The following is a 111,460-nucleotide window of genomic DNA, read 5'->3' on the forward strand; positions in this document are numbered from 1 at the left end:
TGCTCACAATAATCTGTTAATGCAGGCAACGCCCCCACCGCACCTTTGAATAAAGCGCCAAACTCAGTGGTGATTTTTAACCAGTTTTCAGCTGGTATATTCAATCGATTGAGAATATCCTGACTACTCGCGCTGATGGCGCCACGTTTATCATCACGAATAATCCGCCCAGTATCTTCAACCAGCACAATGTAATCTTTGACGCTAAACATTAAACCATTGGGCATATCTAAACGCTCATTGCCCACAAAGGGAAGCAACGCTTTTGGTTGCTCACCGTTTATAGCTGAATTAATGCGACGCTGAATACTGGTGTGATCGGAGGTTTCAGGTGTTGCAGCCATTTGCGCGCGAATTGGATTCAAATCAACATACGCCATACAGGCGAGTACGGCGGCATCATCTAACAAGGCTTGAGATTTAAACCGCCCTTCCCAAAAACGGCCTGTACACTTATCTTCTTTATTGGCCATTCTAGCAATCGGTTCACTCAAGGAACGCATAAACCAACTAATATCGGTTAAACGTTCTCGATATAGCGCAATACAATCATTAACCGTCTTGAATTCAAACTCATTAAGCACTTCACCTTTAATAAATTTGTGGGTTAACAAGTTGCCTTTAAAGCATTTATGCCATTGGGTAAGTACATCAATATCAGACCATTCTTTGGCTTTATCCACATCGACTTTAAGCACGACATGTAAATGATTACTCATCACGGCATAAGCACAAATATCAATCGCAAAAATCGTCGCCAATTCAATAATACGCGAATCAACCCACTCTCGGCGATGTTCATAGTTATCACCAGTCGACTTATCAAATCCACACAAAAATGCTTTGCGCACCACCCGCGTACAGCAGTGATAGTAAGGGGTGTCTTCTAAGCTCACGAGTGTTTTTCTAGATCTGGCCATCTTCAATCACCAAGTAATGAGCAATAACTAAAGCCTAGTAGGGTGTTTAACATTTAGCCAACTAGAATGGGTGGCCATGTTAATTACAAACAGAGAAAATAGGAATAGCTAATGTGCATCATAATAAACATCATTATCGTGACTATTATTTTCTCCTCTACGGTTACTACATCATTCGCGGATGAAAATAACGAACTAATTCAAACATCAAAAACGTCACCAGGAACAGTAATCCAATCAACAACACTAGGTAAAACACCAGTGACTATGCCAACTTTAAGCTCAGCTATTAGCTCTGGAACTCGTTCCGCCAGCAAACAAAGCAATAAAGCACTCGATCACGATTATCACGATTATCACGATTATCACGATTATCACGATTATCACGATTATCACGATTATCACGATTATCAGAAAAATATGCCTAAAGTGATGTTGTGCCAATTCCAACGGAATTCCCAGCTTAATGAAGAGTATTCAACTAAAAAGCAATCGACTGACAATACCCAAGATACTGAATTAATAAAAGATCATAATCAAATAAATAGTATAGGTATTGGTTTTCCTGGTTACCGAGAACAAGGAGGCACAGCTTTTCCACAAAAGCAACAATATGCAAAACCACCACAAATTATGACAAAAATGATTGATGCAATACCGTCGCAAAATAATCAATTACAAATGAGCTCATCGCTAATTGAGGCTCCACAATATATTGTAAACTCACGTAAAATGATAAATGAACAACGTAAAAAAATACTTCATGCCGCAGCTTTTGGCGATGTAAAAACCGTAAATATACTGCTAAAAAATGGAGCAAGCGCCGATGCTAGAGCCAAGGATAGAATAGGACGAACAGCATTAATGTTAGCCGCTTTAAGTGGTCATATTGAAATGGTTAATTCTCTGCTAGAACACGGTGCAAGCGTAAATTTAAAAGACAAAACAGGACATACAGCACTTAATTGGGCAGCCAATCGATCACACCTACAAATTGTGAAAATTTTGCTTAGTAATGGAGCCGATATTAACACCCAGGATAATAGCGGCACATCCCCACTCTTATATGCCATTGCAACCCGTAATATCAAAATGGTTAGTTTACTGTTGTCACATGGGGCGAAACCGAAATAGAAAGCAGCGTAAGTAAGATGACACCTATGCTACTTGCCATTGAATATAACGATCAAGAATCGATTGACCTTTTACTCGATAACGGAGCTGATGTTAATGGCACAAATAGTGATGACTTTTCGCCAGTAATGGCCGCAGCAGAAAAAAATCAGCTTAACACGGTGCAAAAAATTATCTCCCATGGTGCACAGGTAAACCTATTTGATAAAAAGCATTTTACAGCGCTGTTATATGCAGCTGAACATCAACACATGGCTGTCATGCAGTTATTATTATCTCAAGGAGCAAATATTAATGCTGTAGATAATAAAGGTAGAAACGCAGTTATGCGCGCCAAGCAAAAAGGCAATAATGACGTTGTAAAATTATTATGTGAACAGGATACTAACTTAAATGCTGATGATTGCTCAGAACCTAGCCAATATTAATTGACCACAACATCCTTATCGTAACCTTGAATTGAGCGTTCGCTTTATCAAAGTTAAATTACGTTTTAATCAGCTCTTGATTAGAGAGAAGATAATGATATTTAGCTCACACTGTTACTTCTTTGATTCTGATAAAGCCTAATGTTTCCATTTTCGATGTAATATTCCGAACTTCATTTTGGCTGGTCGCGGATATATGTCATCATCTTGAATAGCTAACTTAATATTTCCATGCTTTAGGACGTTATTTACTTCCAGTCCTGTCCATAAGATTTGATAATCAGCAGGAGTTAGCTTAGGTATTTCAAAAGAAAAAATGGTATTGCCACCCTCAGGCACTTGAGTATCTAATACAAGCAGGAAACCATCATTATCCTTAATAGTTATTGAATCTAAAGTTACACTCTTATCAAAGGTGATTTTCATCCTGCACGGTGTAGCCTCAATAAACTCAGCCGTTACACCACTACGACCTTGAGTTATCTCATTGGCAGAAACTGCATTTACAGCCAGTAAAATAAGCATCAATAAATATTTGTCCATCTTCATTTAAATACCTCATTCTTGGCTAAGCAGAAAATTAAGCTATTGATAATTAGATAATATTATTTAACACAACGTACCTGAATTTACTATTGGTGTAATCCAGTATCGACAAGGGTTATGCTGACAAACTGTAGACAAAGCGCTCAACAATTTTTCTTGATTATCATCTGAATGCATAATTTCAAATTTATAAAACTCACGATAACCTTCAACCTGCTCTTTAATATTAAAATGGCTGTGCTCACGGCTAAAACCACAAATATTACTGAGACTAAAACCTGATAAAAAATCTAGTTCGATAAGAGTATCCACAATATCGTCCTTGATATCGTTTTGGGCAATAAGCACTAATAATTGCTGTGTAATCATTGGCGTTTCTCCAGCCAGTAATAAAGGATGGGCAATAAATAAAGTGTGGTGATTGTTGATGTCAATAATCCTCCAATGACAACAATGGCTAAGGGTTTTTGAATCTCTGCACCTGGACCTGATGCAAATACTAATGGCATTAAGCCAAACATGGCTGTAGTTGCAGTCATTAATATAGGTCGCAACCGTCTAGCTGCGCCTTGTTCTACTCGGACTAATAAATCACTGAACAAATGTTTGCTCTGTTCGTAATAACTCACCATAACAACACCATTAAGCACAGCCACACCTAATAGCGCAATAAAGCCAACCGAGGCAGGAACTGACAGGTATTCACCTGAGAAATATAAACTCACAATGCCGCCCATCATGGCAAATGGAACGTTAGCGAGTATTAGACCAGATTTAGCCAATGAACCAAAAGTTGTGAATAAAATCAGAGTGATTAACGCTATTGCAATTGGAATTACGAGTAATAAATTATTGGTAGCACGTTGTTGGTTTTCAAACTCTCCGCCAAAACTGACACTGTATCCACTAGGAAGCTTTATTTCATTCGAGATCTTAACGTTGAGTTCTTCAACAAAACTAACAATGTCGCGCCCCTCTACGTTAGTAGTAATAACTGAGAAGCGATCACCTTGCTCTCTTTCGATTAAAATAGGTCCTTCTTTATAGCTTAACTTGGCGACATCGGTAAGACGTTTAAGTGAATGATCAGGCATAACCAACAATTGATTTTGTAACTCATGAACACTACTAATTCCGTCTCTATTATTCGCTATCAATATTGGCGTGCGCTTCTTACCTTGCAGCACTTCAGAAACTACAACCCCTTCCAGTTGGCTTTTTAGATATCGAGCAAACTCTATTGTACTCATGCCAAAACCGCGGGCTTGTTCATTATCTAAGGTTAAATTAATAAAAGGACTTCCTTCAATCATAGACATTTTGACATCAATACTCCCTTTCGTCATTTTCACTAATGCATCTATTTGAGATGTTAGTTTTCCAAGTGTATCGATGTCAGTCCCAAATACCTTAATCGCAACATCACCGATACTTCCGGTAAGCATTTCTGAAACCCGCATTTGGATAGGTTGAGTGAAATTAAAGTTCACCCCAGGAAAGTTAACCAGTTCAGTACGAATAGAATCTATTAATTGATCCTTATGCGCAAAACGCCATTCACTCCGTGGCGCAAGCTCCAAAAATACATCGGTTTCATTCAGACCCATTGGGTCTAAACCAATTTCATCAGATCCTGTACGTGCAACCATCTGTTTAATTTCAGGAACCTGAGTTAGTAAGGTCTGTTGGATTTGCTTATCAATTGCGATAGATGCTTCAAGTGAGATGGAAGGAGATTTCTCTAACTGCAAAATAATGTCACCTTCATCTAAAGTCGGCATAAAGGTTTTTCCAACCAAGCTAAACAATCCTAGGCTAACAACCAGTAGCGTAAAGACGACAACGATAAAAGACTTTTTGTGAACAAATATGATTTTAAGACTGGTGAGGTATGTCGCTTTTAGTTTCTCGATTGCCTTCGGTTCCTGCGCACTTTTTTCATTGACCAAGTAAGAGGCTACAACTGGGATGACTGTCAGCGATAATATTAAAGCAGACAGCATTGCAAACACTATTGTAACTGCTACAGGAGTAAATAGTTTCCCTTCTAAACCAGTTAATGTCAGTAGTGGCGAGAATACAATCATCACAATTATAGTGCCAGAGACCACTGGAATAGCGACATCTTTTGTAGCACGATAGATAAGATGTAAACGAGGTAAACGCTGTTTGGTTGCGATGAGATTTACCATGTTTTCAACCACTACCACAGAGGAATCGACTAGCATACCAATAGCAATAACTAATCCACCCAAGCTCATGAGGTTAGCTGAGAGGTTGAATAGATCCATCATGAGAAATGTCATCAATGCAGCAAGGGGCAAAGACAATGACACCACTAAGGCTGCCCTCACATTCCCTAAGAATAAAGCTAAAAGCACAATGACTAAAACTACAGCTTCAAACAATGCACTTGATATGGTATCAATCGCTGTATTTATAAGATTCGCCCGATCATAAAAAGTATTGATAACACTGCCTTCTGGTAATGTTGTACTTATCTGTTCAAGCTTTTCTTTTATACTTTCGACCACTTGGGCAGTATTAGCATCTTTAAGCGCAATAATTAACGCTTCAGCAGCTTCTTCTCCGTCCTTGGTCACCGCTCCGTAACGAGCTAAGTGACCTACTTCAATATCAGCTAAATCTCGAAGACGATACACCTTGGCATTATCGGCTTTTATCACCAATTGTCTCAGTTCATCTATATCATCAATTCGACCTTCAGCACGTACGATAATTGTATCAGTGCCGATTGTCAGCTTACCGGCACCTTCATTGTGGTTATTCTCGGTAATAGCTTGTTGCAGTAACGAAAAACTTACCCCTGCAGCAGCCATAGCTGAAGGATTGGGGCTAATACTAAAACTCTTAGCGTACCCGCCTAAAATATTCACATCAGCGACACCTGCTACGGTACGTAACAATGGGCGAACTTCCCACTCTAATAACTGCCTACGTTCTATCAAAGATAAATTAGGATTTTCGAGTGTGAACATAAATATTTCGCTCAGCGGCGTACTCATCGGTGCGACCCCTCCAGAAACCTCCTGAGGAAAGCTATCCCACACAGCAGCAAGTCGTTCACTCACCTGTTGCCTTGCCCAATAGATATCAGTACCTTCAGTAAAATCAAGGGTGATATCGCTGATAGCATATTTGGTCGTGGAACGTAAAATTGCCTGATGAGGTATTCCTAATAACTCTGTTTCAATAGGTACAGTGATCTGTGCTTCTATTTCTTCGGGAGTCATCCCTGGCGCTTTTAAAATAATCTTAACTTGGGTGGGTGAAATATCAGGAAAAGCGTCAAGAGGAATTGAAAACCAAGCTCTAGCGCCTGCCAATATTAATATTAGCGCAACAATTAAAACGAATAGGCGCTGAGTGAGAGAGAATCTAATCACGGAAGCGAGCATATTATTCGCCTCCCAAGCCAAGTAGTATCCCTTTTACTGCTGCAACAGATTGAGTTAATACATAAATATTGCTTAAGTCTTGATCGCTAGCAACTATATATTCATTAGAAGTAGAACCTAGAACCTCGATAGTGAGTGCAGATAATATCGATGCTGTTTTGGCAAAAATTTGGGTCTCTTGTTGCCAACTAAATACGCTAGTTTTAGGTAATAAATACACTGCTTTTTGATATTCAGGAATAACGGTAATTTGTTGTCCTAGTAATAAGTTACAACCTAGAGGAACTGGCATTGACCAAGCAGTTAAAAAAACACCATCTGCAATGGCTGAAACTTCGTCTATTGAAACATGACATTGGTTAATATTTACTGCCGACAGTGAGGTAGATTGATTCATAGGCACATTAATTTTAATACGAATACTATCTGCTGGAATCAAAGAAAATAACGCTGCACCTGCATTATATGAGCTACTAAGGTTAGTAAGATTAACTATACCTGCTATTGGAGCTCTAATGACTAATGACTCTGTAGAAGTATCAATACTTTCAACCAGTTCCATAAAGTGCTGCATGTGTTGGTATTTAAGTTGAGTGCTGAGATAGTCTTGACTGATCTCACGCCATTTATCAATACTAATACTATTCGTTTTTAATAAGGATTTATTGCGTTCATAACGTTGCTTAGATAGATCAAACAGACTTTTGGTAGCCTCAATTTGAGCAAGAAAATGAAATATTTCTGGCCCTGTTAACCTTACAATAGCTTGCCCTTTAGTCACAGCTTGGCCCTGGGCGACTAAGTAAGTTACCTGTTGAATATTTTCAGGTGTTCTGACCCAATAATCATTACCAGGTAATCGTTCTATTTGGGCTGGAAGTGAACTCCCTTCATAACTTACACCTTTCTGTGGCTGCGTGTACTTAAGTTCTAAACTACCCAACTCTGCAAGTGATATAGTCTTCGCACACACGAAGCTAGCAGATAAACACAAAGGTATACACACAAGGCTAACGCCAAATTTGGCCATCATAATGAAATTCCTAAAGCTTGCAGTTGTTGAGAGTGGAGTTGCTGCTGAGTGATTTGGTTTAGTAATAAACGTGATTCAGTATCAAGTGCATCCATATAACGACGCAGCCAAATTTCATAACTAATTTGACTCTGGTCTTTAACTTTGGCTAAATCTTCTGTAATTGTCCGACTCAGCGAGACACCACGCTGTAACAATAACTGTTGCTTCCTGAGGTTTTGCTGTTTCATAGCTAGCTTTTCTGTTTGGGTCTTTAATTCAAGATAGGTACGCTCACTATTTAAACTCTGTTCTTGATGGTCTTTTTGCCAAATAGAAAGTTCACTTTGTGATAATGCTGATCCCAAGCTAATCGGTATACTAATTCTCAAACCTAATTGTTGGTCATTAAATTGATCGTCAGCGGTTTCTTTAGCAGTTAAGGATAATGTCCATGAATCCTGCTCTCCTGCTTGCTGGCTTTTAATGATCAACAGTTGTTGTTGCTGCCGTAATGATTGAATTTGCCATAAGGGATGTTGGATTAATGCATCATTAATCCCATGATGGATACTTAAATTAGCTTCAGTAATTTCACGATATTGTTCATTAATTTTCTGCGGTATAACGCTCAAACCAGTAACTGAATTAAAAAGAGAAAGAGCTTCACTCTGTTGTTGCTTAAGAACAATTTGATCTAAATCAATATCTACATGTTCTCGTTCCAGTAGCAATATATTCACTTTAGGCAATTCTCCCGCATCAGAAAGTTGCTTGTGCTGAACATATAGCTTGTCTAATAATTTTGCTTTACGGTTTAGCTGTTTTATTTTCACTGATGCTATGCGGTAATCCCATATGCTTTGTCTGAGTAATCCAGATAAGTACAATTTCTGTAACGCAACTTGCTGACCTTCAAGTTCCAGCGTCAACTTTTTTAGTCGTTTATCACTATTATGTAAACCGAATGACTTGATTGGTAAGTTAAGTGATACTTCTTGCTCGTAAATGTTACTATTATCAAGACTACCAAGGTAACTTAAGCTGATGCTTGGTAACCCTGTTAACCAAGTCGAACTAGTCAATTCAAACGCTCTACCATCATTTAATGGTGTTCCGTTAAGTTGCGTCACGTTTAATCTGTTTCGACTGATTTCCAGCAGCTTAGACAATTCATTACTAGGAGTTGCAAAACTATAGGTGCCACTAGTTAAAACGATGAGGATACATAACTTGATACTAAACTTAATAGCAAACATAAGTGATTTCTATAACCCAAAATGTATACTCATATTAATCACTTAAATGTTAAAGCACATGGGGAAAATGTATCATAAAAGCCTTTATAGTACATATGTACCATAGCCCAAGCTAATGATTTTATTATATTAAAATAAATACTATTTTTTGGGCTTCATTTATTACCAGTTACGAGTTGTAGGATTTATCTCATGAAAAAAGATGTATTCATTATTGTATTATTGCTACTGATAACAATGTTTAAACTATTTGACATCTTTGCTGATTTACAGCTTGATATTCCTGCTTGGCACATTGCACAAGAAAGTGTTCTTGTACTACTTACAATAATCGGTAGCATTTATTTAGGCTTTGATCTAATTCGAAGCTCTCGCCAAGTAAAAGCCCTAAGATCTAAATTAGCGAGTGCAGATAAGCAGATTAATAATATGTCGGGCCAAATGCGTGCTGCTAGACAAGAATACAGCCAAACCATCGCAGCTCAATTTGACTCTTGGAGTTTTACTAAAAGTGAACAACAGGTAGCTCTTTTACTGCTAAAGGGGCTGAGTTTTAAAGAGATTGCCGAAGTTCGACTCACAAAAGAAAAAACGGTCCGCCAACAAGCTTCCAATATTTACAGCAAAGCTCAAGTAGATGGTCGCCACACTCTCTGTGCATGGTTTATGGAAGACTTTATTCAAGAATAGTTATATAGGTAGCTTAAGCTATTGAGGACCTGCGCTCGAGCGTGTAAATCATTTCATCAACATAACGAATAAAGTCATTAATACAGGTTTGATGGTCTATGGTATTGATGATTTTTTCAGCGTGCCTGCGACATTTATATTGCGTCTATTTATTACTAATGTGACTCTAGCTCTGGCGTGAGTAAACAAAGACACTTTAATATCATAAGGAAAGCCTTTATCGCGTAACTATTTGTCTAAACAGATACGTGTGAAGTACACACTATTGGGGGGACTCTACTGATAAAAAAAGCAGGGACATTGACTGAGTCAATCCTGAAACGGCAGATAAGTGCTTAAAAAATAGCTATTTCAAACTCTGCCAACAAAGCTATTTTGTTTTTATTGTGTATATATTCAATAATATTAGTAAGTTAAACGAAAAAAGGCTCATCATTACTGATGAGCCTTTCGTCTTGAATATGGCGGAGAGATAGGGATTTGAACCCTAGATGGGCTACAAACCCATGCCGGTTTTCAAGACCGGTGCATTCGACCACTCTGCCATCTCTCCGAACGAGCGAGATAATAGCTATCTCACTCGCTGCTGTAAAGCATAAATTTAAGATTCTTTACTGTTTGCTTAAGTTAGCATCAATCTGCGCTGTTTTTATTAGCGTGAAGTGCGATGCTAGCAGGATCTGGCTTTATGAAGTTATTTGTTACTGAAGCCCAACTATCATGCTTTGACAATAAATAGCCTAAGTAAGCAACAACAGCACTCAATACGATACCTAAACCGATAGTCACTTCATTATATTGTACGAACATCGCGACAATACTTGATGCTCCGAACGCCATACCAATCTGAAGGAAGTTTTGTAAACCTGCAGCTTTGGTGGCATTTTTACTGAACTGCTGTAAGGCATTGTTGACGACCAAAGGATAAGTCGCACCGTTAGCTGCAGCAAGTAATGAGAAGGTTACCAATAGCGGATAAATTGATTCCATTGGGATTACCAAAGTCGCTATTGCAATGGTTGCAACACAGAAGAAAAACAGTCCCAATAAATAATTAAGCGCCTGTGTGGTACCGAATTTTTTAACAAGTACTTTGCTCATGTAACCACCCACGATAAACATGATGGTTTGTGGAATAAAGCTCAAGCCAATGGCTTTAGCTTCATAACCAAATTTAATCATTACACTTGGCCATACCGTTAAATAACTAAAGAATGCTGCAGACAATGCACCAAATATAACCACGTTACCTAAAAACCGGGTGTTTTTTAAGATGGTTTTATAGCTGATGTTTTCTTGTGGTTCTGCTTGTTTGTTCTCTGGTGCAACTAACAGCTTGGTCATAACGATAAGCAAAACCGCAAGTATTGCTAAAGTAATGAAAACTGCTCTCCAGCCAAATGTATCAACAATTGATGCACCAATGAGAGGTGCAACAGCAGGTGATAGCGCAACTAAAGGCATGATGTTTGAAAACACTTTTTGCGCTTTTTCAGCATCATATTTTTCAACGACAATAGCTTGCCAAATTACACCAGCACTACAGGCACCTAACGCTTGGAAAAAACGTGCGATATTAAGCATAATAATCGAGTTACTGGCGACAATTAAGGCGCTGGCTGCTGCAAAGATAACTAAACCAATTATTAAGGCTTTTTGTTTGCCTACTTTTTCAACTAATGGACCATAAAGTAATTGGCCGATAGCTAAACCCGCTAAGAAAGTCGTTAATGAAAAAGCGACGTTGTTTAAGCTGGTATCAAATGAGTCAGCTATGTTTTGAAATGCAGGTAAATACATGTCGGTGGCAATAAAGCCCAGCATACTTAACAGTGCTAAGTAGCCTAATAAAATAAAGTACTGCACATTGGCAGAGGTAGATGATGCTTTTTTCATAAAAAAAGTGTCCGAAATTGGCTTAATTAAAAATCAGCGTGCAGTCTAATCACTTGCAAAAGCAATGTGAAACGTTTAGTTTTGATGACTGCATTCATAAATTTTCACAGCAAAGGATAGCAAGCTATGCTTTCAGAACAAGCATTGGAAATGATCGACATTGTCGCTCGCTTAGGTAGTTTCACGGCAGCAGCCAATCAATTACACAAAGTTCCTTCAGCAGTCAGTTATGCCGTAAAACAAATCGAAGATGAACTTGGTGTCATTTTGTTTGAAAGGCATCATCGCAGTGTCAGCTTAACGGAACCCGGTAAACATTTTGTCGCCCACGCAAGAGAGCTATTGGGTGACATGAATGACTTAAAGCGTAGCACTCAACGTGTCGCTAATGGCTGGCAACCGACTCTATCTATCGCTTTAGATAATATTGTCCGCGCTGATCGTATTAGTGTACTAATTGCAGACTTTTATCGTCACTTTGACGATGTTGAACTCATCATCCGTATTGAGGTGTTTAATGGGGTCTGGGAAGCATTAGCAACAGGTCGCAGTGACATCGCCATAGGTGCAACTACAGCTATCCCTGTGGGCGGCGTATATCAGTATAAAGATATGCGCGAGATTCAATGGTCGTTTTTAGTCAGTCGTAACCACCCTCTAGCTGAAATTGATCGCCCATTAACAGACGATGAATTACGCATCTATCCCTCTATTTGCTTAGAAGATACTTCAAGGGAAATACCCAAACGCACAACTTGGTTGCTGGCCAATCAGCGCCGATTAGTGGTGCCTGACTGGATAAGAGCATTCAATTGTTTCCGTGATGGCTCAGGTATCGGCTATATGCCTAGAAACCTGGCAAAACCCTTTATCGACTCTGGGGTGTTAATTGAAAAAACCTTAGAACATCCAAGAAATGCAAGCCCTTGCTGTTTAGCTTGGAATCAAGAAAAGATGTCCCCAGCCCTTGAGTGGGTTTTAGAATACTTAGGTGATACCGATAAGTTACATCAAGAGTGGCTCGCATAACCACAAAGCCAGCATCTTGATGACATTATTAACAAGTTGTAATGATAATTTAATGTTCAGTTCAGCTTTCTTAGTAAAAATGTTGTTTAGGACAATTTTTTATATGAACATGTGTCATTAAATAATAGTTAACATGACAGTGACACTTATATACCTTTAAGCTGTGTTCAAGCTAAGGTATTATAAATCTAAATAATTTAATAAATATCTTTTGTAGTGACTCTATTACGTCATTACAGTTTTTTTCGAGTCTATGGAGACTGTTATGAATCAACAAACTTTATCGGGCCATCAAGCTACAACGATGGAAACCAATAAACTGATCAAAAATACCTACATGCTATTGTCGATGACTCTTGCCTTTGCCGCAGTCATGGCTGGTGTAGCAATGATGATGAACATTGGCCCTTTCATGTCAATCGGACTATCACTTGGTAGTATCGTGGTAATGATGGTGACCCTGAAAAAAGCAGACAATGCTTCAGGGCTTGCATGGATTTTTGCCTTTACGGGTATGCAAGGTGCATCATTAGGATACATTTTAAACCACTACGCAGGTTTAGCTAACGGCCCTGAGCTTATTATGCAAGCGTTTGGCTTAACCTCAGTTATCTTCATTTCTTTATCAGCTTATGCAATTAGCACTAAGAAAGATTTCAACTTCATGGGCGGCTTCCTTTTTGCTGGTCTGATTGTGGTTATCGGCGCATCACTGATCAACATGTTTGTTGGTAACAGTGTTGCATTTATGGCTATTCAAGCTGCAGTAGCGATGCTGATGGTAGGCTTAATCCTTTATGATACAAGCCGTATCGTCAATGGTGGCGAAACTAACTATATCCGTGCAACGATTTCGTTGTTCTTAAACTTCATCAACTTATTTATGGCGCTATTACACTTAATGGGCATGGGTAACGATGACTAGGCGTTAAGTTACTTGGTTATTCATTTGGTTCTAACCTTGTGATTAATCGGTTTACTACGCTAAAATGGCTCCCTTATTAGGAGCCATTTTTTATTGTTATGAATAAATTTATTATCCAAGTTAATGGCACAGTTTATGGCTCAACTGCGAGCTTTAGAGCGCTGCGCTTTACGACAAGTGTATTGTCATTAGGCCATCAAGTTACGCGTATTTTCTTTTATCAAGACGGCGTGACTAATAGTAGCCAATTAATCTGTCCTGCCTCTGATGAACATGACTTGCACCAAGCATGGAAAAAATTGGCAATTGAACACAATATTCAGTTGATAAATTGTGTGTCAGCAGCGCTGCGACGCGGTGTGTTGTCACAGCAAGATGCCACCGAAAACACTAAAGCACAGTTCAATTCTAGCGCGCCATTTGAAATGGGTGGTTTAGGTGAGCTGGTCACAGGTATTGAAACATCAGATCGATTAGTGTGCTTTTAATGCTGATTTTAAATCACTGTGCAGGATAACCACATGAAGCAAATTTGCGTTATTTTCAGACAAAGCCCATTGGGCAATAGTTCCAGCCGTGAAGGCTTAGACTTTGCGTTACTCAGTGCCAGTTTTGAGCAACAAGTTAGCGTGGTTTTTACTGATGAAGCTGTGCTGCACCTGCTAGCAGATCAGCAGCCAGAATTAGTCGGCAGTAAAGATTACCTATCGACGTTTAAAGCTCTTAATATTTATGATATTGAAACCGTTTTAGTGTGTGAGCAGTCAGCAAAACAATTTGGCATCACTGAAGACAAGTTTAATTTTGAGGCGCAATTAGCTGATAGCAATGCCATTAAGCAATTATTAGCGCAAAGTGATGAAGTGGTGGTTTACTAATGATTTTACATCACATTCAAACCTCAGCCACCACTGACAACGCGCTAAATTGCTGCTTACGTTATATCGCTAGTGAAGACAGTATCATCCTTGCTGACGATGCGATTAATTGCTTATTACAAAGCCATTGGCAGCAAAAATTGCTAGATATACAGATTTATATATTATCTGAAGATATACAAGCTCGAGGCTTAACAGCACTTTTACCTAGCAGCGCTAATATCTCAATTATTGATTATGACCAGTTTGTACTGGCTACATTGAAACACACGAAGGTGATTACTTGGTAAATTCAATTGAATTTAATGGGCAACAAATAGAAGTTGATGCTCAAGGTTATTTAAAAAACGTTGCTGATTGGCAACCTGATATGGCAATTATTTTGGCTGCAGGTGAAGATATCGTATTAACCGAGCAACATTGGGAAGTGGTTAATTTTGTGCGTAACTTTTATCTTGAATACAAGACAAGCCCTGCTATCCGCGTGCTAGTGAAAGCCATAGGTCATACGTTAGGGCCTGATAAAGGTAATTCAAAATACCTTTATACCCTCTTTCCTGTGGGCCCAGCTAAACAGGCGACTAAAATCGCAGGCTTACCAAAACCTGCTAAGTGCCTTTAACTATCATGTAACCAGACCTGCTAAATTTACGGCACAAAAAAACCAAACATGATGTTTGGTTTTTTTTAGGCTCAGATAACGCCTTAACGCTAGCGAAGACTTAGCCTATTTTTTCTAGGCCGCGCATATACGGACGTAATACGTCAGGCACGGTAATAGAGCCATCTGCATTTTGGTAGTTTTCAAGGATAGCAACTACTGTACGACCAACAGCAAGGCCTGAACCGTTTAAGGTATGAACCAAAGTTGGTTTCTTGTCATTAACACCACGGTAGCGTGCTTGCATACGACGTGCTTGGAAATCTTTCATGTTTGAACAAGAAGAGATTTCGCGGTAGGTGTTTTGCGCAGGTAACCACACTTCAATATCGTAAGTTTTCGAAGCGCCAAAACCCATGTCGCCAGTACATAAAATCACAGTACGATATGGAAGGCCTAGCCCTTCTAGTACTTTCTCAGCATGACCTGTTAGCTCTTCTAACGCATTCATTGAATCTTCAGGTTTAACAATTTGAACAAGTTCAACTTTATCAAACTGATGCTGACGAATTAGACCACGAGTATCACGGCCGTAAGAGCCCGCTTCACTTCGGAAACAAGACGTTAATGCCGTCATTTTAAGTGGTAAATCAGCTTCTTCAACGATAGTGTCACGTACTACATTGGTCAAAGGTACTTCAGCAGTTGGAATCAAGCTTAAGCCTTGGCCTTCTTCAGTGGCCGGTTTAGTGTGGAACAAATCTTCACCAAACTTAGGTAGCTGACCTGTGCCTAATAAGCTTTCTTCGTTAACCAGTAATGGCACATACATTTCTGAATAACCGTGATTTTCAGTATGTAGATCTAACATGTACTGACCCACAGCGCGGTTTAGGCGTGCGATTTGGCCTTTCATTACCACAAAGCGAGAACCGGTGATTTTAACGGCGTTTTTAAAATCTAACCCATCTAGATCTTCACCCAGTTTCACATGATCTTTTACTTCGAAATCAAATGTAGTTGGCTCGCCCCAAGTGCGGACTTCAACGTTATCATTTTCGTCAGCACCGGCTGGTACTGCGTCATCTGGTAAGTTAGGCATGCTCATAGCAATAGCATTTAACTCAGCTAACAATTCAGCTAGTTCAGATTTTTTCGCATCCAGTTGAGCACCTAAGTCCCCTACTTTAGCCATGATTTCACTGACATCTTCACCACGACCCTTTGCTTGACCAATGGACTTAGAAATTGCATTTCGGGATGCTTGCAATTCTTCTGTGGCCACTTGTAGCGACTTACGCTTTTCTTCTAAAGCGGTAAGGCGGCTAATATCAAGGATAAACCCACGCTTAGCTAACAGCTCAGCGGTGACTTCAAGTTCGTTACGCAAAAATTTTGGATCTAACATGTTTTATATTCTTAATAGTTAAATGCGAGAAAAAACTAGCTGCTGACCGACATATACCATGAAAATACACAGTACAACGTTCAACAACACGTTGAGAATAGCTTTTGCAAAAAGACCTTCTTGCATTAGCAATAATGTTTCATTGGAAAAAGTAGAAAAAGTCGTTAAGGCGCCTAACAATCCAACACCTATCATGGCTTTTAATTCAGGACTTAACTGGCTGGCTTGACCAATGGCATAAACCACACCCATCAAAAATGATCCCAATACATTTACCAACAGTGTACCAAAAGGGAAACTGCTTCCAAATAGCTGAAGCATGAAAATTGAGATTAGATAACGAAAAACAGCCCCAATTGAACCACCAAGGGCCACAAACATGATATTGCTCATGCTAATCATAGCGCTTTACCTCACTGGTTCGGTCTAGTTCTGCTAAATGGGCAAGTTTGTCTTTGATTCTTTTTTCAAAGCCGCGCTCAGTTGGATAATACAATTGGCTATCTTTTATTGACTCAGGGAAGTAATTTTCCCCATTTGCATAGGCACCAGCTTCATCATGAGCATAGCGATACCCTGCCCCTAAACCCATATTTTTCATCAATTGAGTCGGTGCGTTACGTAAGTGATCTGGCACTGATTCATGCCCTGTTTCGCTTGCAAGCATTCTTGCTGCTTTAAAGGCGGTGTAAACCGCATTACTTTTTGGCGCACTGGCCAAGTAAACAATCGCTTGGGCGATAGCACGCTCACCTTCAGCAGGACCAACGCGGTGATAACAATCCCAAGCATTAAGCGCAATATTCATTGCAGTAGGATCGGCGTTCCCCACATCTTCAGAGGCAATGGCTAATAGTCTACGTGCTACATAGAGAGGATCGCCGCCGCCTTCAAGTATTCGACAATACCAATACAAAGCAGCATCAGGAGCTGAGCCTCTCACGGACTTATGCACCGCAGAAATCAAATCATAAAATTGATCGCCATTTTTATCATAAGCGGCCATTTGATGCCCAGCGACTTGCGTCAGCATCTCTTGAGTAAATTCACCGTTATCAGCAACCAAGTCACTCATTAACTCGAGTAAATTTAATGCTTTGCGCGCATCACCATCACTAATTGAAGCTAACTGCTGCATTACTGTTTCAGGAATAGTAAAACCACGTTTACCAAAACCACGCTCAGTATCCATTAATGCTTGATTGATAATCGCGGCAATATCATCGCTATCTAAGCGATTGATTAAATAAACTCTGGCACGAGACAATAAGGCGTTATTGAGCTCAAAAGATGGGTTTTCAGTGGTCGCGCCAACAAAAATAACAGTACCGTCTTCGATAAAAGGTAAAAACGCATCTTGTTGGCTTTTATTAAATCTATGGACTTCGTCCACAAACAATAATGTACGCTGACCACGGCTTTGAGCTACCGCTTTAGCTTGCTCAATGGCGGCGCGAATTTCTTTAACCCCTGAGGTAACCGCCGAAATGCGCTCTACATGGGCATTGGCATAATGCGCCACCAATTCAGCTAAGGTGGTTTTACCTGTGCCAGGAGGGCCCCATAACAACATAGAGTGAGCTCGATTGGCCTCAAGTGCTTGGCGCAGTGGTTGCCCTTTACCGAGTAAATGCTGCTGCCCTACATACTCACTTATCTCCCTTGGGCGCATTCTTGCGGCTAAAGGACGAAAGTCTGGGGCAAAATCGAAACCTAAAGTAGACACTATAACCTACTGAGCTAGGCTTGAACGTTGATCGTCAATATCAACGTTTGCCGGTACGGTAAATTCAAATAAGCCGTTTTCGTCTGCCGCAACCTTGGTTTGATTTGTTAACGTGAACTGACTGTAATTGCCTTGCTCATCTAACAAATTAAAATCAGTAAGCTCTGCCTCATTGAAACACACAGTGACAGTCACCACACTTGAATCATCCGCTTTGGGCTTAATGGAATAACAGGCTTTAGCTGACTCTGGCTGAATTTGCTCAACACGATACTGAGACCAAGTTGTTTCATCGCGATGAACTAACAAAGCCATTGGAGATGCGTCAATAGCATCGGCAAAATCCATGACTGAAACTTCTTCAGCAAAAGGGTTATAAATCCATAAATCTTTACCGTCAGCCACAATGAGCGACTCATCAGGCTCAGTTAAATGCCAGTAAAATTTGTTTGGATAAGCAAGGGCAAATACCCCTTTACCTGACTGAATGACTTTATTGTTTATATCGGTAACTTGCTGGGTAAAATCAGCTTTTAATGAATCGGCTTTGGCTAAGCGATCACGCAATTGCGCTGATTCATCAGCTAACGCGTTGCCTGACAATAATAATGCTAAGGCTGTAACAACAGCAAAACGCTTGTTCATATAAATTCCTAATACTGTATTGCTAATTCTTAGCGATAAACTTTTAAGGCTAGTGGCTATGCTTTTTGTCACTAAGGCTTTTTCTTTATAAGGTTGATTATTAATGGCTTCATTATAACGGTTTATTTGGCCAAACTGGCTATAAGCGCAGTGATTGTTATGTTCGGTCCGAGGTTAGTTTCTCGGTGGCGGAGGAGCTAAAACCTCACGATTACCATTATGACCTTGTGTACTGACAATCCCCTGGGTTTCCATCATTTCGATAATCCGCGCCGCGCGGTTATAACCAATTTTAAACTTACGCTGCACACTTGAAATTGAACCTCTGCGGGTTTCAGTGACAAACGCAACCGCTTCATCATATAACTGATCAGTATCATCATCAGATTCTGCAGCTTCACCAGGCAGCAATACTTGCTCACCTTCACTGACGCCATTAAGGATTTCTTCAATATAACGTGGCTTACCACGAGCATGCCAGTCTGCAACGACTTTATGGACTTCATGATCGTCAATGAAAGCACCATGGACACGAATAGGTACGCTGGTACCTGGTGGCAAGTACAGCATATCACCCATACCGAGTAGTGTTTCTGCGCCTTGCTGATCTAAAATGGTTCTAGAGTCAATTCTTGATGACACTTGAAAAGCGATACGTGTTGGCACGTTTGCTTTAATCAAACCAGTAATGACATCCACTGAAGGTCTTTGGGTGGCTAAGATTAAGTGTATACCCGCTGCACGGGCCTTTTGAGCAATACGGGCAATCAGCTCTTCAACCTTTTTACCGACAATCATAATCATGTCAGCAAATTCATCGACCACTACCACAATAGAGGGTAATTTTTCTAACTCAGGGGCCTGTTCATCCATACTTTCAGATGACTTCCATAATGGGTCAACTATCGGTTCACCTGCTTCTATGGCTGATTTAATTTTAGCGTTATAACCTTTTAAATTACGTACGCCAAGCGCTGACATTAACTTGTAACGTCGCTCCATTTCACCAACACACCAACGTAGTGCATTAGCCGCTTCTTTCATATCGGTGACGACTTCACATAACAAATGTGGAATACCGCCATATACGGAAAGCTCCAACATTTTCGGATCAATCATGATAAAGCGCACATCATCAGGACCAGACTTATACAAGATACTGGTGATCATCACGTTGACGCCAACTGACTTACCCGAACCTGTAGTACCGGCAACTAATAAATGCGGCATTTTACCTAAATCAACCACCACGGGATCGCCAGCAATATCTTGTCCCAGCACCATGGATAAATCAGATTTACTTTCTTCAAAGGTTTTAGAGTCTAAAACATCGCGCATAAATACCGTTTCACGGAATTTATTAGGCAATTCAAGACCCACAAAGGCTTTACCTGGAATAACCTCAACAACGCGGACACTTTCTGCTAACAATGAACGGGCTAAATCTTTCGACAAATTAGTGATTTTTGAGGCTTTGACACCAGGGGCTAATTCAAGTTCAAATCGAGTCACCACAGGGCCTGGGAATACCCCAACAACATTAGCGACAATATTAAAGTCAGCCAGCTTAGTTTCAACCAACCTCGCGACAATATCTAGTTCTTCTTTGGTAATTGGGTTTTCTTTTCTATCAGGTACATCTAATAAGGTGATACTTGGCAATGGCGGCATTTCAACTTTAGTTTGGCCATAAACTATTTGGGGTTCTTGGCCTGGCAGCACCACAATTCCTTCAACAATACGCGCTTGCTCAACAGCTTTTGTAGCGGCAGGGTTTGGCTGCGAGGTCGCTGTTGCACCTGTGCTATTAGCTTGACTGAATGCTTCACCTAACGAGTCGCTATGACTAACATGAGCCTCAGACTGTTCACTTAAATGATGATTCGCTTGTGTGAAATCAGCTGCGGGGGCATCCCCTGATGCGATCCAAGCTGGGGTTAAATTATCATCGTCTTGGTGATCATTGCTGGCGTTTAATTTGGGTTCAAGTCTACCATTATGTGGCGTTAATTTAGCCTCATGGTCTATTTCAGCGCCAAAGCTTGGCTCTACATCTTGCTCTAAGTCACCTGCCAAATTAGTTTCTTCTTTGTCGCGACTGGGTTTCACTTTCGATTTAATACGGCTGAAAAGAGTGGGTTTTTCTTCTAATTCATCAGTTTCTATTGCTGCAGTAACTTCAGCCTCATTATGCGGCATACTAGTGAGATCAATTGCTGCAGCATCAAGCTCAGCTTTGTCATGCTTTACGTTGCCAGCATCGTCACCACGGTCCTGTTTAAATTTATCAACGACAGACATAAAGCCGCGGGTATCTTCGGTTTCGTTACTAGCTGATAAATAACTTGGGATACTAATGATCTTTTTAACACACCAAATAGTGGCTAGACCTGTACTTTCAATAACGGTTAGCCAGCTTATACCGGTAGTTAAAGTAAAGCCTGCGCCGATAAAACATAGCAGTAATAAAGTTGTTCCAAGGTTATTAAAGTAAGGCATCATTGCTTGGCTGATCACATCCCCTGCTACCCCACCTGCTGAAAACACATACATATCATCAGCATTCATACTGGCTAATGCGGCTAGTGCAAACACGACGAGTAAAAAACCAATAATCCTTAAACCAACAGAAAAGTAATCGATTTCGAATAATCTGTGGGTGCGATTAAAGATAAACCAGCCGGAGGCCGCGATGATGATAGGAATGAGGTAAGCAATAAAGCCGAAGAAATAAAATAAAACATCTGCAGTCCAGGCGCCAACTGCGCCAGTTAGATTACTAATTTCTCCTTGAAAATGCGACTGGCTCCAGCCGGGATCATTAGGATCAAAGCTGCTAAGCGCAATAAGAATATATGTTGCTGTCATACAACAAATGATCAACCCACCTTCCAAAAGACGTTGAAGGCCGCTAAGTGTTTGAAGACTATTTCCCTGAGACAAACGAAAACACCCAAATAAGAATTAAAAAGAATGATAACAATAACAGAATATCAATATGTATGCAGTGATTATGCAACGCGCGGATGCCAAGCTCAACTGAATGTTTTCAGATAGATGGCAGATGAAGTTAAATTTTTTTATTCAAGCTTTAGTTGGTTATTATTGCGACTAATTTAGCTACTTTTATTAAATTTTAGGCAAAAAAATAAAGGGCAATGCCCTTTATTTTTTGAAAGTTATAAAATTTAGTAAGTATCAGCTAATAAATTTAATGCCACTTTATTAGTTTGCTTAACTTCTTCCATAACCACATAAGTACGAGTATCAGAAACTGATGGTAGCTTAAGTAATGTTTCACCGAGTAAACGACGATATGCGGACATATCTGAAACTCGAGTTTTCAATAGATAGTCAAAATCACCAGAAACCAAATGACACTCTTGAATATCGTCAAGCAACTGAACAGCTTTATTAAAACGTTCAAATATATCAGGGGTATCTCTAGTTAAGGTGATTTCCACGAACACAAGTAACGATGCACCTAAGTAATGAGGATTCACTAATGCAGTGTAGCCATTAATGTATCCTTGTTTCTCAAGACGTTTAACTCGTTCTAAACATGGTGTTGGACTCAGGCCAACACGCTTAGATAACTCCACATTTGATATGCGACCATCAATCTGAAGTTCGTTGAGGATATTACGGTCAATCCGATCTAAATCTTTCACAGAATTTTTCTTATTATTTGCCATATTATTAACCTTGCTTTAGCACAAAAACAACATATTCATCTTTTAATGTGTAAAGTTTAGCAGCATAAACTGCGTCAGGGGCACTATACTAGACTTCCCTGAAATAAGCACGTTCAGGTCATCGAATATAATAACTACTGGCTCGTAAAAACGAGTAAAAATCAATTAGAGGCTCAAAATGATTATTGGTATCCCTACTGAAATCAAAAACCATGAATACCGTGTTGGTATGGTTCCTTCAAGCGTTCGTGAATTAACAATTAAAGGTCATGATGTATTTGTTCAATCAGATGCAGGTATTGGCATTGGATTTACTAACCAAGATTATATTGATGCCGGTGCAGAAATCTTAGCAACCGCAGCTGAAGTGTTTGCTCAATCAGATATGATAGTGAAGGTTAAAGAGCCACAAGCTATTGAGCGCGCCATGCTGCGTGAAGACCAAATTCTATTCACTTATTTACACCTTGCACCAGACTTACCACAGACTGAAGATTTGATAAAAAGTAAGGCTGTTTGTATCGCCTATGAAACCGTAACAGATGACCGTGGTGGCCTTCCTTTATTAGCGCCAATGTCAGAAGTTGCTGGGCGTATGTCGATTCAAGCAGGCGCGCGTGCACTTGAAAAATCACTAGGCGGCCGCGGTATGTTACTGGGCGGTGTTCCAGGTGTTGAACCAGCCAAAGTAGTTATTATTGGCGGCGGCATGGTCGGTACTAATGCTGCACAAATGGCTGTAGGCATGGGCGCTGACGTGGTTGTGCTTGATCGTAGCATCGATGCTCTACGTCGTTTAAATGTACAATTTGGTTCTGCAGTTAAAGCCATTTACTCTACTGCTGATGCCATTGAACGCCACGTATTAGAAGCAGACTTAGTCATTGGTGGTGTACTGGTTCCTGGCGCTGCTGCGCCAAAACTTGTGACCCGCGATATGATTAGCCGTATGAAGCCTGGCAGCGCAATTGTTGATGTCGCAATTGACCAAGGTGGTTGTGTTGAAACATCTCATGCAACCACTCACCAAGAACCAACTTATATCGTTGATGATGTAGTTCATTATTGTGTTGCAAACATGCCTGGCGCTGTGGCTCGCACCTCTACTTTTGCATTAAACAATGCCACGCTGCCTTACATTATTAAGCTTGCAAACTTAGGTTATAAGTCTGCATTGCTTCAAGATAAGCACCTACTAAATGGCTTAAATGTCATCCACGGAAAGCTTGTTTGTAAAGAAGTTGCTGAAGCATTAGCACTTGAGTTTACCGAGCCAACAAGCCTGCTAAACTAATCAATATCTGATGGTTTAAGTACTAAAAAGCTGCTCAATGAGCAGCTTTTTTTATGGATTAAACAATTATGCAACAATTTGTATCTTAAGCTGTTTACAAGCAATATCCATCCAGAATCGTTCACTTTATCAGCACCACTGAGCAAGCACTTTGCTAACTTAATAAAATGCGCAATTTTAGTTAGCGTTTATTAATTAAAACCAGTGAGCACCTCAAGCCAACACTCAGCAAGGGTTACAGTAATTACAATGGCTAATATGAGTCATTTTAGTCATACTTTATGCTTACAGTTCATTATCCTACTACAATGTTTAAAATTAGTGCTTTCTACTGTTGGTCAAATCGCTGAAATTCACTACAATTCATCATCAAAATAGCGATTAAAAGCAGACTTATATGTGGTACCAAAAACAAATATCATTAAAGCCAAAAGCTCGTGGCTTTCATTTAATTACTGAAGAGGTATTAACTCAATTACCCGAATTAGCAAGGTTTGATATTGGCTTAGTGCACATATTGCTGCAACACACCTCAGCTTCCATTACTGTAAACGAAAATGCAGATCCAACTGTTCGGCAAGACTTTGAAGCATACTTTAATAATGTGGCGCCAGAGAATGAACCATATTACATCCACACTTATGAAGGCAGTGACGATATGCCAGCCCATTTAAAATCAAGTTTACTGGGCTGTGAATTAACCCTACCCATCACCCATGGTCAATTAGCATTAGGAATGTGGCAAGGGCTGTATTTAGGTGAACATCGCAATCATGGCGGCAGCAGAAAACTACTTGTCACAATACAAGGAGAGTAGTTTTACTGTATTACTATTGCTGAATTTATTGTGCGAGTAATTCGATGATCGCCTGTTTAGGCAAAGGCTTATAGAAATAGTAGCCTTGAATAGCATCAACATTGTTTTGCTTAACAAAATCCAGCTGTGCTTGGGTTTCAACACCTTCTGCAGTGACTGATAAATCAAGTGCATGGCTCATGGTCGTAATTGCTTCCACTAGCGCCATATGTCTAGGACCCTGCTCAATTTTTTGAATAAAACTTTTATCGATTTTGATTTGATCTACCGGAAAGTTAGCTAAATAGGATAGAGAAGAATAGCCGGTACCAAAATCATCCACTGAAATTTTGATGCCCCAATTTCTTAATCGACTCAGCAGCTGTTCAACCTTCTCATGCTGCTCCATCATTACTGACTCAGTTATTTCTATGGTTAATAAATGAAATGGAAAGTTTGCTATGGATTTTTCCAGCAGATACTCTTCAAAAAAGCTAATGAATTGTTGTTGTAACTCTGCAGTGATAAATTCACTAGTAGAGACATTTACTGACAAACTAATCGCACGTCCTTGTTGCCAATAGTCATAAATTAAATCTAGCGCTTGTCGCCTAATCCATTTACCGATTGGGACAATCAGCCCTGATTGTTCAGCAATAGGTATAAATTCTTCTGGCGAAATGAACTCACCATTAAGCGGCCAACGAAGTAACACTTCAGCGCTATCAACATGCGTCGATTTAGCCGACAAAATGGGCTGAAAATACAGTTCAAAAGCATCATGACTTAAGGCTTTGTTTAATTCCATGTTTAAAAAAGCGGTTCTTTCTGCATTTTTCTGCATGCTTTGATCAAAAAATTGATAACCATTTCGGCCTTTAAGCTTAGCATTATGCATTGCTTGGCTGGCGCAATTAATTAAAGCATCAACCTCAGTAGAATCTTCAGGATAACGTGAGATACCAATACTCATAGAAGTTTGGATAGCTTTACGATCAAGCCAAAAAACAGCGCTTACAACTTGATTGATTTGTTTGGCAAGTTCAATGAGTTCGTCTGCAGACACTTTACCTTGTATGAACACGCCAAATTCATCACCTGCTATTCGGGCAAAAGTGCACATATCAGGAAACAGCGGGGCTAATCTTTTGGTTACCTCAATTAATAATCGATCACCACACTCATGACCTAAGCTGTCATTTATCAGTTTAAAATTATCAATATCCATCAATATGATTGAGCAACCTACCCCAGTTTGCTTGCTGCGCTCTTGCTGCCAAACATAATCATAGATTTTCTCAACAAAATAACGACGATTGGCCAAGCGGGTTAATGCATCATTATTAGCCTGAAAATGGATAAGCTTGCTGGCATCTTTGTGTTCACTGATATCAGCAATTAACCAAGAAAAACAATTTTGTTCACCATGGTAATCCCTAAATGAGGTTACCGTTACTTCAGCATCAAAGGTCTTGCCATTACGTTTGCGGCCTGTTAACTCACCTTGCCAAGTTTTACCGATAGCAAGGTTTTTCATTAAAGACGTGATATTTTCTTGCTGAGAATGTTCGAAAAAGCGCTTTGGTTCAAAGCTCTCTGAGTCAACAGTAATATCGCCACAGATACTTTTAAACTCAGGGTTAATAAACAAAATGGTATTGTTTTCGTTAACGATCAATAAGCCCATAGGCAGTTTACTGAATATTTTACTGGTGAGTGTTTGTAGGTGTAGTCCTTGGCTTCGTTCAATGGCAAGACTTGCCAATCGAGCGGCTTCTTGAATCAGTTCTAGATCCAATGCTGATGGTGACTTTTGGGTATCGTAATACATGGCAAAAGTGCCCAATACGTTGCCAGTAGAGTCGATAATGGGTTCTGACCAGCAAGCTTTTAGCCCTGCCTTTAACGGCAATTCTTTATAAGGTGCCCAATTCGGGTGAGTGGCGATATCTTCAACAATAACTCTTTCGCCGGTGGCTGCTGCAGCGCCGCATGAACCGACTATCGGCCCAATTTCAATGCCATTAATAGCTTGGTTATATTGTTCCGGTAAACTGGGGGCCGCTCCGGTTAACAACCTTTTCTTGTCATTGCTCATTAATAGCACTGACGCTCTGGTGCCAATCTTTTGCGCTTCGATTGATAAGACTAATGAATGGAGAATTTCTCGTAATGGGGAACCCGCTAAGAGCATGGTAAGAATTTGGCTATAACGGTCATTATTAGAAGCACATGTTGTTAACACATCATAGTTTGTTGATTGTGATGCAAAAGTTTGCCCGCTATCCATAAAATTCCTTTTGAGAATAAACCATCTGACTTTATTACTTACGGTTAATGCAGATTATTCACTCTTAAGGTTAATTGCAACACTAAGCGAGTAACTATCTGTTTATTATGAATCTCTTCGACTAGTCACTAACATTTATCACTAAAGCAATGCTACATTTATTGGCTATATATCGCAGGCATAAAAAAACAGTGAAGTTATCTAACTGCACTGTTTTTATTCGGTATGATTTTATTTTAAAACAATGAATTTACACTTCGCTTATGCGTTCCATTCTTGCTAAATAAAAACCATCAAAACCATGCTCAGCAACCAAGATTAATTCATCATCTAATAATGTAAAATGTGGGTTTGCAGCTAAAAAGGCATCAACTTGATTTCTGTTTTCATCAGGCATGATTGAACAGGTAGCGTAGACTAATATTCCGCCCACTTTTACCATTCGGCTATAGCTTTGCAAAATGTCTTTTTGTAGCTCAATTAATACCGGTAATCTTTCTGGCGTGTCACGCCATTTAGAATCTGGGTTACGTTTTAACACCCCTAAACCTGAACAAGGTACATCGAGTAGGACTCTGTCAGCAGTCAACTTCATCCGTTTAATGGTTTTGCTGCTAGCGATAATGCGGGTTTCAACATTATGCGCGCCTGCTCTTCTTGCTCTAATTTTGAGGTTATCAAGTTTCCATTGCTCAACATCCATAGCAAGTAAACGACCTTTACCTTGCATTTGTGCGGCAATGTGCAAAGTTTTACCACCAGCGCCGGCGCAAGCATCAACAACTCGCATACCTGGTTTTGCATCAACTGCAGCAGCAACGAGCTGCGAGCCGGCATCTTGTTGTTCAAAATAGCCTTGTTTAAAGGCTTCAGTTTTGAATAATGCAGAATCTGAACGTATCTCTAACGCACTTTCAACGCCTTCAACCTCTACAGTAGCGACCAACTCTTTAGTTAACCGTTGCTTTAATTCTTCACGGGTGCCTTTTAAGCTGTTAGCGCGAATATAGCGTTTTGGCGCTGTTGCTAAAGCCGCTCTTTCTGCTGGCCATTTTTCACCCAGTTGCGCAGCACCTAACTCGTCAAGCCACTCTGGGCAGCCATCCCACAAAGCCGGTTGTGCTTTTGCAACCTCTAGACGCTCGGCAAACTGTGCGCTATCAACTTGTAATGCATATTCCATCTTTGGTAAATCAAGATCGTGGAATAAATGCCAGCCGTTTAATAATTTAGAACCGGTACGTTCAATATCTTCTGCTTTGATATCAACCAAATAGCAGTAAAGGTTCAAACGACGCAAAATATCACCAGTAACGAGAGTAATTCTTGCTAGCTCCGCAGGTGGATATTGCATACCTGAAAAGTTATGTGAATAAGCGCGATCTAAAGGTTTACCTTCAGTTAGCACCATAGTTAACACATTAATGACCAGTTCAGATGAACTGCCTGAGAGCGGGTAAGTTAGCATTGGGGGATCTCAACGAGTTATAGAAATAAGATAAAACAGAAAAAGCGCATGGATCATAGGAGTTAACCGCCTTTTAAGCAAGTAATGATTCCTAAATTTTGACGGTGAAATAACAAAAAGGCAGCCAATTGGCTGCCTGATATTAAGCGTCAGCTTGAAGGTTACATTTTAGACCCTTTAGCACCGTAAAATATGATAAATGCATAACACACCACAGGAAGGATAAAGGCAGGTTGCACGCCCATATTATCTGCCATTACTCCTTGTAATAATGGGATGATTGCTCCACCAACAATCGCTAAACATAAAAAGCCACTGCCTTGCGAAGTATGTGGGCCTAAGTCTCTTAAAGCCAAACTAAAAATAGTTGGGAACATAATGGAGTTAAATAAGCCAACCGCTAAAATTGCCCACATGGCCACTTCACCACTGGTATTAATAGCAACTAATACTAAGGTCGCAGCCATTAAACCATTAAAGGCTAACATGGTGCCTGCAGGTATTTTTTGCATAAGCGCTGAACCAATAAAACGACCAATCATCGCCCCGCCCCAGTAATAGGTAATGTATTTTGCTGCATCAGCTTCTTGCAGCCCTACAATGTGCTCTTCACCTAAAAAGTTAACCAAAAAGCTGCCAATTGATACTTCAGCGCCAACATAAACAAAAATGCCCACCGCGCCCAATACTAAGTGAATGCTTTGCAACGCGCTGGTTTTACCTTTGTAAGTAACCTTACCATCTGTTTCAACTGCGGTATGAGATTGGATAATAGGCAACTTTAATTGTGAAAAAATCACAGCTAAAACTGCTAACGTGGCAGATAAAAATAGATATGGCATTTTTACCACGTCAGCTTCAGCTTGTGCATGGCTTAACTCACCGACGGCACCCGTTGCGACTGAAAGAATCAACACAGCGCCAAAATATGGGGCGACAGTGGTGCCTAATGCATTAAAGGCTTGGGTTAAGTTTAAACGACTTGAGGCTGTTTCTTCAGAGCCTAGTGCATTTACATAAGGATTAGCGGCTACTTGTAAAATGGTGATACCTGAAGCCAAAACAAACAATGCCCCTAAGAATAACGCGTAAGTTTCCAATGCTGCAGCAGGGTAAAATAAGGCACAACCGATACTAGCAATAACTAAACCGGACACAATGCCTTTTTGATAACCAATCTTTTTAACCAGACTGCCAGCAGGTAATGACACTAAGAAATAAGCGCCAAAAAAACAAAACTGAATCAGCATGGCTTCAGTGTAACTTAATGAAAATACCGCCTTTAGATGAGGGATTAGTATGTCATTAAGACAGGTAATGAATCCCCACATAAAAAATAGTGAGGTTAACGATACTAGTGCGAAACGGTAACTACCGTCGCCAGTACTGCTAACTGTTGTTGAACCCGTTGGAATAGCTGAAGCCATAATATGAACTCTCTTGTTATCGTTGTTATCACCAATTACTAGCATGTCTACTGGCAACTGAATCTTGTTATTAAAAACCTACAACACATATAAAAACAGCAACCGATTAAGCTGCTGTTTTATCGTTACATTATTTAATTAATGCGAAGAAACTTCCAAATGCGTTTAATGTTAGTTTAGCATCAGCTTGCAAAGATGCAGACTCAAGACCGTGATCATCTTTAACTGCAACAATGTCATATGCAGAGGCATCAAATGTATTGGCACTATTATCTAAGTTAAATACTACCAGCATTTTTTGAGTTTCAAAGGTACGTACAAATACCAAAAGGTTAGAATCCACATCAATAAAGCTAATATCACCCATCACCAATGCAGGATATTGCTTACGCCATTTTAAAAAGCGGCGATAAGCATGTAGATTGGATTGTGTATCTGCTTCTTGAACATCTGCAGCCATAGCTTTATGTGCAGCAGGAATAGGTAACCAAGGTTTACTGCTGTCAGAAAAACCCGCTTGTTGATGATCTTTCGACCACGGTATTGGGGTTCTGCAGCCATCACGGCCTTTAAACATTGGCCAGAAGGTAATCCCAAATGGATCTTGCAGCTCACTGAACTCAATAGGCGCTTCCGTTAAGCCTAATTCTTCACCTTGATAACTGCATACGCTGCCTCGCAGCGAAAACAACATCGCATTGAGCATTTTAACCATGGCGGGATTAGTTTCACCTTTGCCCCAGCGGGTCGCAACGCGTTGCACATCATGATTACCTATGGCCCAGCACGGCCAACCGTCACCAATACTGGCTTCCAGTTCTTCAACTGTTTGGCGAATATAAGCCGCGCTAAAATCATTGGTTAATAGCTCAAAACTATAGGCCATATGCAAACGATCATCGCCTTGGGTATATTCAGCCATGGTCGCTAAGGAGTCTTCTGCTGACACTTCGCCTAAAGTCACGGCGCCTGGGTATTGATTAATAAGTGCGCGCAGCTCTTCAATAAAGCCGACAGTTTGTGGACGGGTATTATTGTAATAATGATATTGGTAGGCATAAGGGTTATCTTCACTAAAGCCACGACCTTGGCGTTGATCTTTGGGTTTAGCTGGATTATCACGCAGATGCTCATCGTGATAGCAAAAAGTAATCGCATCTAAGCGGAAACCATCAACGCCTTTTTTAAGCCAAAAATCGACATTTTCAAGCACTGCAGCGCGAACTTCAGGGTTATGGAAATTTAAATCAGGCTGACTTTTTAGGAAGTTATGCAAGTAATATTGCTGACGACGCGGCTCCCACTCCCAAGCACAACCACCAAAAATAGCTAACCAGTTATTAGGCGCGGTGCCATCTTCTTTAGGGTCGGCCCAAACATACCAATCAGATTTGTCGTTATCACGACTTAATTTACTTTGTTTAAACCAGGCATGCTCGTCAGATGTATGACTTAATACCTGATCGATGACTATTTTGATATTGAACTTATGTGCCTTTTCAATCAGTTCGTCAAAGTCTTCCATTGTGCCGAACATAGGATCAACATCGAGATAATCACTGATGTCGTAACCAAAATCTTTCATTGGCGACTTAAAAAAGGGCGATATCCAGATTGCATCAACATTCAAACTAGCAATGTAATCAAGTTTGGTAATTATTCCTCGTAGATCACCGACTCCGTCGCCATTTGAATCCATTAAGCTTCGTGGATATACCTGATATATCACTCCGCCGCGCCACCATGATAACTGACTCATTACTCGCCCTCTGTAATAAAAGCATTAACCATATAGCTACCTCACCCATGGTTAACCCTATGTTGCGACCTAGTAACTGGTCGTCATTATTATTTAATTGCCTCGAGGATACGTGAATAGTGAAATCAGGTTCAATAGAGCTGCATACGTATGCAAAGAATTAATACGAATTTTAAAAATACAAACCAAGCACTTAAATGCTAATATTCAATAACTTAACCAATACATAAACTATCTTTTGAATGTTAAAAAAAAGTAATAAAGTGGCCATTTAAAGTCTACAAAAGCTTTGAATACGTATGCATAACGTTGTCGATGAAAGAATGCTAGGAGTAGTATCTTTACTGTTCCGCAACAAAGTGGAAATAAACCTCAGCGCTTATGCAGTCATTTAAGCAAGCTGAAGTAAAAATACTATAAAGACTGTAATTATAAATAATAGAAATCTAGCAGCTCGACCTTATAAAAAGGGCTGCTGGCCATTCAGAAGGGGAAAGATGGATGTCGCTATTTAAACCAAGCTTACTAACGTTAGCAATGGTAGCTGCCAGTACAAGTATGTACGGTTACGCTGCTGAAGCAGAAGATGTTGCAACTGCTGATGAATCAATTGAAGTATTAAAAGTCACTGGTATTCGTCGTAGTTTAAAAGAATCACAATCATTAAAAATGTCTTCATCTTCAATCGTTGAAGCTATTTCTGCAGAAGATATCGGTAAATTACCTGATGTCAGTATCGCAGAATCACTTGCACGTCTACCAGGTGTTTCGGCTCAGCGCCTTGATGGCCGCGCAAACGTCATCTCAATCCGTGGCATGGGGCCGGATTTCACTACCGCGACACTTAATGGCCGCGAACAAGCGTCTGTTAACGATAACCGTGGTGTTGAATTTGACCAATACCCTTCTGAATTATTAAATCGTGTTGTGGTATACAAAACACCTGATGCAACCGTTATGGCTCAAGCTATTGGTGGCACGGTTGATATGCAAACAATCAGCCCGCTAACCCATGGCGAACAAACATTCGCTATTGGTTTACGTGGTGAAATGAATGACCTTGGTGCGTTAAATAGCGGTTCTGATGATACCGGTTACCGTGGCAGTATTTCTTATATTGACCAATTTGCTGATGACACTATTGGTATTGCATTAGGTTATGCACGCATGATGTCGCCTAACCAAGAAGAGCGCTGGCAGGCATGGGGTTACCCAGAAAATGCTGCCGGCGACAGTGTATTAGGTGGTGCAAAACCTTTCGTTCGTTCATCAGAACTTGAGCGTGATGGTGTTTTAGCTGTATTTGAATATGCGCCAAATGATTTCTACCAAACAAAAGTTGACCTTTACTACACTAAGTTTACTGATGACCAACGTTTACGTGGTATTGAAATCCCAGCTGCTTGGGGTGCTAACGGTGGTATCGAAGCAACTAACATTGAAAATGGTCTTGTTACTGAAGGCGTCATTCGTGGCGCTGAAGTAGTAGTACGTAACGATGTCAACAAACGTGATGCTGAATCGCTATCAGTTGGCTGGAATAACAAATTTCAAATCAATGATAACTGGAATGTTGAAGCTGACATCGGTCTATCTAAAGCCGAACGTACTGATATTGGTATGGAAAGCTACAGTGGTACCGGTCGTGGCACAGGCGTTGGCGCAGTTGATGATTTAGGTTTTGCTTACAATGGTAATGGTAGCTATAACTTTACTCACGGTTTAGATTATTCAGATCCAAATGTCATCAAGCTAGGCGATCCACTTGGTTGGGGTAACCCATTAGGTGAAGGAACAAACACTCAAGATGGTTTTATCAACAAGCCAGAAATTGAAGATGAATTACAGTCTTTCCGTTTAGCCGCTGAATACATCTTTGATGACGGCGCGATTCGTAGCATCGAATTTGGTGTTAATTACACTGAGCGTGAAAAATCAAAATTAGATAAAGGCTACTTCCTAACCCTTAAAGGTTATGACGGCACCGATCCAAACTATGTTATGACGGTCCCTGATAAATACCTATTAAGATCAACTTCACTAGACTTTTTTGGTATGGGTGACGTATTAAGCTATGACTCTTTAGCCTTCTATAATGATGGCAACTACATTGAAACTGATGTTGCTGATGTTGATGCTAGCCGAGCAATAAACTCATGGGATGTTAACGAAGAAGTGACTACCGCTTTTGTTATGGCAACCATAGATACCGATGTTTACGATATTCCTTTTACGGGTAACTTTGGTATTCAAGCGGTTCAAACAGACCAGAGCTCTAACGGTACAGCATCTACTTTGGACGAAGAAGAAGGTAAACTTGTTACTAACGCCAACTACGACAGCGCATCTTATACTGAATGGTTACCTAGCTTTAATTTAGGTTTTGAAGTTGCAGAAGGCCAAATGTTGCGTGTATCTGCAGCTCGTACCTTAACCCGTGCTCGTATGGACCAAATGAATTCCAACATTGGCTATAGCTATGAAGAAAAACCAACAACGGGTGTGAATTGGACTGGTGAGGCGGGTAACACGCAGTTACGCCCATGGTTAGCCCGTCAGTACGATATCAGTTACGAAAACTACTTTAGTGACCAAGGCTACTTTGCCTTAGCAGTATTCTATAAAGACTTAGAAAACTACACTTACAAGCAAACATCGTTTATCGACTTTACTGACATCGTGCCACCACAAAACCCAGACACAGACAACCCAATTGGTTCTTTTGAGCAATGGCAAAATGGTCAAGGCGGTTATGTTCAAGGTATTGAAGCGTCATTCTCTATGGACTTTGGTATGTGGGCTGATGCGCTAGAAGGCTTTGGTACGGTATTAAGTGGTTCTTACAACGACAGTGAAGTGAAAGAAACGGCTGATAGCGAGCCAACAACTTTACCTGGTCTTTCAGAGAAAACCTTCAATGCGACGGTTTACTATGAAAACTCAGGCTTTGAAGCACGTGTTAGCTCACGCTACCGTAGTGACTTCTTAGGTGAAGTAACCGCAATCAGCTTAACCCGTCAAAATGTTAATGTTAAAGCTGAAACCGTAGTAGATGCGCAAATTGGTTATGACTTCTCTGAAAGTGGTATTGATGCCCTATATGGTCTATCAGTGCTATTCCAAGTGAATAACTTAACTAACGAGCCATTCACGTCATACACGGGTGAAGATGCTCGTCATGTACGTGATTACCAAAATTACGGCCGTAACTTCATGCTAGGTGCGAACTACAAGTTCTAATCTTAGTGTAGAAATAAAGCCTCTGTAACCTGTTACAGGGGCTTTTTTACTTTAAAAACAATAAAAATATAAGGCGATTACCATGAATAATAACAAGATCAAAAACATTGTAATTGTTGGTGGCGGCACTTCGGGCTGGATGACTGCTGCCATGCTGGCAAGGTTATTCAAACACCAGCTTAATATCACTTTGGTTGAATCAGAAGATATCGGCACCATTGGTGTCGGTGAAGCGACTATTCCGCCACTGCAAATATTTAATAATGTTTTAGGCATTAAAGAGTCAGACTTTATTAAGCAAACCCAAGCCACTTTTAAGCTGGGCATTGAGTTTGAAAATTGGGGCAACCAGCAACAAAGCTACATGCATGCTTTTGGCAATATCGGTAAAGATATTGGCTTTACTCAGTTTCATCATTATTGGAAAAAATCTAACCCAACCGATGTCAATCAATTCTGGGATTACTCATTAAATTACCAAGCAGCTAAAAATAATAAATTCTCCATAATGGACCAGGTACAAGGTTCGCCCTTAGCAGGTATTACCCACGCTTATCACTTTGATGCCAGCCTCTACGCTAAGCTATTACGTAACTACAGTGAAAAGCTGTCAGTTAAGCGTATCGAAGGCTTAATCACCTCCACAACCCTTGCCAATGACGGCAGCATTGAATCCGTGTCATTAAAAGATGGCCAGATAATTAGCGCTGAATTTTTTATCGATTGCTCAGGCTTTGCTGCATTATTAATTGAAAAGCAATTAGATGTGGGTTATGAAAACTGGCAGCATTGGCTGCCCTGTGACAGTGCTTATGCCGTACCTTGTGAACGAACTGAAGCATTAACCCCCTATACTCGCTCTATCGCCCATGATGCAGGTTGGCAGTGGCGTATTCCTTTGCAACACCGTACTGGTAATGGCTTAGTTTATTGCAGTCAATATTTATCTGATGAGCAAGCCAAAGCGTTATTGCTTGAAAACCTCGATGGAAAACCGCTGGCAGAGCCCAGAAAAATCAATTTTAAAACCGGACGCCGTGAAAAGCAGTGGCATAAAAACTGTGTTGCCATTGGTTTATCAAGCGGCTTTTTAGAGCCACTTGAGTCCACCAGCTTACATTTAGTTCAATCAGCCATCATACGTCTGTCTAAGCTGTTCCCCCACAATGGCGTTCAGCAAGCTAATGTTGATGAGTTTAACCGCCAATCAAAACTTGAGTTTGAACAAATTCGTGACTTCATTATTTTGCACTATCACCTGAATCAAAAAGACTCACACCATGATTTATGGCAGCAATGCCGTGATATGGCGATACCTGACAGCCTTAAACAAAAAATTGAACTATTTAAAGCCACTGGCACTGTCAGTCGCTACCAAGATGAATTGTTTACAGAAGCTGCTTGGATACAGGTAATGCTCGGCCAAGGCATTATGCCTAATGACTATAACCCGTTAGCTAATAGTGTAAGTGATGCTGACTTACATGATTATCTGGGCAATATTAAGCAAATCATCAATAGGGCTGTTGCTGCTATGCCGTCTCATCAACAATTTATTGATAAATTGTAATTTCATCAAAGGTAAACTTATGACTATTAGAAAACTTGCTCCGCTAGCCTTGATGGTTCATTTATTAATGACTAGCGCAATCGCTGCTGAAATCAATAATGTCACCGTTGAACCACAATCGTGGTGGGCAGGCATGCAAAACAGCCAATTGCAGTTATTAGTCTATGGCGAAGATATTAGCGCCTACGAGGTCAAACTTGTTAAATCTGCCAATGTGGCACTTAAAACGGTTCATCAGTCAGCAAGTAACAATCATCTTTTTATCGATTTAGACTTAACGGATGCTAAGCCGCAAACCCTTGAAATAGGTTTGTTTGATAATGATCTGCTAGTTCAAACCCTTGACTACCCTATTCAGGCCCGAGCGGCAGATTCACGCCAGCGTGAAGGGTTTTCTAATAAAGATGTTATTTACCTCATCACTCCTGATCGTTTTGTAAATGGTAATCCTGACAACGATAATCGCCCAGACATGTTAGAAACAGCCAATCGTGACGATAAAGATGGCCGACATGGTGGTGATATTCTCGGTATTCGTAAGTCACTACCCTACTTCAAAGATCTAGGTATCACACAGTTATGGATAAACCCGCTGCTTGAAAATAACCAAGCCCAGTATTCATACCATGGTTACTCCACCACTAATTTTTATAAAATTGACCCACGTTTTGGTAGCAACGAAGAATACAAATCCTTAGTAGAAGAAGCGAAGCAGTTTGGTATTGGTATTATTAAAGATGTGATTGTTAACCATATGGGTTCGGGGCATCGCTGGATGGCTGATTTTCCAACTTCAACTTGGATAAATGGCCAACAAAAATGGCAACAAAACCCTCAAGACATCATGTATACCAGCCATCGCAGAACCACAGTTCAAGATCCATACGCTATGCCATCTGATACTGCAGAATTCGAAAATGGCTGGTTTACCGACACCATGCCAGACATGAATCAAAATGATGAATTTATGGCAAATTACCTTATTCAAAACAGTATTTGGTGGGTAGAATATGCCGGGCTTAGCGGTATTCGCGAAGACACCTACTCTTATGCTGATAAAGGCTTTTTAACCACCTGGTCAAAAGCCATAATGGATGAATATCCCAACTTTAATATTGTTGGTGAGGAATGGAGCGATAACCCCATTACAGTAAGCTACTGGCAAGCGGGTAAACACAATGCTGATGGTTATGTCTCACATACCCCGAGCATGATGGACTTTCCACTTTATGAAGTGCTCATTAAAAGCTTAACTGACGAAGAAAGTTGGGGTAGCGGGCTTATTAATCTATATGAAATGCTCGCCAATGATGTGGTTTATGCTAAGCCCACTGATTTAGTATTATTTGAAGGCAACCATGACACTAACCGTTTATACAGTCTGATGAACAATGATCTAGCCCTGTATAAAATGGCTATGGCCTATGTGTTAACCAGTAACCGCATTCCGCAAATTTTCTACGGTACCGAAGTTTTGATGCAAAGTCCGACAAAAGATCGTAATGACGGTTTAGTTCGCAGTGACTTACCCGGCGGGTTTGCTGAAGATAAACTCAGTGTATTCAAGCCATCGTCTTTGTCCGCCCAACAACAAGATGCGCTTGCCTTTAATCGCGCGCTTTTAAACTATCGTAAAAACTCATTAGCGATACAACAAGGCAGCCTTAAACACTTTGCTCCTAAAGAGGGTGTTTACCTGCAAGCCCGTGAATATAATCAAGCAGGCAACAAAGAGAGTTTATTGATTATTTACAATAAAAATCAGCAAGAATACCAGCTTGATTTAAGCCGTTTCGCACCAGTGATTAAACAACATACTGTGGCTAAAGATATCATCACACAACAAACGTATTCATTAACTAAGCCGCTCACATTAAAAGAAAAAGGTGTCATTATTCTTAAGTTAATCAAATAACGGTTAAACTCTAGATCATAACTAAAGCTTGTTAATCTCCTTTAGTTAAATAATATAAATCTGCCACGAGAAGCATATGTATTTACAAAAATTCAGCGTAAGTTTACCGATAAAATTGGGCCTGGTATTAACGGGAGTCAGTATGGTTATTGCTGGTTGCGCCACAGATAAAGCCAGTATTAATGAGACGGTTAAACAGAGCGGTACTGAGCAGCTAAGTGCTGCTGCACAACCTTTAACCGGTAAGCCGGTGGTTTATCAGGTTTTTACCCGTCTTTATGGTAATACCAACACTACCAATAAGCCTTGGGGCACTATACAAGACAACGGTGTCGGCAAGTTTAGTGACTTTACCGATATAGCCCTGCAAGACATTAAGTCATTAGGGACAACCCATGTCTGGTATACCGGCGTACCCCATCACGCATTGATCAATAATTACACTGACATTGGGATCAGTAATGACGACCCAGATGTGGTAAAGGGCCGCGCTGGCTCACCTTATGCGGTAAAAGATTACTATAACGTTAACCCTGACTTAGCTAATGACCCGGCTAACAGATTAGCTGAATTTGAAGCGCTTATATCACGTACTCATCAAAACGGCATGCAGGTGATTATCGATATCGTGCCTAATCATGTGGCTCGCCAATATCAATCTGCCCCACAAAATGCGCAGCTTCCAACCAATCGCAACTTTGGTGAGCAAGACAATACCGCTGTTGAATATGATAAAAACAATAACTTTTATTATATTGTCGGTGAGAGCTTCTCCGTTCCCGATGCCAAAGATAACTATCAGCCCTTAGGCGGTGAGCGCCATCCTCTTGCTGACGGTCAGTTTGTTGAAAATCCCGCTAAATGGACCGGTAATGGCTCACGTTTAGCCAAGCCAGACGCAAATGATTGGTATGAAACCGTTAAGGTTAACTATGGCGTTAAGCCTGATGGCAGCCATGACTTCCCTGCTCTGCCAAGTGAATATGCCCAGATGTCATCTGCGCAGCATTACCAATTTTGGCAATCCCAACCAGTGAGCGACATCCCTGATTCTTGGGTTAAATTTAAAGAGATAACTGAGTATTGGTTAGCCAAAGGCGTTGATGGTTTCAGATACGATATGGCCGAAATGGTGCCAGTTGAATTTTGGAGTTATCTCAACAGTAATATCAAACACCTAAACCCCAATGCTTTTTTACTTGCTGAAGTGTATAACCCAAGTCTTTACCGTGATTATATTCATTTAGGACAGATGGATTATCTTTACGACAAAGTCGATTTATACGACACCCTAAAAGACATTATTCATGATAAAAAATCCACTGCTGAGATTGCTGTCGACCAAGCAAAAATCGCAGACATTGAGCAGCACATGCTTAACTTCCTAGAAAATCATGATGAACAGCGGATTAATACCAGCGACTTTGCTGGCAGCGCAGAAGCCGCTTTGCCTGCCATGGTGGTTTCGACCACCATTAGCCGCTCTCCGACCTTACTTTATTTCGGTCAAGATGTCGGTGAAAAAGCCGAGCAAAATGCAGGCTTTGGCCAAGCCAGCCGCACCAGTATTTTTGATTACGTTGGCGTGCCTGCCCATCAACGCTGGATGAATAATGGCAAGTTTGATGGCGGTCAATCGACTGAGTCAGAAAAGGCACTGCGCAAATATTATCAAACCTTGGTTAACTTAAGCCATACAGCACCTGCGCTACAAGGCGAGTACTTTGAGCTTGATACTATTAACCGTGCTGTTAGCCAAAAAACCAATCAACAAGGCTATAACGATAATACCTTTGCCTTTAGCCGTTATAACGACGAGCAGTTTATGCTGGTAGTCACTAATTTTAGCGACAGCCAAGCTGCGAGTATCAACTTACACCTCCCAGAGGCATTAATCACTGAAGCCCAAATCAAGGATGGTAGCTATCAAATAGAAAACTTGCTCACCATTGGTGCTAACGAAATACATCCTATGAATGTGGTAAAGCAACAAGCCAGCATAGCGATTAATCTGCAACCACTAGAATCTCAAGTGTTAGTTATTACCTGGTAATAAGTATTACTAATTCGTGCTGCTAATTCGTGCTAGCAAGATTTAAACCTGCCTAAGCGCCTTTAAACCTGCAATAATTAACCTTATTGCAGGTTTTTCATAACGCCTACGACTCTTGTTGTTGCTACCACAGTCAGTTCAGCTTACTTGTACAATGTGACGGGCTTTAGCTCAAGCTCCTTACTAAGTGTTAGCTCAGTTAACAATAGCTGGCATAACTGGGCTGAAACACCATAAAAGTGACTTGTACTATGCTCAATCACCAAGCTTAAAAAGCGGTCACTCCAGCTAAGCAAGTGTTGTTCTAATAGTTCTTTCACTCTTTGTTGACCGTCTTGCAAGTCAAGTTCTAAGCAATACACCAGTGCAACGAGCATCAAACCAAAATGATCCATTGGTTGATGTTGTGGTAAGTTAAAGTTCAAGTGGTTTTTTTTACAGAAACCCATAAATAACAGGGTTGACTGGTCAAACAAACGATTATTATTGCTTAAATAAACTGATCCCCATGGATAAGCAAGTTTACCTTTTGGCCTGATAAATAAGGCATTGTAATCCTGTTTAATGTCATCCAGCACCAAAGTTTGGCTCAATTGTTTTAAGGTATCTAATTTTCCCCTAAAGTGATTATCTATATTGTTTTCTTTTGTTATAAATAAGGGTAACTCTAGTATTGAAATAGTTTCCATTAATTCATCACATGGTTTTTGATAAAATACTTCAGCTAGAAAATTAAACATACCTGCCATATTTTTAACGTATTCATCGTTATTCATATTTAAATTCCATTTGTTTAAATTATTTAATTACCATTATTTTATTTCAGGTTATTATAAATGTCTGTGATAGGTTCCTATTTATCTAAACAATTATTATGACATTTTAATAAAAGTGACTTAGGTAAATATTCGGTCTATGAATATTGTGTAAGATAGATGTGTTACAGCTTATATAGGCAAAGTTATGTTACTGATGAATTTTAAAGAAAGATGGCGTGCTGCAGAGCTTAGTAGTGCTATAGAAGTAAGCCTTAAGCCACACTCAGTATGGGTCGGTTCTTCATACCCAAGGAGCTCACTAGAAACCATTTGCAGAAAGATTTCTCTAATGGTTATTAATGACTTTAGACGCGTAGACAATCTACCTAAGCGTTTGAGTGAACAGGAGTTAATGTCTACATTTTTCAATAGTTTCAGTATTTTGATCAACAATAGTCTTAATGGTGAAATATTAACGAAAGATGATTACATCATCATCGCGCTAGCCAGAGAGTTTTCAGCATTGGTAGATCAATCACATCAACAAGACCTCATTAATCATGCAGTATCAGTTATTCAATTATCCAATAACTGGGATAAACACATTATAAAATCAAATCAACGCGCCAATATTAGATTTACCGTTTAGCCACTGCTTTATTAAATATAACTTAAATTTACCTATTATTTCATTAATAGCACTTTTTATTATTGTTATTACACCGCCAAATACATTTATAAAATTTATTATTTAAATAAAAATGCCAACCCTAGGGTTGGCATTTAAAGTAAGCCTTAAGTATTAGACTCTTAATTTAATAAATACTGTTGTCGGACCTGTGCCTAAATCTTCATAGCCATCACCAGTTAAACTTGCCCCTGGCAAATTTAATGCTTCTGATTGATCCATCACATCTAACACTTGCACTGGGCAGCCGGTAACACAAAATGGTTTATCACCGACATCGAGTCTGTCTTTACACATGTCGCATTTCGATAAAATACCACGCTTAGCGTCAAGTTTTGGCGCATCATAAGGACACACCATACGACATGCTCCGCAACCGACACATAGCGTTTCGTCAATATGGACAATGCCATCATCGCGTTTAACCATTGCGCCAACAGGACACTTTTCAACACAAATAGGCTCTTCACAGTGATGACAAGATTGCGATAAAAATACCGCAACTTGCTTACCTAAATGATTGGTTTTTTCACCTTGAGAGATATCTCTTACGGTGACAAATTCATTCGCTTGTCGGCCAGCCTGACATGCCACGGTACAAGCTTCACAGCCAACACAGTTTTCTTGGCGAAATACAAAAACTTTTTGTTCAGTCATTAGAAAGTTCCTTAATGATTATAATTACGCCAGTGCAATATCGACACGGGTTGAGTGGAAGGTAGAACAGTTGTTCATATCAGTTAAATCACAGTTTGCCAGCTGGTTAACTGCGGTATTACTTCCGTTATCATTAAGTTTTTTCCAGGCATTTTTCCAAACAAACAATGTGCCCACAGGTGTCATTGGTTCAACCCTTGCTACATATTGAATTTGTACACTCGGGTTACCATAGCGACTTGCAGTTAACGTCACTTGATCGCCTTCATTAATCCCTTTGCTGCCAGCATCTAAAGGATGAATATAAACAGTATGTTGAGGTAATGTCCCAGCAATATATTTAACATTTGCCCATTGAGAATTACTTAATTTAGGGTGAGCTGGTGATATCAACCTGAACTCACGCGCTTTTTCAGCATCGGTCATCCCTTTATTATCAGCAGCATCGCTTTCAGGGGTTCCGGTATCAATGACAGGATCAAATTTTTCAGGGTCAAAGTACTTGCCGCTGGTGTCTTTAAATTCAATCTTGCCGCTTGGCGTTGGGAAGTCGTAATCTTTACGGAATGGATACGGTACAATTGGGCTATCCCACTTTTGCTCTAATAGCGCATCGTAACTAATATTACCTTTCCAAGTGTTACGTAAAATTTCATCAATCGACTCATTGAACTCTGCATCTTCAAAACCCATTGCTTTAGCAAGTTCATTAAAGATGACTGTGTCAGGTTTGGATTCATAAAGTGGCATAATGGCTTGCGCACTATGCTTAGAGTAATAACAATGATAACTATCAATGAGATTTGATTGCTCCATAAAACTAGACGTCGGTAGCAAGTAATCAACATAATCCATGGTATCGGTTTGGAATAAATCAATACCCACTAAGAACAAATCATCACGCATCAAGCCTTTTTCAATCAGATCAGTGTTAGGGGCAATTGCCATTGGGTTACTTGAATATACAATCATTGCTTTAATTGGATCGCACGGCTCACCAAAAGCAAGTGGACCAATTTGACCGTCTTCATGTTGATAATCTTCAGGTAGTAACGACCTGCCAATCTCATTCATATTGACCGTGTCTCTTACTGCATCTTCAGGTGTTAGATGCGGCGCATTACAATAAGCCCAATCAAACATCCCACCAGCTTGAGTATTAAGATACACAACACCTGCACCCACTTTGCCGATATTACCGGTTAACGCTGCAAGCGTTGGAATGGCTTTAACCATTCGGCCACCATTCAAGGTACGTTGTAAACCATAACCAATGCGGATCATGGCACATTCAGCTCCAGCATAAGCTCGTGCAAAGGCTTGATATTCGCTTCTCAAAACACCCGTTTCTTGCTCGATTTGTTCGTGGGTAAACTCTTCCAGACGGGCAACTAGCGCATCATAATCTTGGGTATGGGCTTCAATAAAGTTTGTATCATGCAAACCTTCTTCAATCAGCACTTTACTAATACCCACAACTAACGTGGCATCGGTACCTGGTGTCGGCTGCAACCAAATATCAGCTTGCGACGCTAAAGGTGTTCTAGCCGGGTTAACCACTAAAATTTTAGCGCCTTTATCACGGGCTTCATTGATAAATTTAAGATGGTGGATATTGGTGGCTTGCTCATTGGTACCCCAAGAAACAAAACATTTGGTATTCACATAATCTTCTGGGCTTGGGCCTGAAAATTCACCCAATATAGAGCTCATTCCTGAATAACCGGCACTGGCACAAATATTACGTTGCAAGTTACGACTGCCGATACGGTTAAAGAATCGGTTCGGACCCGAGCCTGCACTGATACCGCTATAGCCAGAATAAGAGTAAGGAATGATTGAATTACCACCATGGGTGTTAATAATCTCGTTTAAGCGGCCTGCAATGGCGCTATATGCCTCATCCCATGAAATAGGTTCAAAGCTTGCACCTGGACCACGTGGCCCTACGCGTTTCATTGGTTGTTGAATACGGTCTGGGCTATACACAGACTGTAAATAGGCATGACCTTTAACACATGGGGTTCCCGCTGTTACAGGGTGTGTTGTATCACCTGTGATTGATATTGCCACATCATCTTTTGTGGTTACCATCAAGCTACATCTATCACCGCAGTTACGTGGACACGTTGTGTGATAAACACCATCTGGAATGCCTTCTTCAGGTGGTACTTCAATTGGTGGTTCTACTACTGGAGGTTCTTCAATATTCTCATCATCACTAGAACACCCCATAATACTGGCAGAAAATGCAAATGCACTACTCCCCTTAAGAAAACTACGTCTATTCATTGCCATGGTATTTCCCTTATTATTATTTCAATAAAACCATAACAAACACAGCGCTAAGCAAGAACAAACATTGTTAAAAAAACACTTATTACTCAAACAATTAGTAAAATACTGACCTTCATCGCAATTGCAGATATCACAAATAACTATTGCGCATAACGACTAAATTTGTTGCATATCAAACCAAGCCGCCTATTTATAAAACATCTAGATAACAGGTGTATTTCACATTGATTTTTAGCGGGCGATATAGCATGTCTTTAGCGATACAAATATAAAAAACTCGATTAAATATCCGTTTTCTAGACATTGGCCAATATCGGATAAAAAACAAACGCATTCTAAAAAATGCAATCAACGCATTTAAAATGTTTGCCTTAAATAACGCCTCAATCTTGAATACGTATGCAACAAATTGCAGCATTTGGTTTAACCGCTCTAGTATGTGAAAGGGACATTCGAATAATAATATGGAGTCACCATGCTCGAAGCATCATCAAAATTAGTTGATTTACCGTCTATTACGGCATCAACAGCTGCTACCACACCTGTAACTAAAATTAAAACAAACACAAAATATCAGTCGATTTTTAATCTCAGCGCACTTTCCATATTCATTAGCTGTGTCCTGTCAGGAATAACGCCAGGAGTTCAGGCAAAAACGGTGACAATCAGCTCTCCCAGTAACAATATTACCGTCAGCTTATCTGATGATGCTGATAGACCTGAATACAAAGTCAGCTTTAATGGTGAAGATGCGGTACTGGCTTCGCGCATGGGATTGGTTTTTGAGTCATTGGGAGAATTTGGTCGCGGTTTTGAGATCAATAAATCAAGCACTGATACTCATCAATCTCGCTGGCAACAACCTTGGGGTGAGCGTGAGTGGATTGAAGATCATCACAATAAACTCACCACCACCTTTAGTAACGGTAATTACCACTTTATCGTAGAATTTAAGGTGTTTGATGATGGTTTAGGCTTTAGGTATCAAGTGCCAACACAAAAAGGCCTTGCCTCAGAATCTGCCTTAAACATTACCAATGAACTAACTGAGTTTTCAATTCCTGATGCCCATAATGCGACTGCTTGGTGGATACCGGGGCGCGGCTGGAATCGATACGAATACTTATATAACACCACCACGGTAAACAAAGTCGACCGTGCTCATACCCCCTTCACTTATAAACTCGCTTCAGACACTCATTTAAGTATTCACGAAGCGGCGCTAACAGATTATGCCGCTATGGTATTAGATCAACGCCGTGATGGCACCTTAAAAGCCGACTTAACCCCATGGTCTGATGGCATCTTAGTCAAAACTAAACCTGGATTTACTACCCCATGGCGAACCATTCAAATTGCCGAAAAAGCCACTGGTTTACTCAATTCAGATTTAATCCTTAACTTAAACGAACCTAACAAGCTCGGTGATGTGTCGTGGGTTGAACCAGGTAAGTATGTTGGGATTTGGTGGGGAATGCATCTTAATGAAAATACTTGGGGTTCAGGTGATAAACATGGCGCAACGACCAGCGAAACCAAACGTTACATGGACTTTGCTGCTAAGTACGGCTTTGACGGCGTATTAGTTGAAGGCTGGAATGTCGGCTGGGATGGCAGTTGGTTCCATAATGGCGATGTGTTTAATTTTACCAAGCCATATGATGATTTTGATATTTATGCTGTCAGTGAATATGGCGCTAAACAAAACGTGCGCTTAATTGGTCACCATGAAACCTCAGGTTCTGTAACGAATTACCGTAATCAAATGAGTGATGCTTATGATTTATATAAAAAGCATGGCGTAACTCAAATCAAAACGGGTTATGTGGCAGATGGGGGTGACATCAAGCGTGTTGATGAAAACGGTATTACCCGCCATGAATGGCATGATGGCCAGTTTATGGTGAATGAATACCTGCACAGTATTACCGAAGCCGCAAAGCGTGGCATTAGTATTAATACTCACGAACCCGTTAAAGATACTGGTCTGCGCCGCACCTATCCAAACTGGATTGCCCGAGAAGGCGCCCGCGGCCAAGAATTTAACGCTTGGGGAACTCCGCCCAATAACCCAGAACATACAGCGATTTTACCTTTTACTCGTATGCTGTCAGGGCCAATGGATTTCACTCCAGGGATATTTAATCTCGCACCAGAAGGCTTAGATGCGGTTAATCGAGTGCAAACAACATTAACTAAGCAACTCGCTTTGTATGTAGTGCTTTATAGTCCAATTCAAATGGCGGCGGATTTACCACGTAATTATGTTGAACGCCTTGACGCCTTTCAGTTTATTCAAGACGTTCCCACTGATTGGAGTGAGAGTATTGCGGTTGCTGGTGAAGTCGGTGATTTTGTTGCCTTTGCGCGTAAAGACCGTCACTCTGATGATTGGTATCTTGGCGCACTCACTGATGAACAAGCCCGCAGTTTTGATGTTGTATTATCATTTTTAGATAATAACCAACAATATGAAGCACAAATATATCGTGATGGCGATAAAGCGAACTGGGAAACCAACCCATATGATTACGTCATTGAAACGACAAAAGTGACTTCGAAAGACAATCTGTCACTGGTATTAGCAAAAAGTGGTGGTACTGCGATTCGTTTTAAAGCCTTAAATTAAAGCCTTTTAAAGCGCTTTAAAGACAAAACACAACAATTTTACCCCAATAAAACCTGATGTATTGCAATGTTCACTTTTTGTGTTCATTGCCATCAGGTTTTTGTTCATTTACATTGACCTACCAAATATCGGTTAATGCGCTATTTACCCCCTTCCTGTTACAAATATGATCAGCTTTCGTTGTGCATAAATGATGAATACGTATGTAATTGGTTGTGCCTAAATCCGACACAAGGCTAATATGAAACCTGCTAAATTTCTCCTCTGCTTGTGTGGATGAAATGGGCTAGGTCGTTACTGGCGCATCACCTTCATCGGATTGTGTCAGGTTTTAAGTGCCTTTTTTTACTTCAGCCTTTTTGAAGTGCAAACCAGGTCTTTGGCGAATACCCGTCTTAGGGAGATGTGTATTCGCCATTTTTTTACCTAGTACATTAGCAAACGTGATAATAAGAGTTCAGCCATGAAGTTGAACGACCTATAAAAAGGAAGATACATGTCTACCGATACGATTAGTCAAACATCGACAAATACTCAGCAGCGTCAGCAGCCAGAACTCAACTTTTGGCAAATCTTTAATATGTGCTTTGGTTTTTTGGGGATCCAATTCGGTTTTGCACTGCAAAATGCCAATGTCAGCCGTATTTTCCAAACGCTAGGTGCTGAAATTGACGAAATTCCTATTCTTTGGATAGCTGCTCCGCTGACTGGACTCATAGTCCAACCAATTATCGGTTATTTAAGTGACAACACCTGGAACGGGCTTGGCCGTCGTCGCCCGTATTTTTTAATTGGCGCAATTTGTACCACGCTGGCGTTATTTGTCATGCCGCACTCTCCTACTCTGTGGATTGCTGCCGGTATGTTGTGGATTATGGATGCATCAATCAACATCGCTATGGAGCCATTTCGTGCTTTTGTCGGCGATAACTTACCTAAGAGTCAACGCACTCAAGGCTATGCGATGCAAAGCTTCTTCATCGGCATTGGCGCGGTTGTTGCCTCTGCACTGCCTTATATTCTTACCAATTACTTTGATGTTGCAAACACAGCACCTGCTGGGGAGATTGCCGACTCAGTTCGTTATGCCTTCTACTTTGGTGGCGCAGTATTATTCTTAGCTGTCGGCTGGACGATTGTTAGCTCTAAAGAATATTCGCCAGAAGAAATCAGTGCCTTCCATGCACATGAACAAACCGCTAAGCAAGAAGACCGTATTGATGAAACTCGCAGCCGCACCGCTACGCAATATAAAACAGCAGCACTGGTTTGGATGACTATTGGTGCGATATTTACTGGGTTAGTTTATGGACTCGGTTGGGACAAACAGTTATTTATTCTTAGTATTGGCATCTTTGCTTTTGGCCCATTACAGCTTTATTGCGCTAAGGTACTTGCTGGGGTCAAGGGTAAAAAACGTGACTCTTTAGGTATGGTATTTAACGTCGTTGATGACTTATTTCATATGCCTAAAGCCATGCATCAACTGGCTATAGTACAATTTTTCTCATGGTTTGCACTCTTCGCCATGTGGATTTATACCACCTCAGCGGTGACCTCTTATCATTACGGCAGCTCTGATGTTGTTTCACAAGCTTATAACGACGGCGCTGACTGGGTCGGGATGTTATTCGCTTCATACAATGGCTTTGCCGCCCTTGCTGCTGTGATGATTCCTTTTTTAGCTAAAGCCGTAGGGATTAAATTTACTCACACCATCAACTTAACACTCGGTGGACTAGGGCTGATTAGCTTTTACTTTATTAAAGACCCACAAATGTTATGGATCCCAATGATTGGTGTCGGCATCGCTTGGGCCTCTATCTTATCCGTACCTTATGCCATGCTATCAGGCATATTACCGCCTAAAAAGATGGGTGTATTTATGGGTATTTTTAACTTCTTTATTGTTATTCCACAGTTACTTGCAGCAAGTGTTTTAGGTGTTATTTTAAATGGCTTATTCGATGGTGAACCCATTTTTGCGCTAATCACTGGTGGGGTATTTATGATTATTGCCGGTATTGCGGTGTTATTTGTCGATCAACCCAGCTCACAAGCTTAAACAGAAAATCAAAAACTCATTAAGTTATAAAAATTATTTAAAAATATTTGGGGAACGTTATTCATGAACGCAATGTTAAATATTAATAACTCACAAACAATTTGTTTTAAAAAGTCATTTGTCGCTAAGGCGATCAATACTGCTGTTGTAACGGGTTCATTACTGGCATTATCAGCCTGCTCTGACGCTGAAGTAGCACCAGAACAAACCATTGAAACAGCGGCTGAGATCACCACCATTAAGCAAGTCGCCCCCGGCGCTCCGGGTATCGATCCAACCTGGGCATTTTCTGGTAAGACTGGTATTGGCACCTCTTATGAGCCTTATGTAAACGGTCAATACCAAAGCACAGCAGACAACCCAGTCAGCAAAGTCTGGTTTTCCATAGCCCAAGGTGTGCTAACAGAAACCATGTATGGCTTGATCCACAATGCGCAGTTAAAAGAAATGCAGTTCATCATTACTGGTGATGGCTTTGTTGATACTGAAAAAGAAGACACCATCAGTAGCATCGAATATTTACATCAAGATGAACAAGGCCGCCCATTATCATTAGCCTATAAAGTGATCAATAAAGCTAAAAATGGTCAGTACCAAATTGAAAAGCATATCTTTACCGATCCAAACCGTGACAGCATGATGATGAAAGTTATCTTTACCGCTTTTGCTGATGGTATTACCCCACACTTATATGCCAATCCACATGTAGATAATAGTGGCGCCAATGATATCGCCAGTATTGAAAATGGCGCGTTAGTGGCATACACCAATAATGCTGACTCATCAGTAATGACCATCAAATCTGATGTAGAATTTACTCAAGCCAGTGCCGGTTTTGTCGGTAAATCTGATGGATTAGTTGATCTAAAAGACAACGGTCAGTTAAATAACCTCTATAACACCACCAGCAGTGATAACAGTGTTATTGGCAATGTTGCGCTTACAGCTCAATATCCAACCTTAAGCAAATCAGCAGATAACAATACCCTAGAAATGAATATTGCTATCGGCTTTGGTCATGATAAGCAAAGCAGTTTAGCCAATGTCGATGCCACATTGACTAGCGGCTATGACAAGGTATTAAGTGCTTATCTTGGCGATGACAAACATGTCGGCTGGAAAGACTATTTAACTTCGTTGCCAGTGCTTAACGACATGAGTGCTAACACCACTGATAACGGTCAATTACTTTATACCAGTGCACTAGTGTTAAAAGCCCAAGAAGATAAAACCCACGCAGGCGCACTAATCGCTTCACTGTCTAACCCTTGGGGTGACAGTGTTTCTGCAAAGGTGGGTAGCACCGGTTATAAAGCGGTATGGCCGCGTGATTTTTATCAATGCGCTATGGCCTTTTTAGCCATGGGTGACACACAAACCCCAAAAGTGGCTTTTGAGTATTTAAAGAAAGTACAAGTCAGCCAACAAACACCTGAATATGTCGGCACTCCAGGGTGGTTCTTACAAAAAACCCATGTTGATGGTGAAATTGAATGGGTTGGTGTTCAGCTTGATCAAACAGCAATGCCAATAATGCTCGGTTGGAAATTATGGCAAGCGGGCGTATTAACTGATGCAGAAATCAGTCAATGGTATACCGACATGCTTAAACCTGCGGCAGAGTTCTTAGTTACTGGCGGCAATGTAAAACTAGATTGGAATGACACCAGTATTACGCCTCCTAGCACCCAACAAGAACGCTGGGAAGAACAAGCGGGCTTCTCACCTTCTACCACTGCTGCGGTTATTGCTGGGCTGGTAGCCGCCAGTGATTTAGCTAAGCTGGCCAAAGATGAAGATGCTGATAAATACCTACAACTGGCGCGTAAGCTAGAAGCCAGTCTTGAATCAACAATGGTGACGACAACGGGTGAGCTTACTCAGGACAATAAACCTTATTATGTTCGAATCAGCCCAAATGGTAACCCAAACAATGCCGACAAGTTATTAGATAACAATGGCAAACCCGGTCTTGATCAAAGAGTCATTCTTGATGGCGGTTTCTTAGAGCTAGTACGTTACGGCGTGAAAGTCGCTAATGACAGTGTGATTCAAAACAGCGTTATGCTAATTGATAACACAAGCCTTGAGCACAACCTAAGAGTTAAGTACGAATTTAAAGCCAAAGATGGCAGTTTAATTCCTGGCTTTAGACGCTATGGTAACGATGGTTATGGCGAAGATATCACTAGCGGTTTAAGTTATGCTGAAAAAGGGAATACTGAAGACCAACGTGGCCGCGTATGGCCTTTCTTTACCGGTGAGCGTGGTCATTATGAACTGGCGTTAGCTAAAGCCAATGACACTCTGACAACTGAAAGCCATCAAGCGCTTATAAACACCTATGTTCAAGGCATGGAAACCTTTGCCAATGAAGGCATGATGTTACCAGAACAAGCTTGGGACGGTGTGGGTAACCCGACGCGTTATAACTACGCGATGGGCGATGGCACCAACTCAGCGACACCACTTGCATGGACACACGCAGAATACGTGAAACTGGTTCGCTCTATGACAGATAAAGCCGTATGGGACTATTACCCTATCGTGGCTGACAAACTGGCTAAATAACCGCAAAGGTTTACATACATTCAAAAGCCGCAAATAAAATTTGCGGCTTTTTTATGCACTTAGGCCAAAAAAACGTGCTTAATTGTTGGTATGTCTGACTAAAGTAGTTAATACTATTCTCGCAACAAATTGTTGCAAACCAAACAATAAACAAACAAGGTTAAGGAACAACCCATGGATTGGTATATTAAGGTTTTAAAACAATATTTTGATTTTTCAGGACGAGCAAGACGCAAAGAGTATTGGATGTTTGGTCTAATTAATTTAATTTTCTGCATCGTGTTGATGTTAGCGGATCAAGCTCTAGGCACGGTTTTTATATATTCACTATATTCTATCGCTGTTTTAATACCAGGAATTGCTGTTTCTGTAAGACGTCTTCATGATACAGATCGAACTGGTTGGTGGTTATTAATTGGTTTAATTCCACTAGTTGGTATTATCGCTCTTATTGTTTTCTTCTGCTTAGATAGTAAGGAAGACAATGATTATGGCGCCAATCCTAAAGCAGTTAACACTGACGCCTAATATCGAACAACGAGTATGATTACAAAGCTAAGTTAGTAAAAAAAGCATATTGAATTTCAATATGCTTTTTTATTTGCCATATAGAAACCAAGCTCCTGAAACTAACTCAATTGCTGTTTTAATTTTAAGCCTGCATTTATTAACAGCAAAGTGACACCACCAGCAATGAGTCCAAATAATGCGTTTAACAAGCTTGGCGTAATAGTTTGTAGTATCACGCCAACATAAGCTAACTCTCCCGCCAATACAGCGATATGGCTAATTTGTTCACTTACGATATGAATCCCATGGGTTAAAATGCCGCCACCCACCATAAACATCGCAATGGTGCCAATAATGGTTAAGCCCTTCATTAGATATGGCGCTGCTGCAAGTAGCCAAAAACCGATTTTGTGCCATATTTTTACTAATGTGCCCTCACCTTTTCTTTGGGTAAGGTAAAGGCCTAGATCATCAATTTTTACTATGCCAGCCACTAAGCCATACACCCCTACAGTCATAATTATTGCTATTACACTTAAGGTTAAAAACTGACTCATTAAACTACTTTGAGAAACAACACCAAGGCTTATCGCTATAATTTCAGCAGAAAGGACAAAGTCAGTTCTAATGGCACCTTGAACCTTCTTCTTTTCAAATGCGGCCAAATCTTGTTTTGATTTTTCAACAATTTGTTCATCTGCCACGGCCACTTTTTTATCTTTACGATGTACATAACTATGGTGCACCTTTTCAAAGCCTTCATAGCATAAAAAGATGCCGCCAAACATCAGTAAAGGGGTGATCGCCCAAGGAATAAAAGCGCTGATGAGTAAAGCGGCCGGGACTAGAATTAATTTGTTTCTAAAAGAGCCTTTGGCTACCGCCCATACCACCGGTAACTCACGCTCTGATGCAACACCAGAAACTTGTTGCGCATTAAGCGCTAAATCATCACCCAATACCCCTGCGGTGTTTCTTGCCGCGACTTTACTCATCGCGGCGACATCATCTAATATTGTTGCAATGTCATCGAGTAAAACTAATAAGCTTGCACCCGCCATAATGGCATCCTTGTCATTTCTACTAATCAGTTAAAAGGCAATTTGCCATAATAGACCAAAGGTATCGAAATCGTTACCTATACGGGTAATAACACCGGTACTGGCATACACTTTAATACTGTGTTGCTGATTTAAAGCCAATGAGTAAGTCAATCCAAAGCGCGAATTATCCTGACTATCATTCGCATCAATACCATTTTTATCCGTTTCACCACCAACAAAATAATTGCCGCTTAACGACAACCATTGGCCACGAGCAATACTGTAAATAATGTGACCTTGAAAAGTATATTGTGGGTCTTTTGAAAGTAAAACCTCATTATAAAATTCATCATTATCACTATAAAAACGAACAGAGCCCATGGCACTGTAATACCAATCGCCTACTTTATAAGAAATACCAATGCCCGGTCTAAATACCCATTGGTTGGCACCAGCATTAATCAGTTTGGTTTCATCATAAGAACCAACAGGAATGCTCAGCTGTAAGCTTGTCCCCATTACGAGTCCTTCACGATATTGCCCAAAGTCTTTTTTTTCAACGGCTGGAGCGCCGTAAAAGTTCCATGTTAGCCGTACATTAGGATCACTATAACCACAACGATCAGCTTCTACAAATTCGCCCAAGTAATTTGCACTGCCTTTCATACAAACTCGTGAAGCAGAAACGTCTAGTTTTGATGAACGGCCCGCAATAGCAAAGCTTGTGGCATAACCCACTACCGCGGCATCAAGTGTGAGCTGGGCATCTTTGAGAGGAACTGAAGGAGATGGCGATAATGCCCCTTCAGAGTGTAAATATCCAAGGGCAACAAAGTGCATGCCAATAGGAATATTGGTGTAACTTCTCGGTTCAAGGTCTTGGGCTTTAATTGATAGTGGAAATAGTAGCAGTACGATGAGTAAGAGGATGAGCAATAGCCAGCTTAATGGCCAGTAAAATAACTGGCGCCAGTAGTGTCGAGTCTCAATGACCAGCAAAAATACACCTTTAAATGTCACATTATTATCCATAATAATTTCAAACCAGCTATGAAATAATAGCTGGTCAAGTGTGAATCCGTCAGTATTTATCTGATTAGCTTTGATCTTGCTCTGCAGTACCACATGATTGACGCACCACTAAATTAGTCGGAATAAGTTGCGACGCCACTTCTTTCCCTCGAATGAGTTTTAGCAGACTTTCTACCAGGATCTCGCCGGCTAATTTAGTATTTTGCCTAACCGTCGTCAGCGCCGGATTAGCAAAACTCGCCACTGGTATATCATCATAGCCAACCACAACAATATCTTCAGGTACCCTTACACTCCGTTGCTTTAAAGCGCGTATCGCACCAATTGCAATTAAATCACTGGCGGCAAAAATAGCGTCAAATGGATGGCCACTATCCAATAAATTAATGGCCGCATCAAAACCTGAGCTTTCAGTGCTAATGGCATCAAACTGAATATTTTTATTGGCTTTAATGCCTACTTTTTTTAATGCATCAACATGGCCTAGATAACGGTCTCTAAATTCTGGGCTATGCTCAGATGCATCACCCAAAAAGGCAATGTTTTGTTTATTTAACGAGATAATATGCTCTGTGGCTATCACCCCACCTTGCTGGTTGTCACAGCCAATTGATAACACTTCTTTGTGGTTAGGCTCTGCGCCCCAAATGACAAAATGGGTATTTTGCTCCAGCAGCTTTTGTAGTTTGTGCCCATAATCCACATAATCGCCATAACCTAATAAAATAATGCCATCGGCTTTATTACTGTCTTCATAATCGGCATGCCAGTCGCTAGAAAGCTGCTGAAAAGATACCAGCAAATCATAACCTTGCTGCGCCGTAGCACGGGTTATAGAGCCTAGCATCGATAAGAAAAATGGATTGATTAACGATTCATCGTTAGTGGGATCTTCACAAATCAATAATGCCAGCGTGTAACTATTTTGAGTACGTAAATTACTGGCGTTTTTATCCACTTTATAGTTAAGTTCTTTCGCAATAGCTTGAATACGTTGCCTTGTTTCAAGATTGACTAAGGGACTATTTCTCAGCGCACGAGAAACAGTCGATTGAGATACACCTGCTTTGTAAGCAATATCAATTGAAGTAGCTTTAGATGTCATATTCGCATCACGCCTTTATTATAGTTTTTTAGGTACTCTGTTATTGTTTATACCTAAAATGACATTAACAATCACCGTTTAATTACTTTTATAAACCTAATTCACTTAACAGATCATCAGCTTCATTTGTAACAGCAACTGCAGCACTTGTTGCTGCCAAATAACCTGCCTGCTTGTTAACACGATTGCCATGGCTTTCAATTAAAGCATCAGGGTCTATATCTTCATCCATGGCAAACTCTTTAAGTTTAATAAACTCCGTTTTATCCATGGCAAATTCAAGATAAAAGATATGATTATCTGCCGTTCTAAAGGTAACTCTTCGAGATACGGCCTCATCTAAATTGGTATCGATTGATATAGTCAGCTCTTTATTGATAGTCAACATTTTAGGCTGGCTTTGACTGATAGAGGTTTGTAATTCCTTAGAAATGGTTTTAATGAAATTACCCAAAATTTGATTCATTAATTCGCCCATCACATTGGCAACATCATCAGATGTATGTGAAATGGCTAGTTCAGATTCAGGCATGCCCATGTTAAGCATGTAGCGACGGTAAATTTCTATAGCCGCTTCTTTGGTAAAATTGATCACCACTAAGCCAGAAAAACCACCATCAAATATAGAAAAACAGCCAAGATCAGGTTTTAAACAGGTGCGAGTGATGTTTTGCACCATACCGGCATGAGTCACTTGACTGTCGCTGGTGCTTGAGAGGACATGGGTTACTGAGTGACATAACTTGAGTAAAATATCATCAGTAGTAACGACTTGCAGAGAATTCATAACAATGTTTGCCTTGTTTTAAAATTGCTTCATTTTAGGCTTATCACTGAACAAATCAAAGCTAAAACATTTTATTAGCAAAAATAAATACCCGCACCAACAAATGCTCAATATAAGCAAATATTTTTAATGGTTTAGATCAATATAATTAAACCTTTCCCCACCTAAAAATGTATCATTTTGTACGAAACCGTTATTAGCTCACAAAAAACCACATAAATTGTTATTTATATAACAATTTATGACAATATTTTACTCATAAATGTTTTACTCATAAATATTTACCTAAATACATAAGGTCAAAAATGATTTCCTTTTTACGGCAATTAACAATTTTAAAACGCCTTTTTATAATGCTAGGCCTAGCAGCTGTTGGTACTGTCATTTTTGCCAGCTTCTCGATTAATGAGCAGTACAACAATTTATTAAAGCAAAAACATCTACAACTTGATGCACAAGTTTCCACGGCGGTATCGATGCTTGATGCACTGAGCGCTAACAAGCTAACAGTTGATAATGACACTAATGATCATCAAAGATTAGCCGAGCAAGCACTCTCAATTATCAATGATATCCGCTACCTGACAGATGATGCCTATATTGTATTCAACCAAGAAGGCAGCGTAATCAGTTTTCCAGCTAACGAGTCAAATTTGGGCCGCAGCGCAGAGTCATTTATTGCAGCTGATGGCAGCCTGCCCTTTGTTGAGTTAATCACTGAAGCTAAAACCAACACAACTGCCCATTTGGATTATCAAGGCAGTGAAGGATATTCGAGTAAAGTTACAACAATTTTGGCTGAAGCGCATTTTTATCCTCAATGGGGCTGGACCATTATCGCTCAAGCAAGCGCCGCCGATGTTAATGAGAGTATGGGCAGTGTGATTATTAATTATTTGATTATTATGTTGATAATCTCCATCCCAATTTTTGGCTTTTTTTTACTGCTTAATGTATCAATCACTTCACCTATTAATGCAGCCATTGCTGCTATGGAAGATATCGCAAAAGGTGAAGGTGATTTATCTAAGCGGTTAAACAATAGTGGTAATGACGAAGTGGCGAAAATGGCCGATGCCTTTAATGCATTTGTCGAAAAAATTTCAACTATGGTGGCCAACTTAAAACCACTAGGTACTGAACTTGATACCGATGCGCAGCAGCTATTGGTGGCCGTGGAAGAATCCAACCAAAGCGCGGAGCTAATACACCGCGAAACCCAAAGTGTTGCCACTGCTGTTAACCAAATGTTAGCCACCACCAATGATATGGCGCAAAACACCTATCAAGCTGCAGATGGTGCCAACAACGTTAAACAACAAGCGCAGCAGTCTCAGCAGTTTATGCAGCAAACAGTGCATGAAACCCAAATACTGGTGACTGAACTTAAAAATGCTGAAAGCGTTACTCATGATTTAGGTAAATCTTCAGTTGAAATCAGCAGCATTTTAGACACCATTGGCGCCATTGCAGATCAAACCAATTTATTAGCATTAAACGCTGCAATTGAAGCTGCGCGGGCCGGTGAAAATGGTCGCGGTTTTGCTGTAGTTGCCGATGAAGTTCGCGCCCTTGCCACCCGTACCCAAGCCTCTACCAATGAAATTAATAAAATTATTTCTCAGATCCACAATGGCGTTGAACATGTCATAAAAAGTAATACTGAAACCCAGTTGCAATCTGAGCAATTACAAACTAAAGCAATACAATCGCAACAAGCCATGACTGAAATCTTAACCGTGATTGCCAGTATCAGTGATATGAACACGCAACTTGCCAGTGCTACCGAAGAGCAGTCACATGTAACCGCCGAAATTAGCCGTAATATCACCACGATTTCAGATCTCACTGAGGTAGCGGTTAAATCCAATGAAACTAATAGCCAAGCCGCGCAGTCATTACAGCACATCAGCCAACATGTGACTCAGACCTTGAGTCAGTTTAAAACATAATTTTTTTTAATTTAAAGCCTAAAAAATACGTAAACCCGCTACTTACATTAGCGGGTTTGCGTTATTATCATTTGTATTATTAATGCTAAGAACGTAACTTCAATGTCCGATAGAATCTATTATGAAAAAACCGTTACCATTATCGCTCCCCATGGCATTCATACGCGACCTGCAGCTTTATTAGTAAAAGCGGCAAAAACCTTTGACTGTGATGTCATTGTCGAATGTAATGGTAAACAGGCCAGTGCCAAAAGTTTGTTTAAATTACAAACCTTAGGATTATATTTAGGTCAATCAGTTAAGGTCTTTGCCGTAGGTGATAAAGCAGAAGAAGCCGTTGAGACAGTGTCTGAATTACTCATCACCTTAAGTTAGTAGGATAAAATTTACAGGAAGTCATATGGCGGTATCAGGTATTGTAGTGTCACCAGGAATAGCATTTGGTAAAGCTATTCATATTAATCTGCACCACTCAAAGGTGGACTACAGATTATTGCCTGTCGCACAAATCCCACAAGAATGTGAAAAAGCCACCAAGGCGATTATCTTCCTAAGTCAATATTTAACTGATTGCCAGCAACACCTTGCCGTAGACAGCGAACACTTTAGCCTGATAGATGCTGACATCATGTTATTACAAGATGATGATTTGGCCTTAGAACTAAAAAAGTATATCACCCGCTTTCGTTTTTCAGCCGAAGTTTCCATTGAGCGGGTATTTGCTCAACATGCTGATGAACTGGCTCAGCTAGACGACCCTTATATGGCTAATCGCAGTAATGATGTTATTTGCTTAGGCAAAAGGTTGATGGCTGCCGTAAATGGTACCTTGCTGTGGGATGTTTCAAAGTTAACTGAAAATACCATTTTGCTGGCTGAAGACCTCACCCCTGCTGAATTTGCCACTATTCCACTCAATAAAATTAAAGGCATAGTGCTCAAAACAGGTGGGCTTACCAGCCATACTGCTATTTTAGCCAAGGCGGCCGGTATTCCAGCACTGCTAAGTTGTCAGTTTGACAATTTCAATATAAATGATGGTAGCCCACTTATTATAGATGGCATTAGTGGTGAATTACACATTAATCCCACTGAATCAATTACCCAGCAACTTCAGCTTAAATCAGCACAAGAAACTCAACGACGCCAAGCACTAAAACAGTATGTGGACCAAGACAGTATCACCCAAGATGGCCATCCTGTGTGCTTACTCGCTAATATCAGTAGTTTAAATGATGTTAGCCAAATACAAGATGCGGGCGCTGCGGGGATCGGTTTATTCCGCACAGAGTTTTTACTCATGCAAGTGGATAGTGTACCTGATGAAAAACAACAGTTTCATTTATACTGCGATGCGCTGCACAGCTTAAATGGAAAGGTGCTGACCATACGTACCTTCGATATTGGTGCAGATAAAGAAATACCCTGTCTAAGTCAAGATTATGAAGACAATCCGGCACTGGGCGTACGGGGGATCCGCTACAGTTTGCAACATAAATCGCTATTTAGTACTCAAATTAAAGCAGTGTTACGGGCCGCTAATCATGGCCGAGTTCGGCTATTATTTCCTATGGTCAATCAAATAGAAGAATTAGAGCAAGCATTTGAAATCATAGACTGGTGTAAGCAGCAATTAATTGAAGAGGAAAAAGGCTTTGGTGAGATTAATATCGGCATCATGGTTGAAACACCTGCTGCAATATTAAATTTACCCCACCTATTGCCTAAGTTAGACTTTATCAGTATTGGTAGTAATGATTTAACCCAATACACCCTTGCTGCAGATCGAGGTAACCCTGAGCTGGTTAAGGATTATCCCCCCGTATCACCTGCAATGATCAAATTTATCAAAATGGCGGTTGATGAGTGTAAAGCGCATCAAACCAAAGTCTGCTTATGCGGAGAATTGGCCAGCGAACCCAAACTCATTAGCCTACTGGTGGGTTTAGGCATTGATGAGTTAAGCGTTAACAGTGCCAGTTTATTGGATGTAAAAGCCACTATTTGTAACGGCAATTACGCCCAGTTTACTCAACAAGCTGAGCAAGCATTAACCTTAAGTCATATTAACCAGCTCAACGAATTGTTAAATTAATAACAGCGATAGCGATGTGTTATCGTTAACTATTTTAAACATCGAAATAATCATAATAAAAGAGGCTGCATGTAATGGGATTTTTAAGCCGTATACGCAGATTAATATCAGGGCAACCGACCTTAACTGGTGGGATCAAAGTCTACGCGCCAATTTCTGGCGAGCTAGTTGACATCGAGAAAGTACCGGATGTAGTTTTTGCCGAAAAAATTGTCGGCGATGGTCTTGCAATTAACCCAACAGGAAAATTCATCCTAGCGCCGATTGACGGCACCATAGGTAAAATTTTTGAAACAAACCACGCATTCAGTATAGAGTCACACCAAGGACTCGAGCTATTTGTGCATTTTGGGGTCGGCACGGTCGAATTGCGCGGTAATGGCTTTAAACGACTCGCAGAAGAAGGCCAACAAGTTAAAGTTGGCGAACCCATTTTAGAATTTGATTTAGACTATCTAACCGATCAAGTTGAAAGCCTGTTAACCCCTGTAGTGCTCGCTAACATGGAAGATGTGCAATATTTAGATAAAGCCCAAGGCGCAGTAATTGCTGGGAAAGACGTAATATTTACCGTTGAATTATAACGTTAGCAGCAACATAATGACTATCACACCACCATACAGGGAAATCAAACAAAAATGAGTAGTAGTGTTATTTTCGGAATAAAGAATTGCGATACCGTACGTAAAGCCCGTAAGTGGTTAGAAGCAGAAAACCAACCTTTTAGCTTTCACGATTTTAGAGAACAAGGTATCGATGCCAAAACCATTACTCAGTGGACTGAATTAACCGACTGGGAATTATTATTCAATAAACGCAGCACCAGTTTTCGCGCCTTAACTGATGCCCAAAAAGACGGCATAGATAAACAAAAGGCCATCAGCTTGATGGTTGAACACCCAACCTTGATTAAGCGTCCCGTCCTTATTCAAAATAATAAGATCCTTATTGGCTTTAAAGCAGCAGATTATCAAGCGTGGTTTAACTAATGACTCAAGACGTATTAGCATTAACCAAAGAGTTAATCTCACGCCCTTCTGTGACTCCATTAGATGAAGGTTGTCAAACCTTAATGGCTGAGCGCCTTGAAGCTGCTGGGTTTAACATTGAACCTATGGTATTTGAAGACACCACAAATATGTGGGCAAGACGGGGCACCGAAGCGCCTGTTTTTTGTTTTGCTGGTCACACTGATGTGGTGCCCGCGGGCGATTTAAATAAATGGCACACCCCGCCTTTTGAACCTACGGTTATAGATGACTATATTCATGGCCGCGGCGCCGCAGATATGAAAGGTTCACTGGCAGCGATGACTATTGCTACCGAACGTTTTGTGGCTAAGCATCCCGATCATAAAGGCTCTATTGCATTTTTAATCACCAGTGACGAAGAAGGCCCATTTATCAATGGCACCACTCGCGTTATTGATACCCTTGAAGCTCGCAATGAAAAAATCACCTGGTCATTGGTTGGCGAGCCTTCATCGACCCATAAGTTAGGTGATATTGTAAAAAATGGCCGTCGAGGCAGCTTAACCGGTAATCTTACCGTTCATGGCATTCAAGGCCATGTTGCCTACCCGCACCTTGCAGATAACCCAATCCATAAAGCCTCACCCGCATTAGCTGAGCTTGCGCAAATGCATTGGGATAATGGCAATGAGTTCTTTCCACCAACCAGCTTTCAAATAGCCAATATTAATGGTGGTACGGGTGCGTCCAATGTCATTCCAGGTGAACTAGAGGTGATGTTTAACTTCAGGTATTCAACAGAAGTCACTGCTGAGGAACTAATTAAACGCGTGCTCAACATCTTAGATGCCCATGGATTAAATTATGAAATTGACTGGGTGTTTAACGGCCTGCCTTTTCTAACCGGCGGCGGACCCTTGCTTGAAGCCACTAAAGCCGCGATTTTAGAAGTCACTGGTTATGAAACCGATCCTCAAACAACAGGTGGCACCTCTGATGGACGCTTTATTGCACCAACAGGCGCACAGGTTATCGAGTTAGGTCCGGTAAATGCGACCATTCATAAGGTCAATGAATGCGTGAAAGTCTCAGATTTAGAAGTCTTAGCCCTATGCTATGAGTCTATATTGGAAAAGCTTTTGTGCTAAATGTTGATATCAGCAATCCAGCCCTTTATGGGCTGGACGAATCACAACTTGTCACTGTACAAGGGCATTTACTGACTCAAAAAACCGCTGACGCATTTGGCCAAATGCAGCAACACGCAGTCCTTGATGGTATTGCCATTGAGCTTTGTTCGGCTCACCGCAATTTTGCTAAACAAGCAGCAATTTGGAACGCGAAAGCCCAAGGGAAACGGATTCTTTTAGACCTCAACAACCAAGTATTGGATTGTCAAAACCTCACTGACGATCAACTTGTTGATGCGATTTTAAATTGGTCTGCCCTACCCGGCGCATCACGCCATCACTGGGGGACTGACATTGATGTCTATGATGGCAATAACATAAATCGGCAACAACTAAAATTAATTAGTGACGAATACTTGATTGATGGCCCTTGCGGCGCCCTTTCAGTATGGTTGCAACATCATGCTCAACAATATGGGTTTTATTTACCTTATCAAGCCGGGCGCAGCGGCGTGAGCCCAGAACCTTGGCATTTAAGCTATTTTCCTGAATCTAGCCTTTATTTAGCCCAATACGATCGCAAAAGCCTCAAACAACTGTTGTCTAATTCTAATATCTCATTAAAATCAGCGCTGATAAATCGACTCGATGAATTAGTTGACCGCTATGTGTATTTTATTGCAGATGCGCCGAAGTGATTTTAAGCCGGTTAAATCAGTATCAAACACTAGATCTGATGAATTTATCATAGTATCCGCAGATTATTTTTATATTGTTAACCTTTATTGAGACCATTCATGCCTAATCAAAGCCAGACCTTTGCTATTAATGAACAACCGCTACATTTTATTGATCAAGGCCAAGGTCCTGTCATCTTGTTTATCCACGGCTTCCTCAGTGATTGTCAACAATGGCAGCCGCAAATAGAATTATTTAGCCTATCTCATCGCTGTATTGCGGTTGATTTATGGGCTCACGGTCAATCAGGTGCACTACCTAGTGGCACCACATCTTTGGTCACTGTCGCTCAGCATTGCTTATCCTTATTAGCCCATTTAAATATTGATCAGTGTATGGTTATTGGTAATGGTTGCGGCGGCGCTATTGCAGCAGAAATGGTCTTAGCCCAACCTAAAACGATTTCAAAATTGGTCCTAGCCAACAGTTTTATTGGCTTTGAACCACAAGTTAATAGTGCCAAATACCAATTATGGATTGATGAGCTTTGCGCAGCTAAACAGTGCAGTGAAGCACTCGCCGATACGATAAGCAGCCAGTTTTTTGCTGCAACCGATGATTCTCAAACATTAATGGCTAACTTTAACCAACAGCTAATGGGGTTATCAGCTCAACGCATTGAACAACTTGCCTTGTTTGCGCCGTTAGTATTTTATAAACGTGACAGCTTAGAATTAGCAGAGCAATTCACCCTGCCATGTTTAATCCTCGTTGGCTCACAAAATAAACTGCGAACGCCGCTAGAAGCCTATTTAATGCAAGACTGTATTAGCGCCAGTAAACAGCTGCAGATCAGTAACGCTGGTCACATGTGTAATCAAGAACAGGCAGACGAATTCAACCAGCTTTTACACGCTTTTTTATAAAGCCTAAAACAACTAGTGTTACTGCTAATAAGCTGTACGACTTGATTAAAAGTTATAATAATTACGCATTTTCATCACCTTATATAGATTAAACAGTACATTGCAATATACTGATATAATAATAAAAATTTATAGTGCAACCAGTACTCCTGTTTGTCCGAGTAAACTTAAAAACGGTTATAAAGCATAAATGAAATTATTAAAGCCTCTTTTTGACAATAATCGCCGCTGGGCTGAACGCATTAGTAAGGAAGATCCTGAATTTTTTGCCCAGCTTGCCCAACAGCAAAATCCTGAATATTTATGGATCGGTTGCTCTGATAGCCGCGTACCTTCAAATCAAATTATCGACTTGATGCCTGGCGAAGTATTTGTGCACCGTAATATTGCTAATATGGTGATCCATACCGACCTTAATTGCTTATCTGTCATTCAATACGCTGTGGAAGTGCTCAAAGTAAAACATATTATGGTTGTGGGGCATTATGGCTGTGGCGGTGTAAAAGCGGCTATGAGCAAAGAGCGTTTAGGCTTGATTGATAACTGGTTAGGTCATATTCGTGATATTTACCGCATACACAACAAAAACCTAGAACAACTTAGCCCACAACAACGTTTTGACCGCTTGTGCGAGCTAAACGTTATGGAACAAGTTGCCAATGTCACCAGCACAACGATTGTTCAAGATGCATGGGACAGAGGCCAAGAAATTGCCATTCACGGCTGGATATATGGCATTAATAACGGACTACTTACAGATTTAGATGTCACGGTAAATAGTGAGCATGCCAATAATGCGCTGTAAAAATGTTGATATGGCCAACGAACCATCTCTGCAGATCAGATAATCTTTACAGAGATTAAACTAAATAGGTAACAACCAAATGCTGACTAAGCTAATTGGTTGTATATAATAAAGCATAAGTTACATTCGGGCTCAGTAGCCCCTTTGTTTAGCGTTTCAGATAAGTAGGATATTGATGAAAGTTACTCTTTTAATCCCAGCAAGATATGGCTCAAGTCGTTTTCCAGGTAAACCACTGGCACACATTAACGGCAAACCAATGATACAGCATGTGTGTGAACGTGCGGCACTCGCTAAAGGGTTAGATAATATCTACGTTGCTACTGATGATGTTCGCATAAAAGACACGGTTGAGTCTTTTGGTGGTCAAGTAGTCATGACCAGCTCTGATGCGGCTTCTGGTACTGATCGCATCAATGAGGCCATTGATATACTTGGATTGGACGACAGTGATTTAGTGATTAATGTACAAGGGGATCAACCGTTAATTGACCCTATTTCAATTGAACAAATGATCAGCTTATTTGAACGCCACCCAGGCGAATTCGAAATGGCGACATTAGGTTATAAAATTGATAAAGACAAAGATATTGATGACCCTATGCAAGTAAAAGTGGTTTTTGATAACGAGTTTAATGCCCTGTACTTTTCACGTTCTCGTATTCCTTTTTGCCGTGATAATGACAGTGAGGATTACGCGGTATACAAGCATATCGGCATTTATGCTTACACCAGTAAATTTGTTAAAGCGTTTGCTAAATTGCCCCTCGGTCGCTTAGAGAACCTTGAAAAACTTGAACAGTTACGAGCCCTTGAATATGGCCATAAGATAAAAATCGCCATCAGCGCTTTCAACTCACCAGAAGTTGATACCCCTGAAGATATCCGTAAATGTGAACAACGCTTAGCTGTTGATTAATCAGCAACTTAATGGTCAAAACACCAGTTAAGGATTATCATGAACGATTTAGAAGTTTGGCTTATTATCATTTTAGTCGTCGGTATTATTGCCAGTAATTTAGCGGTATTAAAATATAGCGCTAAGTTTAAAATGCCGCAGTTTGGTGAGCCAAAAACTAAAACTGATAAAGCTGCAGAAGACGAATCAGTAAAAGATCTTAATACCGACCAAGCGCCAACGGATAAGGGTGATAACGACAAGTAACTCAAGTAATTCAAGTAACTACCGGCTTAAATACCTTATGATGCATCAGGTATGACTCATAGGCTTCAGCCCTGGTAAATTAGCCTGACTTGATCGAAAAAAATAAAAAAAGCGAATGACACTGTTTATTTGCAGTAGTCATTCGCTTTTTGTAGTTTTCTCTAAATTTATACAAACTATGCCAGTTGAATTAGAGCAGTAGCTTGGCTCAGTTTTAACAGGTTTTGAGTGTCTATTTAGGATTTTGAAACAGACGAAGTCTCTTTATCTAAAGCTAAACTGTTGTTTTGATTACTACTGTTAGGCCAAGCATTAATCACCGCTTTTACCAGTGACGCTAATGGAATTGCAAAGAATACCCCCCACACGCCCCATAAGCCGCCAAAAACCAACACCGCGGCAATAATCATCACTGGGTGTAAATCCACTGCATCAGAAAATAATATTGGCACCAACACATTACCATCAAGGGCTTGGATTATCCCGTAGCCAATCATCACATAACCAAATTCAGGGCTTACGCCCCACTGCACAAAGGCCACTAACGCTATGGGTAATGTCACCAGTGTCGCGCCAACATAGGGGATCAATACGGATAAACCCGTTAACACCCCTAACAATGCTGAGTAACGCAGTCCCATAATGGCAAAAAATACGTAGCTCACAGTACCAATGATGACAATCTCAATCACTTTTCCGCGAATGTAATTGAAAATTTGTTGGTCCATTTCAAACCAAACTTTACGAGCTAAATCACGATTATTAGGAAAAAAACGTTTACTGCTTTTCAGTAACTGATCTTTATCTTTTAAGAAGAAAAACACCAATAACGGCACTAGAATCACGTATACCATCAATACCAGTAGCGAGGCAGAGTAACCTAAAAGTTGTTTGCCTATATCAAATAAATGCTGGGTATCAACTAACTTTTTAAGCTCTATTACCATGGCATCAATTTGTTCAATGCTGACATATTGTGGGTAATCAACCGTTAATGCCTTAAGTGACTGCATCCCGGTATCGATCATTATCGGTAAGTCCGTAGCTAAGGCAACTCCTTGACGCCATAAGCTAGGGATAAGCCCAAATGCGACTAATACCATAAGGCCGACAAATAACACTAAGATCAGTGAGGCGCCGACTGTGCGATTAATACCAAATTTCGCTATTTGCGCCACAGGCCATTCAAGTAAAAAAGCTAAAATGAGTGCTACAAACAATGGCGCAAGTAAGCCACCAGCAAAATAAATTAATAGCCCGATCCCCAATAAAATAAATAATAATGTAATTGCATGTGGATCACTAAAGCGCGCTTTATACCAATCACCTAAAAATGAAAGCATTTTGTTCCTTAAACAGTGTCACAGAAGACTGAGTCATATTAAGAGTTAACTAATCTTAAGTCAGCCTAATTATTCAGTTAAATTGTTACCTTTCGTAACCATAAAAGACAGAGAGTTAGGGCTTTCATCAGTTATTTTGAGCTGATAACCCATTTTTTTTAAAAACTGCGGAACATCTCGACGTGAACCAGAGTCAGAGATACTGAAAGATAGCGATTCACCGAGCTTGAGCTTCTTCAATGCCAACTTGATTTGTACCAAAGGATACGGGCATTGATATGCAGTTAAATCAATTAATTTCATTATAAATTTGCTTAAAAAATTCTCTAGCCATTATCCTAGCAAGGATAGTAAAGTACAAGTAATTCGCTTTAGCTTAAATTGCTTTCCACCCTATTTAAATAATTATAATAAAGGTTACATTTGCGCAAATTATCGTTTACCCAATTCTCAAAAAGTGTTGTAACAACTGCAGTTGCCTTAATGCTAACCGCTGGTGTGGCAAAAAGCTTTGCCAGTAACAATCTTCCCGATCTTGGTACTGCCGCAGTCAATACCTTTAGTTTAGAAAAAGAAATGGTATATGGCGATGCCTATATGCGGGTCATTCGTTCATCAGCACCTATTGTTAGTGATCCTGTGCTGAATCAATATATGTCAGAACTTGGCAATAAACTGGTTGCCCACGCCACTGGAGTAAAAACACCCTTTTACTTTTTCTTATTAAAAAATGATGAAATTAACGCCTTTGCTTTTTTCGGGGGCCATGTAGGCGTACATACAGGCTTATTTCTTAATGCCGACACAGAAAGCGAATTAGCCTCTGTACTTGCCCATGAAATTACTCACGTAACGCAACGTCATTTAGCCCGTTCGTTAGAAGCACAAGAAAAAAGTTCTACTGCTACTATTGTGGGGATGTTAGGGGCGATTTTATTAACCATTGCTGCGCCACAAGCAGGTATGGCAGCGTTAGCTACAACCCAAGCGTTATCTACACAATCACGCATTAACTACACACGTTTACATGAAAGAGAAGCTGATAGAATTGGCATGCAAACGCTCGCAGCTGCGGGATTTGACCCCAATGGCGCCGCCGATTTTTTCTCTAAGCTTGCTATACGCTATCGCTTTACTACTACGCCACCGCAAATGCTACTGACTCACCCATTACCCGAGTCACGTATTACCGATGCCCGTAACCGCGCAACCCAGTTTCCTCATCGATATATCCCTGATCAGTTAAACTACCAACTTGCTAAAGCGCGTATTCAAGTGCGCTTTTCAAGTTACAGTGAACAAGCGGCATTATCTATGTTTGAGCAGCAACTAAAAAAAGAAAGCTATAGCTTTAAAAGTGCTGCACTTTATGGGAAAGCATTGGCTCTATTTAGAGCGAAACGCTTTACTGAAGCAGAAGATATTATCGATGACTTGTTAGCAAATAAGCCAAACAATCTGTTTTATATTGATACTAAAACTGATTTGTTAGTTCAAAAGAAAGATTTTGACGGCGCCATTGAGATGTTATTGCATCACAATAAGCTTAAACCTATGTCGCAAGTAATTTCAGCTAACCTTGCCAACGTGTATGTGGAAGCTGAACAACCCGAAAAAGCCATTCCGCTATTAGAAGATCTTATATTTCTAGATAAGCAAAATATATTGCCTTATCAAATTTTAACTCAGGCCTATCGCAAAATGGGTAATAAGGCACTTGAATATTATACTAATGCTGAAGTCATGGCCTTAGCGGCCAATTATGATGGCGCGATTGATCAACTTAACTATGCCTATCGCCACTCAGAAGGCCAATCGTTACAAGTTGCCAGAATTGAGGCGAGGATCCGCCAATTTAGACAAGCTAAACGTGAGCTTGACGCTCTCAAATAATTACCGCTAAGCAATGGTGAGTTAAGTTATCAGATAGCTAACCATTGCTTAGATTTTTTGTTAATATGCCCCAAAATATAAAAAAGAAGCAATCTAATGACAACTGTTACCCTTTATCATAACCCTCGCTGTTCAAAAAGCCGCCAAACCCTTGCGTTACTAGAAGCGCAAAATGTTCAAATAAACATTGTTGAATATTTAAAAAACGTTCCTTCTAGCGACGAAATTAGCGCTATTTTAGCCATGTTAGCAATCAGTCCAAGAGAGCTAATGCGCACTAAAGAAACCGAATACAAAGAACAAAACCTTACGGATGTTAATTTAACCGATGAGCAATTAATCAACGCCATGATTAACACCCCTAAATTAATTGAGCGCCCTATTGCTATTGCAAACGGCAAAGCTGCAGTAGGTCGACCACCTGAAAATGTGTTAGCCATTTTGTGAGAATAACCATGACAACACATACCTTATTTCAACTATGCCGTGTGGGCTATGTCTCATTATTAATGTTGCTTACTGGCTGGTTTATCCAGCAAGGCATGACAGGTGAATATTCATTAGCCTTTAATTTGTTATGGATAGCCCCTTTGTTACTGCCCATTAAAGGGATATTAACGGGTAAGCCATACACTTATGCCTGGGCAAGTTTCATTTTATGCTTATACCTTTTACATGGACTAACCCTGCTGTATGTCACAGAAGATGCATTATATTTTGCGCTTATTGAATCTGTACTTATTAGCGCACTGTTAGTCGCTTTTCCTTTTTATGCCCGCCTACGTGGTAGAGAACTAGGCTTAGGTTTAAAGAAAAAGTCCAAAGACCAATAATATAAGCTTGCTACTTATAAACTAAATTACTTAAGCGCCTTTGGGCGCTTTTTTATTTAAAAACAGCAAATCACTTCGCCATAACCAAGCACCTAGTAAGTGACAAGTAGATAAAAAGATAAGTAAGTAACAAGTAAAGAAAAGGTTACCAAATAGTTTCACCATTCTTTTTGCAAGCAAGACTCCATGCTATATTGATTTTTGATAACATTTTTAGATTAAAATGCAAAAGCAACGGAGATTGTGTATGAAAAATAACATGGCTATTACAGCTATACTCGCCTCAGTGACTTTTCTGTCAGCCTGTGGCGGTAGCTCTGACTCATCTTCGCCAGGAGCCCCTGAAACCACATTGCCCATCAATGTCTGCGAAACCAGCTCCGGTTTAACAACCGTTAATAATGGCACAGAATTGAATTTTAATGTTGAACAGCAATATTACGTCAATCAATCCGCCAGTATTACTGTTGGGGTCAGTAACCAAAACAGCAACGACTACCAGTTTAACTGGCAACAAACTGCAGGACCTGCATTAGATATCAGCTCAGAAAACAGCCCAGTGCTGGCATTTTATATTCCTGAAGCTGCAGACTATAGCTTCACTGTCGAGGCAACCAGTGGCCAAATTTCTTACAGCGACAAAATTTCCATCAGTGCTGCGCAAATGTCGCAACAGTTAAATGTCTATAGCGATCATCAAGTTGTTGCAGGTAATGATGTCAGCCTGCGCCTTGGTCAGATCAACAACCAAGTGCCATCTAACATACAATGGTGTTATTTTTCAGACCAACAAATTAGCCTTGATTTAACCAATGCAGAAAGGCCACTATTTACCGCACCAGATAATATTGCAGAAGATACCTTTGTTGGCCTTAAAGTGACCGCAGACTTTGCCGGTGAAACCTTAACCGATGAAGTCTTTGTATTAGTGACGAAACAAAACGCCATCACATCGCCCTACTTTGATAGCCCCATCGCTAAAACCTATGCCTATAACAGTGCATCACCTTATGCAATTAACGCGCAGCGGTGTGTTTACTCTAACCAGTTAAACCAAACGTGTGAGCTCAATGACTTGCCGTTAATTGGTCAGCAATTAGATTCAGAAACCATTGCTGATGTCATGGATAGAGTGGTTGTTTCCCATGACTGGATGGGCCGAAACTTTGAGCAATTTTTAACTGAAGCGGATCCTAACAGTGATTTTATCAAGTTATTACAATCAGTAAGCGCAGTTGTCATTAGCTATGATATTAGACCATCATTTTACTGGGTGGCTACGGGCGCTATTTACCTCGACCCTGAGTATTTATGGTTAAGCCCGACGGAAAGAGACACCATCAATGAAGCACCTGATTATCGTAGTGACTTTGGTAACGATTTAAAATTTATTATGCCGTGGCGTTATGTGAAAAATAATGACTATGTATCTATCAGTTATGATCGGGCAATCCGTCAATCGCGCACTATTGCAGATCTTACACCGCGCTTAGCCAGTTTGATGTATCACGAATTAGCTCACGCTAATGACTTTTTCACGCGTTCGACCCATAGCCAGTTACAAGGCCCGACTTTAATTGATGACTTCTATCGTAGAGCAAATAGCAATTCACTGGTATCTGATCAATTGCAGAATATTGAGCCATTAACCAGCGCTGAAATGTATGGTTTAGCCGCCGTCAGCTTTTTAGGTGAAACCGCTGACGCAACTCAAAAAGCCTATGTACCTAGTGATGTCACTAGCTTCTTTTTGACCGATTATGCTAATGATTTTTATAACTACTCGTCGACTCGTGAAGACGCCGCAATGTTGTTTGAAGAAGCCTTTATGAGTCATCGTTATCAAATTCAAAGGGATGTGGCAGTCACAGATACCGATAACTTAATCGTAGATTGGGGGCAGCGAGGCCGCATTGGCGCAGACGAACTCTCAACCCGAGCTGCATTTGTTATTAATCAAATGATGCCTGAAGTAGATGGTGAATCGTTATTAAATGGCTTACCTGCGCCAATAAACATGATTGCCGGCCAAGATTGGTTTGATAATGTCGATATATCACCCAGCCTGTCAAGAAACATGTCTAGAGCCAGCACAATGTCAAACATCAGTTCAGACGCTAACGCTGTGACATCAGATAATAGGCCTGCAATACAAGTGGGTCGTGAGCACAGAGATATGCCTATACCCTCGCGTTAACCAAATCAGAAATTAACCAATTTTTTGTGACTACCAATAAAAAACCACCTTAATCGGTGGTTTTTTATTTTAGATTGTAAGCTTTCATAAAAGCGTAAAACTCAATTATAAAAAATTGTCACTTACAATCGCAGCATTTCTTTAATGAAAGGAATCGTCAATTTACGTTGATGCACCATAGAAGCTTTATCTAGCTTATCAAGCACATCGAATAAGGTACGTAAGTCTCGAGCCATGCGAGTTAACAGAAAGCGCCCCACCTCATCAGAAAGCTGCAAACCACGCATCGCTGCACGCCGCTGTAATGCCACTAACTTTTCTTCGTCTGCCATGGGTTGTAATTGATATATCAAGCCCCACTGCATCCGTGAAATTAAATCAGGTAATGCAAAACCAGCTTCAGTTGGTGATGAGGTGCCACTTACAATCAAGCGACAATCTTGCTGCTCTTCAATACGATTGTATAAATGGAACAGCGCCTCTTCCCATATTGGGTGTCCTGCAATGGCATCAATATCATCGATACAAATTAGTTGTAACGACTCAATACCTTCAAATAGCTCAGGAGAAATACTGGCATGAATGCCAAGTGGGATATATAAAGTACGGCGCTCTAAATCGTTCGCGTGCGCACAAGCTGCGTGCATTAAGTGAGTACGGCCAGATTTTACCGGACCATATAAATACAAACTAGAAGCAAGGCTGCCTTCAGCGGCAGCCTGTAGCTTTTGGATTAACTCATCGTTACCTACTGCAGGGTAATAACTCTGAAATGTTTCATCATCAGGTAAATAAACTGGTAACGATAATTGTTTTGGTGAGTTTTGGGTCACTCAAAAATTCTCTAATAATTAATACAAGCGACAGTTAGTATAACACACTCAATCTAATGCCATTGATAGATTAATGACACTGTTGTTTCAGAATCTAGATTAGGATCAACATTATTGATACTGTTTTCTTGCCCAGCGTTTAAATTGGGTGGAACCACTGTGTTAACAGTATCAATTTGCGTCAGTCTTTTATTAATACTCAGTAATTTTTCTAAATCGCTGGCATCACCAAATAACGATAAGTTGTAAGTAACGGTATCAGCTTTAAACTGGCTTAAACTCACCGACTTAATCGCACTTAATTGGGTTAAGTAAGCTTCAATGTCAACTAATTGCGCCATAGTTTGAACCCCTACTAAGGTTAACTTAGTTTGGGCGCTGTTTCCTGAGTCAGCGAAGGCATATTGGCTAACAAAATATCCCGCTAACCTTGATAAGATTTCATCTGTTGCTTGCTCGTAATCCGCGACTTCTGCTTGGTGGTTAATTAAAGGCTGCATAACACCGCTAGCATTGCCTTTATCAAATAAAGCTACATTAAAGCGCACAAAACCGCCCACTTGATCAATATCGGCCATGGCAAAATAGTCCGCTTGGTAGCGTTTTGATGCATTGGCAACCACATCGGCAAACATGCCTCGTACATCAGAGACATTAACTTGCATCACATCGTCTAAATCCATCACAGGTAACAGGATTGGAATGCCTTTATTATTGGCATCTAAATCGATTTGCGTTCTAATATCAGATTCAGCTGCATCCGCTAAAATAGCTCTATCGCCAGCATTTTCGATAGACATCCATAACAAAGTTGATGGGCGTTGGCGGCCCCACACTGGTAATTCTGCTTCACGAAGGACCGAAATAATACGTTTATGATCAAAGTTTGCCTTTAACACTAACTCATCATCCACTTGGCTGTAGCCGTATTGAGTCAGTAAGGATTCAGGCTTGTTAATATGACTTTTAATCAATGGGTGTTCAAGCACTGAAGTTAAGCCCGAATTCTTTATAAATACAGTGGATAGCGCTTGTTTTAAGGCAACTTGTCGTTCATTTGTGGCTCGAGAAGTTACCACAACATCAGCTTCATCGAGTAAAGCGATTTCAGCAGCAATAACAGCAAAGCTGTTTAGGGCAAACACACAACCAATAACAATGAACTGAATTAAAAGTTTTAACATGGCAAAGTAAACGCAATCTAAGAAAAGTGTTCGAAGTGTAGCATATTAATTTTACTTCTAAAATTACATTACAGTGCTGTAATTTGCAGCAAAAGGCTGTTAAAGATGATCTAAAATACAGACATTATTAGCAATTTCACTTATCTTAAATTCGAAACTCTCATTTATAATAAACATAGGATTTATATGAAACGCTTGTTCATACCCTTACAGGGCGCACAAATGCTGTTTGTTGCATTTGGTGCCTTAGTATTAATGCCATTGTTAAGTGGGCTTGATACAAGTGTCGCCCTATTCACTGCCGGATTTGGCACATTGTTATTTCAAATCATCACTAAGCGCCAAGTGCCTATTTTTTTAGCCTCATCATTCGCGTTTATAGCGCCAATTATGTATGGGGTACAAACATGGGGCATTCCCGCCACAATGGGTGGACTCATGGTGGCAGGTTTCGTTTATGTGCTGTTAGGTTTGATGGTCAAGGTCAAAGGGAGTGGCTTTATTCATAAGCTTTTACCTCCGGTTGTTGTTGGGCCTGTCATTATCATTATCGGTTTGGGCCTTGCGCCTATGGCCGTTAACATGGCGCTGGGTAAAACAGGTGACGGTAGTAGCGTTATTGTAGAACAAGAAATTGCACTATTTATCGCGCTAATGTCATTAGCGACCACTGTGTTAATTGCCGTTTTTGCCAAAGGTGTGCTTAAGCTAATGCCGATCCTTGCCGGTATTTTGGTGGGTTACGGCTTTAGCTTGGCGTTCGGTATTGTTGATTTTAGTCCAGTTGCGCAGGCAAGTTGGCTTTCTGTTCCCAAATTTGTTGCCCCTGAATTTCACTGGCAAGCGATACTGTTTATGATCCCCGTAGCCATAGCGCCAGCCGTTGAGCATATTGGCGACTTATTAGCGATTTCAAATGTGACAGGTAAGGATTACTTTAAAAAGCCTGGGCTACACCGTACGTTAACGGGTGATGGCGTGGCCACCATTGCGGCCTCAGCACTAGGCGGACCACCAAACACTACCTACAGTGAAGTCACTGGCGCAGTAACACTGACAAAAAACTTTGACCCGCGAATAATGACTTGGACTGCTATCACGGCGATCACGTTAGCGTTTATTGGTAAATTAGGCGCATTGATGCAAACAATTCCGTTACCCGTTATGGGCGGCATTATGTGTTTATTGTTTGGCTCCATCGCCGCAGTTGGCTTAAATACCTTAATTAGAAATCAGGTAGATTTAAATGAGCCACGTAATCTCAGCATTGTTGGGGTGACTTTAGTGTTCGGTATTGGGGGAATGGCTTTTGGTATTGGTGAGTTTAGCCTGACAGGCATTAGCCTATGTGGCTTAGTGGCGATTGTAATGAATTTAGTCTTACCTATGCCAAAAGAGCCTCAAGCCGATTAAGTTTTAATTCCATATTACTATTGTAGGCAACAAATTATAGGCAATAAAAAACCCTTAATTTAAGCAAATTAAGGGTTTTTACTTTAAAAGTTCATCTATTTTGCGTTTAAGCTTTGAAAAATTCGAAGCTAACGCTTACAGGCGCAACAAAAAATGACTTATTCAGCGTCTTCTTCAGTGCGGAACTTATCAGCTGTTGCGGTGATCATTGGCTGTAACTCACCTTTTTGGTACATCTCAGTGATGATATCGCAACCACCGATAAGCTCACCTTCAATCCACAACTGTGGGAATGTCGGCCAATTAGCGAATTTTGGTAATTCAGCACGGATATCTGGATGCTGTAAAATGTCTACGAAAGCAAACTGCTCACCACAGTTGATCATCACTTGCGCGACTTGAGATGAAAAACCACAGCTTGGTAATTTTGGAGAGCCTTTCATATAAACAATGATAGGGTTTTCACTAATTTGCTGCTTAATTTTGTCTACTGTTTCCATTTTTATTCCTAAGTGCTACTTAATAATCTAAGGCTATTGTACGCCAGCTTTCATCATAACAAAATCCCACAGTTTGTAGGGTTTTGTTAGAAAATGATTTTTTCGATTGACTGTATCGACATATTTCATCAAACAATGATTCACATCACAAAAATTTTAAGTACAATGTCAGGGTGAGCATGTCATACCAAAAGGTATATAAAACGATAACCTAAGTCCATGGAGAGATACTAATGGCTTTCGAATTACCAGCATTACCATATGCTAAGAACGCACTTGTACCACATATTTCTGAAGAAACTATCGAATTCCATTACGGTAAGCATCACAACACTTATGTTGTTAAGCTTAATGGTCTTGTTGCAGGTACTGAATTTGAAAACAAAACCTTAGAAGAAGTTGTAAAAACTTCAACTGGTGGCGTATTCAACAATGCAGCTCAGATTTGGAACCACACTTTTTACTGGAACTGTCTAGCGCCTAATGCTGGCGGTGCTCCAACGGGTGCTATCGCTGAAGCAATTAATGCAGCTTTCGGCTCATTTGAAGAATTCAAAGCGAAATTTACTGATTCTGCAGTAAACAACTTTGGTAGTGCTTGGACTTGGTTAGTTAAAAATGCTGACGGTTCTGTGGCTATTGTTAACACAAGCAATGCTGCGACTCCTTTAACTGACGAGTCAGTAACACCATTGATGACTGTTGATGTTTGGGAACACGCTTATTACATCGATTACCGTAACGTTCGCCCTAACTACCTAGCTGCTTTCTGGGAATTAGTTAACTGGGAATTCGTTAACGCAAACTTCGCTGGCTAAATGCTAACAAGTTTACAATGAGATGAATAAAAGGAGCTAATTAGCTCCTTTTTTATTGGTTCATGTTTAGTGTTTCTGTTTTATCGTTACTGCTCAAACCGACCAACTACATTTGCAACAGTTGCATTTGCAACGTTTTATCTTTGTTTTTATTAGAATTTTTTACAATTCCCTATTCGCTAATCTCAAATCCCTGACCTAGACTTTATCTAACGGCCATTAAAAAGCACTACTATTTTGTTTAAATTAAAATCGGCTTAACACCATAAATGCGCTGTCACTCAAGTACTTTCACCTTAGTTTAAAGGGGTTTCTTATGGGCATATTCGAACATTACCAACAACGTTATGAGCAAAAACTAGACGAAGAATACTCACTGCAGCAGTTTCTTGAAATCTGTAAGGAAGACAGAAGTGCTTATGTGTCGGCGGCCGAACGGATGTTAATGGCCATCGGTGAATCTAAAACCATCGATACTTCAAAAGATCCTAAACTCAGTAGAATTTTTTCAAATAGATTAATTTCTTACTATCCAAGCTTTACTGATTTTTATGGCATGGAAGAGTCCATTGAACAAATTGTCTCTTACCTTAAACATTCTGCCCAAGGTCTAGAGGAATCAAAACAAATCCTCTATCTGTTAGGACCAGTAGGTGGTGGTAAATCATCATTAGCAGAAAAACTCAAAGCCTTAATGCAAAAGGTGCCTATTTACATCTTAAGTGCCAATGGCGTTCGCAGCCCCGTTAACGATCACCCTTTATGCTTATTTGATCCCGATGAAGATGCTGAGCTGCTTACTAACGAGTATGCGATTCCACCACGTTATATTAAAACCATCATGTCACCATGGGCAGTAAAACGTTTACATGAATTTGGTGGGGACATTAGTAAATTTAAAGTAGTTAAGGTTTACCCTTCGATCTTAGATCAAACCGCTATCGCTAAAACCGAACCCGGTGATGAGAATAACCAAGATATTTCAGCATTGGTGGGTAAAGTTGATATTCGTCAGTTAGAGCATTTTTCACAAGATGACGCTGACGCTTATGCCTACTCGGGCGCATTATGCCGTGCGAACCAAGGGGTGATGGAGTTTGTGGAAATGTTTAAGGCTCCAATTAAGGTGTTGCATCCACTGCTTACAGCCACACAAGAAGGTAATTACAACGGTACAGAGGGCTTATCTGCCTTGCCATATAACGGTATGATCTTAGCTCACTCCAATGAGTCTGAGTGGACCACTTTTAGAAATAATAAAAACAATGAGGCATTTTTAGACCGAGTTTACATCGTAAAAGTGCCCTACTGTTTACGGGTCTCTGAAGAGATAGAAATTTATCAAAAATTACTGTCAAACTCAGAACTATCCAAAGCGCCTTGTGCCCCTGGCACCCTAGAAACTTTAGCTCAGTTCAGTATTCTGTCACGCTTAAAAGTACCTGAGAACTCATCTATTTACTCAAAAATGCGCGTCTACAATGGTGAAACGTTAAAAGATACTGACCCTAAAGCCAAGTCGTACCAAGAGTATCGTGATTATGCCGGTGTCGATGAAGGAATGCAGGGGTTATCAACTCGTTTTGCATTCAAGATATTATCTAGAGTGTTTAACTTTGACGATACTGAAATTGCTGCAAACCCAGTACATCTATTTTATGTACTTGAAAAGCAAATCGAACAGGAACAATTCCCTGCAGAGTTAAGTGAAAAGTACCTCGAGTTTTTAAAAGGTTATCTCATTCCTAAGTATGTTGAGTTTATCGGTAAAGAAATCCAAACCGCATACTTAGAGTCTTATTCAGAATATGGTCAGAACATCTTTGATAGATACGTCACTTATGCAGACTTTTGGATTCAAGATCAGGAGTTTAGAGATCCAGAAACTGGCCAATTATTTGACCGCTCAGCGCTAAATGCTGAATTAGAAAAAATCGAAAAACCAGCTGGTATCAGTAACCCTAAGGATTTTCGTAATGAGATCGTCAACTTTGTATTACGTGCTAGAGCCAATAATGACGGTAATAATCCACTGTGGACCAGTTACGAAAAGCTCAGAGTGGTGATTGAGAAAAAAATGTTCTCCAATACCGAAGATTTATTACCGGTTATTTCTTTTAACGCGAAAACCTCAGCAGATGATCAACGTAAACACGATGACTTTATCAATCGCATGATGGAAAAAGGCTATACCCAAAAACAAGTCAGATTACTTTCAGAGTGGTACTTGAGGGTACGTAAATCGTCATAAGTATTGCTAACTTTGCCCTTACCTTTATGCGCTAAAAACCGTTAAGGGCAAAGTCCATTAGGAGTTGTGTATGGCAAATTTTATTGATAGACGCCTCAATGCAAAAGGTAAAAGTACCGTCAACAGGCAACGTTTTATTGAACGCTACAAAAAGCAAATCAAAAAATCAGTCAGTGAAGCCGTAACCAGAAGAAGTGTTACAGATATCGATAAAGGCGAGAAAATCAGTATCCCAACACGTGACATCAGCGAACCGACATTTCATCAAGGACAAGGCGGTGTGAGAGAGCGTGTCCACCCAGGTAACGATCAGTTTAATAAAGGTGATCAAATTGAGCGCCCCAAAGGCGGCGCAGCCGGACAAGGTAGTGGCGAAGGTGAAGCCTCTAATAGCGGCGAAGGTAAAGATGAATTCTTGTTTGAAATCTCAAATGATGAATATTTAGAGCTGTTATTTGAAGATTTAGCGTTACCGGATTTACAGCAAACTAACGCCAAGCAAATGGTTGAGTTTGAAACATACCGCGCTGGTTACACTAATGTCGGCGTACCAGCCAATATCAATATTGTCCGTTCACTGCGATCTTCATTGGCTAGACGCATTGCCATGACTGCAGGTAAAAAGAAATTACTCGCCGAGCTTATTAAGCAGCTTCACGAGCTTGAAAATACCCCCGGCACCCAAGCTGAGTTGATCATGGATTTAAAACAGCAAATTGAAGATCTTAAAAAGCGTATCGATAGCGTGCCTTTTATAGACAGTTTCGATTTACGTTTTAATAATTTTTCCAAACGTGAAAAACCATCTAGCCAAGCAGTCATGTTTTGCCTAATGGATGTTTCAGGTTCAATGGATCAAGCCACCAAAGATATGGCAAAACGATTTTATATTTTACTGTATTTATTTTTAACCCAGACCTATAAAAATCTTGAAGTGGTCTACATCCGGCATCACACCCAAGCAAAAGAAGTAGACGAACATGAATTTTTCTACTCACAAGAAACAGGCGGTACCATTGTTTCTAGTGCCTTAAATTTAATGCATGAAATTCAGCAAAAACGTTACCCTGCTGATGAGTGGAATATTTATGCCGCACAAGCCTCTGATGGCGATAATTGGGCTGATGACTCACCAGCTTGTAGGCAACTCCTTGCTGAGAAAATATTACCGGTATCTCGCTATTTTAGTTACATCGAAATAACCCGTAGAGCGCATCAAACGCTTTGGCGTGAATATGAAACCTTACAAGCACAATTTGGCAATATCGCCGTACAACACATCAAAGAAGTAGACGATATTTATCCAGTGTTCCGTGAATTATTCAAAAAGCAGCCTAGCTAAGGAGTCACAATGACAAAACCGACTACTGACGACAAAAGTGCTGGCATTGAAGAGCTACAAAACACGGCACAATCAGCCAATATTGCCGAAAAATCACAGCCTAAAGCCCATGGTAAACAGCCTTTAGATGATGGCCCTGATTGGACCTTTGACCTACTCGAAACCTACATGGCAGAAATTGAAAAAGTAGCGGCTTTTTACAAATTAGAAAGTTATCCCAATCAAATTGAAGTGATCACCGCAGAACAAATGATGGATGCCTATGCAGGTATCGGTATGCCTATTGGTTACACCCATTGGTCATTTGGCAAACGTTTTATTGAAACGGAGCAAGGTTACCGTCGGGGTCAAATGGGATTAGCCTACGAAATTGTGATTAATTCCGATCCGTGTATTGCTTATCTAATGGAAGAAAATACCATTACCATGCAAGCCCTTGTGATGGCTCACGCCTGTTTTGGCCATAATAGTTTCTTTAAAAATAATTACTTATTTAAAACATGGACCGATGCTAGCTCGATTATTGATTACTTGGTGTTTGCTAAAAACTACATCCGAGAATGCGAATTAACTTACGGTGTTGAGCAAGTTGAGCTAACCCTCGACTCTTGTCACGCATTAATGAATTATGGTGTTGACCGTTATAAACGCCCTGCTGAAATATCGTTTAAAGAAGAAAAAATGCGCCAAAAAGACCGTGAGAGTTACTTACAGAGTCAGGTTAACGACCTGTGGCGAACCGTACCAGTTAACCCTGATAACATAAAACCGGAAAATGAAATTAAATTTCCTGAAGAACCACAGGAAAATATCTTATATTTTATCGAAAAGAACGCCCCATTACTTGAACCTTGGCAACGTGAAATCGTTCGAATTGTGCGGAAAATGGCGCAATATTTTTATCCGCAAAAACAAACCCAAGTAATGAACGAAGGTTGGGCCACCTTTTGGCATTACACCATTTTGAATCATATGTTTGATCAAGGCACTGTGACAGATAGATTTATGTTGGAGTTTCTACAAAGTCATACTGCTGTGGTCGCTCAGCCAGCTTACAATAGCCCACATTATAGTGGCATAAACCCCTATGCTTTGGGCTTTAACATGTTTGTTGATATCAGGCGTATATGTGAGCACCCTACTGAAGAAGACAAACGTTGGTTTCCTGAGATAGCCGGAAGCGACTGGTTAACGACGGTTACATTTGCAATGGAAAACTTTAAAGACGAAAGCTTTATAAGCCAATACCTGTCGCCAAAAGTTATGCGAGATTTTAAGCTCTTTAGTGTGTTAGATGATGATAGTTGTAACCGTTTATCTATTTCAGCTATTCATGATGATAGTGGTTACCACTTAATCAGAGAAAAATTATCACAGCAATATAACTTGTCAAATCTAGAGCCAAATATCCAAGTGCAACAAGTAAAAGTTAATGGTGATCGATCATTAACATTACGCTACATCCCCAATAAACGTATTCCACTGAGCCACAGCCACGAAGAAGTGCTAAAGCATTTACACCGTTTATGGGGCTTTGATGTCAGCATTGAGCAACTTGAAGAGTCTGGTAATGTAACTAAGTTGTCGCAATGCCCCCCAGCTAAAGCAGAAACTAAGATGACTACCATGTAATCACTGCTATTGAGTTCCATTAAACTTAAGCCATAAAAAAACCAACCTCGCGGTTGGTTTTTTACTGTATTAATTAGCTATTATTTATTACTGATAGCAATCTCTGCAGGCATATCATCACGCAACTTTTGCCACATAACGCCGCTGTTAATGCCATTTGATTTCATCAACCCATTAACGTCATTGTATTTGTGCTCAATGGCTAAAACTTCAAGCTTTTTGTAAAAATCTAGTGAGATCGCTCGCGCCTCTTCACTCGAGAAATAATAGCGACCTACTCTGCTATATAATCCCTTGAAACCATTAAGAATAAGAACATAGAGCGGGTTTCCTGAAGAAAACGCTAACGCATGATGTAATTCATAATCATAATCAGCATAAGCTTCAGCAGTGTCTTCTAACTGATGAATTTTTGCTAATACCGCTTGAGCTTTTTCTGGGTTATTTCTAATGGCGCCGCGAAAATAAATAATACTCACATTGGCTCGCGCTGAAAGCAGCTGATCAACCAATAACGGGAATCCCTCAGGGTTTAAATCAGCAATAGTTTCTAAAATATTTAAGCCAGAGGTTTCCCAAAAATTATTCACTTGGGTTGGTTTGCCATGTTGAATTTTGAGCCAACCATCACGCGCTAATCGTTGTAACACTTCTCTTAATGTTGTTCTTGTTACGCCAATTAATTCTGATAGTTCACGCTCTGCGGGTAATATCGACCCCGGTGGAAACTTATTTTCCCAGATGGAACGCACAATCCATTTTTCTGCAAAACTTGCAGGACCCTTTGCATTGATAATTGTCAACTTTAACATCCCGTGGTTAACCAATAGACAGATCATACCAGAGGAAATATAAATACACACCATACATAGCAGTTAAAGCCTAGATCTAACCTTGTTACCGGTTACTTTTTCACCAATCGCAGATAAGTTTGTGACGTAGCAGTTATATTCGTTGGCTATTTGTCGAATGATAGATTTTCTTGGATTACAATCAATGAAGTTTGCGCTAAAATACCGCGTCAAACAAAAGGATGTAAGTTAGCGATACAGCTAACGAATTTTGAAACTAACAAATATAATGCGTTTAAATGACTGATAAAAAAGGCTATGACGAAAAATTGTTTACTGAGCAAGATAGTTTAGAAACAATGTAATTCGTCTTATTCAAAGTCAGCTGTAAATACGTCGCTCTATTTGTCACGAAATTCCTTCCAGTAAATTTCACTATCACAAAATCACAACTGGAGAGGCTATTATGCCGTCAACTGCTGGTAATGCATTTTTTCATAACTTCTTGGGTAATTCACCAAGATGGTATAAATATGCAATATTGTTGTTCCTCGTTATAAATCCATTATTATTTTTCTATGTCAGCCCATTCATCGCAGGTTGGGTACTGGTAGTAGAATTTATTTTTACCCTTGCAATGGCACTAAAATGCTATCCATTACAGCCTGGCGGCTTACTCGCCATACAAGCTGTAATTATAGGCATGACCTCCCCCACACAAGTTCTACATGAAATAGAAGCTAACCTAGAAGTATTATTATTATTAATCTTCATGGTTGCTGGTATTTACTTCATGAAGCAATTGCTACTTTTTGTATTCACTAAAATGATCACTAAAGTACGTTCAAAAATTGTTGTTTCATTGATGTTTTGTACCGCTTCTGCTTTTCTGTCGGCCTTTTTAGATGCCCTAACAGTTATCGCGGTTATCATCGCTGTAGCCGTTGGTTTCTACTCGATTTATCACAAGGTGGCATCAGGTAAAGACTTTAGTTCAGATCATGACCACACTAAAGAAGATCGTGAACAGTTATGCGATGAAGAGTTAGAGGCTTTTCGTGGTTTCTTAAGAAACTTACTAATGCACTCTGGTGTAGGTACTGCTCTTGGCGGTGTTTGTACTATGGTCGGTGAACCACAAAACTTAATCATTGCAGCCCAAGCTCATTGGCAATTTGGTGAATTCTTTATTCGTATGTCACCTGTTACCATGCCAGTATTAATCGCGGGTGTAGCCACTTGCTTCATTGTTGAAAAATTTAAATGGTTTGGCTATGGCGCACAACTGCCAGATGCGGTTCATAAAATTTTAAGCGATTATGCTGCCTATGAAGATGCAAACAGAACCACTGCCGATAAGATGAAACTGGTTGTTCAGGCTCTTGTAGGTATTTGGTTGGTCGTAGGTTTAGCCTTCCATTTAGCCTCTGTTGGTTTGATTGGTTTATCCGTTATCATCTTAACCACGGCATTTAATGGCGTGACAGATGAACATGCGATTGGTAAAGCATTTGAAGAGGCCTTACCTTTCACAGCCTTACTTGCGGTATTTTTTGCCGTGGTTGGTGTGATTATTGATCAACATTTATTCGCCCCTGTTATTCAATGGGCACTAAGCTTTGAAGGTAACGCCCAGTTAGTGGTGTTCTATATTGCTAATGGCTTATTGTCGATGGTGAGCGATAACGTGTTTGTGGGTACTGTCTATATTAATGAAGTAAAAGCAGCATTAATCAGTGGCCAAATCACCCGTGACCAATTTGATTTATTAGCTGTGGCGATTAACACAGGTACTAACCTGCCTTCTGTTGCGACCCCTAACGGTCAAGCTGCATTCTTATTCTTACTGACCTCTGCTTTAGCACCATTAGTAAGACTGTCCTATGGCCGTATGGTTTGGATGGCACTGCCTTATACGATTGTACTGTCAATTGTCGGTGTTGTTACTATTGAATCTGGCTTCTTAACCGATATGACCCAGTATTTTTATGATAGTCACATCATTATTCATCATACTGCGAAAGACGTTATTGGCGCTGCAAGCGGGCATTAATGTTTAATAATTTGAACATTATCAATTAAGCACCCTCTAATGAGGGTGCTTTTTTATATCCCGTTGAGTTTTCATACTAATAATAAATATAAGATCGAAAGGAGTTTGATTTGAATCGTTTACAGAGTTTCACTCGTTCACGTAGCGCTTGGTTAATATTACTTATGTCAGCAATTGGCCTAGAGGCTGCTGCGCTATTTTTCCAATACGTGATGAATTTAGCCCCATGTGTCATGTGCATTTATGTCAGAGTGGCGGTTTTAGGATTAATTATTGCCGCTATGGTGGGGCTGATAGCACCAAAATTCTGGTTAACCAGAATAATAGCTATCGGAGCTTGGGGAGTCAGTGCTGCCTGGGGATTAAAGTTATCACTTGAACTTAATAAACTACAGGTCGACCCATCGCCTTTCTCCACCTGCTCATTTTTCCCTGAATTTCCAACATGGATGCCACTGGATAAATGGCTCCCAGCAGTGTTTTCCCCTACTGGCATGTGCAGTGACTCGCCTTGGACATTCTTATCAGTAAGCATGGCGCAATGGATGGTTGTCACTTTTATCGTTTATTTAGTCGTACTGGCAGTAATAATCATTCCTGCAGTAAAACCAGCTAAATAAAAAATGACTATTCAACGTCTTTTAATGGCCAAAGTACGATATAGTCTTCTAGCTCACGTACTTTGGTTTCATTAATGGTTTTACCCTTCACCGATATGCCAGCTTCATGCATGGCCTCTTTAGAACCTGTCAGTAAAGGATGCCAGCTGGGAAGCGTTTTGCCTTGGTATAAACGCTTATAAGCACAAGAATCTGGTAGCCATGTTAATTCAGCTACATTATCTGCATTAATGGCCGTACAAGCTGGAACATATTTGAAGCGTTCAGGATAACGTCGACAACCGCCAGATTCATCATCTAACAAATGACAAGCTGCATTGGTGTAATACAACTCTTCTGTTTCATCATCGATTAATTTGTTTAAGCAGCATTTTCCACAACCATCGCACAGTGATTCCCACTGCACGATACTCATTTCTTCGAGTTTTTTTTCATTCCAAAAAGACATAGTTCAATAGTAATAAAATAACATTGCCGCTATTGTACCACTAATTGATTGGCGGATTTTTGATTCGTTCAGAAAGGTAAGTCACAGTTAATAAAAAATGTTCGCTGTTAGACCATTTTTGAAGCAGTTTGAAATTATTATACACCAGATATTGGCGACCTTTTTCACCGTCAGGCATTAACAAAGCAACTTGCATATCATCACGCTTGGGCAAATCATTACCGTTATAGCGACGTACACCAAGCGCTTGCCATTCATTAAACGTTTTAGCATTGTCTATACCGGTATCTTCCACGGCTAATGCTTCAATTGAGCTAACTTGACGCCCCCAGGTTTCATCATTACGCCAACCGGATGCCTGCAGCATTGATGCTGCAGTTACAAAGGCATCGTACTGATTATTCCAAATATCTTTATTGCCATCACCATTACCATCTTGCGAAAAAGCTAAGTACTGTGACGGCATTAATTGTAGGTGGCCCATAGCGCCAGTTGATGAACCGATTAATTGCTCGTATTGAACATCATTAGATTCAATGATGCGTAAAGCAGCAATAAATTCATCAATGTAAAATTGCTCACGATTGCCAGAATAAGCATTGGATGCGGTGACAGATAAAATCGGAAAATTACCTTGTTGCTCACCAAACTCTGAGGTTAATCCCCATAGCGCAACTAAAAAACGTGGCTGAACACCATAACGATCGCCAATAGCAACGATAGCGTCTTGTTGCTCTTTGAGCATAGCTCTTGCGGTAACGACGGTTATTTCAGGTACATTTTTAGGTATGTAACTTTCTAGATTCAAACTGGTTTCAGAGCCCTTTACTGTGGCTCTTTTAAACACTTTGATTTTTGAGAAATGTTCATCGATCGTGTTTGAGGAAATACCCGCAGCGATAGCTTTATCTTTAAGTGAGTCTAAATAATCATCAAAACTAATATCTTGCTGCGCAAAAACCAAATTCACAGCCAATAAATAAACTATTACAGATGAAATGATCTTCCAAATCATAAATTGTCCTAAATTAACTCAGCATTGCTATTCTTATTTTTATTAACTAAACGTTAACACGTTTTAGCAGGCACCGGAATAGTAAAATATATAATTATATCATAAACAAACTATAACTATTTTAAAAAATATCGCTAGTCATTTAAACCTAAACTTCTACGATGCTCTGCCAGTAAATTAACAACAGGGGGCGGTATTTGTAAATAGTAGCCTTTGTCAGCAAGCTCAGCTTTTACTTTTTCAATGTCGGCCATGGCAAGTTCAGTTCTTTTTAATAAAGGCACCATCATCACCAGTTTTGGGACGCCAAACATTTTCATTAAAGCCTCAGGAACGGCATCGAAATTGTCACGCTTCTCGACAAATAAATAGGTATCAACTTTTCGACTACTTTTATATACAGTACAAATCATCTTGGGGTTAAATTCCTCTGTTTCTTGCTTGATAGTAAACAACGCACACTATAACATGGACAATGATTAAATTAATTGTAATTCAGTTCTTAGACTGACATTTTTTGGAGAGTAAAGCCTGGATGGCCACACAAAGTCTCGAGTTAAAAGCTACCTCTTTCACGCTTTCAGTACTCCATATCAACACCCATGATTTCAACGCTATTGCAGCTGACTTAGAAAGTAAATTATCCCAAGCGCCACAGTTTTTTATTGGTGCACCGTTAATCTTAAATTTAAGTGCAATTGAGCAAGAAAACATTAATTTAGCCGCATTAAAACAACTTCTTACTGATAACCAACTCATTATAGTGGGTGTAACATCAGCAAATGAAAGCATTAGTAGCCAAGCCAAACTATTAGGCCTTGCAGTGGTTAAATCAGGCAAACAAGCTAAAAGTATGCCTGCGCCATTAAAAGAAACCAAAATAGTTAAGCAAAATATCCGTTCAGGACAACAAATTTACGCAAAAAATGCTGATTTAGTCATTTTTGGTGCGGTTGGCAATGGCGCAGAAGTCATTGCAGATGGTAGCATTCATATATACGGTGCATTACGTGGCAAAGCAATGGCCGGGGCGTCTGGCGATGTTAATAGTATTATTATTGCCAATGCATTAGACCCCGAACTCGTTTCTATTGCTGGGCAGTATTGGTTAGCTGAGCATTTGCAACAAAACTGCAGTGACCAACGCGGCTGCATTCGCTTAAATGGCGAAACACTCATGGTTGAATCATTGCCACAGTAAGTGGCAACTTAAAAGGATATATAACAACATGGCACAGATTATTGTTGTCACATCAGGAAAAGGCGGTGTTGGTAAAACAACCTCAAGCGCAGCAATAGCGACTGGCTTAGCCTTGAAAGGAAAGAAAACAGTCGTCATTGATTTTGATATCGGTTTACGAAACCTCGATTTAATTATGGGTTGTGAGCGACGAGTCGTTTACGACTTTGTCAATGTTATCAATGGTGAAGCCAATCTTAATCAAGCATTAATCAAAGATAAGCGTTGTGACAAACTGTTTATTTTACCCGCGTCACAAACACGTGATAAAGATGCCCTGACTAAAGAAGGCGTTGGCGGTGTATTAGAAGAGCTAAGCAAAGATTTCGATTATATTGTTTGTGACTCACCGGCAGGAATCGAGCAAGGCGCAATGATGGCATTGTATTTTGCTGATATTGCTATTGTTACCACCAACCCAGAAGTCAGTTCAGTACGAGATTCTGACCGTATTTTGGGAATGTTGCAAAGCCGTTCACGTCGAGCTGAACAAAATTTAGAACCTATTCAAGAGTTTCTATTACTAACACGTTATTCTCCTGCTAGAGTTAAAACAGGTGAAATGCTCAGTGTTGAAGATGTGAATGAGATTTTGGCAATTAAATTACTTGGGGTCATTCCTGAGTCACAAGCAGTGCTAAAAGCTTCAAACTCTGGTGTGCCAGTAATTATCGATGACGAAAGTGATGCAGGTCTTGCTTATGCTGATACTGTACAACGTTTACTTGGTGAAGAAGTACCATTTAGATTTCTGACAGAAGAGAAAAAAGGATTCCTAAAAAGGATATTTGGTAGCTAACTATGTCTATACTCGACTACTTTAAAAGTAACAAAAAAACCAACACAGCGGTCACAGCTAAAGAGCGTTTACAAATTATTGTTGCGCACCAACGTGGTGAACGTGACGCGCCAGATTATTTTCCGAAAATGAAACAAGAGATCCTTGAAGTCATTAGAAAATATGTACATATCTCTGAAGATCAGGTATCGGTTCAATTAGAACAAAATGATGAAAACCTATCTGTATTAGAACTAAATGTGACCTTACCTGAAGGTAAATAAGCCTGAGTTTGTACCTGAGCTTGTAAAAAATACTCTCTAGTCACAGAGCGTAAAGAAAAGCCAAGAGTTTACTCTTGGCTTTTTTGTAGCAGCAATTTTTACACTTGATGTGTCTATTTAGCTAAACTTGATTGCAACTAGGGCATCTTTTACTAGCTTGGCGCGCCAGCCTTTTAATAACAATGGTTTTTCTGCAGGTTGCTTATTGTACAACCACATTAAAAACTCATGAATTAAACGTTTAGAACCGATAAACTCAATAGCAACGTCATGTTGCTCAGCCACCTGAATAAGAATATTTTTCACTTCTTTAAATGAGGCTTTGTAACCATTTTTCAGAGCGATTACATCTACTGCTTCAGGCAGATTGTTTAAGTCAGCAGTTTGTAACACTTTAATCAGTTCTTTACCGTGAAAGCGTTTTTCATGCTCTGTTAGATCATTTAGCTGATTAAGCTCAATCACTGTCTTAGGTTGTTTTTTAGCTAATGCAATTAAGGCATGATCTTTAATGATAAACCCAAGGGCTGAGTCTTTTTTCAACGCTTTTTGTAAGCGCCAAGTAGCTAATACTTTTAAGTAAGCGAGCTGCTGTGGAAATAGTTGAAACGCATTTTTCACTTTTAAATAAGCAAGCTCTTCATCAGGCGGAGTTAAACGCCCTTCTGTCATGCGCTCACCTTCTTCAAGTAGCCAATCCATACGGTTAGATTGTTGTATTTTCGCTAACAATTGCGGGTAAAGCTTGTAAAGGTAAAACACATCATTTGCAGCGTATTGCAGTTGTGCATCAGTCAGTGGACGTTTCATCCAGTCGGTGCGTGATTCACCTTTATCTATTTCGATATCTAAAAAGGTATTAACCAGTTTCGCGTAACCTAAACCATGCCCTAGGCCTGTAAAGGTCGCTGCAATTTGACTATCAAATAAGGGACTTGGCTGACATTGACCATAGCGCGCGAACACTTCTAAGTCTTCACTGCATGAATGAACAAGTTTAGTGATCTTCGTATCTGACAATAACTGCCAAAATGCTGATAAATCAGCTAAGGCAACGGGATCAATCAACGCTAGCGTCTTACCATCATAGGCTTGAATAAGCCCTAACTTTGCGTAATAAGTTCGTGTTCTAACAAATTCGGTATCAAGCACAAGTAATTCACTTTGCTGATACTGTGCTACTAATTTCGCTAAACTTTCTGGGTCGCTGATATATTCAAACGATAACAAAATACGCTCCAATTTTATCTTTTTAACCAATATAAAGCTAATAAAAAGCCGGCTATTGCCGGCTTTACTTTACGCTGATTTAACTTCGTCTCGAAGTTCTCGTCGTAAAATCTTACCTACATTGGATTTGGGTAACTCATCTCTGAATTCTACCAGTTTTGGTACCTTATATCCTGTTAAATGTTGGCGACAATGCTTAATGAGATCGCGTTCAGTCACAGTGTTATCTTTTGCAACGACAAAAATCTTAACTAATTCCCCGCTTGCATCATTTGGAACACCAACAGCAGCAACTTCAACCACTTTTGGGTGCAATGCCACCACGTCTTCCACTTCGTTAGGGAAAACATTAAAGCCAGAAACTAAAATCATGTCTTTTTTACGGTCAACAATAAAAAAGAAGCCTTGCTCATCCATGTAACCAATATCACCCGTGGCTAACCAACCATCTTTATCAATCACTTTGGCAGTTTCTTCTGGGCGTTGCCAGTAGCCTTTCATTACCTGAGGGCCTTTAGCAAATAACTCACCTGTTTCACCTTGGGCTAATACCTTACCGTCATCATCTCGGACTTGAATGAAAGTCGAAGGAGCAGGAAAACCAATTGAGCCATTGTAACCTTCGAGGTTATAAGGACAACAGGTCACTAGTGGTGATGCCTCGGTTAAACCATAACCTTCTAACAGGCGCGTTTTGGTAATGGCCTGCCATTTATCAGCCACCGCTTTTTGTACCGCCATGCCACCGCCAATTGAGAACTTTAAGCGGCTAAAATCTAAATTTTTAAAATCTTCGTTATTCACTAAGGCATTAAATAAGGTATTAACCCCAGTTAAGGCTGTGAATGGATATTTCTTAAGTTCACCAATAAATGCTGGCAAATCTCTTGGGTTAGTAATAAGTAAGTTTTTACTGCCCTTGTGTAAAAACAATAGGCAATTAACAGTTAATGCAAATATGTGATAAAGCGGTAAAGCGGTAACCACAAACTCTGAGCCATTTTTTAAGGCTGGCGAATAGGCACCATTAGCTTGCAAGACATTACTGACCACATTGCCGTGAGTTAGCATTGCGCCTTTAGAAACACCTGTGGTACCACCGGTGTACTGTAAAAATGATAAGTCATCAGTGGTTATCTCAGGCTTGATATATTGTAAACGGCGACCTTTGGTAAGCGACTGTCTGAAAGATAATGCATGTGGCAAATCATATTTAGGCACCATCTTTTTGATATATTTAACAATAAAGTTAACTAGGGTGCGTTTAGGTGCACTAAGCTGATCACCAAGCCCGGTGATAATCACAGATTCTACCGGTGTTTCTGCAACGACTTCTTCAAGGGTGCGGGCAAAATTAGATACCACCACAATAGCCTTAGCGCCAGAGTCGACTAACTGATGTTTAAGTTCTCTTGGGGTATAAAGTGGATTGACGTTTACCACTACCATCCCTGCACGTAAAATACCAAACAGTGCAATAGGGTATTGCAACAGGTTTGGCATCATTAACGCGACTCTATCGCCTTTTTCAAGCTTGAGTTCGTTTTGTAAATAGGCAGCAAATGCACGACTTCTTTCTTCTAACTTACGATAGGTTAATGTCGCCCCCATGTTGATAAAAGCAGGCTGATCAGCATATTTAGACACTGCTGTTTCAAACATGTCTACCAAAGAGGTAAATTGTTCAGAGTCAATTTCTGCTGGTACATTTTCTGGTAAATTATTAATCCAAGGATGGTCCACAATTTTCTCCTATTTAATTAGCCCATTGCTATGAAGGAGCCCTTCAATATTGGCAAGGTCTAAAAATCACTGCTCTTTAAAACTAGCGTAAAATTTTATTATTGTTAGTCGCAGCAAAGTTGTTTGCGTTAATTTTTATTGTTTAGCCATAAAATCATACGGCCGTTTAAATTCGGACCATAATCACATAAATGAAATAAAAATCCTAGTGATTTCACCACAACAAGATACTAACTTAGAATAAAAGTTCTAATTTTATCGGACACAAGCTTTGCACTACCCATATGTAGGTGGTGATCACCTTCAATTTGTATATGGGATAGGCGACTAAACCATGATAATGCTTGAGGTAAAGCTAATTTTAACTGCTTAAAGCCCTGCTCGCCTAATATTAATAAACACTGGGTATCGCTCATGCTCATTAATGCGTCAACCTGTTCAAAGGTTAAACGATAAGGTGAGTCTAGCTTAAGGCGGGGATCACTTTTCCAACATAATTGCTGATGTTTAATTTCAACATTACGTTTAATGATTAACTCACACCATACTTTATCAAGGCCAGTTAACTGATGACGGGCATTAACCGCCCTGTCGAGGGTAAAGCTTTGCTTAACTATTGCTATGTTTGCCATCGATGATTTAGCGCCATTAAAACGATTATGCTGTTGAAAGCTATTAATCAACCGCTTTTGGGCATGGGTTGGCTTTTCATATAACGGTGCTAATGCTTCAATCAAAATGAGCTTATCGACTTTGTGTGCAAAGCAAGCATTATAAGCCGCAGCAATAATACCACCTAAAGAGTGTCCAATGATGTTGAGGGGGGATGAAGGGCTTATTTGATTGATTAATTCATCCAAGTCATAAATATAATCAAGCCAATGAAGTGGATAACTACCAGGTCTATGTTGTGAATTACCGTGACCTGGCCAATCAATAGCGAGTAGTTGAAATTGGCTTAATATACCCTGAGTATGTAACGCTTTAGCTAAAGGTTCAAAGCTATCAGCATTATCTAACCAGCCATGTAAAGCCAATAAAATAGGCTTATTTTTACAGCCATAGCGTTTGGCGCTTAAACGAATATGAGCCAATTGAAAATCGACTTCTTCAACTGGCAGCGATTGTTCAATTGACTCATTCATAAGCACGTAATTGACTCTTTTTATCTGAATGTCTAACTTAAGATTACTTAGCTTTTTTGATGAATTTTAGCGTCATGCGATCGCTTTCACCAATAGCAAGATACTTGTCTTTATCTTGCTCTTTTAATGCTAAACGCGGTGGTAAAGTCCAAACCCCTTTCTCATAATCTTTGGTGTCTTTAGGGTTAGCATTAATTTCAGAGGTTGCCGCTAGCGTGAAACCCACTTTTTCAGCTAGAGTAATCATTTCAGCTTGATCCATATAACCGCTTTCAAATGACATTCCAGGGTTTGATCTGTGTTCTACTACACCAAACACACCACCCTCTTTTAACACTTTATAAGATGCAGTGAAGGCATTTTCTAATTGCGCTTGCCCAGCCCAATTATGTAGGTTTCTGAAAGTCAGTACATAATCAACACTGTTATCATCCCCTAAAGCTAATGATGCTGGCGGCTGGAATGTAACTGTTGAAGCATTGCCTAATACCGCTTTGTTTTCAGCAAGCCAAGCTTCAAACTTTTTACCGGCTTTAGCGTAATACTGGGTTCTTTTAGTGTCTTCTTTTGGGTTGGTCTCAAAAATCGCACCAATATAATGGCCTTTATCAGCTAGGTATGGTGCTAAAATTTGCGCATACCAGCCACCGCCAGGCCATAATTCAATCACGGTATCATCAGGTTGAATACCTAAAAATGTTAAAGTTTCTGATGGGTTACGGTATTTATCCCGTGCGCTACTTTTCTCGGTTCTGAAATCACTGGCGACGGCTGCAGCCAGTTGCGGGTTAACCTTAACAGCCTGTGTATTTTCAGCCATGCCATGGTTATGAGCTATTGCTGTGTTAGTGACAGCAGACAAGCCTAAAACGCTAAGCCCAATAGCGGTAGATAATAATAACGTACGTTTCATTGTCTTCTCCCTGAAGAAATTGTCTCGAAAATATCAGCAACTGGTACGGCAAAGGTTGCTAAGTCGATCACTTTAGCCGATTGGCAGCTTTTTGTCGTCAACTCTTTTCCAACACATCCATAACATAAAACAACTGAATATCAGCCACATAATCACCCATATCCATGCAGGAATCCAAGTCAGTTGCGACAGTTTAGCTGCATCCCCTTGGCCTACGACTCGAAATAGTACCGTAGGGCTCGCCATGGCATTTAAGACAATCATCAATCCCATGACCCTTAATAGGCTATTAAGTAAAGCATTATGATCAAATTTAAGAGGTAATAAGAATACCACCGCAAGTGAAATTAATATGCCGATGGTGAGTAGATCCCGTGCCCACAGGATTAATGAACCAATAACGGTTATTCCTAAAATGCCTAAGGTAAAGCGGATCCCTGCACGCCAAGTGGCTAGCAAGAAAATCATATAGCCCCACAAGGCAGCACCGGGGTAGCCAGAAAAAGTAATCAATGGCGCAAAACCGCCTTGAGTAAAACAAAGGCCTGCACCATTGGGAAACAACTGGATTTTAGTGACTATGCCGCCAGATAAGATGGCTGCTATGCCATGAGATATTTCATGGAAATAACTTTCAAACCATTTGAATGGAATACTAATGAAAGGCAGTTTGGTAATTAAAAAGGCAAATAATAGTTCGAGAAAAAAGCGACCTTTTGAAGGGATAGCGGATAACTTGTTAGGTCGCGCATCATGCATATAAATCTATTCCTACCATTTGTTGAATATGTTCTCGTTGCGCAGAATGTTGGTTTATTAAATATTCTTGTATCGCACCAGCACTGGCCAATGTCTGACAATGGTCTTTGAATGGCTTATCTCTTGTCGCTGACGCCATGTCATTGTCGTATTGCAATTTAGCATCAAGCTTGGAATCAAATTCTGCGCTAGTTAGCGCCGGTAACTGTTTGCTGTCATCTTTAACGGCATCAAGCGTATCTGTTTGATTAGTTAGTTGAGTTTGATTTTGTAATGCAGAAAGCTTAACAACAGCGTTAGTTGAGATAGCTGAAACGTTTTTATGCCCATTAATATTGCTGGGATTATAGGAGGATAAAGGCTGAACTGAAGTATGTAAAAAAGCATTCATTGTTATCACTCCTATTATAAAAAGCCATTATGGCGCATTTGACAATGGCAACCCAATCGGCCTTATCTGTTACATCAGTGATAGCTGACAATAGCTCCCTATCACTGCTGTAAACTCATGGTGTTATTTATTCACGACCAGGTAATTTTTTCCAGGTGACTTTGTCACGTAAATACACAGGTGCAAGTTCATCCACTGAGGTCGCAAGTCCTTGCTCATGAGCTTTTATAACTAACTTAATCATAGCTGATGCGTCGGGTAATGTTATCTGGGTCGCCTGTTTTTTCGCTACATCATTTAATAAATCTGGATAGGCTACAAAACCAGTGCCACAAATATGCATTGGCTTTTGCTTATCTAAAATAACGTCAACTGAATCAGGGCTAGAAACATGCTCAGCCCCCACTAGCGTTGCAATGCCGTCGACATTAATAAATTGTCCCCAATAAATTTCACTCATACGGGCATCAATGGCACAAAATATCTGTTCAGCTTGTTCGGTTTCGATGGCCATTTGCGCCATTGCAGCCAAGGTTGATACTCCAATCACGGGAATATCATGACCAAGCGCGAGGCCTTGAGTCATACTGGTACAAATACGAATACCGGTAAAGCTGCCAGGTCCACGACCATAGGCTATTAAATTTACATTTGAAATTTTAATGCCGGCTTCGGTTAGCACCTCATCAACCATAGGTAATATACGTTGGCTATGCTCTCTTGGTGCATCAAACACGCGATTATACTGTTTGTTGTCATGTAACAAAGCCGCTGAACAAGATTCAGTGCAAGTATCTAATGCGAGAATCGTTAAATCTGTATGAAGTTGAGTCATGTAAAAACGTGTTTACCTTACCATTAACTATGGAAAAAATGCTGGGCTAACTAATGCTGAGTATGGTGATTTAGCTAAATAACCTAAAGCCTGCAAGGCATTGTATCGGCACTGAGTCAGCTAAATCATCAACTGCAGTATAATAACTTATGGGATGCTTTTTAAAAAGCTTAACGCTTTATCTAAATCTCGGGTGCGATGCATTGGCGGTAACGAGTTAATAAAAGCTTCACCATAAGCTTTGTTTACGATGCGATTGTCGCACAATATTAACACCCCGCGATCTTTCTCATCTCGAATTAACCGTCCTACGCCCTGCTTTAAACTGATCACCGCTTGGGGCAAAGATATACTGGCAAAGGGATCTTTATTACTGCGTTCAGCATTAGCTGCACGGGCGCGGTACAAGGTATCATCAGGTGAAACAAACGGCAGCTTATCAATAATCACACAGCTAAGTAGCCGCCCTCTTACATCGACACCTTCCCAAAAACTGCTGGTGCCAAGTAATACCCCATTACCGAGTTGCCTGAACTTGTTTAACAGACTTTGTTTACTGGCTGAGCCTTGCACTAACAAGGGGTATTGCACTCGCCTTTGTAATGCGATAGCCACTTGCTGCAACATCTGGTGACTGGTAAATAAAATAAACGTTCGCCCTTGGGCCGCATTAATGGCTTGAATACAAACATCCACCAGCTGATTAACATTAGCTGCAGACTGGCCTGATTTCGCTAAATGGCGCGGCACGCAAAACATGGCTTGATTGGGGTAATCAAATGGGCTATCTAAAATCATTTGCTTGGCTTTCGATAAACCCATTTCATCGGCAAAATGCGTTAACTGGCGATTAACCTGCAAGGTCGCCGAGGTAAAGATCCACTGGGTTTGCTTATCAAATAATTGCTGACATTGTTTAGCAATATTAATCGGCGAGATCCGTAGCATAGTATGCAGCCCGCTGGGCTCAACACTATAAGCTGCATTACTGTCATTGCATTCAAAGTAACTATAAAGATTAGCCACCAGTGTCGATAACTTCACTACAATGTCATCTAAAGATTCACTTCGTCCGACGTGTTCGGTAATAACCTGTGTTAATAAATTGAATTCTTTCAACAATTCCCAAGATGAACTCGCAAGTGATTTATTGGAAATAACCTGTCGCCAGTCAGAAACATCAGCATCAATCAAATCATTTTGCCACGAAGCCAATTTGATTAAACAACGTTGACTTAATTGCTCAAGCTGAATGGTATCGCGCAGCTCGTTGCGATAGACCTCAATGATACGATGAAGTAATCTGTCTAGCTCTCTGGTTGGAATTTGTTGGCCGAAATAATTAATACAAACATCAGGCACCAAATGTGCCTCATCAAAAACGACCACATCAGCATCGGGCAATAACTCGGCAAAGCCAGTGTCTTTTAATAAACGATCGGCAAAAAACAAGTGATGATTCACCACCACAACTTTGGCATCTTGTGCTTTTATTTTGGCTTTACGATTGAAACAATCATCATAAAAACTGCAACGTTTACCGGTACAAGTTTCTTTGGTGCTGGTTACTGTGGCAATGGTGGCTGAGTTTTCAGCCACAGCGGTCAAGTTACCAATATCACCATCTTTGGTCACACTGGCCCATTGATTAATTTTAATGAGTTCATCAACCACTTTCGGTGGCATCTGGCTAATATGTTGTAAGTTTTTGTCCAATTTTAATTGGCATAAGTAATTACTACGGCCTTTTAATAAGGCGGTTTTGGGCGCTACTGAAAACATCTTCAGTAATAAAGGTAAGTCTTTAAAAAATAACTGCTCTTGAAGGTTTTTACTGCCAGTGCTGATGATAATTTGTTTGCCACTTAATAACGCCGGGATCAGATAGGCGTATGTTTTACCCACCCCAGTACCAGCCTCAAGGATCACATTATGCTTTTGATCTATAGCATCGCTCACCGCCAGCGCCATATCGTATTGGCTTTGTCTTGGGCGATAGGAATGGATCCCTCTCGCTAATGCGCCAGTTGGCGAAAAAGCCAGTTGTACTTCTTTTTGTAATCGAGTGGTCACATTTGACTCTTTCAGCATTGATAGTAAGCAACTTATATGTGGCTTATTATCTATTTTAATCGCTTGGGTAACAATCTTTGCCTATCAATTTATCAATTTAAAGTTGCTATTCGAACAGTAATCTAGGCTCACTATTTTACAGCCCTTTTTAAATATCGATAAAATCCTTAACTTTACATAAACTAATGTTTATCATTAACTTGTATATACAAACTGGACAAATAAACGCCTAAAAACCATGTAATCATCAGCCTGATATAAGATATATTTTTTATTTCAAAAAAATACAAAATATGTGTTTATTCTGTATTGCAAACAAACTTAAAAGCGGTTAACGTGTTTGTACACAAATTACAGTCTGTCGCAAAATAGGTTGTAAAAAAATTACATACGTTAATTTAAAGAGAATTTATTATGTTCATCCGAATCAATACAAATCATCATCATCACCATATGCGGTAGCCTTCGGATGCTAACTGCCGAAGGACTATTTCCTTCAGGCGGTGGACAAAATACCCAAACCCCTGAAAGAAATTTCAGGGGTTTTTTAGTTTTAGGTTTTAAATATTTGTTTTTTATATCAATTTTATTAGAGGCTTCATTATGAGCGAAAATAACAGACTACGTATCGCAATCCAAAAATCTGGCCGACTTTCAAAAGAGTCTCAAAAGCTATTAAAAAGCTGTGGCGTTAAATTCAATGTTAATGAGCAGCGCTTGATTGTGCACGCTGACAACATGCCAATCGATTTATTGCGGGTACGTGATGATGATATTCCGGGTCTAGTTATGGATGGTGTGGTTGATTTAGGGATTATTGGCGAGAATGTTCTAGAAGAAGAACAAATAGAGCGTCAATCACTGGATAAACCATCAGATTGCGTTAAATTACGCGAACTTGATTTTGGTGCTTGTCGTTTATCACTGGCGGTGCCTAATGAATTTAGCTACCAAGATGCCACTTCTTTAGAAGGTTTACGTATTGCCACTTCTTATCCCAACCTGCTACGTCGTTATATGCAAGAAAAAGGCATTAATTACAGTGACTGTATGCTTAAAGGTTCAGTTGAAGTCGCACCACGTGCAGGCCTTTCTGACGGGATCTGTGACTTGGTTTCAACTGGTGCCACCCTTGAAGCCAACGGCTTATACGAAACTGACGTTATCTACCGTTCAATGGCTTGTATTATCCAATCAGCACAAGAGCAAGTGCCTGCTAAACAAGCACTTATCGATAAAATATTATCACGCATGAATGGTGTGGTTCGCGCTCGCGAAAGTAAATACATCCTGCTACACGCGCCAACTGAAACATTAGATCAAATTGTGGCTTTATTACCGGGCGCTGAAAACCCAACTGTGCTGCCATTAAACGATGATAGCAATCGAGTTGCTGTTCACGCTGTCAGCACTGAAGATTTATTCTGGGACACGATGGAAGAATTAACCGCCTTAGGGGCAAGTTCAATTCTAGTTATGCCAATTGAAAAAATGGCGGGGTAGCCTTTATGGCAAATGTGAAGCAGCAAATGCAAATTCTTCAATGGACCAAGCTTGATGCTAAGGCGCAGCAACAAGCCTTAGCTCGCTCGCCATTAATTGGTGATGATAGTGTTGAGCAAACCGTGCGCGACATAATTAATGCTGTGGTTAAAGACGGCGATCAAGCGTTAACGCTCTTTAATCAAAAGTTTGATGGCGTTGAAGTCGACACCTTAGGGTTAACTGAGCAGCAAGTTAATGCCGCCTGCGCCCGCGTATCTGATGAGGTGAAGCAAGCCATTGCCGTGGCCTCAGAAAATATTGAACGCTTTCATCAGGCACAAACCTTTAGCCCTATTGATGTTGAAACTCAGCCAGGGATCCGCTGCGAGCTTCGCTCTGAAGCTATTGAAAATGTGGGTTTGTATATTCCAGGCGGCAGTGCGCCGTTGATTTCCACTGTAATGATGTTAGCGCTGCCGGCAAAAATTGCTGGATGCCAACAACGGGTTTTAGTTAGCCCGCCACCAATTAATGATGCCATTGTTTACGCAGCAAAAGTATGCGGCATCACTGAGATTTATCAAGTTGGCGGCGCACAAGCAATTGCCGCCCTCGCCTTTGGCACTGAAAGTATTCCTCAAGTAGACAAAATCTTCGGCCCTGGTAATCGCTTTGTGACTGAAGCAAAACGTTTAGTATCCCAAGATGGTCGCTGCAGTGTATCTATTGATATGCCAGCAGGTCCATCAGAGGTATTAGTGATTGCCGACAAAGACGCTGAGCCTGCGTTTGTTGCGGCAGATTTATTATCACAAGCTGAACACGGCCCTGATTCACAAGTTATGTTAGTTACTGAGTCTATGGCGTTAGCTGAAAAAGTTAATATGGCGCTTGAGTCTCAATTAAAGACCTTATCGCGCAGTGATATAGCAGCTCAAGCACTGAGCTGCAGTCGCAGTATTATTGTGAATAATATTGAGCAAGCGGCTTTAGTGTCTAATTTATATGGGCCGGAGCATTTAATCATTCAAACCAACAACCCACGTGCAGTTCTAAAACAAGTTCGCGGCGCAGGTAGCGTGTTTCTGGGTGCTTATACCCCTGAATCTGTTGGTGATTATGCTAGCGGCACTAACCATGTACTGCCGACATACGGTTATAGCCGCTCTGTATCAAGCTTATCCCTTGCAGATTTTAGCCGCCGCTTTACCGTACAAGAACTGAGCGCCCAAGGATTACAAAGCTTGGGTGAGACAGTGATGGTATTGGCTGAAAATGAATTACTCGATGCCCATAAGCAAGCCGTTGCCATACGTTTAAACAGCCTGTGAAATAAAAGTGAAGTGAGATTAGGATGATGACTGATTCGATGAATACTCCAATAGCAGCCAGACTTGCACGACCAGAACTGCTTGAGTTAACGCCTTACGAAAGTGCAAGGCGTATTGGCGGTCAAGGTGATGTATGGATAAACGCTAACGAGTCGCCATTTAACAATAATGAACTTGATAAGCTCAACCGTTACCCTGAATGCCAGCCAGCAAGTTTGATTAATGCTTATGCTGAATACTCAAAAGTGAGCGCAGATAAAATTGTCACTTGCCGCGGGGCTGATGAAGCTATCGAATTATTAATAAGAGCATTTTGTGTTCCTGCGGTTGATAGTATTGCGTGCTTTGGCCCCACTTATGGCATGTATGCCATCAGTGCTAAAACATTCAATATTGGCGTCACCAACTTATCGCTGACCAAAGATTATCAGTTACCTGATGCTTTTGCCCAGCAAGTAGAGAATGCCAAACTGGTGTTTATTTGTAATCCGAATAACCCCACTGGCACCATCATGGATAAAGACACTATTGAAGCCGCTATTGCTGCTATGCCTAATGCTATTGTGGTTATTGATGAAGCCTATATTGAGTTCTCGGCCCAATATTCTGTTGCAGACTTGATTCCTAAGTACCCAAATTTAGTGGTGTTAAGAACATTATCAAAAGCCTTTGCACTGGCTGGCGCACGTTGTGGGTTCTTAATGGCAAATACCGACATCATTGATTTAATCATGCGAGTCATCGCGCCCTATCCGGTGCCTTTACCTGTTCAACAAGTGGCAGAAAAAGCCTTATCCGCAAATGGTATCTCCTTGATGCAACAACAGGTTGAAGCACTAAAAGTGCAAGGTAATAGATTATCCGCAACCTTAACTGAGTTTGGCGCCAAGGTATTACCTGCCAATGGCAATTTCATCTTAGCGGAATTTGAGGATGTAGAACGGGTCGCCGTCGCACTAAAACAAGCGGGCATTGTCGCAAGAGCCTACAAAGACAACAGACTTGCTTCGCGTATTCGTTTTAGTTTTAGCTCACCAGCCGATACCGATAGATTAATCACTATGTTCAGAACGCTAAAAACTCACTCTTAAACTAAATACAAAAAACGCTCAACCCCTATTAAAAATATAATCGCTGGATAAATAGCTACTCATAACGCATTAAATTAAGACGTTAACGTCCTGCGAAACAGAATGATAAAAATTGAAGGAAGTAAGATGAAACAGAAAATACTCTTTATCGACCGAGACGGTACTTTAGTTGAAGAACCAGCAGTAGATAAACAGCTCGATCGTTTAGACAAATTGGTGTTTGAGCCACAGGTTATCCCTTCTCTGCTTAAGCTACAAAAAGCGGGCTATCGCTTAGTCATGGTGTCTAATCAAGATGGTTTAGGCACAGACTCATTTCCACAAGCTGATTTTGATGCACCACATAACATGATGATGGACATTTTTTCGAGCCAAGGGGTGATATTTGATGATGTGGTTATCTGTCCTCATTTTGATGCTGACAATTGCAGTTGTCGTAAACCCAAGCTTGGCTTAGTCAAAGATTACTTAACCCAAGGTAAAGTGGACTTTACGACCTCTGCTGTTATTGGCGATCGCCACACAGATATTGAACTGGCTAATGCCATGGGTATTGCCAGCTTTCAATATCAGCGCGATGGCTTAGATTGGTTAGCTATTACCGATGCACTGCTCAATAAAGGCCGCACATCAGAAGTGGTTAGAACCACCAAAGAAACTGACATTAGAGTCAATGTGAACCTAGATGACACCAGTAAAGGCGTTATCAACACCGGCATTGGCTTTTTTGACCACATGCTTGATCAAATACAAACCCACGGTAATTTCAAAATGGACGTCACTGTTGATGGCGATTTAGAAATTGATGATCACCACAGCGTAGAAGACACCGCCCTTGCCATTGGCGATGCACTGCGCCAAGCATTAGGTGATAAGCGTGGTATAGCCCGTTTTGGTTTCAGTCTGCCTATGGATGAAGCCAGTGGTGAGTGTTTAATGGATATATCAGGTCGTCCTTTTATCAAATTCAATGCTGATTTTGAGCGTGAAATGGTCGGTGAGATGGCCACAGAAATGGTACCTCATTTCTTCCGCTCATTTGCTGATGGCCTTCGATGCACCTTGCATATCAGCACCACGGGCGACAATGATCACCACAAAGTGGAAGCTTTATTTAAAGTGCTGGGCCGCACCCTTCGTCAAGCCGTGAAAGTTGAAGGTGATATTTTGCCATCAAGTAAAGGCGTCCTGTAAGGAGTGAGTATGAATACTGACACTACTGTGATTTTAGACACTGGCTGCGCCAATTTAAGCTCGGTGCGCTTTGCCTTTGAACGCTTAAATGCCGACGTTATCGTGTCACGTGATCATGAGGTTATCAAAGCTGCCACCAGAGTAGTACTGCCTGGCGTAGGAACAGCTGGCGCTGCTATGGATGCCCTCAATAATCGTGATTTAACTGAGGTTATTAAACAGCTCAAGCAACCGGTTATGGGTGTTTGTCTTGGCATGCAAATGATGGCTGACAAGTCTATCGAACACGGTGGCCGCTCAGAAGCAGGCCGCAGTGACAATGATATTACTTGCCTTGGTTTAATCCCAACACAAATTGATCATCTTGATAGTAAAGGACTACCACTACCTCATATGGGCTGGAACCAAATAAGCGTGTCAGATCATCCGCTATTTGAAGGGATAGAAGATGGCAGTTACGTGTACTTTGTCCATAGCTTTAAGGCACCGATAAATAAATACACCATCGCGACATCAGAATACGGTGAAAAGTTTAGCGCCGCCATTGGCAAAGACAATTTCTTTGGGGTCCAGTTTCACCCAGAAAAAAGCGCCAATGTCGGCGCCAAAATATTACAAAATTTCCTAAATATGGGGAAACCAGCATGATCATTCCAGCAATCGATTTAATTGATGGCCAAGTAGTGCGTTTGTACCAAGGTGACTATGCCCAGCAAACCACTTTTAATTTAAGCCCGTTAGCGCAATTGCAATCTTATCAAGACCAAGGCGCAAAGCTATTACACATTGTTGATTTAACTGGTGCGAAAGACCCTGAAAAACGCCAAATAGCACTCATTGGTGAATTAGTAGCGGGCCTGAGCACCGACATACAAGTTGGCGGCGGTATTCGCAGCGAACAGCAAGTTAAAGAGCTGCTTGAGCTAGGAGTTAAACGAGTCGTTATTGGCTCTCTCGCAGTTAAAGAACCAGCATTAGTTAAAAGCTGGTTGCTAAAATACGGTAGCGAAGCCATTTGTTTAGCACTTGATGTCAATATTAACCAGCAAGGCGAGAAAATTGTTGCAGTCTCTGGTTGGCAAACCGGTGGCGGGAAATCACTTGAATCCTTAGTCAGTGAATTTAAAACCGTTGGCCTTAAACATGCTTTAGTCACTGATATTAGCCGTGATGGTACCCTTCAAGGTGCTAACAATGAGCTTTATCAAGAGCTAGCAACCACCTACCCTGACATCAACTGGCAAGCATCAGGTGGCATTGCCTCACTTGATGATGTTGCCGCCGTAAGAGACAGTAACGCCGATGGTATTATCATAGGTAAAGCACTACTTATTCAAAACTTTACCGTTGAGGAGGCAATAACATGTTGGCCAAACGCCTAGTACCTTGCCTTGATGTGCGCGATGGCCAAGTGGTCAAAGGAGTGCAATTTCGTAATCATGAAATTATCGGTGATATTGAGCCCCTTGCTGCGCGTTACGCCCAAGAAGGCGCCGATGAATTAGTCTTTTACGATATTACCGCCAGTGCCCATGAACGGGTCATAGATAAATCCTGGGTTAGCCGGGTTGCTGCGCAAATTGATATTCCGTTTTGCGTCGCTGGCGGCATTAAAACCATTGAGCAAGCTCGGCAAATGCTGGCCTATGGCGCAGATAAAATCTCCATCAACTCGCCAGCGCTTACAGATCCTAGCTTGATATCAAGGCTTCAAGATGAGTTTGGCCGTCAATGTATTGTGATTGGCATTGATTCATTTTATGACGCCGACTCAAACAGCTATAAAGTAAAGCAATTTACTGGTGATGAAGCCGCCACTAAAGACACCCAATGGTACACCCAAGATTGGGTTGAAGAAGTCCAAAAACGCGGCTGTGGTGAAATTGTTTTAAATGTAATGAACCAAGATGGTGTGCGCGGTGGTTACGACATTACACAACTGAGCATCGTCAGAGCCATATGTGATGTACCATTAATAGCATCCGGCGGTGCTGGCAACATGGCACATTTCAAAGAGGTGTTTGAACAAGCGAATGTCGATGCCGCCCTTGCAGCGAGTGTGTTTCATAAAGGCATTATTGATATCAATGAATTAAAACAATACCTAGCCCAGCACAAGATCGCGATCAGGCTATAACTTACAAAACAACAGAGAACACTATGACAACACAAATTACCTTTGATGGCAGTAAGTTAGATTGGGAAAAACAACAAAACTTAATTCCTGCTGTAGTGCAAAACCACCTTACCGGTAAAGTCTTGATGCTAGGTTATATGGACCCAGCAGCACTGGCTAAAACCCTTGAAACAGGCAAAGTCACCTTTTTTAGTCGCTCAAAACAGCGCTTGTGGACAAAAGGTGAAACCTCAGGCAATACCCTAGATTTAGTCGCCATCGATCAAGATTGCGATAAAGACAGCTTGCTTGTGCAAGTCATCCCTAATGGCCCAACTTGTCATACCGGCACAGAAAGCTGCTGGGAAGATGGTAATGCCCATAGCTTTATCGATAACTTAACCAATGTGATTATTTCTCGCAAAGGCCAAAGCGCCGAATCAAGTTATACCGCATCTTTATTTGAGCGTGGCACCAAACGAATTGCCCAAAAAGTCGGTGAAGAAGGTTTAGAAACAGCACTAGCGGCAGCCACTAATGATAAAGAAGAATTGATCAATGAAGCTTCAGATCTAATGTATCACTTAATCGTGTTACTTGAAGATCAAAAGCTATCAATGGCACAGGTTAACCAAAACCTAATGCTGCGTCATCTAAAAAGTAAGTAGTAGATAAGCCACTTTCTATAGCGTGAATTATTTACTGCAGATTAGGCAACAAAAAAGGCACTATTAAGTGCCTTTGTTATTTTTATTGAAAACAGCTAATTACGGCGTTTTCAAATATAGCTGCTAGGCTTGATCAGCCCAAAGTTTTTCATCACCATGCATCTTATAAAGACTTTCAGCACGAGACACTAATAAGTTAGCAAACTTCAATTGAGTTTCATCTCGGGTCACCCCTGACTTATGTAGGTTTTCTGCTTTAAGTTGCCACATCATTGAAAAATGACGAATCGCATCGCGGGCAGTTGCAGCAACTTTAACATCAACATAATCAGACGGTAAATCACCAGACATCACCCAAAATGTTTGCTTAGTTGGCTGCTTGGACTCCATTTTCCAAATCGCTAAATAAGGCACTAAATAACGGCTTTCATCAGCAATGACTTTTGATGGTATTACACCTTTTTCAGCGAGAAATCGGTTCGCTTTTTGAAATTGTGTTTTTACCCATTCCTGTCTTAATTGCTCAGGATCTTGTTGCGCAGTTGTCGGCTCAGCCACTGATTCACTCATACTACCTTCCTATTTTATTGTTATTTGTTGTCATCATTAATTCAACAATTGCACTCATTTTCAGCTCAAAATGTTACGAAACGATTAAAAAGTTTACGTTTACGTAAAGTGGCAAGCAAAATTGCCACGTAGATCACAAAATTAAATGAATCTAACTTTGTTGAGAGTATCGCTAAATGCTATCGTTCTGCAATAAATATCATAAGCCGTCGTTAATCAGCAGTGGTTGACGACTAATAAATCGCACAGCGGAGATCACAAGTGGCTCTATTTAATCATGTCTCGTTTGATGAACACGAACAGGTCGTGTTTTGTAACGACAAAGAAAGTGGCTTAAAAGCAATTATTGCCATTCACAATACTAACCTTGGGCCAGCAGTTGGCGGGTGTCGTATGTGGAACTACGATTCAGATGATGAAGCACTGACTGACGTATTACGTCTTTCACGTGGTATGACTTATAAAAATGCACTTGCTGGATTAACCATGGGTGGCGGTAAGTCAGTGATCCTTGCCGATCCTAAAACTACAGATCGTGAAGCGTTATTCCGCGCTTTTGGCCGCTGTATTCATACACTTGGCGGTAAATATTTTTCAGCGGAAGATGTTGGCGTAACCACAGCCGATATCATGATTGCTCATGAAGAAACCCCATACATGGCAGGCCTTGAAGGTAAAAGTGGTGATCCTTCACCTTATACTGCTTTAGGTACCTACCTTGGCATTAAAGCAGCGGTAAAACACCAACGTGGTCTTGATAGCTTAAAAGGCCTTAAAATTTCAGTTCAAGGTGTGGGTCATGTGGGATATTACTTATGTAAACACCTGCATGAAGAAGGCGCTGAATTAATCGTAACTGATATTCATCAAGCATCACTTGATAAAGTGGCGACTGAATTTGGCGCGACAGTGGTTGCTCCACAAGACATTTATACTCAAGATGTTGATGTGTATGCGCCATGTGCTTTAGGTGCCACTATCAATGACACGACTATCCCGTTATTAAAAGCAACGATTGTTGCAGGTTGTGCCAATAACCAATTAGCAGAAGTACGCCATGGTGAAACATTAAAAGACATGGGAATTTTATACGCCCCTGACTATGTCATTAATGCTGGCGGTATCATTAATGTTTCGTTTGAAAGTGACTATGATGCAGCTAAATCAACTCAAAAAGTTGAAGAAATCTACAACACGCTACTAAAAATATTTAGCCAAGCTGATGCAGAAAACCGCACCACAGGCGATGTTGCTGATGATATGGCACGTGCCATTATCAATGGCGCAAAGTAACTGTTAGCGCAGTTGATTTAATAGCAGCCGATTAAGTAAAAATACTTAAACGCACATTAATTGCTAAAGAGCACCTATTTAAGGTGCTCTTTTTGTTTCCGACTTCTGACGGGTCAATAAATTAACTTTATACCCATCTTGAATCAATTTTAAATTTTTCTTTCAATTCCTGTTTAAACTCAGCTGTTAACTCAGCGATAACTCAGAAATAAGCTTTGAAAGCTTTAAACTGTACACCTCAAAGTAGCTGAATTTAACCTCATAAACTGTATCTTAATTTGATATTTGTTGTCGCTGCAATTGTCTGATATAACTTAATAAAGGAATGGGAGGAAGCGATGAAAACAATTGAACATGTAATGAGTCCTCGAGTTGTCACTGTTGAAATGGATGACAGAATAACTATCGTTAAAAACATTTTTGATAATATGCCATTTCATCATTTAGTGGTGAAGGATGAGCATAATCAAGTTGCAGGTGTTTTATCACGAAAAGATTTATTTAACGCCATAAGTCCCAATTTAGGCACAGCTGCCGAGTTAACCCGCGACATTGATACACTGCAAAAACGAGTTCATCAAGTAATGTCACACCATCCGATCACCATAGGGCCAGAGATAACAATTGAACAAGCCTCACAAATATTACTAACTGCAGGTATAACTTGTTTACCAGTACTTAAAAACCAACAGCTTATTGGAATCGTAAGCTGGCGAGATCTGCTATCTCATTATTGTCATTTAGGCTGCAGCGCCGCTTAAAAAGGCATCTAGTGATTGCAGGTATATCACTCTCCACTTATTCGCCCCTTGAGGTTAAAATCATTGCCAATCTCAAGTGTGGCCCCCTGTATTACGCCGAATATACAAGTATTGTCAGCTTTTGAAATAAAAAATATTTTCCTTATCTCAACAAGTACATAGTCTAAGATTCAAAAATAGTTCATCTGATAAACTGGAAAACGTCATATTTGTCTGCTTATCTTAAGGTAGCTTTAGCAGCCAAGGAGTAGGTCATGACAAGTTTTACATATCAGCTGAATCAAGAGAAAATTGAGTTGCATGCCAGTGACTGGAGTGGTGTTGAGCGAGTATTAGTTAACGACAAAGTGGTTTCAAGCAAAATTAACTTTGGTCAGCGCAGTACTCACCAAATTAAGCTACAAAATGGCAAACCTTGCATGTTGCAGTTGCTTATTGATCCCCAAACTGAACAGCTTACCTGTCGGGTGTACAAGCAAAACGAATTGATTGCCAATTTGAAAGAAGGTAAAACCAAGCTGTTAAGCAGTAAAATTATTTTTGAAGCCAGTGTATTACTCGCCTGTTTAGCAAGCTTAGGGCTTTACTGGATGAGTTAGAGGCTTATTGGCTAGTGTGCCTTTGACTTGTTAAATTAACAAGGCTGCTAAAATCTATCTCTCCACACAATAAAAGCCACTTTAAGTGGCTTTTTGGTTATTTATTCATTCATTGAATACAACATAGGAATAAAGGCCGTAAATGCCCTATTAGCATAATGACAAGCTGTCATTATTGATACAAACCAGCTGCGTGTTTTCATAATTACCGCTACCTGCAGTTACTGTGGTAATGGTTATTTTGCGAAGCGGTTCAGACTCAATAGCCACCGACAATATGGTGCCATCTCGGGCAATAATCAGCCCATCAATAAAATCTCCCACATTTAAGTCAGCATATAATTTAATGCTCATAGTACCAATTGATCGTGGTTCAAGCCGCCCTTCTGCAATCACGACCGTTTGATTATTATCCAGTGGATACGCTTTAATAAAGGTGCCGCTAGTTGAGGTGGATATCTGATAACCATCCTTAGCATAGGAAGGACTAGCAAGGAACAAAAGCACAGCGCTTATTAACATCATTAATTTTAACTTCATCATGTCACCTATATATCAGTCAGTAAACTTAACTATAGCAGTTGTTTAGACTTCTTAGAGCAAGATCTCTTTCAAGCTAGATAGTAACTTTCTAACTTACTTTTGATGGCAGATATTAGCTTGCTAAAGCGTTTATGCCCCATAGCCATTTTGAATAAATCAACGTCGCGGTACTGAGTTCACAGCAGATTTATAACGCTGGATTTCACTTAATTTCCAAACTCCGTTTGGATTAACGTCGTGGCGCTTCGCCCCTTCTTTTGCAAAGAGCAGAGTCAAGGGGGAAAGCGCACACATTTTACAAAAGAAGCCCTTAACAATCCCTCAGCACCCCAACGAAAAATGCTGAAAAACGCATGATTTTCGACGGGGATTGATCCAGCTTCTGACTTCGTTTGTAGACTGCTTCGGTCTTATTCAAAAATGCTAGCGCTTCCGATGGTGCATCCATGCACCGCGAAAGCTAGCTTGGCATCCATGCCAAGCTCACGGCTTTTCTCGATGACCTCAATTCATATTGAGTCTTTTAGCTGATTAGATTCTTGGTATTTTTAGCTTTTTAATTGCAACAAATAAAGTCAAATCGAAGAGAGAATAATTCCAGTGTAGATGCAGCAGCGAGCTTCTGACTGCCAAGGATGGAGGGAATGTCATTATTTGTAGGGAACAAATATGACCAAAACATGGCGAAGTTTCACAGTGTGAAACGCTCTAAGCGAGAGGCATGGATGCCGAACTGGCCGTTTAACATGGATGTTATTTGTTTTCGCAGAGCCCACAGGGATCTGTTCACGGCGTGTCTTGGATGCATCTGCACATAAGCCTGCGGCAGGCAATGGATTAGACTGGAGTAATGGCCTGCTGTAACTGAGCCAATTTAAATGAAGTATAAAGTTAGTGATCGTAACACATTTATGCCCAAAACGTGTTTGAAATGGATATCTCTCGAGGTTTAGTCATTTGTATTTACCCTCAATAATCTAATATCACCTTCAATAGAATGGCCAAATTCGCTATACCACTACACTTTTTCTAATCGATTATGACCGCCTTACTTGTCGTCCAAATGACTGGTTACCTATACAGGTATAACTGATTTTCTTCAAATTGAGATAATTCTGACGCCAAAGGATGCGTAAAATGAGCTTTTTACGCATCGATAATTTTGTAACATTCTAGAAAACCCATACATATCAGTCTACTGCGAAATTTTTTAAAGTGTTGTATAGACCTCGTAAACAAAGATGCATTCTTTTTCCGGCAGTATTTTGAGCATTATTTACGTATTCGCGAAAATATTCGATTTACAACAGGGACTTAGCGGTGGTACCTTTGAAGTTTGAATTGAGCAGCCTGGAACATTATTG

At 40.4% G+C, this 111,460-nt stretch carries 99 protein-coding genes and 1 tRNA gene; 56 read left to right on the plus strand and 44 right to left on the minus strand.

Going from position 1 to position 111,460, the window contains the following annotated elements; genetic code table 11:
* Positions 1-920 (minus strand): transposase (locus tag Q4533_RS09305; RefSeq protein ID WP_303502638.1); only part of this gene is annotated, 920 nt, incomplete at its 3' end.
* 111 nt (positions 921-1,031) lie between these two features.
* On the opposite strand from Q4533_RS09305, the gene Q4533_RS09310 reads away from it, so the two are divergent.
* Positions 1,032-2,054, plus strand: a complete 1,023-nt coding sequence (locus Q4533_RS09310) for an ankyrin repeat domain-containing protein (RefSeq protein ID WP_303502639.1) — start codon at positions 1,032-1,034, stop codon at positions 2,052-2,054.
* Positions 2,055-2,071: 17 nt separating this feature from the next.
* Positions 2,072-2,482: an ankyrin repeat domain-containing protein gene (locus tag Q4533_RS09315; protein ID WP_303502640.1), complete on the plus strand. Its 411-nt coding sequence runs from the start codon at positions 2,072-2,074 to the stop codon at positions 2,480-2,482.
* A 138-nt stretch (positions 2,483-2,620) separates the two neighbouring features.
* Here the strand turns inward: Q4533_RS09315 and Q4533_RS09320 are convergent, their stop codons facing one another.
* Genes Q4533_RS09320 through Q4533_RS09340 form a run of 5 tightly spaced genes read right to left on the minus strand, consistent with a single transcriptional unit; the run spans position 2,621 to position 8,718 of the window.
* Entirely contained in the window at positions 2,621-3,031 is a 411-nt protein-coding gene (locus tag Q4533_RS09320) for a hypothetical protein (protein ID WP_303446208.1), read from the minus strand.
* 60 nt (positions 3,032-3,091) lie between these two features.
* Entirely contained in the window at positions 3,092-3,397 is a 306-nt protein-coding gene (locus tag Q4533_RS09325; protein ID WP_303446209.1) for a DUF3240 family protein, read from the minus strand.
* The gene (locus Q4533_RS09330; RefSeq protein ID WP_303446210.1) at positions 3,394-6,447 is read right to left on the minus strand and encodes an efflux RND transporter permease subunit; all 3,054 of its coding nucleotides are present in this window, start codon (positions 6,445-6,447) and stop codon (positions 3,394-3,396) included. The genes Q4533_RS09325 and Q4533_RS09330 overlap by 4 nt, the downstream gene beginning before the upstream one ends.
* A 1-nt stretch (position 6,448) precedes the next feature.
* Positions 6,449-7,480 (minus strand): membrane fusion-like protein, encoded by a 1,032-nt coding sequence (locus Q4533_RS09335; protein WP_303502641.1) that lies wholly within the window; start codon positions 7,478-7,480, stop codon positions 6,449-6,451.
* Complete coding sequence (locus tag Q4533_RS09340) at positions 7,477-8,718, minus strand: TolC family protein (protein ID WP_303502642.1); 1,242 nt, start codon at positions 8,716-8,718, stop codon at positions 7,477-7,479. Before Q4533_RS09340 ends, Q4533_RS09335 begins: the two co-directional genes overlap by 4 nt.
* A 192-nt stretch (positions 8,719-8,910) precedes the next feature.
* On the opposite strand from Q4533_RS09340, the gene Q4533_RS09345 reads away from it, so the two are divergent.
* Entirely contained in the window at positions 8,911-9,408 is a 498-nt protein-coding gene (locus tag Q4533_RS09345) for a LuxR C-terminal-related transcriptional regulator (protein ID WP_303446213.1), read from the plus strand.
* Positions 9,409-9,870: 462 nt separating this feature from the next.
* On the opposite strand, the gene Q4533_RS09350 is transcribed toward Q4533_RS09345, so the two are convergent.
* A tRNA-Ser gene (locus tag Q4533_RS09350) sits at positions 9,871-9,961 on the minus strand.
* An 80-nt stretch (positions 9,962-10,041) separates the two neighbouring features.
* Positions 10,042-11,304, minus strand: coding sequence for a purine nucleoside transporter PunC (punC, locus tag Q4533_RS09355; protein WP_303502643.1), 1,263 nt, complete (start codon positions 11,302-11,304; stop codon positions 10,042-10,044).
* A 126-nt stretch (positions 11,305-11,430) separates the two neighbouring features.
* Between punC and punR the strand changes: the two genes are divergently transcribed.
* The 6 genes from punR (at position 11,431) to Q4533_RS09385 (ending at position 14,758) form a co-directional block, all read left to right on the plus strand.
* The gene (gene punR, locus Q4533_RS09360; RefSeq protein WP_102437403.1) at positions 11,431-12,333 is read left to right on the plus strand and encodes a DNA-binding transcriptional activator PunR; all 903 of its coding nucleotides are present in this window, start codon (positions 11,431-11,433) and stop codon (positions 12,331-12,333) included.
* 265 nt (positions 12,334-12,598) lie between these two features.
* Positions 12,599-13,258 (plus strand): Bax inhibitor-1/YccA family protein, encoded by a 660-nt coding sequence (locus tag Q4533_RS09365; protein WP_102437401.1) that lies wholly within the window; start codon positions 12,599-12,601, stop codon positions 13,256-13,258.
* Positions 13,259-13,356: 98 nt separating this feature from the next.
* The gene (tusD, locus tag Q4533_RS09370; RefSeq protein WP_303502644.1) at positions 13,357-13,746 is read left to right on the plus strand and encodes a sulfurtransferase complex subunit TusD; all 390 of its coding nucleotides are present in this window, start codon (positions 13,357-13,359) and stop codon (positions 13,744-13,746) included.
* A 33-nt stretch (positions 13,747-13,779) separates the two neighbouring features.
* The gene (gene tusC, locus Q4533_RS09375; protein WP_102437397.1) at positions 13,780-14,136 is read left to right on the plus strand and encodes a sulfurtransferase complex subunit TusC; all 357 of its coding nucleotides are present in this window, start codon (positions 13,780-13,782) and stop codon (positions 14,134-14,136) included.
* Positions 14,136-14,426, plus strand: coding sequence for a sulfurtransferase complex subunit TusB (gene tusB, locus Q4533_RS09380; RefSeq protein WP_102437395.1), 291 nt, complete (start codon positions 14,136-14,138; stop codon positions 14,424-14,426). The genes tusC and tusB overlap by 1 nt, the downstream gene beginning before the upstream one ends.
* Positions 14,420-14,758: a TusE/DsrC/DsvC family sulfur relay protein gene (locus Q4533_RS09385; RefSeq protein ID WP_303502645.1), complete on the plus strand. Its 339-nt coding sequence runs from the start codon at positions 14,420-14,422 to the stop codon at positions 14,756-14,758. Before tusB ends, Q4533_RS09385 begins: the two co-directional genes overlap by 7 nt.
* Before the next feature lie 100 nt (positions 14,759-14,858).
* Here Q4533_RS09385 and serS read toward each other — a convergent pair whose 3' ends face one another.
* From serS to lrp, 6 genes are all read right to left on the minus strand, one after another.
* Positions 14,859-16,145: a serine--tRNA ligase gene (gene serS / locus Q4533_RS09390; RefSeq protein ID WP_102437391.1), complete on the minus strand. Its 1,287-nt coding sequence runs from the start codon at positions 16,143-16,145 to the stop codon at positions 14,859-14,861.
* 18 nt (positions 16,146-16,163) lie between these two features.
* Complete coding sequence (gene crcB, locus Q4533_RS09395) at positions 16,164-16,538, minus strand: fluoride efflux transporter CrcB (protein ID WP_076537957.1); 375 nt, start codon at positions 16,536-16,538, stop codon at positions 16,164-16,166.
* A gap of 1 nt (position 16,539) precedes the next feature.
* Positions 16,540-17,871: a replication-associated recombination protein A gene (locus tag Q4533_RS09400; RefSeq protein WP_303502646.1), complete on the minus strand. Its 1,332-nt coding sequence runs from the start codon at positions 17,869-17,871 to the stop codon at positions 16,540-16,542.
* Positions 17,872-17,877: 6 nt separating this feature from the next.
* Positions 17,878-18,516, minus strand: a complete 639-nt coding sequence (gene lolA, locus Q4533_RS09405; protein ID WP_303413150.1) for an outer membrane lipoprotein chaperone LolA — start codon at positions 18,514-18,516, stop codon at positions 17,878-17,880.
* Between the two features lie 174 nt (positions 18,517-18,690).
* Positions 18,691-21,459 (minus strand): DNA translocase FtsK, encoded by a 2,769-nt coding sequence (locus tag Q4533_RS09410; protein ID WP_303502647.1) that lies wholly within the window; start codon positions 21,457-21,459, stop codon positions 18,691-18,693.
* 245 nt (positions 21,460-21,704) lie between these two features.
* Complete coding sequence (lrp, locus tag Q4533_RS09415; RefSeq protein WP_076537850.1) at positions 21,705-22,211, minus strand: leucine-responsive transcriptional regulator Lrp; 507 nt, start codon at positions 22,209-22,211, stop codon at positions 21,705-21,707.
* A gap of 178 nt (positions 22,212-22,389) precedes the next feature.
* On the opposite strand from lrp, the gene ald reads away from it, so the two are divergent.
* Both ald and Q4533_RS09425 read left to right on the plus strand, forming a co-directional pair.
* A complete protein-coding gene (ald, locus tag Q4533_RS09420) occupies positions 22,390-23,505 on the plus strand; it encodes an alanine dehydrogenase (RefSeq protein WP_102476645.1) in 1,116 nt (371 codons plus the stop codon).
* Between the two features lie 397 nt (positions 23,506-23,902).
* Entirely contained in the window at positions 23,903-24,322 is a 420-nt protein-coding gene (locus Q4533_RS09425; RefSeq protein WP_102519571.1) for a secondary thiamine-phosphate synthase enzyme YjbQ, read from the plus strand.
* A gap of 25 nt (positions 24,323-24,347) precedes the next feature.
* Here the strand turns inward: Q4533_RS09425 and Q4533_RS09430 are convergent, their stop codons facing one another.
* The 4 genes from Q4533_RS09430 to Q4533_RS09445 all read right to left on the minus strand — a co-directional run bounded on the left by Q4533_RS09430 (position 24,348) and on the right by Q4533_RS09445 (position 31,245).
* The gene (locus tag Q4533_RS09430) at positions 24,348-26,591 is read right to left on the minus strand and encodes an EAL domain-containing protein (protein ID WP_303502648.1); all 2,244 of its coding nucleotides are present in this window, start codon (positions 26,589-26,591) and stop codon (positions 24,348-24,350) included.
* 250 nt (positions 26,592-26,841) lie between these two features.
* The gene (locus tag Q4533_RS09435) at positions 26,842-28,059 is read right to left on the minus strand and encodes an RsmB/NOP family class I SAM-dependent RNA methyltransferase (protein ID WP_102437376.1); all 1,218 of its coding nucleotides are present in this window, start codon (positions 28,057-28,059) and stop codon (positions 26,842-26,844) included.
* A gap of 161 nt (positions 28,060-28,220) precedes the next feature.
* Positions 28,221-29,486, minus strand: coding sequence for a sugar MFS transporter (locus Q4533_RS09440; protein WP_303502649.1), 1,266 nt, complete (start codon positions 29,484-29,486; stop codon positions 28,221-28,223).
* Positions 29,487-29,616: 130 nt separating this feature from the next.
* Positions 29,617-31,245, minus strand: coding sequence for an alpha-glucosidase (locus tag Q4533_RS09445; RefSeq protein ID WP_303502650.1), 1,629 nt, complete (start codon positions 31,243-31,245; stop codon positions 29,617-29,619).
* Between the two features lie 501 nt (positions 31,246-31,746).
* Between Q4533_RS09445 and Q4533_RS09450 the strand changes: the two genes are divergently transcribed.
* From Q4533_RS09450 to Q4533_RS09465, 4 genes are all read left to right on the plus strand, one after another.
* A complete protein-coding gene (locus Q4533_RS09450; protein ID WP_303502651.1) occupies positions 31,747-34,485 on the plus strand; it encodes a TonB-dependent receptor in 2,739 nt (912 codons plus the stop codon).
* A gap of 82 nt (positions 34,486-34,567) precedes the next feature.
* A complete protein-coding gene (locus tag Q4533_RS09455) occupies positions 34,568-36,055 on the plus strand; it encodes a tryptophan halogenase family protein (protein ID WP_102476640.1) in 1,488 nt (495 codons plus the stop codon).
* Positions 36,056-36,074: 19 nt separating this feature from the next.
* Positions 36,075-37,970, plus strand: coding sequence for a glycoside hydrolase family 13 protein (locus tag Q4533_RS09460; RefSeq protein WP_303502652.1), 1,896 nt, complete (start codon positions 36,075-36,077; stop codon positions 37,968-37,970).
* 76 nt (positions 37,971-38,046) lie between these two features.
* Positions 38,047-40,023 carry an alpha-amylase family protein gene (locus Q4533_RS09465; protein ID WP_303502653.1) on the plus strand — a complete coding sequence of 659 codons (1,977 nt, stop codon included), beginning with the start codon at positions 38,047-38,049 and terminating at the stop codon, positions 40,021-40,023.
* 143 nt (positions 40,024-40,166) lie between these two features.
* Here the strand turns inward: Q4533_RS09465 and Q4533_RS09470 are convergent, their stop codons facing one another.
* A complete protein-coding gene (locus tag Q4533_RS09470) occupies positions 40,167-40,799 on the minus strand; it encodes a molecular chaperone (protein ID WP_303502654.1) in 633 nt (210 codons plus the stop codon).
* 187 nt (positions 40,800-40,986) lie between these two features.
* Here Q4533_RS09470 and Q4533_RS09475 point away from each other — a divergent pair, with 187 nt between their 5' ends.
* Positions 40,987-41,430: a hypothetical protein gene (locus Q4533_RS09475; RefSeq protein ID WP_102437362.1), complete on the plus strand. Its 444-nt coding sequence runs from the start codon at positions 40,987-40,989 to the stop codon at positions 41,428-41,430.
* A 153-nt stretch (positions 41,431-41,583) separates the two neighbouring features.
* Here the strand turns inward: Q4533_RS09475 and Q4533_RS09480 are convergent, their stop codons facing one another.
* A complete protein-coding gene (locus Q4533_RS09480) occupies positions 41,584-42,126 on the minus strand; it encodes a 4Fe-4S dicluster domain-containing protein (protein WP_303502655.1) in 543 nt (180 codons plus the stop codon).
* A gap of 24 nt (positions 42,127-42,150) precedes the next feature.
* Entirely contained in the window at positions 42,151-44,424 is a 2,274-nt protein-coding gene (locus Q4533_RS09485; RefSeq protein ID WP_303502656.1) for a molybdopterin-dependent oxidoreductase, read from the minus strand.
* Between the two features lie 475 nt (positions 44,425-44,899).
* On the opposite strand from Q4533_RS09485, the gene Q4533_RS09490 reads away from it, so the two are divergent.
* The 4 genes from Q4533_RS09490 to Q4533_RS09505 all read left to right on the plus strand — a co-directional run bounded on the left by Q4533_RS09490 (position 44,900) and on the right by Q4533_RS09505 (position 52,217).
* Positions 44,900-47,053: a glycoside hydrolase family 97 protein gene (locus Q4533_RS09490; protein WP_303502657.1), complete on the plus strand. Its 2,154-nt coding sequence runs from the start codon at positions 44,900-44,902 to the stop codon at positions 47,051-47,053.
* Between the two features lie 496 nt (positions 47,054-47,549).
* Positions 47,550-49,118 (plus strand): MFS transporter, encoded by a 1,569-nt coding sequence (locus Q4533_RS09495; protein ID WP_102476635.1) that lies wholly within the window; start codon positions 47,550-47,552, stop codon positions 49,116-49,118.
* Between the two features lie 72 nt (positions 49,119-49,190).
* Entirely contained in the window at positions 49,191-51,689 is a 2,499-nt protein-coding gene (locus tag Q4533_RS09500) for a glycoside hydrolase family 15 protein (RefSeq protein WP_303502673.1), read from the plus strand.
* 174 nt (positions 51,690-51,863) lie between these two features.
* Positions 51,864-52,217: a DUF805 domain-containing protein gene (locus tag Q4533_RS09505; protein WP_102437350.1), complete on the plus strand. Its 354-nt coding sequence runs from the start codon at positions 51,864-51,866 to the stop codon at positions 52,215-52,217.
* A 101-nt stretch (positions 52,218-52,318) separates the two neighbouring features.
* On the opposite strand, the gene Q4533_RS09510 is transcribed toward Q4533_RS09505, so the two are convergent.
* The 4 genes from Q4533_RS09510 to Q4533_RS09525 form a co-directional block, all read right to left on the minus strand.
* Positions 52,319-53,260 (minus strand): DUF808 domain-containing protein, encoded by a 942-nt coding sequence (locus Q4533_RS09510; RefSeq protein ID WP_303502658.1) that lies wholly within the window; start codon positions 53,258-53,260, stop codon positions 52,319-52,321.
* Positions 53,261-53,290: 30 nt separating this feature from the next.
* Positions 53,291-54,262 (minus strand): transporter, encoded by a 972-nt coding sequence (locus tag Q4533_RS09515; protein ID WP_303502659.1) that lies wholly within the window; start codon positions 54,260-54,262, stop codon positions 53,291-53,293.
* 76 nt (positions 54,263-54,338) lie between these two features.
* Positions 54,339-55,379: a LacI family DNA-binding transcriptional regulator gene (locus tag Q4533_RS09520; protein WP_303502660.1), complete on the minus strand. Its 1,041-nt coding sequence runs from the start codon at positions 55,377-55,379 to the stop codon at positions 54,339-54,341.
* A gap of 88 nt (positions 55,380-55,467) precedes the next feature.
* A complete protein-coding gene (locus Q4533_RS09525) occupies positions 55,468-56,166 on the minus strand; it encodes a DUF3334 family protein (protein ID WP_102476631.1) in 699 nt (232 codons plus the stop codon).
* A 305-nt stretch (positions 56,167-56,471) separates the two neighbouring features.
* Here Q4533_RS09525 and Q4533_RS09530 point away from each other — a divergent pair, with 305 nt between their 5' ends.
* From Q4533_RS09530 to Q4533_RS09580, 11 genes are all read left to right on the plus strand, one after another.
* A complete protein-coding gene (locus Q4533_RS09530; protein ID WP_102476630.1) occupies positions 56,472-58,118 on the plus strand; it encodes a methyl-accepting chemotaxis protein in 1,647 nt (548 codons plus the stop codon).
* 102 nt (positions 58,119-58,220) lie between these two features.
* Positions 58,221-58,493, plus strand: a complete 273-nt coding sequence (locus tag Q4533_RS09535; RefSeq protein ID WP_102437341.1) for an HPr family phosphocarrier protein — start codon at positions 58,221-58,223, stop codon at positions 58,491-58,493.
* 25 nt (positions 58,494-58,518) lie between these two features.
* The gene (gene ptsP / locus Q4533_RS09540) at positions 58,519-60,213 is read left to right on the plus strand and encodes a phosphoenolpyruvate--protein phosphotransferase (protein ID WP_303502661.1); all 1,695 of its coding nucleotides are present in this window, start codon (positions 58,519-58,521) and stop codon (positions 60,211-60,213) included.
* Positions 60,214-60,287: 74 nt separating this feature from the next.
* Positions 60,288-60,797 (plus strand): PTS glucose transporter subunit IIA, encoded by a 510-nt coding sequence (gene crr / locus Q4533_RS09545; protein ID WP_102437337.1) that lies wholly within the window; start codon positions 60,288-60,290, stop codon positions 60,795-60,797.
* Between the two features lie 54 nt (positions 60,798-60,851).
* Positions 60,852-61,202, plus strand: coding sequence for an arsenate reductase (locus Q4533_RS09550; RefSeq protein WP_102437335.1), 351 nt, complete (start codon positions 60,852-60,854; stop codon positions 61,200-61,202).
* Positions 61,202-62,332, plus strand: coding sequence for a succinyl-diaminopimelate desuccinylase (dapE, locus tag Q4533_RS09555; protein WP_102437333.1), 1,131 nt, complete (start codon positions 61,202-61,204; stop codon positions 62,330-62,332). The genes Q4533_RS09550 and dapE overlap by 1 nt, the downstream gene beginning before the upstream one ends.
* The gene (locus Q4533_RS09560) at positions 62,326-63,012 is read left to right on the plus strand and encodes a M15 family metallopeptidase (protein ID WP_241901055.1); all 687 of its coding nucleotides are present in this window, start codon (positions 62,326-62,328) and stop codon (positions 63,010-63,012) included. The genes dapE and Q4533_RS09560 overlap by 7 nt, the downstream gene beginning before the upstream one ends.
* A gap of 99 nt (positions 63,013-63,111) precedes the next feature.
* On the plus strand, positions 63,112-63,918 hold the full coding sequence (locus Q4533_RS09565; RefSeq protein WP_102437331.1) for an alpha/beta fold hydrolase: 807 nt from the start codon (positions 63,112-63,114) through the stop codon (positions 63,916-63,918).
* A gap of 190 nt (positions 63,919-64,108) precedes the next feature.
* Positions 64,109-64,723, plus strand: a complete 615-nt coding sequence (can, locus tag Q4533_RS09570; RefSeq protein ID WP_102437329.1) for a carbonate dehydratase — start codon at positions 64,109-64,111, stop codon at positions 64,721-64,723.
* A gap of 175 nt (positions 64,724-64,898) precedes the next feature.
* Entirely contained in the window at positions 64,899-65,642 is a 744-nt protein-coding gene (gene kdsB, locus Q4533_RS09575; protein WP_102437327.1) for a 3-deoxy-manno-octulosonate cytidylyltransferase, read from the plus strand.
* A 39-nt stretch (positions 65,643-65,681) separates the two neighbouring features.
* The gene (locus tag Q4533_RS09580) at positions 65,682-65,888 is read left to right on the plus strand and encodes a DUF2897 family protein (RefSeq protein WP_102437325.1); all 207 of its coding nucleotides are present in this window, start codon (positions 65,682-65,684) and stop codon (positions 65,886-65,888) included.
* 236 nt (positions 65,889-66,124) lie between these two features.
* On the opposite strand, the gene Q4533_RS09585 is transcribed toward Q4533_RS09580, so the two are convergent.
* Both Q4533_RS09585 and Q4533_RS09590 read right to left on the minus strand, forming a co-directional pair.
* The gene (locus Q4533_RS09585; protein ID WP_102437323.1) at positions 66,125-67,231 is read right to left on the minus strand and encodes an AI-2E family transporter; all 1,107 of its coding nucleotides are present in this window, start codon (positions 67,229-67,231) and stop codon (positions 66,125-66,127) included.
* Positions 67,232-67,300: 69 nt separating this feature from the next.
* On the minus strand, positions 67,301-67,534 hold the full coding sequence (locus Q4533_RS09590) for a sulfurtransferase TusA family protein (protein WP_102437321.1): 234 nt from the start codon (positions 67,532-67,534) through the stop codon (positions 67,301-67,303).
* A gap of 180 nt (positions 67,535-67,714) precedes the next feature.
* Between Q4533_RS09590 and Q4533_RS09595 the strand changes: the two genes are divergently transcribed.
* From Q4533_RS09595 to Q4533_RS09610, 4 genes are all read left to right on the plus strand, one after another.
* A complete protein-coding gene (locus Q4533_RS09595; protein ID WP_102476650.1) occupies positions 67,715-69,124 on the plus strand; it encodes a M48 family metalloprotease in 1,410 nt (469 codons plus the stop codon).
* A gap of 96 nt (positions 69,125-69,220) precedes the next feature.
* Positions 69,221-69,571, plus strand: coding sequence for an arsenate reductase (glutaredoxin) (arsC, locus tag Q4533_RS09600; protein WP_303461210.1), 351 nt, complete (start codon positions 69,221-69,223; stop codon positions 69,569-69,571).
* An 8-nt stretch (positions 69,572-69,579) separates the two neighbouring features.
* A complete protein-coding gene (locus Q4533_RS09605; protein ID WP_102437317.1) occupies positions 69,580-69,957 on the plus strand; it encodes a DUF2069 domain-containing protein in 378 nt (125 codons plus the stop codon).
* A gap of 247 nt (positions 69,958-70,204) precedes the next feature.
* A complete protein-coding gene (locus Q4533_RS09610; protein ID WP_303502662.1) occupies positions 70,205-72,154 on the plus strand; it encodes a hypothetical protein in 1,950 nt (649 codons plus the stop codon).
* 122 nt (positions 72,155-72,276) lie between these two features.
* On the opposite strand, the gene hda is transcribed toward Q4533_RS09610, so the two are convergent.
* Entirely contained in the window at positions 72,277-72,987 is a 711-nt protein-coding gene (hda, locus tag Q4533_RS09615; RefSeq protein ID WP_076537757.1) for a DnaA inactivator Hda, read from the minus strand.
* A gap of 53 nt (positions 72,988-73,040) precedes the next feature.
* Positions 73,041-74,171: a DUF2066 domain-containing protein gene (locus Q4533_RS09620; protein WP_102437314.1), complete on the minus strand. Its 1,131-nt coding sequence runs from the start codon at positions 74,169-74,171 to the stop codon at positions 73,041-73,043.
* 186 nt (positions 74,172-74,357) lie between these two features.
* Between Q4533_RS09620 and Q4533_RS09625 the strand changes: the two genes are divergently transcribed.
* The gene (locus Q4533_RS09625; protein WP_102437312.1) at positions 74,358-75,584 is read left to right on the plus strand and encodes a uracil-xanthine permease family protein; all 1,227 of its coding nucleotides are present in this window, start codon (positions 74,358-74,360) and stop codon (positions 75,582-75,584) included.
* Between the two features lie 158 nt (positions 75,585-75,742).
* On the opposite strand, the gene grxD is transcribed toward Q4533_RS09625, so the two are convergent.
* Positions 75,743-76,084 (minus strand): Grx4 family monothiol glutaredoxin, encoded by a 342-nt coding sequence (grxD, locus tag Q4533_RS09630; RefSeq protein WP_076537750.1) that lies wholly within the window; start codon positions 76,082-76,084, stop codon positions 75,743-75,745.
* A gap of 233 nt (positions 76,085-76,317) precedes the next feature.
* Between grxD and sodB the strand changes: the two genes are divergently transcribed.
* The 4 genes from sodB to Q4533_RS09650 all read left to right on the plus strand — a co-directional run bounded on the left by sodB (position 76,318) and on the right by Q4533_RS09650 (position 82,127).
* The gene (sodB, locus tag Q4533_RS09635) at positions 76,318-76,902 is read left to right on the plus strand and encodes a superoxide dismutase [Fe] (RefSeq protein WP_102437310.1); all 585 of its coding nucleotides are present in this window, start codon (positions 76,318-76,320) and stop codon (positions 76,900-76,902) included.
* A 316-nt stretch (positions 76,903-77,218) separates the two neighbouring features.
* On the plus strand, positions 77,219-79,153 hold the full coding sequence (locus Q4533_RS09640) for a PrkA family serine protein kinase (protein WP_303502663.1): 1,935 nt from the start codon (positions 77,219-77,221) through the stop codon (positions 79,151-79,153).
* 70 nt (positions 79,154-79,223) lie between these two features.
* On the plus strand, positions 79,224-80,495 hold the full coding sequence (locus Q4533_RS09645; RefSeq protein WP_102437306.1) for a YeaH/YhbH family protein: 1,272 nt from the start codon (positions 79,224-79,226) through the stop codon (positions 80,493-80,495).
* A 9-nt stretch (positions 80,496-80,504) separates the two neighbouring features.
* Positions 80,505-82,127: a SpoVR family protein gene (locus Q4533_RS09650; RefSeq protein WP_303413089.1), complete on the plus strand. Its 1,623-nt coding sequence runs from the start codon at positions 80,505-80,507 to the stop codon at positions 82,125-82,127.
* Positions 82,128-82,207: 80 nt separating this feature from the next.
* Here the strand turns inward: Q4533_RS09650 and fadR are convergent, their stop codons facing one another.
* Positions 82,208-82,939: a fatty acid metabolism transcriptional regulator FadR gene (gene fadR / locus Q4533_RS09655; RefSeq protein ID WP_102437303.1), complete on the minus strand. Its 732-nt coding sequence runs from the start codon at positions 82,937-82,939 to the stop codon at positions 82,208-82,210.
* 445 nt (positions 82,940-83,384) lie between these two features.
* Between fadR and nhaB the strand changes: the two genes are divergently transcribed.
* Both nhaB and dsbB read left to right on the plus strand, forming a co-directional pair.
* A complete protein-coding gene (gene nhaB, locus Q4533_RS09660; RefSeq protein ID WP_102437301.1) occupies positions 83,385-84,971 on the plus strand; it encodes a sodium/proton antiporter NhaB in 1,587 nt (528 codons plus the stop codon).
* 110 nt (positions 84,972-85,081) lie between these two features.
* Positions 85,082-85,591 carry a disulfide bond formation protein DsbB gene (dsbB, locus tag Q4533_RS09665; RefSeq protein ID WP_102437299.1) on the plus strand — a complete coding sequence of 170 codons (510 nt, stop codon included), beginning with the start codon at positions 85,082-85,084 and terminating at the stop codon, positions 85,589-85,591.
* A 7-nt stretch (positions 85,592-85,598) separates the two neighbouring features.
* On the opposite strand, the gene Q4533_RS09670 is transcribed toward dsbB, so the two are convergent.
* The 3 genes from Q4533_RS09670 to Q4533_RS09680 form a co-directional block, all read right to left on the minus strand.
* Positions 85,599-86,039 carry a YcgN family cysteine cluster protein gene (locus Q4533_RS09670; protein ID WP_303502664.1) on the minus strand — a complete coding sequence of 147 codons (441 nt, stop codon included), beginning with the start codon at positions 86,037-86,039 and terminating at the stop codon, positions 85,599-85,601.
* 40 nt (positions 86,040-86,079) lie between these two features.
* Positions 86,080-87,054, minus strand: coding sequence for a lytic transglycosylase domain-containing protein (locus Q4533_RS09675; RefSeq protein ID WP_303502665.1), 975 nt, complete (start codon positions 87,052-87,054; stop codon positions 86,080-86,082).
* 134 nt (positions 87,055-87,188) lie between these two features.
* Complete coding sequence (locus Q4533_RS09680; RefSeq protein WP_102437293.1) at positions 87,189-87,467, minus strand: YcgL domain-containing protein; 279 nt, start codon at positions 87,465-87,467, stop codon at positions 87,189-87,191.
* A 122-nt stretch (positions 87,468-87,589) separates the two neighbouring features.
* Between Q4533_RS09680 and minC the strand changes: the two genes are divergently transcribed.
* Genes minC through minE form a run of 3 tightly spaced genes read left to right on the plus strand, consistent with a single transcriptional unit; the run spans position 87,590 to position 89,356 of the window.
* Positions 87,590-88,255, plus strand: a complete 666-nt coding sequence (minC, locus tag Q4533_RS09685) for a septum site-determining protein MinC (protein WP_076537727.1) — start codon at positions 87,590-87,592, stop codon at positions 88,253-88,255.
* Between the two features lie 28 nt (positions 88,256-88,283).
* On the plus strand, positions 88,284-89,093 hold the full coding sequence (gene minD / locus Q4533_RS09690; protein WP_076537724.1) for a septum site-determining protein MinD: 810 nt from the start codon (positions 88,284-88,286) through the stop codon (positions 89,091-89,093).
* A 2-nt stretch (positions 89,094-89,095) separates the two neighbouring features.
* Positions 89,096-89,356 (plus strand): cell division topological specificity factor MinE, encoded by a 261-nt coding sequence (gene minE, locus Q4533_RS09695; protein WP_076537720.1) that lies wholly within the window; start codon positions 89,096-89,098, stop codon positions 89,354-89,356.
* 117 nt (positions 89,357-89,473) lie between these two features.
* Here the strand turns inward: minE and rnd are convergent, their stop codons facing one another.
* From rnd to Q4533_RS09735, 8 genes are all read right to left on the minus strand, one after another.
* Positions 89,474-90,586 (minus strand): ribonuclease D, encoded by a 1,113-nt coding sequence (rnd, locus tag Q4533_RS09700; RefSeq protein WP_102476621.1) that lies wholly within the window; start codon positions 90,584-90,586, stop codon positions 89,474-89,476.
* A 69-nt stretch (positions 90,587-90,655) separates the two neighbouring features.
* On the minus strand, positions 90,656-92,329 hold the full coding sequence (gene fadD / locus Q4533_RS09705) for a long-chain-fatty-acid--CoA ligase FadD (RefSeq protein ID WP_102437289.1): 1,674 nt from the start codon (positions 92,327-92,329) through the stop codon (positions 90,656-90,658).
* 230 nt (positions 92,330-92,559) lie between these two features.
* Entirely contained in the window at positions 92,560-93,474 is a 915-nt protein-coding gene (locus tag Q4533_RS09710) for an alpha/beta hydrolase (protein ID WP_102437287.1), read from the minus strand.
* 43 nt (positions 93,475-93,517) lie between these two features.
* The gene (locus tag Q4533_RS09715; RefSeq protein WP_241901057.1) at positions 93,518-94,294 is read right to left on the minus strand and encodes a class I SAM-dependent methyltransferase; all 777 of its coding nucleotides are present in this window, start codon (positions 94,292-94,294) and stop codon (positions 93,518-93,520) included.
* 165 nt (positions 94,295-94,459) lie between these two features.
* On the minus strand, positions 94,460-95,146 hold the full coding sequence (locus Q4533_RS09720; protein WP_102476618.1) for a M50 family metallopeptidase: 687 nt from the start codon (positions 95,144-95,146) through the stop codon (positions 94,460-94,462).
* Positions 95,139-95,537 carry a hypothetical protein gene (locus Q4533_RS09725; RefSeq protein WP_102437281.1) on the minus strand — a complete coding sequence of 133 codons (399 nt, stop codon included), beginning with the start codon at positions 95,535-95,537 and terminating at the stop codon, positions 95,139-95,141. The genes Q4533_RS09720 and Q4533_RS09725 overlap by 8 nt, the downstream gene beginning before the upstream one ends.
* 127 nt (positions 95,538-95,664) lie before the next feature.
* Positions 95,665-96,372, minus strand: a complete 708-nt coding sequence (gene tsaB, locus Q4533_RS09730) for a tRNA (adenosine(37)-N6)-threonylcarbamoyltransferase complex dimerization subunit type 1 TsaB (protein ID WP_303502666.1) — start codon at positions 96,370-96,372, stop codon at positions 95,665-95,667.
* A gap of 147 nt (positions 96,373-96,519) precedes the next feature.
* On the minus strand, positions 96,520-98,445 hold the full coding sequence (locus Q4533_RS09735; RefSeq protein WP_303502667.1) for an ATP-dependent DNA helicase: 1,926 nt from the start codon (positions 98,443-98,445) through the stop codon (positions 96,520-96,522).
* Between the two features lie 603 nt (positions 98,446-99,048).
* Between Q4533_RS09735 and hisG the strand changes: the two genes are divergently transcribed.
* The 8 genes from hisG to hisIE all read left to right on the plus strand — a co-directional run bounded on the left by hisG (position 99,049) and on the right by hisIE (position 106,330).
* Positions 99,049-99,948 carry an ATP phosphoribosyltransferase gene (gene hisG / locus Q4533_RS09740; protein ID WP_303502668.1) on the plus strand — a complete coding sequence of 300 codons (900 nt, stop codon included), beginning with the start codon at positions 99,049-99,051 and terminating at the stop codon, positions 99,946-99,948.
* A gap of 26 nt (positions 99,949-99,974) precedes the next feature.
* On the plus strand, positions 99,975-101,261 hold the full coding sequence (gene hisD, locus Q4533_RS09745; RefSeq protein ID WP_303502674.1) for a histidinol dehydrogenase: 1,287 nt from the start codon (positions 99,975-99,977) through the stop codon (positions 101,259-101,261).
* 23 nt (positions 101,262-101,284) lie between these two features.
* Positions 101,285-102,352, plus strand: coding sequence for a histidinol-phosphate transaminase (hisC, locus tag Q4533_RS09750; protein ID WP_303502669.1), 1,068 nt, complete (start codon positions 101,285-101,287; stop codon positions 102,350-102,352).
* A 126-nt stretch (positions 102,353-102,478) separates the two neighbouring features.
* Positions 102,479-103,546 (plus strand): bifunctional histidinol-phosphatase/imidazoleglycerol-phosphate dehydratase HisB, encoded by a 1,068-nt coding sequence (gene hisB / locus Q4533_RS09755; RefSeq protein WP_102437271.1) that lies wholly within the window; start codon positions 102,479-102,481, stop codon positions 103,544-103,546.
* Positions 103,547-103,555: 9 nt separating this feature from the next.
* On the plus strand, positions 103,556-104,194 hold the full coding sequence (gene hisH, locus Q4533_RS09760) for an imidazole glycerol phosphate synthase subunit HisH (RefSeq protein ID WP_102437269.1): 639 nt from the start codon (positions 103,556-103,558) through the stop codon (positions 104,192-104,194).
* Positions 104,191-104,928 (plus strand): 1-(5-phosphoribosyl)-5-[(5-phosphoribosylamino)methylideneamino]imidazole-4-carboxamide isomerase, encoded by a 738-nt coding sequence (gene hisA / locus Q4533_RS09765; RefSeq protein ID WP_102437267.1) that lies wholly within the window; start codon positions 104,191-104,193, stop codon positions 104,926-104,928. Before hisH ends, hisA begins: the two co-directional genes overlap by 4 nt.
* Positions 104,910-105,683 carry an imidazole glycerol phosphate synthase subunit HisF gene (hisF, locus tag Q4533_RS09770; RefSeq protein ID WP_303502670.1) on the plus strand — a complete coding sequence of 258 codons (774 nt, stop codon included), beginning with the start codon at positions 104,910-104,912 and terminating at the stop codon, positions 105,681-105,683. The genes hisA and hisF overlap by 19 nt, the downstream gene beginning before the upstream one ends.
* A 23-nt stretch (positions 105,684-105,706) precedes the next feature.
* A complete protein-coding gene (gene hisIE, locus Q4533_RS09775) occupies positions 105,707-106,330 on the plus strand; it encodes a bifunctional phosphoribosyl-AMP cyclohydrolase/phosphoribosyl-ATP diphosphatase HisIE (protein WP_303502671.1) in 624 nt (207 codons plus the stop codon).
* 123 nt (positions 106,331-106,453) lie between these two features.
* On the opposite strand, the gene Q4533_RS09780 is transcribed toward hisIE, so the two are convergent.
* Entirely contained in the window at positions 106,454-106,900 is a 447-nt protein-coding gene (locus tag Q4533_RS09780; protein WP_102437261.1) for a DUF4826 family protein, read from the minus strand.
* 261 nt (positions 106,901-107,161) lie between these two features.
* On the opposite strand from Q4533_RS09780, the gene Q4533_RS09785 reads away from it, so the two are divergent.
* From Q4533_RS09785 to Q4533_RS09795, 3 genes are all read left to right on the plus strand, one after another.
* Complete coding sequence (locus Q4533_RS09785) at positions 107,162-108,193, plus strand: Glu/Leu/Phe/Val dehydrogenase (protein ID WP_076537679.1); 1,032 nt, start codon at positions 107,162-107,164, stop codon at positions 108,191-108,193.
* Positions 108,194-108,531: 338 nt separating this feature from the next.
* Positions 108,532-108,954 carry a CBS domain-containing protein gene (locus Q4533_RS09790; protein ID WP_303502672.1) on the plus strand — a complete coding sequence of 141 codons (423 nt, stop codon included), beginning with the start codon at positions 108,532-108,534 and terminating at the stop codon, positions 108,952-108,954.
* Positions 108,955-109,208: 254 nt separating this feature from the next.
* The gene (locus Q4533_RS09795) at positions 109,209-109,553 is read left to right on the plus strand and encodes a hypothetical protein (protein WP_102437257.1); all 345 of its coding nucleotides are present in this window, start codon (positions 109,209-109,211) and stop codon (positions 109,551-109,553) included.
* Positions 109,554-109,703: 150 nt separating this feature from the next.
* On the opposite strand, the gene Q4533_RS09800 is transcribed toward Q4533_RS09795, so the two are convergent.
* A complete protein-coding gene (locus tag Q4533_RS09800) occupies positions 109,704-110,096 on the minus strand; it encodes a PliI family lysozyme inhibitor of I-type lysozyme (RefSeq protein WP_102437255.1) in 393 nt (130 codons plus the stop codon).
* Positions 110,097-111,460: the final 1,364 nt, after the last annotated feature.

The organism is Shewanella sp. 6_MG-2023, assembly GCF_030547195.1.
Classification (GTDB): Bacteria; Pseudomonadota; Gammaproteobacteria; order Enterobacterales; family Shewanellaceae; genus Shewanella.

What these genes read in the sequence shown, in the direction of transcription:
- Q4533_RS09310 (WP_303502639.1), top strand. Translation starts at nt 1,032, where the DNA reads ATGTGCATCATAATAAACATCATTATCGTGACTATTATTTTCTCCTCT.
- Q4533_RS09315 (WP_303502640.1), top strand. Translation starts at nt 2,072, where the DNA reads ATGACACCTATGCTACTTGCCATTGAATATAACGATCAAGAATCGATT.
- Q4533_RS09320 (WP_303446208.1), bottom strand. Translation starts at nt 3,031, where the DNA reads ATGAAGATGGACAAATATTTATTGATGCTTATTTTACTGGCTGTAAAT.
- Q4533_RS09325 (WP_303446209.1), bottom strand. Translation starts at nt 3,397, where the DNA reads ATGATTACACAGCAATTATTAGTGCTTATTGCCCAAAACGATATCAAG.
- Q4533_RS09330 (WP_303446210.1), bottom strand. Translation starts at nt 6,447, where the DNA reads ATGCTCGCTTCCGTGATTAGATTCTCTCTCACTCAGCGCCTATTCGTT.
- Q4533_RS09335 (WP_303502641.1), bottom strand. Translation starts at nt 7,480, where the DNA reads ATGATGGCCAAATTTGGCGTTAGCCTTGTGTGTATACCTTTGTGTTTA.
- Q4533_RS09340 (WP_303502642.1), bottom strand. Translation starts at nt 8,718, where the DNA reads ATGTTTGCTATTAAGTTTAGTATCAAGTTATGTATCCTCATCGTTTTA.
- Q4533_RS09345 (WP_303446213.1), top strand. Translation starts at nt 8,911, where the DNA reads ATGAAAAAAGATGTATTCATTATTGTATTATTGCTACTGATAACAATG.
- punC (WP_303502643.1), bottom strand. Translation starts at nt 11,304, where the DNA reads ATGAAAAAAGCATCATCTACCTCTGCCAATGTGCAGTACTTTATTTTA.
- punR (WP_102437403.1), top strand. Translation starts at nt 11,431, where the DNA reads ATGCTTTCAGAACAAGCATTGGAAATGATCGACATTGTCGCTCGCTTA.
- Q4533_RS09365 (WP_102437401.1), top strand. Translation starts at nt 12,599, where the DNA reads ATGAATCAACAAACTTTATCGGGCCATCAAGCTACAACGATGGAAACC.
- tusD (WP_303502644.1), top strand. Translation starts at nt 13,357, where the DNA reads ATGAATAAATTTATTATCCAAGTTAATGGCACAGTTTATGGCTCAACT.
- tusC (WP_102437397.1), top strand. Translation starts at nt 13,780, where the DNA reads ATGAAGCAAATTTGCGTTATTTTCAGACAAAGCCCATTGGGCAATAGT.
- tusB (WP_102437395.1), top strand. Translation starts at nt 14,136, where the DNA reads ATGATTTTACATCACATTCAAACCTCAGCCACCACTGACAACGCGCTA.
- serS (WP_102437391.1), bottom strand. Translation starts at nt 16,145, where the DNA reads ATGTTAGATCCAAAATTTTTGCGTAACGAACTTGAAGTCACCGCTGAG.
- crcB (WP_076537957.1), bottom strand. Translation starts at nt 16,538, where the DNA reads ATGAGCAATATCATGTTTGTGGCCCTTGGTGGTTCAATTGGGGCTGTT.
- lolA (WP_303413150.1), bottom strand. Translation starts at nt 18,516, where the DNA reads ATGAACAAGCGTTTTGCTGTTGTTACAGCCTTAGCATTATTATTGTCA.
- lrp (WP_076537850.1), bottom strand. Translation starts at nt 22,211, where the DNA reads ATGGCAAATAATAAGAAAAATTCTGTGAAAGATTTAGATCGGATTGAC.
- ald (WP_102476645.1), top strand. Translation starts at nt 22,390, where the DNA reads ATGATTATTGGTATCCCTACTGAAATCAAAAACCATGAATACCGTGTT.
- Q4533_RS09425 (WP_102519571.1), top strand. Translation starts at nt 23,903, where the DNA reads ATGTGGTACCAAAAACAAATATCATTAAAGCCAAAAGCTCGTGGCTTT.
- Q4533_RS09430 (WP_303502648.1), bottom strand. Translation starts at nt 26,591, where the DNA reads ATGGATAGCGGGCAAACTTTTGCATCACAATCAACAAACTATGATGTG.
- Q4533_RS09435 (WP_102437376.1), bottom strand. Translation starts at nt 28,059, where the DNA reads ATGCTAACTTACCCGCTCTCAGGCAGTTCATCTGAACTGGTCATTAAT.
- Q4533_RS09440 (WP_303502649.1), bottom strand. Translation starts at nt 29,486, where the DNA reads ATGGCTTCAGCTATTCCAACGGGTTCAACAACAGTTAGCAGTACTGGC.
- Q4533_RS09445 (WP_303502650.1), bottom strand. Translation starts at nt 31,245, where the DNA reads ATGAGTCAGTTATCATGGTGGCGCGGCGGAGTGATATATCAGGTATAT.
- Q4533_RS09450 (WP_303502651.1), top strand. Translation starts at nt 31,747, where the DNA reads ATGTCGCTATTTAAACCAAGCTTACTAACGTTAGCAATGGTAGCTGCC.
- Q4533_RS09455 (WP_102476640.1), top strand. Translation starts at nt 34,568, where the DNA reads ATGAATAATAACAAGATCAAAAACATTGTAATTGTTGGTGGCGGCACT.
- Q4533_RS09460 (WP_303502652.1), top strand. Translation starts at nt 36,075, where the DNA reads ATGACTATTAGAAAACTTGCTCCGCTAGCCTTGATGGTTCATTTATTA.
- Q4533_RS09465 (WP_303502653.1), top strand. Translation starts at nt 38,047, where the DNA reads ATGTATTTACAAAAATTCAGCGTAAGTTTACCGATAAAATTGGGCCTG.
- Q4533_RS09470 (WP_303502654.1), bottom strand. Translation starts at nt 40,799, where the DNA reads ATGAATAACGATGAATACGTTAAAAATATGGCAGGTATGTTTAATTTT.
- Q4533_RS09475 (WP_102437362.1), top strand. Translation starts at nt 40,987, where the DNA reads ATGTTACTGATGAATTTTAAAGAAAGATGGCGTGCTGCAGAGCTTAGT.
- Q4533_RS09480 (WP_303502655.1), bottom strand. Translation starts at nt 42,126, where the DNA reads ATGACTGAACAAAAAGTTTTTGTATTTCGCCAAGAAAACTGTGTTGGC.
- Q4533_RS09485 (WP_303502656.1), bottom strand. Translation starts at nt 44,424, where the DNA reads ATGGCAATGAATAGACGTAGTTTTCTTAAGGGGAGTAGTGCATTTGCA.
- Q4533_RS09490 (WP_303502657.1), top strand. Translation starts at nt 44,900, where the DNA reads ATGCTCGAAGCATCATCAAAATTAGTTGATTTACCGTCTATTACGGCA.
- Q4533_RS09495 (WP_102476635.1), top strand. Translation starts at nt 47,550, where the DNA reads ATGTCTACCGATACGATTAGTCAAACATCGACAAATACTCAGCAGCGT.
- Q4533_RS09500 (WP_303502673.1), top strand. Translation starts at nt 49,191, where the DNA reads ATGTTAAATATTAATAACTCACAAACAATTTGTTTTAAAAAGTCATTT.
- Q4533_RS09505 (WP_102437350.1), top strand. Translation starts at nt 51,864, where the DNA reads ATGGATTGGTATATTAAGGTTTTAAAACAATATTTTGATTTTTCAGGA.
- Q4533_RS09510 (WP_303502658.1), bottom strand. Translation starts at nt 53,260, where the DNA reads ATGGCGGGTGCAAGCTTATTAGTTTTACTCGATGACATTGCAACAATA.
- Q4533_RS09520 (WP_303502660.1), bottom strand. Translation starts at nt 55,379, where the DNA reads ATGACATCTAAAGCTACTTCAATTGATATTGCTTACAAAGCAGGTGTA.
- Q4533_RS09525 (WP_102476631.1), bottom strand. Translation starts at nt 56,166, where the DNA reads ATGAATTCTCTGCAAGTCGTTACTACTGATGATATTTTACTCAAGTTA.
- Q4533_RS09530 (WP_102476630.1), top strand. Translation starts at nt 56,472, where the DNA reads ATGATTTCCTTTTTACGGCAATTAACAATTTTAAAACGCCTTTTTATA.
- Q4533_RS09535 (WP_102437341.1), top strand. Translation starts at nt 58,221, where the DNA reads ATGTCCGATAGAATCTATTATGAAAAAACCGTTACCATTATCGCTCCC.
- ptsP (WP_303502661.1), top strand. Translation starts at nt 58,519, where the DNA reads ATGGCGGTATCAGGTATTGTAGTGTCACCAGGAATAGCATTTGGTAAA.
- crr (WP_102437337.1), top strand. Translation starts at nt 60,288, where the DNA reads ATGGGATTTTTAAGCCGTATACGCAGATTAATATCAGGGCAACCGACC.
- Q4533_RS09550 (WP_102437335.1), top strand. Translation starts at nt 60,852, where the DNA reads ATGAGTAGTAGTGTTATTTTCGGAATAAAGAATTGCGATACCGTACGT.
- dapE (WP_102437333.1), top strand. Translation starts at nt 61,202, where the DNA reads ATGACTCAAGACGTATTAGCATTAACCAAAGAGTTAATCTCACGCCCT.
- Q4533_RS09565 (WP_102437331.1), top strand. Translation starts at nt 63,112, where the DNA reads ATGCCTAATCAAAGCCAGACCTTTGCTATTAATGAACAACCGCTACAT.
- can (WP_102437329.1), top strand. Translation starts at nt 64,109, where the DNA reads ATGAAATTATTAAAGCCTCTTTTTGACAATAATCGCCGCTGGGCTGAA.
- kdsB (WP_102437327.1), top strand. Translation starts at nt 64,899, where the DNA reads ATGAAAGTTACTCTTTTAATCCCAGCAAGATATGGCTCAAGTCGTTTT.
- Q4533_RS09580 (WP_102437325.1), top strand. Translation starts at nt 65,682, where the DNA reads ATGAACGATTTAGAAGTTTGGCTTATTATCATTTTAGTCGTCGGTATT.
- Q4533_RS09585 (WP_102437323.1), bottom strand. Translation starts at nt 67,231, where the DNA reads ATGCTTTCATTTTTAGGTGATTGGTATAAAGCGCGCTTTAGTGATCCA.
- Q4533_RS09590 (WP_102437321.1), bottom strand. Translation starts at nt 67,534, where the DNA reads ATGAAATTAATTGATTTAACTGCATATCAATGCCCGTATCCTTTGGTA.
- Q4533_RS09595 (WP_102476650.1), top strand. Translation starts at nt 67,715, where the DNA reads ATGCTAACCGCTGGTGTGGCAAAAAGCTTTGCCAGTAACAATCTTCCC.
- arsC (WP_303461210.1), top strand. Translation starts at nt 69,221, where the DNA reads ATGACAACTGTTACCCTTTATCATAACCCTCGCTGTTCAAAAAGCCGC.
- Q4533_RS09605 (WP_102437317.1), top strand. Translation starts at nt 69,580, where the DNA reads ATGACAACACATACCTTATTTCAACTATGCCGTGTGGGCTATGTCTCA.
- Q4533_RS09610 (WP_303502662.1), top strand. Translation starts at nt 70,205, where the DNA reads ATGAAAAATAACATGGCTATTACAGCTATACTCGCCTCAGTGACTTTT.
- Q4533_RS09620 (WP_102437314.1), bottom strand. Translation starts at nt 74,171, where the DNA reads ATGTTAAAACTTTTAATTCAGTTCATTGTTATTGGTTGTGTGTTTGCC.
- Q4533_RS09625 (WP_102437312.1), top strand. Translation starts at nt 74,358, where the DNA reads ATGAAACGCTTGTTCATACCCTTACAGGGCGCACAAATGCTGTTTGTT.
- grxD (WP_076537750.1), bottom strand. Translation starts at nt 76,084, where the DNA reads ATGGAAACAGTAGACAAAATTAAGCAGCAAATTAGTGAAAACCCTATC.
- sodB (WP_102437310.1), top strand. Translation starts at nt 76,318, where the DNA reads ATGGCTTTCGAATTACCAGCATTACCATATGCTAAGAACGCACTTGTA.
- Q4533_RS09640 (WP_303502663.1), top strand. Translation starts at nt 77,219, where the DNA reads ATGGGCATATTCGAACATTACCAACAACGTTATGAGCAAAAACTAGAC.
- Q4533_RS09645 (WP_102437306.1), top strand. Translation starts at nt 79,224, where the DNA reads ATGGCAAATTTTATTGATAGACGCCTCAATGCAAAAGGTAAAAGTACC.
- Q4533_RS09650 (WP_303413089.1), top strand. Translation starts at nt 80,505, where the DNA reads ATGACAAAACCGACTACTGACGACAAAAGTGCTGGCATTGAAGAGCTA.
- fadR (WP_102437303.1), bottom strand. Translation starts at nt 82,939, where the DNA reads ATGTTAAAGTTGACAATTATCAATGCAAAGGGTCCTGCAAGTTTTGCA.
- nhaB (WP_102437301.1), top strand. Translation starts at nt 83,385, where the DNA reads ATGCCGTCAACTGCTGGTAATGCATTTTTTCATAACTTCTTGGGTAAT.
- Q4533_RS09670 (WP_303502664.1), bottom strand. Translation starts at nt 86,039, where the DNA reads ATGTCTTTTTGGAATGAAAAAAAACTCGAAGAAATGAGTATCGTGCAG.
- Q4533_RS09675 (WP_303502665.1), bottom strand. Translation starts at nt 87,054, where the DNA reads ATGATTTGGAAGATCATTTCATCTGTAATAGTTTATTTATTGGCTGTG.
- Q4533_RS09680 (WP_102437293.1), bottom strand. Translation starts at nt 87,467, where the DNA reads ATGATTTGTACTGTATATAAAAGTAGTCGAAAAGTTGATACCTATTTA.
- minC (WP_076537727.1), top strand. Translation starts at nt 87,590, where the DNA reads ATGGCCACACAAAGTCTCGAGTTAAAAGCTACCTCTTTCACGCTTTCA.
- minD (WP_076537724.1), top strand. Translation starts at nt 88,284, where the DNA reads ATGGCACAGATTATTGTTGTCACATCAGGAAAAGGCGGTGTTGGTAAA.
- minE (WP_076537720.1), top strand. Translation starts at nt 89,096, where the DNA reads ATGTCTATACTCGACTACTTTAAAAGTAACAAAAAAACCAACACAGCG.
- Q4533_RS09710 (WP_102437287.1), bottom strand. Translation starts at nt 93,474, where the DNA reads ATGAATGAGTCAATTGAACAATCGCTGCCAGTTGAAGAAGTCGATTTT.
- Q4533_RS09715 (WP_241901057.1), bottom strand. Translation starts at nt 94,294, where the DNA reads ATGGCTGAAAATACACAGGCTGTTAAGGTTAACCCGCAACTGGCTGCA.
- Q4533_RS09720 (WP_102476618.1), bottom strand. Translation starts at nt 95,146, where the DNA reads ATGCATGATGCGCGACCTAACAAGTTATCCGCTATCCCTTCAAAAGGT.
- Q4533_RS09725 (WP_102437281.1), bottom strand. Translation starts at nt 95,537, where the DNA reads ATGAATGCTTTTTTACATACTTCAGTTCAGCCTTTATCCTCCTATAAT.
- tsaB (WP_303502666.1), bottom strand. Translation starts at nt 96,372, where the DNA reads ATGACTCAACTTCATACAGATTTAACGATTCTCGCATTAGATACTTGC.
- hisG (WP_303502668.1), top strand. Translation starts at nt 99,049, where the DNA reads ATGAGCGAAAATAACAGACTACGTATCGCAATCCAAAAATCTGGCCGA.
- hisD (WP_303502674.1), top strand. Translation starts at nt 99,975, where the DNA reads ATGCAAATTCTTCAATGGACCAAGCTTGATGCTAAGGCGCAGCAACAA.
- hisC (WP_303502669.1), top strand. Translation starts at nt 101,285, where the DNA reads ATGATGACTGATTCGATGAATACTCCAATAGCAGCCAGACTTGCACGA.
- hisB (WP_102437271.1), top strand. Translation starts at nt 102,479, where the DNA reads ATGAAACAGAAAATACTCTTTATCGACCGAGACGGTACTTTAGTTGAA.
- hisH (WP_102437269.1), top strand. Translation starts at nt 103,556, where the DNA reads ATGAATACTGACACTACTGTGATTTTAGACACTGGCTGCGCCAATTTA.
- hisA (WP_102437267.1), top strand. Translation starts at nt 104,191, where the DNA reads ATGATCATTCCAGCAATCGATTTAATTGATGGCCAAGTAGTGCGTTTG.
- hisF (WP_303502670.1), top strand. Translation starts at nt 104,910, where the DNA reads ATGTTGGCCAAACGCCTAGTACCTTGCCTTGATGTGCGCGATGGCCAA.
- hisIE (WP_303502671.1), top strand. Translation starts at nt 105,707, where the DNA reads ATGACAACACAAATTACCTTTGATGGCAGTAAGTTAGATTGGGAAAAA.
- Q4533_RS09780 (WP_102437261.1), bottom strand. Translation starts at nt 106,900, where the DNA reads ATGAGTGAATCAGTGGCTGAGCCGACAACTGCGCAACAAGATCCTGAG.
- Q4533_RS09790 (WP_303502672.1), top strand. Translation starts at nt 108,532, where the DNA reads ATGAAAACAATTGAACATGTAATGAGTCCTCGAGTTGTCACTGTTGAA.
- Q4533_RS09795 (WP_102437257.1), top strand. Translation starts at nt 109,209, where the DNA reads ATGACAAGTTTTACATATCAGCTGAATCAAGAGAAAATTGAGTTGCAT.
- Q4533_RS09800 (WP_102437255.1), bottom strand. Translation starts at nt 110,096, where the DNA reads ATGATGAAGTTAAAATTAATGATGTTAATAAGCGCTGTGCTTTTGTTC.